We start from the raw sequence: 115,343 nt of genomic DNA on the forward strand, positions 1-115,343 counted from the left end.
GCGATCGCATTCACCCGCACGTTCCGCTGCCCCAGCTCGTTCGCCATTTCCCGGGTCAGCGCCGCCAGCCCGGCCTTCGATACCGCATAGGCCGCCCCGGCGAACGGATGCACGCGCGACCCGACGATCGAGGTGACATTGACGACCGAGCCCGAGGCCGCCTCCAGTTCCGGCGCCAGCGCCCGCACCAGCAGCGCGATCGAGACCAGGTTGACGTTCAGCACGCTGGCCCACACCGACAGGTCGCTCTCCAGCACGCCCAGGCGCCCGCCATCGGGTCCCTTGGGCGAAATACCGGCATTATTGACCAGCGCATGCAGACGGCCGTCCGGCAGGCGGGCCCGCACCTCGTCCGCCAGCCGCGCGATGCCCGGCAGGTCGTTCAGGTCGGCGGTAATATGGCTCATGCGCGCGGCGGGCCATGCACAGGCCGGGTCGAACGGCTGCCGCGACACGGTCAGGATACGCCACCCCCGCTCCTGGAACAGCTTGACCGTCGCATGACCAATCCCCCGGCTGGCACCGGTCAGGAGCATGATCGGTTGATGGTCGGCCATGTCCTCGAACCCTCCCCGCCCGTCGCGAGGCGATCATGCGCCGTGACCCTCGTCATGAACAAGGGCCATGGCGCAGGGGTCAGGATGCGGCTGGCGCCGTGCCGATCTCCAGCGCCCGGCAGGCCATGGCCAGCGCGCCCTCGCGGCTACCCGCGCCGCAGATGAACCGGGCCGGATGCGCAAAGACGGCATCAGCGATACCCGAAGCCTCGGCCAGTGCCTTGCCTTCCAGGCCGCCCCAGGCTTCCGGCAGCGACACGCGCTGCCCGAATTCGCCCCGTGCCGGCGGCACGGCCTTGACGTTCCACTGGGCCCCAGCCGGCGAGACGATATAGACGACCGGCAGATCGTTCTCGAAGATCACCTTTTCGGCCGGCATGCCGGTATCCATCACCAGAATGCGCTTGTCCTCCGCCCGTGCGTAGGCGTCCAACACGCGGTGCGTCGCCTTCAGGCTGGCGCGCGCGCGATCGACCGTGCCGAGCAGATGCCGGGCAACGATCTCCGCCGCGTTCGCGAAGCCCTCCATCTCCCGGCGCGCCGCTTCCTCGGCCCCATACAGTTCCGTGGTGTCCCATGGCGGTCCACAGGTCGACACAAGCTCCGCCAGGGACAGGCGGCCCATTTTCGCCACACCGTTATCATCCTGGTCGACAGGCAGGATCAGCGCCTTGTCGACGGCCTGCCAGATGGTGCCGCACAACGCCTCGTCCACCGGCGTCGCAAGAATGTTGCGGATCGCGGCGCGACCGTAATCCTTCCACAGCAGCCCCGCCGCGCTGTACGGCGTGCCGTCCTCGCGCAGCGGCTTGTTCTTCATATGGTGGTCGTAGCGTCCCTTCGCGGGATCGTACACACCGCCGACATCGAACACGATATCCGCCGCCTGGATCTGCACGGGCGCTCTGGACCGGCTGAAGAGCAGGCGGTCAGCCGCGCCCTCTCCCATCACCCGTCCCTTCAGGTCGCCGCGCGGCGCGAGCGCGTAATGCAGGATGACGTAGCCCAGCGTCTCATCAGCATGAAAATTTCCCGAATGGGTCAAGGCCCGGACTTGAGTGACCTCATGATCGAGACCGATGGGAGTCTGTTCCGCCATATTCAGGACCTGCCGACATTCAGAAGAGGATTTGTTTCAGGCGCCCCTCATGCCGTACCGACCGGTACGACACAACACGCCATTGCGACACGGCCGGAAATCCACACCGATGATGTCACCCGCAGGATCACGGGCACGCTTTTCCATCACTCCGGCGTGATACAACCGTCAGGGTTCTTTACCGTTCTCGAAATGCCGTGATGAATTCCGCCATCACGGATGCAACCGGCGTTTCGGCAGTTCGTGGGGGATGCCCCGCGCGATCGCCAGCCATGCAAGGCCGCTCCACCTCGGACGGCTGCATACGGCAGGCTCCGGCCCGTATCCGAACCACGAACAGCCTATCGGGACAGGACACGATGTCATTGGCCTCCCCAGCGACCCATGCGTCACGGATTCAGGCATCGATCGCGGCCGATGCGGCGGCGCGGTCGGGCGTCGTCGCATCATGGCGGCGCTGCATCGCCCGCTATGGGCTCGATCCCCACGCACATTCCAGCCGCCATGTCCTGACGGAAAGCGAACTGCGCCGATCGGATGAACAGTCAGGCCCCTTCCTGTCACACGTCATGCAGCCCCTGTCGCATCTATCGACCATGCTGGCACCCTTCTGCATGTGGGTAGGGTACGCAGATCCGAATGGCGTCATCCTGGCCATGCGGGCGAAGGATGGAGACAAGGCGCAGGTGGCGCAATGGGGCCTGACACGGGGCGCCGACTGGAGCGAAGCCATCGAAGGCACCAACGGCATCGGCACCTGTCTGGTCGAGGAAACGCCTCTGATCATCAACAGCGACGAACATTTCTTCGCACGCGACATGGTCATGACATGCGTCGTCGCTCCCATATTCGATCATCAGGGCCGCATCGGCGGCGCGTTCAACGTATCGTTGTACGGCCCGGACATGGAACGGGAATCGCGACGGATCGTGGCCTCCCTCGTCGCCTCGGCCGCACGACAGGTCGAATGCGATCATTTTCATGCAATGTTCCCCGCGCACCGGATCATCTCGCTGGGCACGCCGGGCCGGTCGGGCAACGCACTCCTGGCGGTCGATTCCGACGATGTCGTCTATGCCGCCACACGGGCCGCGCGGGTGATGCTGAAACTGTCGGATGCCCGTCTGCAGGCCGGCATCTGCGCAAACGACCTTCTGAACACCGCCGAGGACGGGCTGCCGTCCGCCGAGCGCTCAGCCATCCGCCGGGCGCTGATACGGTCAGGGGGCAATGTCAGCGCGGCAGGGCGCACGTTGGGCCTCAGCCGCGCGACGATCAACCGACGGGTACGGTACTACGGCCTGAAAGGCAGCGTCGATTCCAGCCAGGATTCGACTGGCTGATCCATCCCCCCAATATCGGCAGCGCCCTCGGTCAGAAACCCATTTGCGGGCATTCACGCACGAATGCGTGTTCAAAACCGGTCGCACCCTGGGGCATTCGTCGTGCCCGACCGGAGAAGTGGCTCGCCGCTGAGCCAGTCTGACCGAAGAAGCACCCCGACCATCCTGACATTATCCCAAAATATGGAAATGCTGGACCGACAGCGCGACGCTACGAAGCACCGCTGAAGGAGTTCAGGATGCCTGACAATCAACGAACGTCGAACGACGTCACCTCCCTAGCCCTCGCCCCCCGGCACTACCTGAATTATGTCGGGGGCAAATTTCAGGATCACGCGCTCGATACGCTGGATATCCGCAATCCGGCCAACGGGGACCTGCTGGGCCATGTCCCCCAAAGCGACGCGGCAACGGTCGATGCGGCGGTGGCAGCCGCCAATACGGCGCAACCGGCATGGGAAAGGCTGCCCGCCGTCCAGCGCGCGGCCTTCCTGCGCCAGATTTCGGCGGGCATTCGCAAACGCCGGGACCAGTTCGCGTCGATCATCGTGCAGGAACAGGGCAAGATCCGCAATCTCGCCGAAGTCGAAGTCGATTTCACTGCCGATTACCTCGACTACATGGCCGAATGGGCACGCCGTCTGGAAGGCGAGGTCCTGACGAGCGATCGCGCGGCGGAAACGATCCTGCTGATGCGCAAGCCGCTCGGCACGATTGCCGGTATCCTGCCATGGAATTTTCCGTTCTTCATGATCGCGCGCAAGGTCGGCCCCGCCCTTGTGACCGGCAACACCATCGTGATCAAGCCGAGCGAGGAAACACCGATCAACGCGCATGAATTCGCCGCCCTTGTCGCGGAAACCGACCTTCCGCCGGGTGTCTTCAACCTTGTCAGCGGAACAGGGTCCGTATGCGGCCATGCGCTGGCCGCCCATCCCGGCATCGACATGATAACCTTCACCGGCAGCGTGCCGACCGGCACGAAGATCATGGAAACGGCGGCACGCAATCTCACGCGCGTCAATCTGGAACTTGGCGGAAAGGCCCCCGCCATCGTGCTGGCGGATGCCGACCTCGATCTGGCGGCACGCGCCATCCATGCCTCGCGCATCATCAATACCGGCCAGGTCTGCAATTGTGCCGAACGCGTCTATGTCGATCAGGTGGTCTACAAACCGTTCCTCGCCAGACTGAAGGAACTGTTCGCCGCCACGCGCTACGGCGATCCGTCGCTGGAATCCGGTCTCGACATGGGGCCATTGATCAATCGCGCGGCCGTCACACGCATTGCCGACATGGTCGAACAGGCACGGCGGGACGGCGCGGAAATCATTGTCGGAGGAGATATCTGCGCCTCGAAACCGGGCTTTCATTACCTGCCCACGCTTGTGGCGAACGTGACACCCGAGATGGAGATCATGAGGCGCGAGACCTTCGGGCCCGTCCTGCCGGTTATGGCCGTCTCGGGGCTGGAACAAGCCATCGCGCTGTCCAACGATTCCGAATACGGACTGACATCCTCGATCTATTCCAACAATATCAACGCTGTTCTCAAGGCTTGCCGCGAACTGAAATTCGGCGAGACCTACGTCAATCGTGAGAATTTCGAAGCAATGCAGGGCTTCCATGCCGGGCGCAAGAAATCAGGCATCGGCGGCGCAGACGGCAGGCATGGGCTGTACGAGTTCACGGAAACCCATGTGCTCTACATCCAGGGAACTCCATAAATCCCAAAAAGACCAGAAAAAATCCATCAAAACAATAATAAAACGGATTCGAACATGAACGTCATCACCTCGCCGGCAGCCAGCCGCCGGCCTGCGCTCCTTCGCGCCCGCGGTCGACTGGCCCTCACCTGCGCGGCCTCCCTGATGGGGCTGTGCGGCTCGATCGCCACGGCCCAAGCCGCCTCCCTCCCCGCCGATGTCGACGGCACGCGCATCATCAATGCCGACAAGGAACCCGGCAACTGGATGTCCACCGGCCGCACCTACGACGAACAGCGCTTCAGCCCGCTGAAACAGATCACCGATGCCAACGTCAAGGGTCTCGGTCTCGCCTGGCAATACAAGCTGGACTACAACCGGGGCGTCGAGGCTACGCCGATCGTCGTCGATGGGGTGATCTATACCACCGGCTCCTTCGCTGTCGTCTATGCGCTCGACGGCGCGACGGGCAAATTGCTGTGGAAATTCGACCCGCACGAGGACATGACCCGCGCCGGCGAATTCTGCTGCGATGCTGTCAATCGCGGGGTAGCCGTCTGGAAGGGCCATGTCTATGTCGGCACAAATGACGGCCGCCTCATCTCCCTCGACGCCAGGACCGGGCAGTCGGTCTGGCAAGCCGACACGATCGTCGACCATTCCCGCTCCTATGCCATCAGCGGCGCGCCGCGCATCGTCCACGGCAAGGTCATCATCGGCAATGGCGGAGCGGAATTCGGCGTACGCGGCTACATCACCGCCTATGATGCCGAAACCGGGCGACAGGCCTGGCGCTTCTACACCGTGCCCGGCGACCCCGGCAAACCGCAGGAAACGCCGGAACTCCAGATGGCGGTCAAGACCTGGACCGGCGATGCATGGTACAAGCAGGGCGGTGGCGGTACGGCATGGGATTCCATGGCCTACGACCCGGACCTGAACCTGCTTTACATCGGCACCGGCAATGCCTCGATGTGGAATTACGCGCTGCGCTCCCAGGCCAAGGGGGATAATCTCTTCCTGTCGTCCATCGTCGCCATCAATCCCGATACCGGGGCCTATGTCTGGCACTATCAGACCACACCCGGCGATGCATGGGACATGACGGCGACCCAGCACATGATCCTTGCCGACCTGCCCATCGACGGCGTCGATCGCAAGGTCATCATGCAGGCACCCAAGAACGGGTTTTTCTACGTGATCGACCGCGCCACCGGAAAACTGATCTCCGCCGAGAAATACGCACCGGTCAACTGGGCCTCGAAGATCGACCTCAAGACCGGCCGTCCCGTCTTTACCGGCGAGGCCAGTTACTGGACGAAAAAGGGCAAGGTCCTGGTCCGTCCGGGCTTCTGGGGCGGTCACGACTGGCAGCCCATGTCCTATAACCCGCAGACCGGGCTGGTCTACATTCCCAAACACGTCTTCGCCGTGACGTACGAGAACACGCCCGACTACCAGTACATCATGAACAAGAAGCATTTCTACCAACTGGGCGTCGCGGCGGCCGACATGAAGGACGACCCGGCGGACATGGAAAAATGGGCCAGAAGCTGGACAGGCTCATTGCTCGCCTGGGACCCGGTCAAACAGAAGAAGGTCTGGGAAGTCCCCTACAAGACGATCTATAATGGCGGAACCCTCTCGACCGCCGGCAATCTTGTCTTCGAAGGCACGGCCGACGGGCGCGTAGTGGCCTATCGCGCGACGGATGGCGAGAAACTGTGGCAATCCCCGGCCCAGTCGGGTGTCATCGCCGCTCCCGTGACCTACGAGGCCAACGGAGCGCAATATGTCACCTTCATGGTAGGCTGGGGCGGCGCGTTCCCCACCTTTGCCGGGGCAGCGTCTCTGGATGCCGGGGTGCGCCCATGGGCGCAGGTGCTGACATACAGGCTGGGCGGCGACGCAAAACTGGCCGAGGCCCATTTCGCGCCATTGCCCATACCCGCGCCTCCGGCCCAGACGGCCAGTGCCGAACAGGTCATGCAAGGCAAGGCCGAGTTCAACGGCCATTGTTCGCAATGCCATGGCATCAACGCGGTGTCCGGGGGCGTGGTGCCGGACCTGCGCAGGCTTTCGGCCGGACAGCACCAGATGTTCGCCTCCATCGTCAAGGGCGCGTTCCAGCAACTGGGCATGCCGTCCTATGACGGCGTGCTGACCGACGAGCAGATCACATTGATCCACGATTACCTGATCAAGCGCGCCTACGACCTGAAGGCGGAAACGCAAAATCCGGGCTCCCCCGTCACGAACTGACCGGCGGGAGCCGAGAGCGCGGGGCCACCAGGCCCATCGCCTCATCCGACAACACATCCTGAAGCATGGCACAGGCCCTGGCGGCTTGTGCCACCGCCACCCGGCGTCATGACGCCGTTTCGGGGCTTTCATCATGCGCGATATGTGCCATCTGAGAAAAACCGCGTTGGCGGCTGCCGCCTGCGTGCTGTCCCTGGCGTGGACCCAATCCGCCCGATCGTCCGATATCACCTTCGCCGTCATCGGACCGCACGAATACGACCTTCCGGTCAATTTCGATCCGTTCAACGTCCTCGTCCAGTATGGCGACGGCAATGCCGCCGGCAACGCTTATGACGGATCCGGCAACCGGGTCCCGAAAGACGGAAGCCATACGTGGACGGGCCTGACGAAATATGTGCATTTCCGAAGCTTCGACGCTATCCCGAATGTCGGGTTCGCCTTCGAACTGATCCAGGCGTCAAGCTACGTTCTCGCCAATGGACAGAGCTATGGCGGGCTCGGCACGACCATTCCAGGCTTCGCGGCCTGGTTCAAGCCGAACGCCCACAGCACCTTCGGCTTCCAGACCTTCATGGAATCACCAAGCGGCACCCGCGATGCGCTGGCATCGCATGAATGGACGAACATAACGAGTTTCCTGTTCGACTATGAATGGAAACATTTCAGCTTCGACGGCGATCTGGGTGCGACGGTCACGGCAACGTCGCAGCATCTGCGCCTGCAACACAGCTATACGCCCGGCCGCTCCTTCTTCTCCAATCTTCGCTTCGGGTGGAAGGCATCGCCGCTGATGGAGCCGTTCTTCGCCTTCGACTGGCAGAATACAGGCGGCATCTATGACAATACACTGTCCCGGTATGTGGCGGACTCGAACGCGCGCGAAGTGGCGCTAGGCACGGGCATCATGTTCAATCTGAGCAAGAAAAGCTCTCTGACACTCCGCTATGCCCATTCCGTCGAAGGACGCAATGTTCCCGAAACCAATGCCTATTACGTAAAATTTGTCTATCTGTGGTAGCCGCACCGCGGAACATGCCCTCCGGTCCGCCCCATGTAACGAAAGATAACGACAAGGCCAGCTGCCTTGCCAATTGACATATACTGACATAAATTCGGTTCAGAATAATGATATTGTCAGGATGCAGGACGATTGACGAGAACAGGCCGCCCGGCCATGGCAACGACGTGTTGACCCGCTCCCACTTGGCAACAGAAGCGGGGATGAAGGAGGCCATCGACAACGCGATCCAATACGCCACCACGTGCCTCACGCGGGTTCCGGACCACCCCGAGGCCCTGCTGCTCATGGGCACGATCCACACGTGGCAGGAACAGTTCGAACAGGCACTCCCCTTCCTGCAACGCGCCACGATATTGCTGCCCGGCAATGCCGAAGCCTTCAACACGCTCGGCCTGGCACAGTACAAATCGGGAAGAATAGAAGAAGCAATCTGCAGCTTCCGCAAGGCGATCGACCTGCAGCCCGAATTCCCGAGCGCACGGGCACGATTGACGCAGGCACTCGCGGCGCGCGGCCATGACAAGGACAATATCGCGCAATACCGCGCAGTACTGGCCATCGAAACCAATATGGAGAACCTCGCGCGCCACCGCGACGCCCTGGCCGCCGATGCGCAGGATGTCTCCGCCCTCAACGGCCTCGGCAAGGCCCTGTGGGCGATCGGCCGGCACGACGAAGCCGTCGAACAGTTCCGGACCGCCCTGCTGCACAAGCCCACCTGCACCGAGACGGCACGCAACCTGGTGCAGCTTCTGGTCGAACTTGATCGTATCGAAGACGCAATCGCCTGCTACCGATCGGTGCTGGAACACGACCCGGGCCTCTACGCCATCCATGCCGGAACCGGAACCCTGCTGCGAAAAGCCGGGCGCCATGCCGAGGCCCAGTACCATCTGGAAGAGGCCTGCGCGTTGCGGCCGGACGAAGCACCGGTCCACGCCGTCCTGTCCCTGATCCTTCAGGAACGCGGCCAGATCGACGCGGCGGCCGATCACCTGCGCCAGGCCATCGCCCTGGCCCCCGAGGAGCCGAATTATTATCTGGGCCTGACGCGCCTGGCGAAACTGGCACCCGACGATCCCGTGCTGGCGGCCATGCGGACGCTCGCCACGCGGGAAGAATCATTCGACGACACCGGGAAAACCAGCCTTCATTTCGCACTGGGCAAGGCGCTGGCCGATATCGGGGACCATCGTTCGTCCTTCGACCATCTGCTGAAAGCAAACGCGCTCAGGCGCCGCGCCATCCCCTATGACGAAAGACGGGTCGCCAGGGCCGTACAAACCCTCCGTGCCTCCTTCACGGCGGACGCCATGGCGGTAACGGCCGGAACCGGCGATCCCTCGCCCCGCCCCGTCTTCATCGTCGGCATGCCCCGATCGGGGTCGACACTGGTCGAGCAGATCCTGGCAAGCCATCCGGACGCCTACGGCGCCGGCGAAGTCAGCACGCTGTTCGATACGCTTCAGGACGCCGCAAAAAGATTTCCGAACTGGGAAGTCGGCACCCCACTGACCTGCCTGACCGAAGGAGAACGACGCGCCATCGCCGAAGACTATCTGCACCGACTGGACAGGCTCGCGACCGACTGGACAGGCGCCCGTCCGCCGGCGCGCATTTCCAACAAGATGCTGGATAATTTCTTCCATATCGGAACCATCCGGCAATTATGGCCCAATGCGCGAATCATCCACACATTTCGCGATCCGATCGATACCTGCCTGTCCTGCTTCTCGATCCCGTTCGACAATCTCGATTTCACCTTCGACCTGGGCGAACTCGGCCGCTACCATCGCCAGTATCGGGAACAGATGGACCATTGGCGGCAGGTCCTGCCGCCAGGCGATATCCTCGACGTCCGCTACGAGGACATTGTCGAGGATTTCGAGGCCGGCGCACGGCGCATCATCGCCTATTGCGGCCTGCCATGGAACGATGCCTGCCTGCGCTTTCACGAAACCGAAAGGCTGGTCAAGACATCCAGCGTCGCCCAGGTCCGCAAGCCGATCTATCGCACCGCCATGGGGCGCTGGCGCCCCGACGACGAGACATTACGGCCCCTGCTCGAAGGACTTGGCCAGGACATCCCGGAACCCCTTCACGACTGAACAGCCTCCGGACGCGCCGCCGGGCCCGATAGAGATGCCCGATAGAGGTGATAGGACAGCAGCGTCTTGGCATCCGTGCGGCCGATGCACGGAATATCGTCCAGGGCAATCACATGCACATGGATCGATTCATGCTCGTCCCTGTTGCCCGTCCGCCGCCCTTCCAGCGCCGCCATCGCCCCGGGATCGATGTCCAGGTCCACGGCATAAAGGGTGATCGCCTCGTCGCAGCCGCCGGGCGACAGCCAGACCGTCGTCAGTTCCACCAGCTGCGCGGCCGACACGGTCAGGTCGGCGCCGACTTCCTCGGCCAGTTCGCGCAGGGCGGTGCTGACCAACTGGCCGCCATCCAGCATCCCCGCCGGCAGCGCCAGCAGGTCCGGACAGGCCACCGGCAGGCGCGGCTCACGGGTCAGGATGGTCCGCGCGGCATGGCCGGGGCAATGCAGCACCACCAGCACCGAAACCGAGTCCCCACGCAGCAGCGCCGCCCCCGGCACCTGGCGCCCCTCATGCCACGCATCGGCCTCGATCAGGATGAAGCCCACCCGCGCCCCGAAAAAGACCACGTCCCTTACCGCTACGCGGCGCAGGTCGAAGCGCCCGGCCGCCTGCTCCAGCCAGCGTCGGAAATGCGGCGCCGCCCGCACCTCGGCCCGCCGCTCCACCGGCACGCCGGCCGAAAAGACGATGGGCACCTGATCGACCGGCACCATGCGGCTGCCTCCTCCGAAACGGGTCGCGACCTTGCATGCGCCTGCCTGCGGGAATCCGATCCGTCCGACCGTCTTCCCCGACATCGCCCACAGGATTGTCCCCATTTCTGTGGATAAATCCAGGGGGCCGCCCCCAGGGGCAGCCCCAGGCCGGCCCTATTCGCACTCCGCGCGCTGCTCGACCTCGCGCCACAGATGGACATAACGCTGCGTATCGAACCGGGGCTTGATGAACATGCGCCGGACCGCGCCGATGCCGGTGGCGGTAAAATAGGCACGCGGCGGCCCCTCGCCGGTCACGACCCGCAGCAGCCCCCGCGCGACCAGATCGCGGATCGAGGCCGGAATGCGCGGCTGGCCGGCCTGCGGCCCGCTTTTCCACGTCGGCAGGATGATTCCATCCGACAATGAGGGATTGTTGCCGGAATATGTCCCGAAGGACCACCGGATGAACCGTTCCTCGGAACGGGTCAGGCCTGTATCGACCATCATGAACGTCTCGCGTTTCTTGTTTTTCTTATGCGCTTGCACCGGCCCCCTTTCCGGGGGCCGGACCCCAGTTTCGAGGTCTATATGACCCAAACGCAAGACATTCTTTGCCGAATCGTGCGCGGGCCCGCCCCTTGACAAAGCATGTGGAACGCGGGCCGTGTCTGCCGGACCGATCCCCCCACCGAACCAAGCCCCCATCATGCCCGTATCCCCTGCCCCGTCCCCCACCCCCCGCCTGACATGGAAGGACCTGCGCACGCTGGCACTTGCCGCGCTGGGCGGGGCGCTGGAATTCTACGATTTCGTCATCTTCGCCTATTTCGCGAAGATCATCGCCCAGCATTTCTTCCCCGCCAGCCAGCCCGACTGGCTGCGCCAGACCGAGACGTTCGGCCTGTTCGGCGCCGGCTACCTGGCCCGGCCGCTGGGCGGGGTGATCATGGCGCATTTCGGTGACCTGCACGGGCGCAAGAAGATGTTCGCCTTCAGCGTGCTGCTGATGGCCGCCCCCACCCTGCTGATGGGCCTGCTGCCCGGTTTCGGCACGCTGGGGGTCGGCGCGCCGCTGGCGCTGCTGCTGCTGCGTATGGCCCAGGGGGCCGCCATCGGCGGCGAGGCACCAGGCGGCTGGGTCTTCGTCGCCGAACATGCCAGCGCCCGGCATACCGGCCTGGCCTGCGGCCTGCTCACCGGCGGCCTCACGGCCGGCATGCTGATCGGCTCACTGGTCGCGCTGGGGCTGAACGCGGCCCTGTCGCCCGCCGCCATCGCCGCATGGGGCTGGCGGCTGCCGTTCATCCTCGGCGGCGTGTTCGGGCTCATCGCCATGCGCCTGCGCCGCTGGCTGCACGAGACCCCGGTCTTCGCCGAAATGCAGGCCAGCGACACGCTGGCGCGGCAGGCCCCGCTGCTGGCCGTGCTGCGCGCCAGCCGCCGCGCCATCATCCTGTCGGTGATCGGAACCTGGACCCTCACCGCCGCGATCGTCGTCCTGCTGCTGATGATGCCGGCGCTGCTGCAAAGCCTGCACGGATTTTCCGCCGCCAGCACCATGCGGGCCAGCCTGGTCGCCACGCTCAGCATCACCATCGCCGCCGTGGCCATCGGGGCTGCGACCGACCGCTGGGGCCTGCGCGGCGTCATCCCGCCGGTGATCGCCCTGCTGGTCGCCGGCGCCTGGGGCCTGTATGCGGTGGCCCCGGCCCATCCCGCCTGGTTCATGGCCCTGGCGGCCCTGGCCGGCATCGGGGCCGGCTATGTCAGCCTGGTGCCGATCGCGATGGTGCGGGCCTTCCCCCCGGCGATCCGCTTCTCCGGCCTGTCCTTCTCGTACAACCTGTCCTACGCGGTCTTCGGCGGCCTGACCCCGGCCTGCGTCTCGGCCCTGGTCGGGCACGATCCCCGGGCGCCGGCCCTGTATGTCATCGGCACGGCCTTGGCCGGCGGTGCCGCCCTGTGGGCCATGCCCGACGTCACGCCCCGCCCCCCATCGCGACGGATATGATGGACGACACCGCCGGTCCGTGTTTAAGAACGACATGGCAAGCATCTCTCCCGACCTGATCGCCCGCCGCATTCGCCAGGGCAGCGGCCAGGAAGCGCCGGATCTGGTCGTCCGCGACGTCCGGCTGTTCGATCTGGTGACCGGCGCGCTGATCGACACCGATATCGCGATCTGCGGCGACACCATTGTCGGCACGCTGGACCGCTACGACGGCCCCAATGTGCTCGACGGGCGCGGCCGCATCGTCGTCCCCGGCTTCATCGACACCCACCTGCATGTCGAATCCTCGCTGGTCACGCCGTTCGAATTCGAACGCTGCGTCCTGCCGCACGGGGTCACGACCGCCATCTGCGACCCGCATGAAATGGCAAACGTGCTGGGCGTCCCGGCCCTGCGCTATTTCCTCGACGCCGCAACCCGCATGGTGATGGACCTGCGGGTGAACCTGTCCAGCTGCGTGCCCTCCTCGACGGTCGAAACCTCGGGCGCCGTCCTGATGGCGGACGACCTGACGCCGCTGATGAACCACCCCAAGGTCATCGGCCTGGCGGAATTCATGAACATGCCCGGCGTGCTGTCCGGCGCGCCCGACTGCATGGACAAGCTGGCCGCCTTCGCCGACCGGCATATCGACGGCCACGCCCCGCTGATGCACGGCAAGCCCCTGAACGGCTACCTGTCCGGCGGCATCTCGACCGACCACGAGGCCACCCGCGCCGACGAGGCGCTGGAGAAGATCCGCAAGGGCATGACGGTCCTGATCCGCGAAGGATCGGTCTGCAAGGACCTGGCGGCGCTGGCCCCCCTGCTGACGGTGGAAACCTCGCCGTTCCTCGCCTTCTGCACCGACGACCGCAACCCGCTGGAAATCGCTCATGAAGGCCATATCGATTTCCTGATCCGCAGCGCCATCGCACGCGGCGTCCCGCCGCTGGCCGCCTACCGCGCCGCCAGCCTGACGGCGGCACGCGCCTTCGGGCTGACCGATCGCGGCATGCTGGCCCCCGGCAAGCGCGCCGACATCGTCTTCCTGGACGATCTGGAACGCTGCACGGTCTCCGACGTCCTGGCCGCCGGCCGCCCCATCGGGCCGGCACTGGACGCACGCCGGCCCATCCCGGCCCCCGGCCGCAACAGCGTCATCCTGGACCGCCCGCTAACGGCGGACGATTTCGCGGTGCCTGGCCCGGGCGCCGGCCGCCCGGTCATGGGCATCATCCCCGGCCAGATCATCACCGAATTCCTGACCGAAACCCTGCCCGAGGCCGAAGGCCACAGCCTTCCCGACATCACCCGCGACATTGCCAAGGTCGCGGTCGTGGCGCGGCATGGGTTGAACGGCAATATCGGCCGGGGCTTCGTGCGCGGCTTTGGGCTGCGCAGCGGGGCCCTGGCCTCCTCCGTCGGGCACGACGCGCACAATATCTGCGTCGTCGGCGTCGCGGATGCGGACATGGCGGCAGCGGTCAACCGGCTGGCCGAAATCGGCGGCGGCTTCGTGATCGTCGAGAACGGCACCGTGCGCGCCGAACTGAAACTGCCGATCGCCGGCCTGATGAGCGACGCCCCCTTCGAGACCGTACGCGCGGACCTCGAAACCCTGCGCGCCGCGACACGGAAAATGGGCGTGACGCTGGAGGAGCCGTTCCTGCAACTGGCCTTCCTGCCCCTGCCGGTGGTCCCGCACCTCAAGATCACCGATCACGGATTGGTCGATGTCAGCCGCATGGAAGTCATCGGCTGACCGCCCCGGGCCGCAGCCTCGCGCGAAGTTGAATCCCCTCCCGACCGCGACGGGGCCACGCCCATGATCCCGCTTCGGCGGCGCCCCGCCGCCCCTGCGGCACCCGGCAATCCCCGGCCAACCGCCACGCCCCGCGCCGGCAGGCAGACCGCCTGACCCGCGCGATGCCGGAACGCTGGCCGGCGACCCGCCGGCGCGAAGCGCGCACAGGGCTTGCCAGCACCGGCATTTTTCCAACAGCCTCCGACGACCCCATCCCGAACGCTCGATCGGACGCCCCCATGCCCGTAGCTCCGGCGGAAGCCGGCACGTTCATCACCCGCGCCAGCCCCGCCTATCGCCGCGCCGGCCTGGCCCTGTTCCTGGCGGGTTTCGCCACCTTCTCGCTGCTCTACTGCGTGCAGCCGCTGCTGCCGGTCTTCTCCAGCCGGTTCGGCATCGGCGCGGCCAGCAGCTCGCTGTCCCTGTCGCTTTCCACCAGCGCCCTCGCCGTCGCCATCCTGCTCGCCGCCGCCCTGTCCGAGCGCATCGGCCGGCGCGACATCATGGCCCTGTCCATGATCCTGTCGGCAGTGCTGAACATCGTGGCCGCCTGGGCCCCGGTCTGGCCGGCCCTGCTGGCGGCCCGCATGGCCGAGGGCTTCGTGCTGGGCGGCGTGCCCGCCGTGGCCATGACCTACCTGGCCGAGGAAATCCACCCGCGCGAACTGGGCCTGGCCATGGGCCTGTATGTCGCCGGCACCGCCTTCGGCGGCATGATCGGCCGGGTGGGCACGGGCATCCTGACCGACGCCCTGTCCTGGCGCGCCGCCATGACCATCATCGGCGCCGCCGGACTGGCCGCCGCACTGGGCTTCCTGGCCCTGCTGCCGCCCTCGCGCAATTTCGTCCGCCGGCCGGGGCTGAGCGCCCGCCACCATCTCGATTCCTGGGCCCGTCACCTGCGCGACCCGGCGCTGCCGGCCCTCTACGCCATCGGCTTCACCGTGATGGGCACCTTCGTCACCATCTTCAATTATGCCGGCTACCGGCTGATGGCCCCGCCCTACGATCTGGACCAGACCCGGCTGGGCCTGATCTTTTCGGTCTACGTGTTCGGCATCGTGTCCTCGTCGGTCGCGGGCGCGCTGTCCGACCGCATGGGGCGCGGGCGGGTGCTGACGGCCGGCATCCTGATCATGGCAACGGGGATCGCGCTGACCCTTCCCCGCGCCCTGCCCTGCATCTTCCTCGGCATCGTCTTCCTCACCATCGGCTTCTTCACCGCCCACGCCGTCGCCAGCGGCTGGGTAGGCCGCCTGGCGCGCATCGACCGCGGGCATGCGACATCGCTCTACCTGCTGGCCTATTACCTGGGTTCCAGCATCGCCGGCTCGGTCGGCGGCTGGTGGTGGGCAGGGCTGGGATGGAACGGGGTCGCCACCTTCACGCTCCTGCTGCTGGCCTGCGCACTGGCCGCCGCCGCCCGGCTGCGCCGGGTAGCCCGAACCTGACGGGGGAACGCGAATGACAGCCTATGTCGCCCTGCTGCGGGCGGTGAATGTCGGCGGCACCGGCAAACTGCCCATGACGATCCTGGCCGAACTCTGCAATGCGGCCGGACTGTCGCGTGTACAAACCTATATCGCCAGCGGCAACGTCGTCGCCCACAGCGACGCCTCCGAAGACCATGTCCGGACGGCGCTGGAACACCAGATTCACGCCTATTGCGGCAAACGCATCGGCGTCATCGTCCGGACCGCGTCCGAAATCGCGGATGTCGTGGCGCGCAACCCGTTCCGCGACATGCCGGGCAACCGCGTCATGGCGCTGTTCGTCGACACCCCCCTGCCGGCCGATCCGATGGAAGGCGTGACAGGCGCGAAAGACGAACAGATCCGCGTGGGAAAACGCGAATTGTTCGTCTTCTACCCCAACGGCATGGGCACGACCCGCCTGCGCATCCCCAGCGAAAAGACCGGGACCGCCCGCAACATGAACACGGTCGCCAGACTGGCCGAGATAGCCGCCGCCCTCGGATAACAGACCCTATCCGGCACGATCCATTGCACAGGGTCACAGACCGGATCTAAGGTAACCAACCCTCCCGGTGCAAATTTCCCAGTCATGCACACGGAAGATGACGGACAGGGGCGCAAGGCACCGATGGATTCATTGCACGATTGCCCAGTCACCCTGGATATCGGCCGCGTCCTCCATTTCTGGCATCAGGTCGAATTCTTCATCCCGTTCGACCTGCAACAGCAGGTGCTCGAAGCCAGGGACGCCGACTGGTCGGTGCGCAGCTGGCCCCTGCACGACCTGCCGGAGGGACCGGGCATGCTCTGGACCGTCCAGGTGCCCGAAGATCGCCGCCTGACCGGCTTCGATATCTATCTCGGCGTCTTCGACAAATCGGTTCTGACCGAAATCGTGCGCGACGCACTGTCTGGAATCGCGGAATACGACCAGGAAGAACGGACCGATCTCGAAGGCCTGACCTGCATGGCCCGGATCAAGGCCGGCCCGTCCGGCGAAGCGTCGCTGGGCGAGGTCTCGGTCTCCACCACCCCCTGGGCCCTGGGACGCGTGCAGGCAAACGGGCTGGCGGGGCTGGACTTCGCCGCCTTCCAGGACAGTATCGAAATCCTGAAGCAGGAGCTGCTGCAATTCCGCACCGGCGGAACGGTGCCACCCGAAAGCCCGGCGTCCGGCAAGCCAGCCCTGACTGGCGACGACCTCAAGGCCCTGCTGGTCCTCTTCCAGCGCTGGGCCGGCTACGTTCCCCAGACCCGCCAGGCCCGTCATCCCGTCCTGGTGATCCGCGCGAACACCGTCGAATCCCGCAGGCAGAACCCAACCACCCTCGTCCCCCGCGAACCGATACCGGCCGAGGAGGACGAACCCGAGGACGCCGCGGCGGAACCCGAGATCGATATCCTCAACAGCTTCTTCGCGACCGACATCGCCAGGGCCATCCGGTCGCTGAAACAGCAGGAAACCTGCACGGCGCTCCAGGCCTATCTCTCCCCCGTGCCGAAGGAGCGCCGCCTCAATCTCTACAGCGCCGAAGGCCGCGCCCACATCCGCGCCACGCTGGCCCCCGGCCGCCTGCCCGCCGGCCATTGGCCGGACGAGCCCGCCCATTCCATGAGCCTGATGCAGCAATTCGCCATCAACAGCCTGCTGGACCGGCTGGATCTGGGCGGCATCTTCTCGGTCAACGGCCCGCCGGGCACCGGCAAGACCACGCTGCTGCGCGACGTCTTTGCCGAACTCATCACCCGCCGCGCCCGGGTGCTGGCCGGCCTGTCCACACCCCAGGACGCCTTCACGGGGCGGCACCGGGTCGAATTCCGCGACCGAAGTTCTGCGTCCGTCAGCACGTTGCGCGACGACCTGGCGGGTTTCGAGATGGTCGTCGCCTCCTCCAACAACGCCGCCGTCGAAAACCTGTCCCGCGACCTGCCCAAGACGAAGGCGCTTGGAAAAAATGCCTGGCGCGACAGGCATGGCGGCGCCGGAATCGGGTATCTCCAGACCGTCGCCCACAATATCGCGGCCGAAGCGGGCAAGCGTGGCTACAGGGACCTCTCGGGCGAGGACGGCAGGGGCGACGACATCCCATGGGGGCTGATCGCCGCCACACTGGGCAGAAAAGCCAATCGCAGCCGTTTCGCGACCGGGCTGGGCCAGGACGGCAGCTCGAAAGACCCCCGCCCGAAGGGCTTCGACCCGACCCGTCATCAATCCCTGTGGAACTGGCGAAAACGCACCGACCTTCCGACCTTCGCCGCCGCTCGCACGGCATTCATGACCGCCGACCAGGCCGTGACCCGGCGCATCGACGCCATGCAGCGCTTCGCGGCGCTGGAGGTCAGGCTGCGCGGCCAGACGCTGGAAACATTCAGCATCCATCAGGACGCCGCGCACCGGCAGGCGCAGGCTACGGTCGCGTCCGCCCAGGCCGAACTGGACCGCCTCACCCGGGCAATCACCCTCCACACCAGTCAACTGGCGATCCTGGACGAGCAGGAACGGACCATCGCCGCCGACCGCCCGGCCCGCTGGACCCGATGGCTGCACGCCGAACGCGAACGCCGCTGCAAGACCGAGCTGGAACCCGTTCGCGACCAGAAAAAGAGCGAACTGGCCGCCCTGTACCAGGCCCAGGGCAGCCAGCCGACAGCCGAGGCCGCTCTGGTCTCCGCCCGCCTCGACCTCGCGGACCGGGCCACCGCGCTGGCCGACCGCCTGGCGGAATGGCAGGCCCTGCAAGCCGAATGGTCGGCGTTATCGGCAAGCTTCCCGCAGATCCGCTTCCCCGATTCCGATGCGGCCCTGGACGATCCACGCTGGCAGATCGACGGGCTATGGCGTGACGACACGCTGAATCGGCTGCGCTCCCAACTGTTCGCGGCCGCGCTGGGCCTGCACGAGGCCTGGCTGGCCGAGGTGCTGCAACAGAATGGCGGTTTCGGCGGCAATGTCGTCGCGGTCAGCAAATTGCTGTCGGGCACGCGCCTCAGCGACAGCAAGGACGCGCTGGCCATCTGGCAGAGCCTGTTCATGATCGTGCCGGTCGTCTCCAGCACGTTCGCCTCCATCGCGACGCAGTTCCGCGAACTGGGGCCCGAGAGCATCGGCTGGCTGTTCATCGACGAGGCCGGGCAGGCCGTGCCGCAGGCAGCGGTGGGGGCCCTGTGGCGCGCGAAACGGGCCGTGGTCGTGGGCGACCCGATGCAGATCGAACCGGTTTTCACCGTCCCGGTCGGGCTGATCGAAGCCCTGGCCGGCGCGGCCGGGCTGACGGGCGGCGCCAGGGTGGGCCCCCACCAGATCTCGGTCCAGACCCTGGCGGACGGCGCCAACGATCTTGGGGCATGGGTCCCGGACGGCGAGGAAACGCAATGGATCGGCAGCCCCCTGCGGGTACATCGCCGCTGCGTGGACCCGATGTTCACCATCGCCAATGCCATCGCCTACCAAGACAAGATGATCTTCTTCGACCCCGACAACCCGCAGAGCCGCCTGCCGCCGCCGGATACGCTCGATCTGGGACCCAGCGCCTGGGTCGGCCTCGGCGGCATCGCCTGCGACAGGCAGGTGGTGCCCGACCAGGTAACGCTCGCCTGCCAAGCGGTTCAGCTGCTGTACCGCCGTACCGGCAAACTGCCCGACCTCTACGTCATCTCGCCGTTCCGCCGCATCAAGCGGGCCCTGATCGAAAGGATCGCCGACCTGAAGCAATGGCCCCAGGACTGCCATCCGAAAATCGGGGACCTGAAGGATTGGTGCCGCACCCGAATCGGCACGGTCCACACGTTTCAGGGCAAGGAGGAAAGCGTGGTGCTGATGGTCCTGGGCTGCGACGGGAAAAGTGCCGGCGCCGCCCAATGGACCGCCAGCAAGCCCAACCTGCTCAACGTCGCCCTGACCCGCGCCAGACACCGTTTCTTCCTGATCGGGGACGAGGCTCTCTGGGCGGGGCGGCCCAATTTCTCCGCCGCCAGCGGCCAGCTACCCCGCATCACGCCGGCGGTCTTTCTCGAACGCGCGCGGGGCGACGCCCCCGCCCCGTAATCGCCGGTCTCACACGGCGGCGGTCTCACACCGACTGGGCGTTCCGCACCCTCAGCGCCAGCAGCGCCACCAGGTAAACCACCAGCCCACCCACCGAGAGCAGGGCCCCGCCCATGCCAAGCGCGTCGTAGCCAAACCCATGGGCCAGCAGAACGCTGCCCAGCACGGCGCCCAGCGCGTTGGCGATATTGAACGCGGAGTGATTGAGCGACGCGGCCAGGGTCTGCGCGTTCCCGGCAAAATCCATCAGCCGCGTCTGCAATGCCGGCCCCAGCGCGTTGAAGAAAGTCGGCACCAGAAAGACATCGGCCATCAGCCCGATACGGCTGTGCAGGACGAACGGCAGCACCAGCATGGTGGCGATGCTGCCCACCAGCGCGACCAGCACGGCGGCATTCAGGTTACGGTCGACGATCCAGGCCCCGACATTCGCCCCCGCCAGCATGCCGCCGCCCCAGACCACCAGATAGACCATGACCATCCATTCCGGCACCGAAGTCACGTTATGCAGGATGCTGGTCAGGAAGGTGTAGAGCGTGAACATGCCACCGAAGCCGATGGCCGCCGTCAGCAGGGTCAGCAGCACCTGCGCATTGGCAAGCCCCTGCAATTCCCCCAGCGGCGTCACCGCCCGGTCGGCCTTGTCCGCGGGAATATACCGCCACACGCCCAGCAGGGTCACGGCGCCAGCCAGCCCGATCACGGCATAGGCCGCCCGCCAGCCCAGATGATCGGCGGCGAAGGTCGAAAACGGCGCCCCGATCAGGGTCGCGATCGCAATGCCCGACAGAACCCGGCCCACCGCCCAGCCGCGCCGCGCCCGTTCGACCATCGAGGCCCCGATCAGCGCCGAAATCCCGAACAGGGCACCATGCGGCAGACCGGCGATGAAGCGGGCGCCATCTACCAGCGCCGGCGTCGGCATCATGATGCTCAGGAAATTCCCGCCGCAGAAAAAGACGAACAACGCCAGCAGAAGCTCCCGGCGGGACAGGCGCGCGCCCAGGATGGTGAAGAGCGGCGCCCCGACCACTACCCCCAGCGCATAGGCCGTAATGGCATACCCGGCCTCGGCTTCCGATACGTGAAGCGACGCCGCAAACTGCGGCAGCATCCCCATGATCGCGAATTCGCCCGTTCCGACCACGAACGTGCCGAACGTCAGCGTCAGGAAGGCCAGCGCCGCTCCATGCGGCGGCGGGATCCGGGCAATGCCGTGCCCGTCCGGAATCATCTCTGTCGTCATCGGATCAGTCCAGGATACTGCACTATTTTACGAAAAGGATCTTACGAAAGGGCGGCCAGGGCCACCCGGGCAATGGCAATATCGTCTTCGGTGCTGGCACCCGAAACCCCGATGCCGCCGACCACGGCCCCCTTGCCGTCGCGTATGGCCAGCCCGCCGCCGAAACTGGTCAGCCCGCCATTGGTCTGCTCCAGCGAATAGGCCTCTCCCCCGGGGCAGGCGATCATGGCGAAATCCGCACTGTCCATCTGGAACAGCGCGGCGGTCCTGGCCTTCTTGTTGCAGACATCGATGCAGCCCAGAGCGACACCGTCCATGCGCCCGAAGGCAACCGGCCACGCCGCCGCATCCAGAATCGACACGCATACGATAACGCCCCGGCGCTCCGCCTCCGCAATGGCTGCGGAAAGCATCCGGGTTGCAGATGAAAGCTGCATGAAGGCGACCTCTATCCTGTCGGGAAAACCTACCGGCAATGTAATCCAGACCGGCGCGCAGGAAACGGCCCGATCGCACAATTCCGAATTTATCCAATATCGTTGAACTTTTTCGCCGACATCGCAGGTTCGACGCCCGATGCCCCCTGTCCCCCCGCTCAGGCGACAAGGCTCATCATCGTCCAGCTCAGCTCGATCAGCCGCCGCCGGGGGAACGTCCCGGCCGGGCCGGTAATGCTGATACCCGCCTGCACCAGCCCCCCATCCCGCCACGGCACGGCCAGGCAGTTCCATCCCGGCCGCGAGGCCTCGATATCGAGCGCGTATCCCTTGGTCCGGACCTCGCCGACCTGCGACAGGAACGCATCGCTCAGCACCCGTCCCTCCACGGGCGTCATCCTCTTTTCCAGACCGGGAAAAAACGCGAGGAAAACGAGGCCGAGCGCCGATCCTTCCAGCTTCTCCCGCCGCCTGAAATCCCCGGCCTCCAGGCTTCCGCCCGCGATCTCGATCCTGTCCAGATACGCAACCTCGTCGCCGCTCGGCACCGCTAGCAGCACCGTGGCGCCGCACGCAGCGGCAATGGCCTCCAGCACCGGCCGCACCCGGTCGCGCAGGATGGCGTCATCCCCGGCCATGCGCGCGATATTCAGGATCCGGTTGCCCAGGTGATAGCGCATATCCCCCGGCACGCGCTGCACATAGCCCAGCCGGTCGAGCGTTTTCAGGATATTGTGGACGGTCGTCTTGCCGATCCGCATCTGCTCGTGGATCGTCCGCAGATGCGCCCGCCCGCCTTCCTGGGCGATAATCTCCAATATCGCGGCGGCACGCTCGACGGACTGGATCACGCTCGCCCCCCGGTATCCGTCCCGTTCAGTGGCCGATATCGGGCAGCGGGTCGTCCGCCTCGTCCATCAGCGACAGGTCCGGCGCGGCCACGGCGCTGCGCACCCCCCACATGCAGAACAGCAGCGAGACCGCCGCCACCACGATCAGGTCCCAGCCATAGGGAATCCACCCATGCCCGCCGAATTGCGGGCTGCCGGCATAGGACAGCACCGCGATCGTGGGCAGATAGACCATGAACCAGATGGCATGCCGCGCCGCCGCGCGATGCTGCGCCCAGCTATCCTGCCGCCGGCACCAGAGGTAAAGCGGCAGCAGCAGCAGCATCAGCAGGATAATGTCCCCGCTCAGCGGCCAGCGCGCCCAATAGAGCAGCAGTGACGAGAACATGAAGGCCAGCGCCCCGGTCACCTGCATCACCGGCACCCGCACCGGGCGCGGCCGGTCCGCCAGCGTGCGCCGCAGCGCCAGCGCCGAGATCGGCAGCATCAGGTACGAAATCACGGTACAGACCGAAATCACCGCCGCCAGGATGCCCCACCCGCGAAAGCAGAACAGGAAGATATAGGCCGCGCCCAGATTGAACCACAGCGCCGGGCGCGGCACCCCGTATTCCGGATGGATCGCCCCCAGCAGGTCGGGCAGCGTGCCATTGCGCTGCATGCCCAGCGTCATGCGCGTGCTGGACGCCAGATGGGTCGCCCCCGCCCCGCTGGGTGCCAAGAAGGCGTCGAAATACAGCAGCATCGCCACCCAGTTGAGGTTGAAGGCAATGGCCAGCTGCGCGAAGGGCGAGGAAAAGGACAGCGCCGCCCACCCCCCGGCGCCCGGCCGCACCGCACCCAGATAGGCGCATTGCAGCAGCAGGTAGATCACGGTCGCCGTCGCCACCGACCCGATCACGGCAAACGGAATGCTGCGCCCCGGATTGCGCGCCTCGCCGGCCAGGTTCAGCGGGCTCTGGAACCCGTTGAAGGCGAAGACGATGCCCGAGGTCGCCACCGCCGTCAGCACGCCCGACAGCCCGTAGGGCATGAATCCCCCCGTCTCCGCGCCGGTCAGGTTGCCTCCGTGGAAGCTGCTGGCCATCAGCAGCACCGCCGTCGTCGCCGGCACGATCAGCTTGAAGACCGTGATGGCGGAATTGAACCGGGCGAAGAACCGCACGCCCCAGAAATTGAGCAGGAAATAGACCACCACCAGCACGGCGGCGGCCGCCAGCCCGCTCGGCGACAGCACCCCGTCATGATACATCGCCCGGGCCCACGGAAACGGCCAGGAACTCATATACTGCACCGACGCTTCCGCCTCGACCGGCACCACGCTGACGATCGAAAGCCAGTTCGCCCCGGCGGCCATGAAGCCGACCAGCGGCCCGTGCGTCAGGTTGGCATAGCGGACCATGCCCCCCGCCACGGGAAACATGCCGCCCAGCTCGGTCGCCATCGCGGCGATGACCAGCGCGATGAACGCCCCCAGCAGCCAGGCCAGGATGGCGGCCGGCCCGGCGGTGGAAGCCGCCCGTTCGGCACCGAACAGCCACCCCGACCCGATCATGGCGCTCAGCCCCGTAAACATCAGTTGCCAGGGGCCAAGGGCACGATTCAGGCGGGACGACACGTCAGGGACACTCCGGAACGATGGGGCGGGCGAGCGAATCGCCCAGGATCCGCCCAACCAACCTCGTTCCGCGCCCGGATGCAACAGGCCCCGTTCAGCCCGCGCGCATCGTCCGCGCCGCCGCCACCATGCTGGCGATCGCCGGCCGCACCTCGGGCCATTTGCGGGTCTTCAGGCCGCAATCCGGATTCACCCAGATCTGCCGCGCATCCAGCCGCAGGGCGGCGGCCCTCAGCAGCGCCACCATCTCCTCTACCGACGGCTCGCGCGGCGAATGGATGTCATAGACGCCGGGCCCGATCTCCGCCGGATAGCGATGGCCCACAAAGGCATCCAGCAGCTCCATCTTCGACCGCGCGGTCTCGATCGAGATGACATCAGCATCCATCGCCGCGATGGCGGCGATGATGTCGTTGAACTCGGAATAGCACATGTGGGTATGGATCTGCGTCACGTCGGCCACGCCCGAGGACGCGATGCGGAAGCACGCCACAGCCCAGTCCAGATAGGCCTGCCAGTCATGCCGCCGCAGCGGCAGCCCCTCGCGCAGCGCGGCCTCGTCGATCTGGATCACCGCCGCCCCCGCGCGCTCCAGGTCCACCACCTCGTCCCGGATGGCATAGGCGATCTGGCGGCAGGTGGCCTCGCGCGGCTGGTCGTCGCGCACGAACGACCAGTTCAGGATCGTGACCGGCCCGGTCAGCATCCCCTTCATCGGCCGCGCCGTCAGCGACTGGGCATAATCCCACCATCCCACGGTCATCGGCGCGGGCCGCGCGACATCGCCATAGATGATCGGCGGCCGCACGCAGCGCGACCCATAGGACTGCACCCAGCCATGCCGGGTGAACACGAATCCCGACAGGCGCTCGCCGAAATACTGCACCATGTCGTTGCGTTCGAACTCGCCATGCACCAGCACGTCCAGCCCCGCCTCCTCCTGCCAGCGGATCGCGGCGGCGATCTCCTCCTTCAGGAACGCCTCGTACGCCTCATCGGCCAGCGCACCCTTTGCCTGCGCGGCACGCGCCTGCCGCACCTCCTGCGTCTGCGGGAAAGAGCCGATGGTCGTGGTCGGGAACGGCGGCAGCCCCAGCGCCTCGCGCTGCGCGGCCTGCCGCACCGGGAACGGCGTCGCACGCCCCTCCTGCCCGACGCCCTCCGCAACCCGCGCCCGAACCGCCGGATTGTTGATGCGCGGCGAGGTCCGGCGCGACGCCACGGCGGCCGAGGCCGCATCCAGCTCCCCGCGCACCGTCTCCGCGCCCGCGTTCAGCGCCCGGGCCAGAATCGCCAGTTCCCCGATCTTCTGCACCGCAAAGGCCAGCCAGGAGCGCACATCCTCCTCCAGCGCGGTCTCGCGATCCAGATCCAGCGGGCTGTGCAGCAGCGAGCAGGACGGCGCCAACTGAAGCGTGCGGCCCGAACGCACCGCCGGCGCGATCGCGGCCAGGATCGCGTTCAGGTCCGCCCGCCACACATTCCGTCCGTCGATCACCCCCAGCGACAGCACCAGGTCGGCCCGCGCGCCATCCAGCACCGGCTGCAACTGCCCGGGCGCCCGCACCAGGTCGATATGCAGCCCGTCCACCGGCAACGCCAGCGCGGTCGCCAGATTGTCGCCCAGCGCGCCGAAATAGGTCGCCAGCATCAGGCGCGTACCGTCCAGCGCCGCATGCAGCCGGGCATAGGCCTCCCCATAGGCGGCGCGCGCCGCATCGCCCAGGTCCAGCACCAGGCACGGCTCGTCGATCTGCACCCAGTCCGCGCCCGCATCCGCCAGCGCGCGCAGCACGGCGACATAGACCGGCAGCAGGCGTGGCAGCAGCGTCAGCGGATCGAAATCGCCGCCCCGCGCCTTGCCCAGCAGCAGGTAGCTGACCGGCCCCAGCAGCACCGGCCGGGTCTCGATCCCCTGCGCGCGGGCCTCGTTATATTCGTCGACCGGCTTGGTCGAAGACAGGCGGAACACCTGGTCAGCGGAAAATTCGGGCACCAGATAATGGTAGTTGGTGTCGAACCATTTGGTCATTTCCGCCGCCGGCACCCCGCCCGCCGCATGTGATGCATGTGACGCATGACCATGGGCGCACGCCGATTCGCCCTGCGTCCCGCGCGCCATGGCAAAATAGGTCGCACTGTCGACCGCCCCGCCGCTCCAGCCATAGGCCGGCGGAATCGCCCCCACCATCGCGCTGGTATCCAGCACATGGTCATAGAGCGAGAAATCGTTGGACGGGATCACATCCGCCCCCCGGTCGCGCTGCCAGGCCCAGTTGGCGGCGCGCAGCCGCGCGGCGGTGGCCAGCAGCGATTCGGCACTGCTCCGCCCGGCCCAATACGCTTCCAGTTCGGTCTTCAGTTCGCGCCGGGGGCCGATTCGGGGAAATCCCAGGGTCGCAACGGTAACGCTCATGACTGCCTCGTCAGGTTGGGCGGTCCGTCGGGACAGGTGCGCGCGAACACTCACGCCGACCCAGTGGCCGGCGCGGCATCGTCCACGCCCCATCCGGACACCCCGCCGGAAGATCTTCTGCGGCCATGGCAGGTCTCCTGGCTCGCGGGTTCGCGCATCGCCGGTCCGGCCTTCCCGGGGCGCGAAACCCCAGTGACACGAATGGACCTATGCTCGCCGCTTACAGTTGCGGGGGCAGCGCCGGCATCGCACCGGCTTCCCTCTTCGCCGCACCCAGGGGGCGCGGAACCATGACGTGCCGGATTAAGACGCTCGCCCCGGACATGAGTCAATATAATTTGCACATATAAGGATATCGTTATATAACACCTCCATGCCGCAACCTCTCCTCCTGTTCCAGGCCCTTGCCGACCCGACACGCCTGCGCATCCTGGCGCTGCTGCGGGCCATGGAACTCTCGATCGGCGAAATCGCGCAGGTGCTGGGCCAGAGCCAGCCCCGCGTCTCGCGCCATGTGAAGATCCTGGTCAGCGCCGGCCTGGCAGGCCGCCGCAAGGAAGGCAGCTGGGTCTTCCTCACCCTGGGCACGCCCGACATCGTGGCCCCGGTCCTGCGGACGATCGATTGCTGGTGCCCCGAAGGCGACGGCGAACAGCAGGCCGATCTCGCCCGGCTCAAGGCGGTGCGTGCCGTCCGCGCCACGGCCGCCGAGGATTATTTCGAAACCCACGCCGCCAACTGGGACGCCCTGCGCTCGCTCCACGTGGCCGAACGCGATGTCGAGGCCGCCATCGCTCGCCTGCTGGCCCCCGAGCCGATCGGGCGCATGGTCGATATCGGCACCGGCACCGGCCGGATGATGGAATTGCTGGGCCGACAGGCCGACAGCGCCATCGGCTTCGACCGCAGTCCCGCGATGCTGCGCCTGGCGCGCACCAAGCTGGCCCAGGCCGGGCTGGCGCAGCCCGGATCGGACAATGCCGAACTCCGGCAGGGCGACATGTATGCCCTGCCCCTGCCCGACGGCGCGGCCGATTTCGCGATCATGCACCAGGTCCTGCACTACGCGCAGCACCCCGCCGCCGCGATAGCCGAGGCCGCGCGCGTGCTGGCACCGGGCGGCCGGCTGCTGATCGTCGATTTCGCGCCCCACGACCGCGAGGACCTCCGCGAGCGCGACGCCCATGTCCGCCTGGGCTTCACCGACCGCCAGATGGCGGAATGGTTCGCCGCCGCCGGCCTGTCCAGCACGCCGCCGGTCCATCTGGACGGCGAGCTGACCGTCAAATTGTGGCTGGGCCGCCGTACGGCCGCACCGGCCGCCTGACCCGCCTTTTCCCTTTCCCCGCCTCCAAGGAACCGGCCATATGTCCCTGCCCCAGCCCCCCGGCCCCGGGCTCTCGTTCGAATTCTTCCCGCCCAAGACGCCGAAGATGGCCGAGGCCCTGCGGCAGACCGCCTCGGTCCTGGCGCCGCTCCGCCCGCGCTTCATCTCCGTCACCTACGGCGCCGGCGGCTCCACCCGCGACCGCACGCTGCAAACGGTCGCCGAACTGGTGCGCGACACCGATGTGCCGGTCGCGGGCCACCTCACCTGCGTCGATGCCACCCGCGCCGAGGTCGATGCCGTCGCCCGCGCCTATTGGAATGCCGGCGTGCGGCATATCGTGGCGCTGCGGGGCGACCCGTCCGAACCCGGTACCCCTTTCGTCCCGCATCCCGACGGCTATGCCGGGGCGATCGAACTGGTCGCGGGCCTGCGCCGCATCGCGCCGTTCGAAATTTCGGTCGCCGCCTATCCCGAAACCCACCCCGCCGCCCTCAGCCCCGCCGCCGACCTGGACCATCTCAAGGCCAAGATCGACGCCGGCGCCACCCGCGCCATCACCCAGTTCTTCTTCGAGGCCGAAACCTTCCTGCGCTTCCGCGACCGCGCCGCCGCCGCCGGCATCGCGACCGAGATCGTGCCCGGCATCCTGCCGATCGGAAACATCGCCCAGGCTTACCGCTTCGCGGACATGTGCGGCGCCCGCGTGCCGGACTGGATGCGCCGCCTGTTCGACGGGCTGGACGACCATCCCGGCGCCCGCGCCATGGTCACCACCGCCGTCACGGCCCAGCTCTGCCGCCGGCTGCGCGACAACGGCGTGACGGACCTGCACGTCTACACGCTCAACCGCCCCGATGCCGCGCTGGCCCTCCACCGCCTGCTGGCCACCGACGCGGCCCCCTGACCCCGACCAGCCGCTATGCCGCCTTGGCGCGACACACCAGTTCGTCACCCGTCGCCCATTCGGCATCCGGCGTCTTGCGCACCTGCCAGGTCACGGAAAAGCCGGATGGCGCAAGCAGCGTGTAGACAAAGCGGTTGAAGCGATAGGGCGCGCCTTCCCCCGCATCGTCCGACGTCATGACCAGCGACCCGTCATGCCAGCCATCCTGGCTGGAATAGACCGCCGCACCGGCATTATTGGCATCGAACAGCACGTCGCGCCGCCGCTGGGGGTCGAACCCCAGCAGGTACAGCGCGGCATAGCCGGTCGCGGGTTCCACATCCGTCTCCCCCAATTGCAGCCACGCCCCGCCCAGGATCACGCTGCCGGTATAAAGCGAGCGATGAACCCGCCCCGAATGAAAACGCCCGGAACATTGCCACGACCCGACCAGCCGCGCCGCCTCGGCAGGCACCCCGCGCGCGGACCCGGCAGCCAAAGCGCCGCCCCGAGCCCACGCCATGCCGAACAGCGCGAGACATACCGCAACCACGACGCGCCGACGCCGCCTTCCAGCCACCCGTTTTTCCATCCCATCCCCCATCCAGGGCCGCCGCACCGGCTGCCGGCCTTCATCATGCGTCCCCCCGTCCACACCCTCAATCCGTTCGATGACGTCCCGATCCCGGGGGCCGGCAGAACCGTGAAGCGGGATTCGCGCAACATGGCCGGTGCCCCGCGCCGACGATCCTGCCGGCTGCGGACATCGCCGGGCTCCCTCACCATGCCCGGGCCGGACCGGCAGCACATCCGCCGAAACCGCGTAACCGACGAACATCAGGGGAAAAATCGCAGCCGACCGGCAACCGGAACAACCGCCGCGCGATTGAGTCCATGGCTCCATCCTCCCTCCTGCAAGGCGTCTTCCATGACCGACCTTTCGTCGCCGCGCCACCCGCTCCGCCTCTCCGCCGCCCTCTGCCTGGTCCTTCTCCCGCTGGCCGCATGCAGTTCCGCCAGCGGCGACGGCGACGACCATCCGCCCCGCGATCACAAGGTCATCGTCGTGCCGCGCGGCACCGATGTCGTCTGCCCGGACGGCAACCATCCGCCATGCCCCTGAACGCCCTCATGGCGCCGGCGGGCGGCACAGCCTGCCCGCCGCACGCGCACCCCGCGCCATGACCTGCCCTGCGAACACCACCCCGCCGTCCGAAACCGGCAGCCCCGCCTGCCCCAGCGCCTGCGCCACCCATCCGTTGCAGGTATGGAACAGCGTGTACCGGCTGCGCGCGGCATAGAACAGGCTTTCCGGCCCATGGCCGACCGCCACCAGGCGGGGCCGGCCATCGCGCCCCATCTCCAAATCGTCCCCGATAAAGGCCGAAAGGCGCTCGGCCTCCTCATGGCACATCGGCAGCACCACCACATCATCCGGGTCATAGGCCCGGTCGGGCGTGGTGGTCATGGCAAACACCTGCACCACCGCCGGGCCGGGAAACGGCCCGATCAGATATTCCTCCACGCTGCTGGCCGGCGCCGTGAAGAACGTCTTCTTGCCGTAACCGAACAGAACGGTCTGCGCGCCGGGAAAGATCGCGCGATAAATCGCCAGCTTCCCCGACAGCGCGGCCACCGGCACCCCGATTTCGGTATGCCACCCCCGGTCGACCAGATAGATCATCGTCCTGTCCCCGGGCATGTCCCCGGCCGGGCAGGCCGGCGGCCGGTGGCCGTCGGCACAGCAGGCCAGCAGCACCCCCAAGGCAGGCAGCAACGCCAGGCGCGGCAGCCGCGATAACGGCAGCCATCCACCCGTCATCCACATCGCCGGACGCCCCGCCGGGCACGAACGGAGCCCCCCGGGTCGCGGCAGCCCGTCCGAAATCTTCCCCGCGTGGCAGCACATGCAGGACCTCGTCACAACCGGCAGGAAAATGGGGCACACCCCACGATAGACAACCGGCCCCCCGGCTTCCAGCCACCCCACGCGCCACGGCGGCACACCGTCTTTTTACTTTTTACATCGGACCATGTCCGCCCCGACCCGCGCGGCGCGCCCCATCCCCGGCGCGACCGGAAAGAACCATGCCGCATCACACGGGATCGCACGCACTCCCGCGACGGCCGGCCGCCGCATTTCCCGCCGGGCAGCCTATCAGCCCATGGAACATGAACCGGCCATGCATTAAGAATTGCGTGGAATCAGATACCAGGAGCACAGGACGGCGTGAGCGCGAGGCAGAAGACCACCGGTCCCACCAGGACGCATGATGATCCCCCAGGCCGCCCGGTCAGGCGCGGCCGCGCCCCGGCGCCGTCAGCGGCCGAAGCCCCCAACCTGGAACGCCGTCAGGAAATCCTGGAAATCGCGGCCAAGCTGTTCGCCGAATACGGCTACAAGGCCACATCCATCCGCGAAATCGCCGAACGGGCCGGCATGATGGGCGGGTCGCTCTACTACCATATCCGCTCGAAAGAGGCCCTGTTCATCGAAATCCACGACCGGGCGCTGGATGCGGCGGCGCGGCGGGTCCGCACCGCCATGGCCCCGCACACCGCGCCATGGGCAAGGCTCGAGGCCGCATGTACCGAGATGCTGGAAATCCAGCTCAATCCCGGGTCGCTCACCCTGCCGATCATGAACAATTTCCGCTCGGTGCCCGAGGAGGTGAAAACCATCCTGGTCCGCAAGCGCGACCAGTTCGAAACCATCTTCCGCGACATCGTCGACGCCCTGCCCCTTCCGCCCGGGATGGACCGCCAGATCTACCGCATCCTGCTGCTGCGCCTGCTCAACACGGCGGACACCTGGTACCACGAGGGCCGCATGTCCCGCACCGAAATCGCGGCCCAGATCCTCACGATCTTCCGCCACGAAGGCCCGGCCGCAACAGGCGCCAGGGGCAGCAAGGGCAGGACGAAGAGCACACCAAAGGAAAAAGAGGAAAAACCCCCGGCCCCGGCCCGCAAGCGCCGCGTGGCGGCATAGGGCCGGAAGCTCAGCCCGCCCCCAGCCGGCGCGACAGGTCGGCGGCGGCCTCCACCAGCGTCCCCCCCAGCGTCGCGATCATGTCCGGCGTCGCCTCGCTGCGCGTCAGCGACAGCGCCAGCGCCGCCACGGCCTGCCCGGTATGGTCGCCGACCGTGGCCCCCAGGCAGAACAGCCCCTCGCGAATCTGCCCGTCATCGATCGAAAATCCCCGCCGCCGCGTCTCCACCAGTTCCCGCCGCAGATCGGGCAGCGACGCGATGCTGTAGCGCGTCAGCGGCGCCGGAAATCCCTGCGCGAACAGCCCGTCCAGCTCCCCGTCCGGCCGCGCCGCCAGCAGGGCCTTGCCCGTCGCGGTAAATGGCGCGGGCAGACGCATCCCGATGCGAAAGGCCACATCCAGCGGCCGGTTGGCATCCGAACAGGCGATATAGACGACCTCGCGCCCGTCCAGGACCGTCATCGTCACGGTAAACCGTTCGAATCGTCGCGATTGGGCAACGGAATGCCGAAAGACCGACACCAGGTCGGTCCGGGCGAGAAAATCCCCGGCCCAGAGCAACGGGTGCGGCCCGGTCCGCAGCGTCCCGTCGGCCGCGCGCGCCAGCAGCCCCAGCTCCTCCATCGCCTGCACCAGCCCATGGGCCGTGCTCTTGGGCAACCCCAGCGCGCGCGCCAGCCCCGAGAGCGTCGGCGCCGCGGACGACGCCGAAACATGGTCGAGAATCGCCACCGCCCGGCGCAAGGCAGGCACATGGGCCCCACCCGGCCTGACCGGCGCAGGCCTGATCCGATCGTGAGCCCCCACCCGCCTCTCCCGCCTTGACCGCAGGCGCACGATGCTCCCACAGTTCATCATGATGACCACGCGTTCAATATACTGAACGATATGGAGGCGGCAATGGTGACGCTCAAAGACTCGACCCTGCTGCGATCGGACTGCCTGATCGACGGAAAATGGGTGGCTGCGCCTGGGCGCAGTACGCCGGTCACTGATCCGGCAACCGGCCGGATCGTCGGCCAGGTGCCCGATCTGGGCGCGGCCGAGGCCGAAACCGCCATCGCCGCCGCCGCGCGCGCCCTGCCCGCCTGGTCGGCCCGCACCGCGAAGGATCGCGGCGCCATCATGCGCCGCTGGTTCGACCTGGTGGTGGCGAACGCCGACGACCTTGCGGCGCTGATGACGGCCGAACAGGGCAAGCCGCTGGCCGAGGCGAAGGGCGAGGTCATCTATGCCGCCTCGTTCCTCGAATGGTTCGCCGAGGAAGCCAAGCGCATCTATGGCGAGACGATTCCCGCCCCCACCGCCGACAAGCGCCTGCTGGTCATCAAGCAGCCGGTCGGCGTCTGCGCCGCGATCACGCCGTGGAACTTCCCCGCCGCCATGATCACCCGCAAGGCCGCCCCCGCTCTGGCCGCCGGCTGCACCATGATCGTCAAGCCCGCCGAACAGACCCCGCTGACCGCGCTGGCCCTGGCCGTGCTGGCCGAGCGCGCGGGCGTCCCGGCCGGCGTGCTCCAGGTCGTCACCGGCGACGCGCGGGCCATCGGCGGGGTGCTGACCGGGTCGGACGTGGTGCGCAAACTGTCCTTCACCGGCTCGACCGAGGTCGGGCGCATCCTCATGAGCCAGTGCGCCCCCACGATCAAGAAACTCAGCCTGGAACTGGGCGGCAACGCCCCCTTCATCGTCTTCGACGACGCGGATCTCGACGCGGCGATCGCGGGCGCCCTGGCCTCCAAATACCGCAATGCCGGCCAGACCTGCGTCTGCGCCAACCGGCTCTACATCCAGGCCGGCATCTACGACGCCTTCGCCGCCCGCCTGGCCGAGGCGGTGCGCGCCATGAAGATCGGCCAGGGCACCGAGCCCGGGGTAACGGTCGGCCCCCTGATCGACGGCGATGCGGTCAGGAAGGTCGAATCCCACGTCGCCGATGCGCTGGCCCACGGCGCCACCCTGGTCATGGGCGGCAGGCAGCCCCCGGCCGGCGGCAATTTCTACGAACCGACGATCCTCACCGGCGTCACCCAGAAGATGAAGGTCGCGCGCGAGGAAACATTCGGCCCCGTCGCCCCCCTGTTCCGCTTCGAGACCGAGGAGGAGGTGATCGCCATGGCCAACGACACCGAATTCGGCCTGGCGGCCTATTTCTATACCGAGAATGTCCGCCGCGTCTGGCGCGTGGCCGAGGCACTGGAATACGGCATGGTCGGTCACAATACCGGCCTGATCTCCAACGAGGTCGCCCCCTTCGGCGGCGTCAAGCAGTCCGGCCTGGGCCGCGAGGGCTCCCGCCACGGAATCGAGGAATATCTGGAAATCAAATATCTCTGCTCCGCCATCGGCTGACCCGCCCCACGCGGAAACCCGGCCGGGCGGCTCGACACCCGCTCGGCCTCATCCCCTCCGGGCCACCCGGCCCGGAACCGGCATCAGGCCGGCCCGCTCTCGGGTATCGCCAGCGCACCCGATTCATCCGCCTCCAGCACGTTGACGCACAGCCGCCGCGCATAGGCCGCCGAACCGACCGTATCGGGCACGCGGCCCAGCAGCTTCATCTCGTCGACATACTGCGCCACCTGCACCCGCAGATCGTGCCCCACGGGGCTGATGCCCAGGCTCTCGTGCCGCAGCATGGCCAGCACCTCCCCGGCATCCATGCCCCCGGCCGCCTCGGCCATCAGGCCGGCCGCCTGGTCGGGATGCGCCTTGATCCAGTCCGACGCGGCGCGCAGCGCCATCACCAGCGACGCCGCCGCCACGGGGTCGGAACGCAGCAGGCTGTCCGACAGGCCCAGGGCCAGGTTGGTCCGCTCGCCATAATGGCCGGTCGTGCTGTTCTCCAGTTCGAAGAAGAGCGGGTCCGGCAGATGCAGCCATTGCCACGCCAGCGGGTCGTGGGCCGCCACGGCGTCGATCTCGCCCGCCCGCGCGGCCTGCTCCACCTGCGCCGGCGCCAGCGTCACCCAATGCACCGCGCCTTCGGGGTCGATCCCCTTGCGCCGCATCATGACCGAGAAGAACAGCCGGTCGGCCATGTCCTGGTCCGTCACGGCGATTCGCATCCCCGCGACCGTCTCCAGGCGCGAGCCCTTGACCCCACGCCGCACCAACAGGCGGAACCCGCCCGATTGCAGGCCGCTGGCCAGATGCACCGGGATCGGGCCAAGCCGGTAGCGGTCCAGCCAGGTCAGCAGCGGCGCCGCCGCCCCCACGGCCCGTCCCTCCACCACGTCGGCAATGGTGGTGCGGCCGGTGCGCGGCCCGTCCACCAGGGCCACGTCCAGATTATACGTGCCGAAGAACCGGGCCTGCGCGACGGCAAGCAACAGACGATTCGACGATGGCCACGACAGCACCAGCCGCCGCGCCCGGCCATCCGGCACGATCCTGTGCCGAATCACGGGCTGGGGGGCCCGATCGTGCCGCATCACGGCGGTCACCGCCGCCGCCGCCCCCACGGCGCCGCCGGCGGCCACCAGCAGGCGGCGCCGCGTCAGGCCGCGCAGGAACGAACCGGCCTTCTGATTCATCCGTGTTTCCGGCCCCTTCAGCCCCGATCCGGCGCCATGCAGATCATGGCGCATCAGGCTTCTTCGCATGGTTGGGGGCCCCTGTCCTAGCCGTCAAAAAAAAACGCGGCAGGGGGTTTACCTCCGTCCCGAACCTCCGCTATACGGTGCCCCGGCGCTGATCCCGAATAGCTCAGTTGGTAGAGCAAGCGACTGTTAATCGCTGGGTCGTAGGTTCGAGTCCTACTTCGGGAGCCAACCTTTTCCTGACTTTTCAGAAGTTTGAAAAAAGGTTGCTCCGCACGCCCCTCCCGCCCAGGCGGTCGAGATCCCGATTTCCACCCTCCCATCTTCCCGGTCCGCCACGCCGGCCCCATGCCGTCCATACGCCCACCGGGCCGTCTCGCGGCAAAGGCACGAATGCTGCTTCGGCGCGGACCGCACACAACGCCCTATCGCGTTGTTTTGACGAGCATCTCCCCCATTCAGAGAATTCCATCCAGATGGAATCCGTTCTAGACCCAATAAAACCGATCCACTCCGAAGCGGCGCCTGAAAATTGTTGACCTTTCTCAATCGACCATGACTGAATCCTGTCGAAACGGCACCGGAATTATCAAGTAATTGTGGAACCTCCTCCCGATACACCATCGAGTATTATGAATATGCATTAATTTTATTACAAGAAAGACTTTGCTTGTGCAGAAGCGAGCAAGATGTCAGAGTATCCGCATCGGGTTATACCTAGTGAATTTTCTTTCCTTCCCTCTCGGAGTATCTCTTTGATGGTCGCATCGCCGAATGCGCGCCCCCGCGCATATCTGTCCACAAAGATCATAATGATATGCGGTCTGTCTTTCGTCATCATCCAGCTCGTGGCCGTTGCCCTGTCCAGCCGGCTGATGAAGGCCCAGGTCGAGAAGAACATCTATTCCGAGGCGATTTCGAACAGCCAGATCCTGGCCCAGAAGATCACCCTGGCACTGACCGCGCAGAACACCGTCGTCCGCGGCATTCAAAGCACGATCGAAACCGCGCACCGGACGGGCGTGCTCACCAAGCAGTTCATCGTCGACCTTCTGTATGAAGACATGCAGCGGTTCCCGGACATTTACGGCATGGACTTCAAGGAAATCCCGCACGGCTTCGACGGAACCCAGGTTCCCGGCGGCCCCGGCACCAACAGCCACGGCATCTTCTTCCCGTACGTGGTGCGCGACGCCAGCGGCAAGGTGACCATCAACACGCCACCCGAACATTACAGCGACGTCTATCGAAACATCATCAAGACCGGCGACCTCGACGGGCTCGAACCCTATATCGATGCAGATACCAAGGTCCCGATGGTCTCCCCCACCTATCCCATCACCTTCGACGGCAAGAGAATCGCGGTCATCGGCGCCGACGTCCCCCTCGGCTGGCTGGCACCTCTGCTCAAGAACGTGCCGATCGCCGAGGGCTCGACCATCTCCCTCCTGTCCGACCAGGGATTCTGGATCGTCAATCCCAACCCCGCCCTGGTGATGAAGCACTATGCCGACACACCCAACGCGGAGGTCGAAAAGGCCATTGCGGAGCACAAGCTTTCCATCGTCCGCAATTTCAACAACGGCACGGTGGACCGCATCATCGTTCCGCTCAAGATCGACAATTTCAACATGTACTGGACCCTGATCGTCGATGTCCCCTCCGAGGCCATCACGAAGCCGGTCTGGGACAACATCATCTCCCTCGTCATTCCGGGCGTGACGCTGATCATCCTGTCGGTCGGGCTGATGTGGTTCATCTTCAACAAGCTGCTCAGCACGCCGCTGCGCAACCTGCTGCAATCCGTCTCGGCGCTGGAACACGGCGATTACGATGTCAGGGTCTACGGCGTGCGCCGGTCCGATGAAATCGGCGCCACGGCCCGAGGGCTGGAGAATTTCCGCGGCTCCCTTCTCAAGGCCCGGCAGGCCGACGCCGAAGCCGAGCAGGAACGCCGCGAAAACGAGGCCCAGCAGGCCCGGCGCCGGCAGGAAGACGCCCAGCGGCTCAAGGACGTCAACAGGGTCATCGAAACCATCGGCGCGGCACTCAACGCCCTGTCGACCGGCGACCTCTCGTCGCAGATCCAGCAGCCCCTGCCGCCGGAATTCGAACCGCTGCGGAACAATTTCAACCGCTCCATCCAGCAGCTCGCCACGGCCATCACCGGCATTTCCACCGCCGTCGACACGATCCGCAAAGGCAGCCAGGCCGTCTCCACCGGCGCCGAGGAACTCGCCGAACGGACCGAGCAGCAGGCCGCCGCCCTCGAGGAAACGACCGCCGCGATCAATCAGATCACACGCAACGTTTCCCATTCCGAGGACGTCATCAACAACACCCAGGCCATCGGGCTCGAGGCCTGCGGCTCGGCCGAATCGTCGTCCGAAATCATGAGCCGCACCCGCCAGGCCATGCAGCGGATCGAAACCAGCTCGGCCCAGGTCGTCGCCATCGTGGAAGTCATCGAGGGCGTCGCGTTCCAGACCAACGTCCTGGCCCTCAATGCCAGCATCGAGGCCGCGCGCGCCGGCGACGCCGGCAAGGGCTTCGCCGTCGTGGCCAACGAAGTCCGCGTCCTCGCCCAGCGCTGCACCGACGCCGCCAAGGACATCAGCACCCTGGTCAGCAAGACGGTCGAGGAAATCCACACCGGCGCCACCTGCGTGCGCGATACCGAGAAAGCCCTGCAAAGCATCTCCGGGCTCGTCTCGACGATGGGCGAAAAGCTGAACGTCATCGTCCATAGCGCGCGCGACCAGGGCAGCAGCCTGAAAGAAGTCAGCGCCGCGGTGAACGTCATGGATCAGAGCACCCAGAAAAACGCCTCGATCGCCGACAATTCACGCTCGTCGGCCCGCAGCCTGGCCGGGGAGACGCAGAAGCTCACCCAGCTCGTCTCGCACTTCACGCTGCCCGGCTCCGCGCCGGCCACCAGCCGGGGGCTGGTCCGCCACAGCCGCTGAACCGGCTTCCCCGATCGGGCCTGTCGCCCGATCGGGGGATACCCCAAGGGGGCTCAGTTCCCCCGCTGCTCCGCCAGCATCCGCGCCGCCAGGCCGCCCAGCACGGTTGCCATGATCCAGCGCTGGGCCATGGCGAAACCCGGGTTCGCTTCGATGAATTTCGCCATGCTGCCGGCGGAAAGCGCGATGGCGGCATTCACCAGCACACTGATGACGATCTGCATGGTCCCCAGGATCAGGATCTGGGCCAGCATCGACGTGCCCGGCACGGTAAACTGCGGCAGCAGCGACAGATACATCACGGCGATCTTGGGATTCAGCAGGTTGGTCATGAACCCCATGACAAACAGCCGGCGATTGCCGTCGGCCGCCAGCCTGCGCACCTGGAACGGCGAACGCCCACCCGGCCGGATCGCCTGCCACGCCAGGTAAAGCAGATACGCAGCCCCGCCCACCCGCAGCGCGTCATAGGCATACGGCACCGCCATCACCAGCGCGGTAATCCCGAACGCCGCGCACAGCATGTAAAAGACAAATCCAAGGGCCACCCCGCCCAGCGAGACCAGCCCCGCACGCGGCCCCTGGCAGATGGAGCGGGAAATCAGGTAGATCATGTTCGGGCCGGGCGTCAGCGCCATGCCCAGCGCGACCAGCGCAAACGCGGCAAGATGGGTAACGGGCAAGATCATTGTCTCTTTCCTATGCTGTGCTCTATTCCAGATCCTTCGCAAGGCGGGTCCAATCCCCCGGCGATCCGGACAGGCCGGGCAACAAGGCGGCGCGGATATCGCTCCCATTGCCATCCTGCCCCTGAAATCGGAGAATCACCATGGCCGACCCCACCGACTACACGCCGCCGAAAATCTGGACATGGAATCGATCGGGCGGCGGCCAGTTCGCCAGCATCAACCGCCCCATCGCGGGGCCGACGCATGACAAGGCGCTGCCTGTCGGCCGCCATCCGCTCCAGCTCTATTCGCTCGCCACCCCCAACGGCGTGAAGGTCACGATCATGCTGGAGGAATTGCTGGCAGCCGGCCACGCAGGGGCCGAATACGATGCGTGGCTGATCAATATCGGCGCCGGCGACCAGTTCGGCAGCGGCTTCGTCGCCGTCAATCCCAACTCCAAGATCCCCGCCATGGTCGATCACAGCGAGCCCGAACCGGTCCGGATATTCGAATCCGGCTCCATCCTGCTCTACCTGGCCGAGAAATTCGGCGCCTTCCTGCCGCAGGACCGCGCCGGCCGCACCGAATGCCTCAACTGGCTGTTCTGGCAGGTCGGCAGCGCCCCCTATCTCGGCGGCGGGTTCGGGCATTTCTACGCCTATGCCCCGCACAAGATCGAATATGCGATCGACCGCTTCGCGATGGAGGCCAAGCGCCAGCTCGACGTGCTGGACCGCCGGCTGGCGGAAAGCCCCTATATCGCGGGCGACACCTACACCATCGCTGACATGGCGATCTTCCCCTGGTATGGCGGCCTGGCCAAGGGCTGGCTCTACGGCACTGCCGCCGAATTCCTCGGCGTGCATGAGTACAAGCATCTCCAGGCCTGGGCCGACCGCCTGCTGGAACGCCCGGCCGTCCAGCGCGGCCGCATGGTCAACCGCATGAGCGGCGAACCGTCGGGCCAACTGCGCGAACGCCACGACGCAAGCGATTTCCAGACGAAGACCCAGGACAAGCTCGACCCGGCCGGATAGGCACCCCGCCCCTCCGCACCGCCGACCGGGTGCGAGAGGGGCCGTTCCCGACCATCACAAGAGACCTAGCCCACCGCCTCCAGCACCCGGGCCTCCACCGCACCCTCCGCGCGGATGCGCTGCGCATCCCGCGCCGGTGGGTTACCGAACATGCGCCGATATTCGCGGCTGAACTGCGACGGGCTGTCATAGCCCACCGCGAAGCCCACCTCGGCGGCATCCACCGCATTGCTCATCAACTGCCGCCGCGCCTCCTGCAGGCGCAGCCGGGTGCGATATTGCAGCGGACTCATCATGGTGGCGGCCCGGAAATGCCGATGAAAGGATGACGGGCTCATCCCCGCCAGCCGCGCGACATCCGCAATATCGAACGCCTGCGCATAATGGTCCCGGATCCAAGCAATGGCCCGGTTCAGATGCGACAGGTTGCTGCCGGCGGTGGCAATCTGGCGCAGCACGCTGCCCTGCGGCCCCTGCAACAGCCGGTAAAGCAGCTCGCGAACGGCCAGGCGCCGCAGGAAGACGATATCCTCAGGCGTATCCAGCAACCCCACCAGCCGCGTCACCGGGTCGAGGATATTCCGCGTCAGGGCACTCACCGTCAGGCAGCGCGGGCACTGGTGGGACGGATCTTCCGGCGCATCGCGCAGTTCCAGCAGCACATCCGCGATCTCGGCCGGGTCCAGCGTCAGGCACAGCGCCAGATACGGCGCCTCGGGGCTGGCATGGGTAATATGGCCGCTCACCGGCAGGTCGACCGCCGTCACCAGATATTTGCTGGCATCGTAATCGAAGACCTGGTCGCACAGCATGACCTGCTTGCTGCCCTGCACGATCACGCAGAAGCGCGGTTCGTACACCACACTCATCGGCGTAGTCGGCGCCTCGGCCCGAAACAGCAGCAGGCCCGGTATGGCGGTCCGCGTGGTGGGTTCCACGCAATGCCGTTCGATCGCATTCCGCAGCCGGTCGAGCAGAACCTGCATCCAACCCTCCGAAGCCAGAATTCATCCCGGCAGGCGGCGACGCCCCACCCGTTCCCCGCGATCATAGCGGATGCCCGATCCGATCACACCGCCTTTCCAGCCATTCGGCAGGATCATGCAATCATTTGATCGGATCATGCCATCGCCCCACCCCGTCCGACAGGGGATACGGAAAATCCCCATACCATACATAACGATAACACAAGACCGCCCACCATCGCAGCCCCTAAAAGAACGCCGCCAGCGCGAATCATGCAAGAACGAGAGCGGATCGCTCTACCGCCCCCACCGCCACAGGTTGCATGATCCGACCATACGGGCGCCTCAACGCATCTGTTCGGTTTCTCCCCGACATGACCGGCCACCTTCGGCAGGCCGCCCTCGCCATCGCCTCAATCCATCGCACAGAGAGACCCATGGGTATCGTCGCATTCGCGCTCCGACGGCCATACACGTTCCTCGTCACGGGCGTCCTGATCCTGCTCATGGGGGTCACGGCACTCTTTCGCACGCCCACCGACGTCTTTCCCGCCATCGACATCCCGGTGGTGACGGTCGTCTGGTACTATGACGGGCTGGACGCGGCCGAAACCGAAAAACGCCTCAGCACCTATACCGAGTTTTCCGAAAGCTTCTTCGTCAACAACCTGCGCACCATCGAAAGCCAGACCACGCCGGGCCTGGTGCTGCAGAAACTCTATTTCCAGCCCGGCGTGAATGTCGACCTCGCGGTGGCGCAGACCGTCTCGGCCACCAACTCGATCCGCGCCTTCCTGCCGCCGGGCGTCCAGCCGCCGATCATCATGCAGTACAGCGCCTCGTCCGTGCCGGTGCTGCAACTCTCGCTGTCCTCCGACAGGCTGACCGAGAGCGAACTGTACGATTACGGCGTCTATCGCGTACGCCAGCAGCTGGCCCCGATCCCCGGCACGATGCTGCCGCCCCCCTATGGCGGCAAGATCCGCCAGGTGATGGTGGATATCGACAGCACAAGGCTGGCCGGCCTGGGCCTGACGCCGCTCGACGTCTCCAACGCCATCAACGTGCAGAACCTGACTCTGCCCGCCGGCACGACGAAGTTCGGCCCGACCCAGTACGACCTGCGCATGAACGGCATGCCCGACGTGGCCGCGCAGCTGAACCAGGTACCGCTGAAGCGCGACCCGAAGACCGGCGCCATCGTGCGCATCGCCGACGTGGCCCAGGTCCGCGACGGCACGGCGGTCCAGCAGAACGTGGTGCGGCGCGAGGGGCAACGCTCGGTCCTGCTGTCGATCATGAAGGCCGGCAACGCCTCGACGCTCGACGTGGTCAACGCCATCCGCGACCAGGTGCTTCCCGTCACCCGCGCCGCCGCCCCACCGGGCATGAAGATCGACGAACTGTTCGACCAGTCCGTCTTCGTCAAGGCCGCCATCTCCGGCGTGGCGTCCGAAGCCGTGATCGCCGGCCTGCTGACGGCGGCGATGATCCTGGCCTTCCTGGCCAGCTGGCGCTCGACGCTGATCGTCGCGGCCTCGATCCCACTCGCCATCCTGTCCTCGATTGCCATCCTGTCGATGACGGGCCAGACCCTGAACCTGATGACGCTGGGCGGGCTGGCCCTGGCGGTCGGCATCCTGGTCGACGACGCCACGGTCACGATCGAGAACATCCACCGCATCCGCCACGACGGCACCGACCTGCGGCACGCGGTGCTGGACGGCGCCGCCGGCATCGCGCTGCCCACGCTGGTCTCCACGCTGGCAATCTCCTGCGTGTTCGTCTCGGTGGAATTTCTGACCGGCCCCTCGCGCTTCCTGTTCACGCCCATGGCGCTGGCGGTCGTCTACGCCATGCTCGCCTCCTACGCCATCAGCCGCACGCTGGTGCCGATCCTGGCCGCCCTGCTGCTGGGCGCGGAGGAAGAACAGGCCCGCCGGCGGCGCGATGCCGGCCTGCCCCCGGGCCGCATCGCCCGCTTCGGGCAGCGCTTCGACCATCATTTCGAACGTCTGCGCGGCCGCTACGTCGCCCTGCTGCACCGGCTGATCGCCAGTTCGTGGAAAGTGCCCGCGCTGGCAGGCGCGATGCTGGTGGCGGCCGGCCTCGTGGCCACCCAGGTCGGCCAGGATTTCTTCCCCGCCATCGATGCGGGCGAATTCCGCCTGCATGTCCGCGCCCCCGCCGGCACCCGCATCGAAAGCACCGAGAAGATCTTCGACCGCGTCGAGGACACGATCCGCCAGGTCGTGCCGGACAGCGAGCGCGACCTGGTGCTGGACAATATCGGCATCCCGTTCCGCTACAGCATGCCGTTCGACGACGGCACCACCATCGGCCCCAATGACGGGCAGATCATGGTGGCACTGAAGGAACATCATCACCCCACCGCCGACTATATCCGCACGCTGCGCACCGAACTGGCCCGACGCTTCCCCGACTGCGTGTTCTATTTCCAGCCGGCGGACATCGTCACCCAGATCCTGAATTTCGGCATCCCCGCCCAGGTCGATATCCGCATCGCCGGCTACGACCAGGCCAACAACCGCAAGGTCATGCGCGACATTCTCCATGAGGCCGCGCAGATCCCCGGCCTGGTGGACGTCCACCTGCACCAGCAGATCGCAGCCCCCGAACTGCTGATCGCCATCGACAGGGTCCGGGCCCAGGATCTGGGCCTGACGCTCAACGACGTGGCGCGCAACGTCATGGTGTCGCTGGCTTCGTCCAATACCGTCACCCCCAATTTCTGGGTCGATCCCGCCACCGGCATCCAGTATCCGCTGGCGGTGCAGACGCCGCAATATCGCGTCAACGGGCTGGGCGACCTGCTGGATACCGTCATCGCCCCGGCCAGGGGCGCCACCGGCGCGCCCTCCCTGCTCGGCAACGTGGCCACGATCTCGCGCGGCATGGCGCAGAACGTGATCTCGCACAGCAACATCCAGCCGGTCCTGGATATCGATGCCAGTGTCGAAGGCAGCGACCTGGGCAGCATCGCCCGCGCCATCGACCGGATCGTCGCCCGCCATCGCGGCCAGCTGTCGCCCGGCAACACCATCACGGTGCAGGGCCAGATCGACAGCATGCGCTCGGCCTTCGGCCGGCTGGGCATCGGGCTGATGGTGGCGGCGCTGGCCGTCTACCTGCTGATGGTCGTCAACTTCCAGTCCTTCATGGACCCGTTTGTGGTGGTGCTGGGCCTGCCGGGCGCGATGTGCGGCATCGTGTTCATGCTCTTCGTCACCGGCACGACCTTTTCCGTCCCCTCGCTGATGGGCGCGATCATGAGCGTCGGCGTCGCCAGCGCCAATTCGATCCTGCTCGTCGCCTTCGCCAAGGAACGCCGCGTCGACGGCCATTCGGCAGCCGAGGCCGCCATCGCCGCCGGTCAGGCCCGCCTGCGCCCGATCCTGATGACGTCGCTGGCGATGGTGATCGGCATGCTCCCCATGTCGCTGGGCCTGGGCGACGGCGGCGAACAGAACGCGCCGCTGGGCCGCGCCGTCATCGGCGGCCTGATGGTGGGAACCTGCGCCACGCTGTTCGTGGTGCCCTGGCTCTACAGCCGCCTGCGCCGGCGCGAGAGCCGTCTTCTCGAGGATTATCGCGATGTCTGATCTCTCTTCCCTCCCGCCACCGCGCAGCGGCCGCCCGGCCGGCGCCGCCCTCGGCCTCGGCCTGGCCGCCCTGCTCGCCTACGGCGCCGTGACGCATGTCGAGCGCGCCCGCGCCGTCCGGGCCCTGGCCGACACCCGCCACAACCAGGTACCCGAACTGCTGACGATGATCGTCCACACCGACACGGCACCGATCGCGCTGGACCTGCCGGGCGAAACCGCCCCGCTGGAAACGGCGGCAATCGGCGCCCGCGCCTCGGGCTATGTCGAAAAGCGGTTCGTCGATATCGGCACCCCGGTCAAAGCCGGGCAGGTGCTGGCCCTGATCCGCGCCCCGGAACTGGACCGGCAGGTCGCCCGCGCCCAGGCCGCGCTGGCCCAGGCCCAGGCCGATCTCGATCTGGCCCGCGTCACGGCACGGCGCTCGGCGGGGCTGGTCGGCGGCGGCGCCGTCAGCCGGCAGAATTTCGACGTCGACCGCATCACCCAGCAGGCGCGACTGGCCGAGCAGGAGGCCGCCCGCGCCGCCCTGGCCGACATCGCCCAACGCCAGGCCTACACGACCATCACCGCCCCGTTCGACGGCGTCGTGACCGCCCGCACGGTCGAGGCCGGCGACCTGGTCAATGCCGACAATGTCCAGGCCGCCCCCCTCTTCGTGGTGGCGCGCACCGACCGGCTGCGCGTGCGGGTACACGTGCCGCAGGACCAGACCACCGGCATCGCGGTCGGCACCCAGGCCACGCTCTCCCTGCCCGCACGGCCCGCCCAGCATTTCACCGGCACCGTCACCCGCACCGGCCACGCGCTGGAACGCGACAGTCGCATGCTGCCGGTGGAAATCGAACTGGACAATCCGGACGGCAGGCTGGCCGCCGGCCTCTACGCCACCATCCATTTCGACCTGCCGCGCACGGGCGGCGTCACGCTGATCCCCGCCGAGGCCCTGAACTACGAAGAAGACGGGCTCTCGGTCGCAACCGTCTCGCCCGACCACCACGTCACCATCCGCCCCGTCACGGTCGGGCGCGATTACGGCGACCGGATCGAAATCCTCGGCGGCCTGCCGGACGGCAGCCAGCTCGTCGTCCATCCGCCCTCCGCGCTGCATGACGGCAGCCCCGTCACGCCCCACCCCATGTCCGAGACCAGGGGAGCCTGACGGTGCGGCCCACCAGACCCCTTGCCCCACTGGCCGCCGGCCTCGCATTGCTGCTGTCCGGCTGCACCATGATCCCGGCCTGGCACCGCCCCGCCGCCCCCGTCGCCACCGCATGGCCCGGCGGCAACGAGGCCCCTGCCACCCTGCCCGACTGGCGGCATTTCTACCGCGACCCGGTGATGCAGCGACTGGTCGAACTGGCACTGGCGAACAACCGCGACCTGCGGATCGCCCAGCATCAGGTCGAGGCCGCCAGCGCCCAGTTCGACATCGAAAACGCATCCCTGTTCCCCACCCTCAACGGCGGGGCGATGGCGAGTGTCCAGAAGGAATATGCCAGGATCTGGAGCCTGTCGCAGACCGGCGGCCCGTTCTACATGCGCCAATACGCGGTGGGCTTCGGCGTCTCGGCCTACGAGGTCGATCTCTGGGGCCGCATCCGCAGCGCCTCGCAGGCCGCGTTCGACCGCTACATGGCCGACGCCCTGAACCGCGAGAACATGCAGCTGAGCCTGATCGCCGGCGTGGCGTCGGGCATGCTGACCTGGGTGGCGGACAACCAGGCAGTGCTGGTGACGCAGCAGGTTCTGGAAAGCCGCCAGCACACCTACGCCCTCGTCCAGCAGGCAGCCCAGACCGGCACGGTCACGGCGCTGGACGTCGCCCAGGCGGAATCCGCCCTGCACGATACCGAGACCAGCCTGCAAATCTACACCCGCCAGCGTGCCCAGGCCCTGGACCAGCTGACGCTGCTGGTCGGCACCCCGCTGGACGACACCACGATGCGATCCTTGCAGGCGCTGACATCGCTCGACGATATCACGGCTTTTCCCGATGTCCCGGCTGGCCTGCCATCGGACATGATCGCCCGCCGCCCCGACATCCTGTCGGCGGAAGACGTGCTGCGCGCGGCAAACGACGATATCGGCGCCGCCCGCGCCGAATTCTTCCCCAAGATCCAGATCACGGCGGCCAACGGCACCGCCAGCAACAACATCACCCGCCTGTTCCAGGGCGGCATGGGTGCCTGGAACGTCGCCCCGCAGATCACGGTGCCGCTCTTCGACGCCGGCCGCCTGACGGCACAGCTCCGCGTCGCGAAAGCCCACAGGAAGGAGGAAATCGCCCGCTACGAAAAGACGATCCAGACCGCCTTCCGCGAAGTCGCCGACGCCCTGGCCGGCCGCGACACCTATCTCAAACAGCGCCAGGCGCAGGACGCCCTGATCGCGTCCAACGACCGGCAATATCATCTGGCGATCACCCGTTTCCAGGCCGGCTACGACCCCTATCTGTCCACCCTGATCGCCCAGCGGGACCTCTATACGGCCCGCCTCGGCGGCATCACGACGCAGCTCCAGACCATGGCCAACAGCGTCACCCTCTACAAGGCGCTCGGCGGCGGATGGAACAGCACCATCCCCCCACGCCCCACCGCCTCCCCCGGCGGCCACATCCTGTAGGAGCCTGACCGGACATGCGCGCTGGTGGCGATCCGACGCGCGCTTCCTGTGCTCCGATGCTCACGGCCATACAGGCCGCTCCGCTTCGGTGCTCGGAAACACACGCCGGGCGCGCCCCTCCGGGGCGCTCTCGCTCACCAGCCCACATGTCCGGTCAGGCTCCACGGGCCATCCGCACCCCAACGCGCCCCATCAAACCGGGCGTCGATCCCCCGGCACGCCCACACGTGCGAACACCGCCCCGGCCTCCTGCCGCTCCCCGCGCACGCGTCCGGGCTGCGCAACAGGGGCCGGGGCACGGGGCGCATCCAGCAGCCCAAGCAGCATTCGCGCTCGCCCCGCTTCCACATCATCCGAAAAACTGTAGAAAATGGAACGCGATTTCCGTTCCGACCGGATAATCCCCGCCCGGCGCAACGCCCCCAGCTGCTGGCTCAGCACCGGCTGGCCGATACCGGTTTCACCCTCCAGCACACTGACGGCCCGCGGTCCGTCCAGCAGCAGCGACAGGATCAGCAGCCGCTGCGGCTGGGCAAACAGTTTCAGCCGCTCGGCCAGCCGCAGCACCTCGTCCGGCGTCAGCCCGCTCATGCGCCATCGCCCGCCCGGGTGCGCATGAACCAGGCCGGCCCGGCCGCCGCCGCATCCTGCTGCGTCTCCGCCGCCGGCAGCACGGTCTCATCCCCGGGCGTCCACCCTTCGGGCGTCAGCACGTCCTCCGCCGTCACCGTCTGCAACGCCGCCACCAGCCGCAGCAATTCCGCCACCGACCGGCCGACCGACATCGGGTACCAGACAATGGCGCGGATCACCCCCTCGGGGTCGATGACATGCACCGCCCGCACGGTGGCGCTGCTCTGCGCCGTCCCGTCCAGCATGCCATAGGCCCGGGCAATCGCCATCGACGGGTCCTCGATGATCGGAAACGGAATCGTCACCCCGAACTGGGCCCGGATCGCCTCCACCCACGCCAGATGCGCCGACAGGCTGTCCACCGACAGGCCCAGCAGCGCGCAATTCATCGCCCGGAACCGGTCGGCGGACGCCGCAAACGCCAGGAACTCGCTGGTACAGACCGGCGTAAAATCCGCAGGATGCGAAAACAGCAGAACCCACCGCCCACGCAGGTCGCCCAGGCACACGCGCCCCTGCGTGGTCCGCGCGACGAAATCCGGCGCCACATCCCCGATCTTCGGAGAGACACCCGGCTGGCCGGCACAGGACGGAGAAACAGGATCGCTCATGATCCCGTTTCATAAGGCCCGCGCCCGGCTTGACGCAAGACAGTTTAATTCCTAGATAAACAATGAATCGATAATTAATATTTTCAGTTAATTATCAGGAGAACCCCGATGTCCGATCCCGTGCTGGCCGCGGCCGCCCAGATCCACGATGTTGAACAGGGGCTTATCCCCACGCCGGTGGTGCGGACCTTCTTCGACGAACAGACCTTCACCGCCAGCCACGTCGTGCACGACCCCGTAACCCGCGACGCCGCGATCATCGACAGCGTGCTGGAATACGATGCCGCCTCGGGCCGCACCAGCCATCGCGGGGCGCAGCGAATCGTCGATCATGTCCGCGCCGAGGGGCTGCACGTCCAATGGCAGCTCGAAACCCACGCCCATGCCGACCATCTGTCGGCCGCCCCATGGCTGCAACAGCAGCTCGGCGGCAGGCTGGGCATCGGGGCCGAGATCGTCCGCGTGCAGGACGTGTTCGGCAAGGTCTTCAACGCCGGCACCGATTTCGCGCGCGACGGCTCGCAGTTCGACCGGCTGTTCCACGATGGCGACCGTTTCACGATCGGGTCGATCCAGGCCATCGCCCTGCACGTCCCCGGCCACACCCCGGCCGACATGGCATTCGTCATCGGCGACGCCGCCTTTATCGGCGACACGCTGTTCATGCCCGATTACGGCACGGCACGGGCCGATTTCCCCGGCGGCGACGCCCGCCAGCTCTACCGCTCCATCCGCCGCCTGCTCTCCCTGCCGGACAGGACCCGCCTGTTCCTCTGCCACGACTACAAGGCCCCCGGCCGCGACCATTTCGCGTGGGAAACCACTATCGGCGCCGAACGCCATGGCAATATCCATGTCCATGAGGGCATAGAAGAGGACACATTCGCCGCCATGCGCACCGCGCGCGATGCTACGCTGTCGCTGCCCAACCTCATCATGCCGTCCGTGCAGGTCAACATGCGCGGCGGACGCCTGCCAGAGCCCGAATCCAACGGCACGCGCTATATCAAGATCCCGATCGACACACTCTGACCGACCCTGTCCGTTCCCCCGAGGCCCCCATCGATGTCTTTCCGTTCCCTGACGCCCGCATTTTCCGTCTCTCCGCAACTGTCGATCGCCGACATGGACAAGGCCGCCGCCGAGGGGTTCAAGACCGTCGTCTGCGCCCGCCCGGATGACGAGCAGGCCGGGCAGCTCCCGGCCTACGACCTCAAGCGGGCGGCCCACGAACGGGGCATGTCGTTCGCCACCATTCCCATCCCGTCGGGCAGCATCCCCGACGAAGCGGCGGTGGATTACATGCGCGAGACCCTCGCCGCCGCATCGGGCCCGGTCCTGGCCTATTGCCAGGGCGGCGGCCGGGCTGCACGGCTCTGGGCGCTGGCCCAGGCCGGCAGGATGCCGGCCGACGCGATCCTCGCGGCAGGCGAGACCGCCGGCATCGACCTGTCCCTGCTGACGCCGTTCCTCCCCCCCACGGTCGAGCCGGAACCCACGGCCGAAGAACAGGCAGGGACCGCCGCAAAAACCGTGCGCGTCCGCACCAGGAAGCCGGCCCACCATTTCAACGTCGTGATCGCGGGCGGCGGGGCTGCGGGGCTGGCCACCGCCGCCAGCATCCTCCGCCGCCGGCGCGGCATCTCCGTCGTCATCGTGGAGCCCTCCGCCAGCCATTTCTACCAGCCGGGCTGGACGCTGGTCGGCGGCGGCGTCTTCACGCCGGAACAGACGAAGCGCTCCGAAGCGGGCCTGATCCCACCCGGCGCGACATGGGTGCAGCAGGCGGTGGCCGGCTTCATGCCCCACCAGCGGCAGGTCGCGCTCGATGACGGCACCCTCCTCTCCTACGACGTGCTGGTGGTGGCCACGGGCCTGATGCTGGACTGGGCATCCATCCCCGGCCTGGCGGCGACGCTGGGCCGCAACGGCGTCACCTCCAACTACCGCTACGATCTCGCCCCCTATACCTGGCGACTGGTGCAGGCCCTCAAGCGCGGAACCGCCCTGTTCACCCAGCCGCCGATGCCGATCAAATGCGCCGGCGCGCCGCAGAAGGCGATGTACCTGGCCTGCGACGCATGGCGCCGGCGCGGCATACTGAACGACATGCGGGTCGGATTCGACACCGCGACGCCGGCCCTGTTCGGCGTCGCCCCCTTCGTGCCGGCACTGATGACCTATATCGAGCGCTACGGCATCGACCTCCACCTGCGCTCGAAGCTGGTGGCGGTCGATGGCGAGCGGCGCGTGGCAACCTTCGAACGCACGACCGAAGAGGGCACGACGCGCACCGACCGGCAGTTCGACATGCTGCACGTCGTCCCGCCCCAGGTCGCGCCGCCGGTCGTCAGCGGCAGTCCGCTGGCTGGCGCCGACGGTTTCGTGGCCGTCAATCCCGCCACCCTGCGCCACACCGGCTTCGACGACGTCTTCGCCCTGGGCGACGTCGCCGGCACCACGAACGCCAAGACCGCCGCCGCCGTGCGCAAGCAGGCCCCGGTGGTGGCGGTCAACGTGCTGGCGGCGCTGGACGGCAAGCCCCCCGTCGCGACCTATGACGGCTACGGCGCCTGCCCGCTGACGGTCGAGCGCGGGCGGATCGTGCTGGCCGAATTCGGCTATGGCGGCCGGCTGGAGCCCACCCTTCCCCAATGGCTGCTGCGCGGCACCGAGCCGACGCGCCTGGCATGGTTCCTCAAGGAAAAAATCATGCCGCCCCTGTACTGGAACGCGATGCTGCGCGGGCACGAACTGATGGTGGCGCCCCGGGTGACGCAGGAGGCCTGACATGCCGGCCGACCTGGCCCACCTGGCGCTGGAGCTCCTGTCCGGCGCCCTGGTCGGCTTCACGCTGGGGCTGATCGGCGGCGGCGGATCGATCCTGGCCGTGCCGCTGATGGTCTATGTGGTGGGCGTCGCCAACCCGCATGTGGCCATCGGCACCAGCGCGCTGGCGGTCGCGGTCAATGCGCTGGCCGGCGTGGCGCAGCATGCGCGCGCGGGCACCGTCAAATGGCGCTGCGCCGCGATCTTCGCCAGTTGCGGCGTCGTCGGCGCCGTGGCGGGCGCCACGCTGGGCAAGGCGATGGACGGGCGCCGCCTGCTGCTGTGCTTCGCGCTGCTGATGGTGGCGGTAGGGGTGCTGATGCTGCGCGGGCGCCGCAATCCCGGCTGCCCCGGCGCGGCCTGCAACCGCCACAACATGGGCCGCGTCATGTCCTGCGGCGCCGGCACCGGCCTGCTGTCGGGCTTCTTCGGCATCGGCGGCGGGTTCCTCATCGTCCCGGCCCTGGTCGCCTCCACCGGCATGCCGATCCTCAACGCCATCGGCACCTCCCTGGTCGCCGTCGCCGCCTTCGGCGCCAGCACCGCCATCAGCTACATGGTATCCGGCCTGATCGACTGGCCCCTGGCCCTGCTGTTCATCGTGGGCGGCACCGCCGGCAGCTTCGGCGGCATGCGTGCCGCCCGCGCCCTGTCCGGCACCACCGGCGCCCTGACCACCTTCTTCGCCGGCATCATCTTCTGCGTCGCCGCCTACATGATCTGGCGCAGTGTCTGACCGGCATCCGATCAGCGCGCCAGCCCCGCATCCCGGCGGACATTCTCCGTCAGCACCACGAAATCCCGCTCCGCATCCCCCGCCGCCATGGCCGCCAGGCACCGGTCCCGCGCCAGCGCGGCATGGGGCAAAGGCACCTGAAAATCATGGCCGGCCGCCAGGACCATCTCGGTATCCTTCAGCGCCAGCCGCACCGAGGCGCCAGGATCGTCATAGACGCGCTCGACCATCATCTTCCCGTAATTCCGATGCACCGGCGCATTGTAGAAACTGCCGGTCATGATCTCGAACACCGTCTTCGGGTCGATCCCCGCCTTCTCGTTCAGCGCGAAGACCTCCGCCATCTGCTCGATCGTGGACATGATCAGGAAGTTCAGCGACAGCTTGACCAGATTGGCCTGCGCCGGATCCTCGCCGGCCAGAAAGACCCGCTGCCCCAGCACCTCCAGTACCGGGGCCAGCCGCGCCACCACGGATTCCGCCCCGGCAGCAACGACGAACAGCGTCCCCGCCTCGGCCGCCGGCGGCCGCCCCAGCACGGTGGCGCTGGCATATCCCTGCCCCCGCTCCGCATGGGCATCGCGCAACCGCCGTGCCTGATCGAGCGATATGGTCCCGCAACAGGCATGGATCGCCCCCGGCGCCAGCGCCGAGGCCACGCCCTCCGGCCCGAACACCGCCGCCTCGACGGCCGCATCGTCGAACAGCATCGACAGCACGATCTCCGCCCCACCGGCGGCATCGGCCGGGCTGGCCGCCCGCCGTGCCCCCCTTGCCACCAGATCGTCCGCCCGGGCCTGCGTCCGGTTCCACACGGCCAGTTCATGCCCGGCCTCCAGCAGGCGCCGCGCCATGGCATGGCCCATCGCCCCCAGCCCGAGAAATCCGATCTTCATGCCCAACCTCCCCACGACAAACCGTCAGGCCTGACATGGGGACGTCCCCGCCGGCTTACCAACCCCCGCCGAGGGCAGTCGCCAGCCTGATCGTCGCCATGGCGCGCCCATCCTCCGAGCGTACTCCGGCATCCTCGATCGCAATGGCGTTCAGCCGCGCCTGAAGCGCGTCGAGCAACGTCCCCTGCCCCCCGTCGAACAGCCCCAGCCGGTCCCGCGCCTCGCGCTGCGCCGATGCCAGCGCGGCCGACAGGCCCTGCCCCTGCACGTCCAGGCCCGCACGGCTTTCATAAGCCGTCTCGACCTCGGAAAGCGCCGTCAGCAAAGCCTGGTCATAAAGCGTCACCGCCTCGTCCAGCCGCGCATCGGCGGCGTCGATCTGCGCATGGATGCGCCCGGCGGTGAAGATCGGCAGATAGGTCGTCAGCGCCATCAATCCGCCACTGCCCGACAGGCCGGGCAGGCCGTCGAAACGCAACCGCCCGTTCCCGCCGAAGAATTCCAGGCCGAAACGCGGCAGCAGGTCGGTCCGCGCACTGCGCAGCCGCTCCAGCGCGGCATCGACCAGTTCCCGACGGGCCCGGATATCCGGCCGCCGGTCCATCACCGCCACGGGCACGATCCCCCCAGGCACCGGCGGAATCGCGAACGCGGCCGGCTGCGGAATGGCCGGCGCCTTCTCCGGCGGCCGACCCGACAGCACGGCGATCCGCCGGCGCCGCGTATCGGCATCGGCCACCAGCATCGGCCGTGCGGCCAGCAGCGCCCGGCGCCGCGCCCAGATCGAATCGATATCCGCCCGCGTCGCCTGTCCCGCCGCCATCCGCGCAGCGGCATAGGCCTCCATGCGATCCAGCACGGTAGCCGAGCGGTCGATCAGCGCCACCCGCCGCAGATCGTCCACCGCCCCGACATAGCTCTGCACCACATCGGCGGCGACCAGCATCCGGGTGCCGCGCACCTGTTCCGCCACCGACTGCGCAACCGCCCGCGCGGCACGCAGGTCGGCATGCCGACCACCGAAGATATCGGGCTCCCACGCCGCGGCCAGCCCGGCCAGATGCCCATCCGTCGCCGGATCGCCCAGATTGGGCGCAAGGGCCGCCGGCACCGCCGGATTGCTCCAGCCCAGCCCCCCGCCCGCAATATCGCCGGTGGCCCCCACGGTGGGATAAAGCGCGGACCGCGCCACCGTCACATACGCCCCGGCCTGCCGAACATGCGCGCGCGCCACGGCCAGGTCCGGATTGGCCGCCAGCGCCCCCTCGACCAGCCGGTCCAGCACCGGGTCATGCCATTGCGTCCACCACCGGGCCAGATCCCCGGGCGACCCGGCCATGGCCGGTACCTCGGCAAACCGCGCGGGCAGCACGACCCGCGACGGCGGCGCAGTGCTGTCCCTCACGGTGCAGCCACCGGCAAGAACCGCACCCAGCGCCAGCATCGCCGGCCACAGGCGGCGCGGTCGAAATCGTCTCACACCCACTCTCCTCACCCCTGTCGCGCCAGCATGGACCGAAACCGCACCAGCGCGACCAGCAGGAACAGCGCGGCCGATACGCTGATCACCAGCAGCGGCAGCCAGACCGTCTCCAGCCCCGCACCGCGATACAGGATCGATTGTGTCAGGCTGACGAACTGCGTCGTCGGCAGCACGCTGATCGCCGCCTGCAACAGGCTTGGCATGTTCGCCACCGGCGTCGCGGCGCCCGAAAGCAGATAGGCCACGGCATAGACCGGCACCGCCAGCAGGCCGAATTGCGGCATCGCGGGCGCAATGGTGGCCAGCATCATCCCCAGCGCCGAAACCGCGATCACATAGGCAAACAGGCACAGGGCAAACAGGCCGAGCGATCCCGCCAGCGGCACCCCCAGCCAGACATGCACCACCAGCAACAGCGACAGCAGGGCACCGACAAAGATCACCAGCGCATTGGCAACGATCTTGGCCACGGCAATTTCCCCCGCCGACACCGGCAACACCAGCAGATGCTCGATCGTGCCATGCTCCCGCTCGCGGATCACGGCGGCACCGACCAGGATGATCGACAGCACGGTGACATTGGTCACGATCTGCATCACCGAGGTAAACCAAGCGGATTCCGAATTCGGGTTGAAGCGGATACGCGGCACCAGATGAAAGGGCGGCGCGGGCCCCGCGACCGCGCGCGGCATCGCATCGGCGATCCGGCGCAGGAAGATCTCCTGCAGATACACGACCCCCAGCCCCGCCTGGGTCATGGCGGTGGCATCGACCTGGATATCCAGCGCCGGCATCCGCCCGGCCAGCAGGTCGGCCTCGAAACGCGGCGGCACATCCACGACGAAGATCAGCGTCCCCCGGTCCAGCCGGTCGCGCGCCGTCGCGCGATCCACCAGCACCGGCGCCTGGAAATAGGGTTCCTGCACCGCCTCGCGCAACTGGCGCGACAGGGTGGACCCATCCTCGTCGATGAAGGCGATCGTGGCATGCGACACCTCGGCCTTCACCCCATAGGCCACGATCAGGATCGCGGCGGTAAAGGCAAAGACGATCAGCCCCAGCAGCACGCCGTCGCGGCGCAGGCTCAGCGCCTCCTTGTGGCACAGCAGCCCGACGGTGATCCACCAGCGCTTCATGGCTCCTGCTTGCGGATCAGCAGCCGCGCCCCCAGCATGCAGGCCAGCGCCGAGGCCGCCAGCACCAGATAGGCGGTGGTGAACGTCCCGGCCCCCACCCCCTTGGTAAAGCTGCCCAGGCTGATGATCTGGAACCAGCCGGCGGGAAAGGCCAGCCCAACCCCATAGCCAAGGCCGGAAAGGGTCGACACCGGATAAAGCAGCCCCGAGAAATTGACACCCGGGATCAGGCAGATCAGCGCGGCCCCGAAGATCGCGGCCACCTGCGAGGTCGTAAACGCCGAAACCAGCAGCCCGAGCCCCGTCGCCGCAAACAGATAGAGCACCGCACCGAGCGAGAGCGCGAGCAGCGACCCCTTCAGCGGCACCCCCAGGCAGATCACCGACAGCAGCACCAGCGCCGCATAGGCCACCAGCGCCACCAGCACATAGGGCATCTGCTTGCCCACCAGATACTGCCCCACCGTGGCCGGCGAGGCGTAGAGATTCATGATCGAGCCGATTTCCTTCTCCCGCACCACGCCCAGCGCCGTCAGCATGGTCGGGATCAGGATCAGCGCCAGCATGATGATCCCCGGCGTCATGGCATAGACGCTGCGGAATTCCTGATTATAGACAAAGCGCGGCAGCACCTCGACCGGCGAGATCTCCAGCCGCACCACCCCCTTCTCGCGCATCATGGCCTGCTCGTACTGCATGACCACCCCTTCGGCGTACGACCGGATATTCGCGCCCAGGAACGGCACGGCCCCGTCGATCGCAAGCCCCACCGCCGGGTCGCGCCCGGCCGCGACATCGCGGCCGAACGCGGCAGGAATATCGATGCCGATATCCGCCTCGCCCCGCCGCAACCGCCCCTCCAGCGCGGCCCGATCCGGCGACGAATCCCGCTGCACGAAATAGGGCGATCCCCGGAACTGCTCCACCAGCTCCCGGCTGGCCTGACTGTGGTCATGGTCGCAGACCGTGAAGCGGATCGTGTTGACGTCGAACGAAATGCTGAAGGCCGCGATCAGCAGCAGCACCACCGGCCCACCCACGGCAAACAGCAGCCGCAGCCGGTCGCGCAGCAATTCCACCGCCTCGCGCCGCCCGAAGGCATAGGCCCGCGCCACCCAGCCCCGAATCCCCGTCGCCGGCACGTGCCGCCCGGGCGACGCCCCGGCGGGCACGGCGCCCGCGTCTCCGGCCGGCGCGCCCGCCCCATCTCCCGCCATCGCTTCTTCAAGATACGCGACAAAGGCATCTTCCAGCGTCGCCGCATGCCGGGCCCGCACCAGCGCGTCCGGCGTGCCCACCGCCAGCACCCGGCCCCGATGCATGAACGAGATCCGGTCGCACCGCGCGGCCTCGTTCATGAAATGGGTGGACACGAAGATCGTCACCTGCTTCTCGCGCGACAGCGCCACCAGATGTCTCCAGAACATCTCCCGCGCGGCCGGGTCGACCCCCGATGTCGGCTCGTCGAGGATCAGGATCGACGGGTCGTTGATGCAGGCCGCCGCCAGTTGCAGGCGCTGGCGGATGCCCAACGGCAATCCCCCCGGCCGCAGGTCGGCCACCCCCTCCAGCGCGAAATCCGTCAGCGCCGCCTGCGCCCGCCGCGCCGCCTCCTCGGCCGGAAAGCGAAAAAGACGTGCCTGCAAAACCAGATTCTGCCGGACCGTCAGCTCCTCGTACAACGAGAACCCCTGCGACATGTAGCCGATGCGCATCCGGCTCTCCAGGTCGCCGGCCCGGACCGGCCGCCCGAAGACCTTCGCGCCGCCCTCGCTCACATCCAGCAGGCCGGTCAGCATCTTCATCGTGGTCGACTTGCCGCAACCGTTGGAGCCGAGAAAGCCGAAGATCTCGCCCCGCCCGATATGAAAACTGACATGATCGACGGCAATGAATTTCCCGAAACGCTTCGTCAGCCCATCCGCCTCGATCGCCGGCGCCCCGCCCGGATCGCGATAGGGCGGGATCGACAGGGCCGAGGCCCCCGCCCGCTCGGCCTCCGGCAGCAGCGACACATAGGCCTCTTCCAGCGTCGCCCGCCCGGTGCGGCGCAGGATCGCCTCCGTCCGGTCGCAGGCCAGCACCCGGCCGTCATTCATCGCCACCAGCCAGTCGAACCGCTCCGCCTCCTCCATATAGGCCGTGGAGACGATCACGGTCATGCCCGGCCGCCGGGCGCGCAACTGGTCCACCAGCGTCCAGAACTGGCGGCGCGACAGCGGGTCGACGCCGGTCGTGGGTTCATCGAGGATCAGCAGGTCCGGATCGTGCACCAGCGCGCAGCACAGGCTGACCTTCTGCTTCATGCCGCCCGAAAGCTGGGCCGCCGGCCGGTCCGGAAAGGGCGCCAGCCCGGTCGCCTCCAGAAGCTGCGCGATGCGCGCCTCGCGGGTCCCTTCATCCAGCCCGAACAGCCGGGCGAAGAAATCGATATTCTCCCGCACCGACAGGGTCGGATAGAGATTCTTCCCCAACCCCTGCGGCATGAAGGCGACCCGGCTGAGAAAACCCTCCCGCGCGCGCCGGTCGGCCATGTCGCACCCCAGCGTCACCACCCGCCCGTCCTGCAGCCGCCGCACCCCCGCGATCAGCCCCAGCAGCGTGGATTTCCCAACCCCGTCGGGCCCGATGACGCCGATGGTCGTGCCCGCCGGCAGCTCCACCGACACATCGCGCAACGCCTCGGTCCGCCCATAGCGATGCCGCACGGCATCGACCCGTATCCCCGCCCCCGACGATGCCGGGGCCAGCGTGGCGGGCAAGGGCGGCGCATCGCTCACGGCGCGGCCCGGCGCGCTCCGGCGGGGGCGGCCGGCCAGGGGGCCGTGGGCTCGGTCCGCACATAGCCGTCACCCGTCATCCCGGCTTTCAGCATGCCCCCCAGATCCTTCTGGGCCGCACGCTCCACCCGCAGCCGCACGCGATAGACCAGCTGCTCGCGCTCGGTCGCCGTCTCGACATATTTCGGGGTAAACTGCGCCTCGGGCGAGACATAGGAAATCCGGGCCGCGACCGGCCCGGTCTCCAGGTCGTCGAACACAATCCGCGCCTCGTCCCCCACCCGCAGCCGCCGGGCGACCCGTGCGGGAAAAAACACCGTCAGATACGGATCGACGGGGTCCAGCAGCGAATAGAGCCGCCCACCGGCCGGCAGCACGCTCCCGGCCTCGACGACGCGATATTCGATCCGCCCGCCGACGGGGGCACGGATCACCATGTCGCCCACCACCGTCCGCGCCTGCGCCGCCATCGCCGCCGCCGCGTCCACCGCGCGATCGGCCTCCCGCACCGCCTGCGCCGCGCCGTCACGGGCGCGCTCGGCCACGTCGAACGCGGTCCGCCGCTGCGTCACCTCCATGTCAGAGACCAGCATCTGCCGCCGCATCGTCCGGGCATGGGCCAGTTCGTCACCCGCCAGCAGCGCGGCCTGCGTCCGCGCCGCCAGTTCCGCCTGCGCCCGGCCGGTCGCCGCCTCGGCCTGCCCCTGCCGGGCCACGGCCGCCGCAAGCTGGGCCCGCGCCTCGGCATCGTCCTCGCGCGCCAGGACCTGGCCAGCGCCGACCAGATCCCCTTCCTGTACGTCCAGCGTGCCGACCCGCCCCGGATATTTCACCGCCACATCGATCCGCGTCAGCTCAAGCCGCCCGTTGGAATGATACAGGCCCGGCACGGACTGCCCCGCATGCCACACCCACCACCACCCGCCCGCACAGGCAACGGCCAGCAGAGCCGCCACACCAGCCACAACAAGGATTTTTCGCGACATGTTCGGCCCGGTTTCCGTTCATCCCGATAGGGTACCGTATCCCGTCCGCCGGCCGAGGGTAAGGCGCGGCGGCACAGGGCAGGCCATCGCTACGCCGTCCGCGCCGCCGCCCCGGTCTCGCGGATAAACAGTGCGATCACGCCCGCCAGCACGATCCCCGCCACGCCGACCGAAAATCCCTCGCGAAACACCGTCTCGGTCAAACCCGCCGCCCCGGCCAGCCTTTGCAGGAACCACCCGAAAAACGGCGACGCCACCGCGCTCATCACGAACACCAGGAAATTGATCGCCCCGGTGGCGCTGCCCTTCACGCTGTCGGGGTTCACTTCCTTGATCACGCTGTAGGGGATCATGGCCGCACCCGACGCAAAGCCCAGGATAAAAGCCAGGATATAGGGCGGAAACATCCCCGGCGGCGGATAGATGATCGCGGCCGAGGACAGCAGCATCACCAATATCCCGCCCAGCAGCACCGGCTTCCGCCGCCCCAGATGATCGGCCAGATACCCCAGCACCGGGCAGCCGAAGACCCAGCCGATCGGCACCATCGCGGCCCGGCCGACGGCCTCGTGGTAAGCCAGATGCCAGCCATGGGTCATGAACGAGACCCCCCATGTCATGCTCCCCACCGTGGTCGGCAGAAACAGCAGGCCGGAACACAGGCCGCACAGCCACGATTGCGGATTGCCCAGCACGATCCGGTAAGGCGCCAGCATGGACCCATGCACGCCCGACTCACTCTTCTTCTGGCGCGGCGTCCCCAGATAGATCGCAACCGCCACGATCGCCGTCGCCACCCCGGCATAGACCCAGAACGACCGCCAGGTCACGACGCCATGGATCAGCCACGCCACGGTGGATTGCCCCATCGCCCCGCCGAGCATGCCCACACACTGCGTCACGCCGATCGCGGTGGCCAGGTACCGCGCGGGAAACCCGTGCGACGCCAGATAGACCGCGCCGACAAAGGCAAACGCCGCCCCGGCCCCCTGCAACAGGCGCCCCAGTTCCGCCATCCACACCGGCCCGGCGCCGAACATGGCGATGCCGACGGCCAGCACCAGCGTGCCCACCGGAATCGCCAGCTTGGCGCCCCACCGGTCCATCGACGCGCCCGAAATCAGCGAGCACGCCGAATAGGTGTAGTAATACAGCCCCAGCAGCGACCCCAGCCCGACCGTCGTCAGCCCCATGGTGGCAGTCAGCTCGTCCATCATGACGCTGGGCGCCGAACGGACGGAATATTGCAGGAAATAGAACAGCAGGCAGAACGCCCAGGCCAGGACATAGCCGGCCTGGAAGCCGCCTTTCGCCTGGGTGCCGCCGGCCGGCGGCAACGTGCTGGAAACCATGGTCATCGGCGTATCCTCCCTCGCCAGGCGATGGCGGGTTCTTGTTATTTTACCGAATCGAAAAAGACATCCTCCCGCCCGGCGCCACGCTCAGGCGGCGCCGTGGGCCATGATCAGCGCGATGGCGCAGGAGGTCAGACGCGCCTGCTCGGAATCCGCGCGGCTGGTCAGGATCACCGGCACCTTCGCACCCAGCACCACCCCGGCGGCATCCGCCCCGGCCAGGAACGAGAGTTCCTTGGCCAGCATGTTGCCCGCCTCCAGCGTGGGGACGATCACGATATCCGCCCGTCCGGCCACGGGAGATTCGATATGCTTGATCTTGGCGGCATTCAGGTTCACGGCATTGTCGAACGCCAGCGGCCCGTCGACGATGCCGCCGGTAATCTGCCCGCGCTCGGCCATCTTCGACAGCGCCGCCGCATCCAGCGTGGACTGGATCGCCGGGTTCACGGTCTCCACCGCCGACAGCACGGCAACGCGCGGCTCCACCAGCCCCATCACATGCGCGAAATCGATCACGTTCTGCACAATGTCGTGCTTGGCCCGCAGGTCGGGCGCGATGTTCACGACCGCATCGCTGATCATCAGCAACCGGTCATAGAACGGCACGTCCATGACAAAGACATGGCTGAGGCGCCGGTCGGCGCACAGGCCGGTCGGCCGCGTCACCACCTCGTGCAGCAGCACGTCGGTATGCACGGCCCCCTTCATCAGCAGCCGCGCGCGCCCCGAGCGCACCAACGCAACCGCCTGGGCCGACGCGGTATGCGGGTCCTCGGCCTCGACGATCTCCAGCCCGTCGATCGACAGGCCCGATTCCTTGGCGACCGATTCGATCAGCGCCTTGGGGCCGACCAGGATCGGCTGCCCCAGGTTGCGCTGCGCGGAATCGCAGGCCGAACGCAGCGACAGGTCGTCGCACGGATACGCCACCGCGATCGGCAGCATCGGCAACTGGGCCGCCCGCTCGCACAGAGCACGAAAACGCCGATGCGTGACGATATGCTCGAACGACGAGCAGGCCATGACCACCGATTGCGGCGCCTCGGGCGCCACGATCTGCATCGTGCCGCGCGCAACCTCGCCCCCGTCCTGCCGCACGCAGACAAAGGACAGGTCGAGCAGCGCCTCCTCGTCATGCTTCGCGACCACCTGGCAGGTCACGACCACCCGATCGCCGACCGCCAGCCCCCCTTCCAGCGTCAGCGCATAGCTGCGCACCACGCTGCCGACTCCGGGAAAGCGCGTGCTGACCAGCCGCATGATCAGGATGCCGATCCACACGCTGGCGACCGACTGCGTGACCGATGCCGCCTCGACCCCCACCCCATCGGGCTGCCATCCGCCCAGCAGGTCCGCATTGTCCCGGGTCAGGATCTCGGTCAGGTCCGATTTTTCGCCGACCGCGATGTCCTTGAACAGCCGGTTGGTCACAAGTTCCTGAGTTTTTTCCACCAGCATTTTCCTTCGGACAAAGGGGATGAACGATCAATTCCCTGTTATGATACCGTGAACAGACGGGGCGCGTTGATCCCGGTCAAAGCCGCCCCACCCATGCCGACCCTATAGTCGGGAAGCCGCCTGGGCGTCATAGCTGGTCAGGATCGTCCGGTACTGGGCCCGCAGGAACTGCGCCGCCTGGTCGGGCTCGTCTCCGGCCGCAAGCTGTCCCTTGAAGGATTCCACGCTGTCGTGGCCCTTCCGCTCCATCCAGCCCCGCAGGTCGGCCAGCATCGTGGCCAGAAAGCCGGGCCCGTTGCGCAGCAGGGCCGAGGTCGTCATCACGGCATCCGCCCCGGCCAGCAGGTATTTCACCACATCCCCCCCGCTCCACACGCCGGTCGAGGCACCGATCGAGATCGGCACCTGCCGCGACAGCAGCCCGACCCACATCAGCGGCAGGCGAATGTCGTACGGGCTGCTCAGATGCAGGTCGTCGCGCGCCGTCAGCGCGGTCAGGTCGACATCCGGCCCATAGAACCGGTTGAACAGCACCAGCCCGTCCGCCCCGGCTTCCGCGAACTTCACCGCCATATGCCCGGGCGAGCTGAAAAAGGGCGCCATCTTGACGCTGACGGGCACATGCACCGCCGCCTTCACCCGCCGCAGGATCTCCAGCGACGATTCCTCGACCCACGCTCCGCTTTCCGTGGTGTCGGCGGGCACGCGATAGATGTTCAGCTCGATCGCCGAGGCCCCCGCCTGTGCCAGCTTGCGGGCAAAATCGACCCATCCGTTGGCCGAACAGCCGTTCAGGCTGGCGATGATCGGCACCCCGGCCCGTTCCACGGCACGCCGCAACGTCTCCAGCCGTCCGTCCAGCACGTTTCCACCCGGGGCCGGCGGCAGATACCCCGCCGCTTCCGGCTGGCAATCCGTGCCCATATCCGTGATGGTCGCCTCGGCCAGTTCCTCGGCGACGATCTGTTCCTCGAAGATCGACGACAGCACGATCGCCGCCGCCCCCGCATCGGCCAGCCGCAGGATGCCATCCAGTTCGGCCGTCAGCGGCGATGCCGAGGCAACGATCGGATGCTTCAGCTCGAGACCGAGATAAGTCGTTCTCAGGTCCATAATCTTTTCTCTCCCAATACCCGCGTCCAGGCCGGTCTCCACACGCAATCCCGGTTTTGGCCCGGAAACGTGGACTGGTGAGCGAGAGCGGCCCAAAGGCCCGCACCCGTCGCGTGTTTCCGACCACCGGAGCACAGGAAACGCGCGTCGGCTCGCCACCAGCGCGCGTTTCCGGGCCAAAACTCAGGGTACGTCTTCCCAGTGGGGCAGAAACCGGCTGCCGTCGCGTGCGGCCATGTCTTCATAGATGCGATAGCGCTCCTGCGCCGCCGCCTCGGCTTGTTGCAGCAGATGGCCGGCCGATTCCGGATGCGTGCGCAACAGGGTCTTGTACCGCAATTCGCGATAGGCGTATTCCTTCAGCGGAATCCGCGGACGCGGCGAATCCAGCCGGAACGGATTCAGGCCGCTCCTGCGCATCGTCGGATCGAAGCGGAACAGCGGCCAGTAGCCCGACGCCACCGCCCGCGCCTGCTGCTTCATGCCGGTCCGCATGTCGATACCGTGCGCGATGCACTGCGAATAGGCCAGGATCAGCGACGGCCCATCATAAGCCTCCGCCTCGCGCATCGCGATCAGCGCCTGCTCCGAATTCGCCCCCAGCGCAATCTGCGCCACATAGACCGTGCCGTAGGAAATGGCCTGCAACGCCAGGTCCTTGCGCGGCACCCGCTTGCCGGCGGCCGCGAACTTGGCACTGGCCCCCAGCGGCGTGGCCTTCGAGGACTGGCCGCCGGTGTTCGAATACACTTCGGTATCCAGCACCAGCACGTTCACGTTGCGGCCCTGCGCCAGCACATGGTCCAGCCCGCCATAATCGATGTCATAGGCCCAGCCATCGCCACCGACGATCCAGATCGAACGGCGGACCAGGAAATCGGCCAGGATCAGCAGGTTTTTTGCCTCCGGTCCCTCCAGCGGCGCCAGACGCTGCTTCAGGGCGGCCACCCGCTCGCGCTGCTCGGCATAATCGCGCTCGGTATGCTGGGTTTTCGCCAGGATCGCATCCGCCAGATCCTGCCCGACCTTCGGCGCCAGCCGGGTCAGCAGGTCGCGGGCCAGCCCGGTCTGCTTGTCCACCGCCAAGCGGAACCCCAGCCCGAACTCGGCATTATCCTCGAACAGCGAGTTCGCCCAGGCCACCCCGCGCCCCTCGGCATTCGCCTTCCAGGCATGGGCGGGCATGTTGCCGGCATAAATCGCCGAGCAGCCCGTGGCATTGGCAATCTGCAACCGGTCGCCGAAAAGCTGCGAGATCAGCTTCAGATACGGCGTCTCGCCACACCCCGCGCAGGCCCCGCTGAACTCGAACAGCGGTTCCAGCAATTGCACGCCCCGCACATTGGCCTGGTTCACGAACGTCCGGTCCGGCGTCGGCAGGGTTTCGAAGAAGCCGATATTCTCCCGCTCCTGCGCCAGGATCGGCAGCTTCTCGCCCATGTTGATCGCCCGGTGCACGCCGTCCTCGGCAATGGCCGGGCAGTTTTCCACGCACACGCCGCAGCCGGTGCAATCCTCGACATAGAATTGCAGCGAAAAGCGCGAATCCGGATACCCGCGCGCATTGACCGGCGCCGAGCGGAAATGCTCCGGCGCGCCCTCCAGCGCATCGGCATCGTAGATCTTGGCCCGGATCACGCTATGCGGGCAGACGATGCTGCACTGGCCGCACTGGATGCACGCATCCTGGTCCCAGATCGGCACCTCGACCGCGATATTGCGCTTTTCATATTGCGTGGTACCGCCGGGGAAGGTCCCGTCGGCCGGGATCTTGCTGACCGGGATCGCCTCGCCCCGGCTGGCCATGATCTCGCCCGTCACCTCGCGCACGAACAACGGCGCGGTGGCCGGCACGATCGGCGGCATGGCCACCGTGCCGGTGGCCGCCTGCGGCACAGTCACCTCGTGCAGTGCCGCCACCGCCGCGTCCACGGCGGCGAAATTCAGCTTCACCACCGCATCGCCCTTGGCGCCATAGCTCTTGGTGATGAAATGCTTGATCTGCGCCACCGCCTCGTCGGGCGGCAGAACCTTGGACAGATGGAAGAAGCAGGTCTGCAACACCGTGTTCACACGCGGCCCCAGCCCGATCTTCAACGCGACGTCCGAGGCATCGATCACGAAGAAGCGCAGCTTCTTGCTCACGATCTGGTCCTGCACCCGGCGCGGCAGCTTGTCCCACACCACATCCGGCCCATAGGGGCTGTTCAGCAGGAAGGTGGCCCCATCGATGGCCGGCCCGAGGATATCGCGCTTGAACAGGAATTCGAACTTGTGACACGCCACGAAATCCGCATGCCGGATCAGATAGGGTGCAGCGATCTGCGCCGTACCGAACCGCAGGTGCGAAATCGTCTCGCCCCCCGATTTGTGCGAATCGTAGTCGAAATAGGCCTGCGCGAACCGCCCCGGCTGCTCGCTCAGAATCTTCACGCTGTTCTTGTTCGCGCCCACCGTGCCGTCGGCGCCCAGCCCGTAGAACAGGCAGCGCACGGTATCCTTCGGCTCGATATCCAGGTTCTGGTCGTATTCCAGGTTGGTATGCGTCACGTCGTCATCGATGCCGAGCGTGAAATTGTTCTTCGGCGCCGCCTTCGCCAGCTCGTCGAAGACCGCCTTGACCATGCCCGGATTGAAATCGCGCGACGACAATCCGTACCGGCCGCCGATCACGCGCGGCATGGCCGCGATCCGCCCGGTGCCGAACGCCTGCGCCAGCACGCCCAGCACGTCGGCATAAAGCGGCTCCATCGGCGCGCCCGGCTCCTTGGTGCGGTCCAACACCGCGATCGACTTCACCCCCGGCGGCAGCGCGGCCAGGAAATGCTCGGCCGAAAACGGGCGATACAGCAGCACCTGCAAGGCCCCTACCTTCTCGCCGGCCCGGTTCATCCACAGCGCGGTTTCCCGCACCACTTCCGCGCCCGACCCCATGCTGATGATCACGCGCTCGGCGTCCGCCGGCCCGTCATAGCGGAACAGGCGATAGGCCCGGCCGGTCTGGGCGGCGAACTGGTCCATCACCTCCTGCACGATGCCCGGCACCTTCGCATAGTACGGGTTCACCGCCTCGCGCGTCTGGAAATAGGTATCGGGGTTCTGCCAGGTGCCGCGAATGAACGGGTTGTTCGGCGTCAGCGCGCGGCCGCGATGGGCGTGCACCAGGTCGTCGTCGATCATGGCCCGGATCACGCTGTCGGGCATGATCTTCAGCATGTTGTATTCGTGCGATGTGCGGAACCCGTCGGTGAAATGGATAAAGGGCACCCGCGCGGCCAGCGTCGCCGCCTGCGCGACCAGCGCCAAATCATGCCCCTCCTGCACCGACGCCGCGCCCAGGATCGCAAAACCCGTGGGCCGCGCGGCCATGATGTCCTGATGATCGCCGAAGATGGAGGACCCGCCCGCCGCCAGCGCACGCGCGGCGACATGGAAGACCGTCGCGGTCAGCTCGCCCGCGATCTTGTACATGTTGGGCAGCATCAGCATCAGCCCCTGCGACGCCGTAAAGGTCGTCGTCAGGGCGCCACTTTGCAGCGATCCATGCACGCAGCCCGCGGCACCGCCCTCGGCCTGCATTTCCTGCACCACCGGGATATCGCCCCAGATGTTGCGCAGCCCCTGGTCCGACCACGCATCGGCCAGCTCCGCCATCGGCGAGGACGGCGTGATGGGATAGATGGCGCAGATCTCGTTGACCCGATAGGCAACATGCGCGACGGCAGTGTTACCGTCCATCGTGGCGGTCTGTTCGGTCATGCCGACCTTCTCCGTTCCTGTCATGTCGCTCATGCCCGCACCTTGAATCCCGACGGCGCCGGAGACGCGTCCGTGCCGTCCCCGCCCGCCCCGTCGGGCGTCATTTCGATCGCATGGCACGGGCACTGCTCGAAACAGGTCGCGCAGCCGGTGCACAGATCCATCGACACCGCATATCCCTGCCCCGGCCCCAGCCGCGTAATCGCCTGTTCCGGACAGGCGGCATAGCAATTGTCGCATTCGAAGCAATTGCCGCACGACAGGCAGCGCTGCGCCTCGTAGCGGGCATGGCGCTCGTCCAGCCCGGCATCCACCTCGTCGAACCCCAGCCGCTCCGCGACCGGCCGCTCGGCCTGCACGCTGCGCGGCGCATCGCGGTAATCCGGCAGATGCAGCATGTCGAAGCTGACCAGCGGGTGCGCCGCCGGATGCACGTAGGCCTTGCCGGCCAGCCAGGCATCGATCGCCCGCGCCGCCAGCTTGCCGTGCCCGGTCGCCGTGGTCATGGTCCGCGCGCCGCCGATGCAGTCGCCGCCGGCGAAAATGCCGGCCTGCCCCGTCATCAGGTCGGCATCCACCGCAACGGTGCCGTCCTTCTGCACCTTCACCGCCGCCGCATCCGCCAGCAGGGCCAGGTCGCTGTGCTGGCCCACCGCCAGCACCACCGCATCGGCGGCCAGCCGCTCCGTCTCGCCGGTCGGCGTCACGCTGCCGTCGGGGTTCATGGTCACCTTCTCGACCACCAGCCCGTCGGCGCCGAAATGATCGACCACGCTCAGCCAGCGCACCTTGGCGCCTTCGGCAACCGCCTCGGCCGCCTCGGCCGGCAGGGCCTCCATATGCTGCGGGTCATAGCGGAAGATGATGACCGTATCGGTCGCCCCCAGCCGCCGCGCGGTCCGCGCGGCATCCATCGCCACGTTGCCGCCGCCGACCACCGCGACGACGCGCCCCAGCGCCGGGCGCCCGCCCCGGCTGACATCGGCCAGCATGCTGATCGCATCGGTCATCTTCCGGCCGTCCATGGCCGGGATGTTCAGCCGGTTGGCCAGTTGCGCGCCGACCCCGACGAACACGGCGTCGAACCCGCCCTCCTGCTTCGCGCGCAGCACATCGTCCACCCGCTGGCCGCAGCGCAGCGTCACGCCCGGCAGGCCCGTGATCCGCGCGATATCCTTGCCCATCGGCTCGCGCGGCAGCCGATAGGCCGGGATGCCGTACATCATCATGCCGCCCGGCTGCTCCGCCGCATCGCGGATCTCGACCTGGTGCCCCATCCGCGCCAGATGCCAGGCGCAGGACAGGCCGGCCGGCCCCGCGCCCACGACCAGCACCTTCCTGCCCGTCGCGGGCGCCACCGAAACCTGCCAGCCCTTCTCGGCCGCCAGATCGCCCAGAAACCGCTCGACGGCATGGATGGCCACCGGCGAATCCAGCTCGCCCCGGTTGCAGCCGCCCTCGCACGGGTGATAGCAGGCCCGGCCGTGGATGGCCGGCATGGGGTTGTTGGCCACCAGCGCCCGCCAGGCCTTTTCGTACTCGCCCGCCTGGGCCAGGGCCAGCCAGCCCTGGATATCCTCGCCGGCCGGGCAGGCATGGTTACAGGGCGGCAGGAAATGCATGTAGACGGGCTTCTGCCAGCGTCGGCTGCCGACCCCACGCCGCGTCGTCTCCTGCAGCACCTGCGTCATGTCATCGAGTTTCAAAACCATCCCCACCCCCAGCCCACCGAGCCCGCCCGCGCATTATTGGCGCGTGGCCGGCCCATGCCGCACGACCGATACCACGAGATTATCGTTTCGACACCGATCCAGACAAACCCGCGCCCCGGAATCGGACACCGAACCGGCACCCTCCCCGTCCGAGGATTCGCCATTTTTGTCATAACATCGAATGGGCAGGAGCCCGTTTGACCGAAGTCAATCGGCACAGATTTCTTTGATCTGTCATCGGGATGGCGATGGCGGCGGGAGGCGCGTCCCCGCGCCGCCCCCGCCCGCACCCATCAGGTGCCCAGCACGGCCCGCAGGTCGCCGCCATGCCGCGCCAGCGCGGCTTCGGCCTCCGCCAGGCTCATCCCATGCCGGATCAGCACCGCCCGCTTGACGTTGCCGTCGCTGGCCGCAAGGGCCCGGGCAATCTGCTCGTCCGTACCCCCGGCCAGCAGCCGCACCATCCGCGCCGCACGCGTCTTCAGCTTGGCGTTGACGACGCGCATATCCACCATCTGCCCGCGATAGGCATGGCCCAGCCGCACCATCAGCGCGGTGGAAAGCATGTTCAGCGCCGCCTTCTGCGCGGTGCCGGCCTTCAGCCGCGTCGAGCCGGAAATGACCTCCGGCCCGGTCGGCAGCACGATCCCCCATTCGGCCTCGCGCAGCAGCCGCCCGCCGGGATTCGACGCAATGCCCACGGTCAGCGCGCCCCGCGCCCGCGCGGCAGCCACCGCGGCGCAGGTATAGGGCGTGCCCCCGCTGGCGGCGATGCCGAACACCACATCATGCGGGCCCGGATCGTGGGACAGGATCTCCGCCCGGGCCGCATCCTCCCGGTCCTCGGCCCCTTCCACCGATTCGAACAGCGCAGCCGGCCCTCCGGCAAGCATCAGCACCAGCCGCTCGCCCGGCCAGCCGAAGGTCGGCGTCAGCTCCACACCGTCCTGAAGCCCGATCCGCCCCGAGGTACCGGCCCCCACGTAAAACAGCCGCCCCCCGGCGCGCAGCCCCGGCAGCGCGGCCTCCACCACCGCCTCCATCTGCGGCACGGCGGCCCGCACGATCGCCACCGCCGTCATCTGCGCCTCGGCCAGCGCGTCCAGGACCGATCCGGTCGGCCAGAGATCGATATCCCCATAGCGCGGATCGCGCTCCTCGGTGCCGATACCGGGCACGGGCGCGGAAACGGGGGTGGAATGCGGGCCTGTCGTCACGGTCTGGTCACTTCCCTGCAACGGAATCGGTCCCGCCCACGCGGCGGGACGAACGAAACATCATGGAAAGACAGGCGGGCGCCAGCATCATCCCGATCCCGGCCGGCACCAGCCACGGAAAGGCGATCGTCCACCCCACACGCTGGGCAAGGCCCATCAGCACGGCCATGCCGGCCAGCGAGACCAGGACCCCGACCACCGCATCACGCTCCCGCCCGCCCGGACACAGCATGCCGAACAGAAACGCCCCCAATGTCGGCCCATAGGACCATCCCGCGACGGTCAGCCCCAGGATCACGGCCGATTTCGTCCCCCCGCCCAACACCATGGTCACGGCAACCAGCGCCACGGCCCAGAAGGCCGTCAGCACCCGCGCGGCAAACAGCGGCCCCGCCCGCCACCCGCATGCCTCGGCCATGCGCGCCACAACCCGCGCCGGCACCGGCCCGAAATCCGTCAGCACCGACCCCGCCATGGCATTCAGCGTCGCGGACAGCGACCCCATGGTGGCACTCAGCACGCCCGCCACCAGCAGGCCGCTCAACCCGGCCGGCAGGCCGGTGACGATGAAATGCGGAAACAGCTCGTCCGCCGACCGAAAGCCCAGCGCCGCCAGCGGCGCCCCGCCCGACCGCACCCACAACTGCACCCCGACCACCGACAGCAGCGTAAACAGCACCCCCACCAGCACGGCACTGCCGATCAGGGCCAGCCGCGCCGCCTGCAGGCTGCGGGCGGCCAGCAGCCGCTGGACCATCAGCTGGTCCGTCCCATGCGATGCCACGGACAGGATCGCCCCGCCCAGCAGGGCGGCGGCAGGGGTAAACGGGTCAGCAAACCACCGCGCGCCGGAGTGGACATGAAACAGGGCCAGCCGCCCGGCTCCCCACGCCGCCTGCCAGCCGCCGGCGCCACCCCACAGAATGCCCACGCACAGCGCGGCCCCGAACAGATAGATGACCAGTTGCACGCTGTCCGACCACACCACGGCGCGCAGCCCGCCGAACAGCGTATAGGCCAGCGTCGCCGCCATGATCGCGACCAGCACCGTGCCCCGCCCCACCGGCAGGCCGGCATGGGTCAGCAGCCATACCAGCGGCAGCATGCCGGCCAGCAGGCGCACACCTTCCGCCACCAGCCGCGTCAGCAGAAACGCCCCGGCAGCGATCCTCTGCACCCGATACCCGAATCGCCGGCCGAGATACTGGTAGGCGCTGCTCATCCGCCCCTGGATGTAAAGCGGCAGGAACCACACGGCCACGACCAGCCGCCCGATCAGATACCCTCCTGCCAGGCCGGCAAAGACCAGCCCATTCGTGTAGCCGACCCCCGGCACGCTGATGAAGGTCAGGGTCGAGGTCTCGGTCGCCACCAGCGACAGGCACAGCGCCCACCAGGGCAAATCGTGATGCGCCGACAGGAAATCCCCCGCCGAGCGCCCCCGCCGCGCCATGGTCAGAGTCACGGCCAGCAGGACCACGAAATACAGGCCGATCACGGCAATATCGGCAGGTCGCATAAGCCCCCTCTGGCCGGCGGCAATTGTGAACCGCGCCCAAGCACAACAGTACCATAGCGACGCAGCCCGGCACGAGAAAGGCCCGGACAGGCACACACCAACCTGCCGCCCCTCCCCCGTCAGACGATGCCGGAAGCCGCTCCCGCGACACGCTTCCGCCGTTCCATCCACGCAATCGCACCGGCCACCAGCAGGTTGGCCACCAGCCCGACCATCCCGGTATTCAGTCCCGCCGGCTGCAAGCCGGCAAGCGCGCCCCCCATGGCCACGGCATCCCCGACCACCAGCCCCGCCCCCAGCGCCCACGCCGATAGCGGCCACCGCCAGAGGATCGCGGCAATACCGGGAATGAACTGCGACACGCCGAGGTAATAGAAGCTGGTCAGCGTCACCATCAGCCCCGACAGATGCCCCGCCGCCACGATCGAGAACAGCAGATAGAGCGCGATCACCGCCTGCGCCCCCCGCCTCTGTCCGGAATCCGACAGGCCATGCAGCAGGTTGCGCGACACCAGCGGGCCGATGGCCAGGCAGGTGCCGGCCAGGATCACCAGCCCCGACAGCGCGCAGGCCCCGGCGGCCAGCCCGACCATCCAGTCCGGCACCAGCGCCCCGGCAGCGACCATGAACACCGCATTGGGCGTGGGCACCGGCAGCCCCGCTGAACGCGCATACAGCGCCACCAGATAGAGAAACGGAAACATCACCATATACAGCGGCATGACGATCTGGTTGCGCCGCACCGTCCGCGCCGAACGCGCGGTAAACACGAAGGCCACCGTCTGCGGCGCCACGCAGAACGCCACGGCTTGGAGCGGAATGGTCGAAAGCGCATAGACCTGGTCCCGCAGCGCCACCGGCTGCCCCGTCCATGCCATGGGCGGCAAATGCGCCATCCCTCCGGCCCGCAGGGCGGCCAGCCCCACGACCGTCACCGCCATCAGCACCAGACTGTCCTTGATCACCGAGACATAGGCCGGCGCACGAATGCCCGAGAGCATGATCCAGGCAAAGGTCAGGCCGGCGGCGGCGGCGGTCGTCCACTGCTCGGGCAACCCCCAGTGAAACTGGTCGATGATGCGCAGCAGGCCGACGATCTGCAATTCACCCATCGGCAGCAGGCACAGGATCGCGGTCAGCACCACCAGCCGTTCCAGCCCCCGGCTGCCGAACCGGGCTCGAAACAGATCGGCCATGGTCAGCGCCTGATAATGCCGGCCGGCCCGCCAGATCAGCGGATTGAGAAAATACCCGACCGGATAGGCCAGCACGATATAGGACAGGAACCAGATGATGAAGGACGTCCCCGTACTGTAGGCCGCCGACGGAAACCCCATGATGCTGCCGATACTGTAGGTTTCCCCCACCGCCAGCATGAAGACCAGGATGCCGCCGAACTGGCCCGACGCGACGAAGAAATCGCGGCTGTCCTGGTGCCCGTGGCCACGCCGCGAGAACAGCGCCACCATGATGGACAGCAGAATGACCAGGAAGAAGATGATGCTAGCCATCCTCCCCTCCACGATCGAAAGCCAGCCAGACAACGACCAGGCACAGCGACGTCAGGAAGAACCAGCCGAACAGCCAGCACACGACCAGCGGCACCCCGAAGATCAGCAGACGGCTCGCACTCAGGACGGGCAGCAACAGCACGATCGCGCCGAACGGCACCCCGACCCCCAGCCCGACACGCCAGACATCCCTCATGCTTCCCTCGGTCGTTCGCGGTTTCAGTGCGCTGCCCTCCATGACGATATCGTTCCGGTTCCGGCCATGTCACGCAGGCTCATGCCGCCCCGCATCCACCCGTCAGGCCCGGTCCACAAACAGTCTGCCAGCATGCTCCCCGCCCGCCCATCCCCTTCTCACTCCGCCGCAAGCCCGTGTTGAAGACCGGCGCGCGTGCCACAGGGCCCGACGGTGCAAGGGCCCTCTGGACGCCTGCTCCGTCGACGACGAGAATCCACCCCATCCCGCGCCCGCACACCCCTCGCACAAGGTCCGTTTCCCGATGAAAAGACGCACGCTCCTCGGCCTCTCCGCCGCCCTGCCGATACTGGCGGCCCGCGCGACGCGGGCTGCCGCGGCGCTGGGCGGCAGCGGCCATGTGGGCCCCACCAACCTCATCACCGACGTCGCCGGCCTGACGGTCGGCGAAGCGCATGACACGCGGGTTCGCACCGGGGTCACAATCCTCCTGCCCGACCGGCGGGTGGCCTGCGCGGTGGACGTGCGCGGCGGCGGCCCCGGCACGCGTGAGACCGATGCGCTGACGGCCGGCAATCTCGTGCGCAGCATCGATGCCATCGTGCTGTCCGGCGGCTCGGTCTACGGGCTGGCCTCGGCCGACGGCGTCGCCGCCTGGCTGGGTGCGCGCGGACGCGGCTTTTCCATGACGAAACAACCCGGCGTGCCGCCGTCGCCCATCGTCCCCACCGCGATCCTGTTCGATCTCGCCAATGGCGGCGACAAGAACTGGGGCCTCAACCCGCCCTATCGCGACCTGGCCCTGAAGGCGATGGACCATCCCACCCGCGACATCGCCCTCGGCACGGCCGGCGCGGGATACGGGGCGCAGGCCGGCGCACTCAAGGGCGGGCTCGGTTCCGCCTCGTTCGTCACCGCCGACGGGATGACCGTCGGCGCCCTGGTGGCGGTCAACAGCCTCGGCTCCGTGGTCGTGCCGGGCACGCGCCATTTCTGGGCAGGCGCCTTCGAGATGGGCCGCGAATTCGGCGGGCTGGGTGCCGGCACCGCCCATGTCGATCCCGAGGATTGGGGCCGGGCCAAATTCAACCCGGCAGCCCGCGCCAACACCACCATCGCCTGCATCGCCACCGACGCCGATCTTGATGCCGACGACCTCAAGCGCGTGGCCATGATGGCGCAGGACGGCATGGCCCGCGCCATCCGCCCGGTTCACTCACCCTTCGACGGCGACGTCATTTTCGCACTGTCCACTGGCCGCCGCCCGCTTCCCCCCGGCTCGCGCCCGCTCCATGTGGCGCGGCTGGGCGCCCTGGCGGCCGACACATTGTCCCGCGCCGTGGCGCGCGGCGTGTACGAAGCCACGCTCCCCCCCGGCATGGGCATCCCGACCTGGAAGAACCTGCCGGACTAGGAAACAAGCCGGCAGCCTCCCCCACGGTCACAATCCGAGGTCGCTCAGCGACGGATGGTCATCGGGCCGCCTGCCGGACGGCCAATGGAATTTTCGCTCGTCCTCCCGGATCGCCAGATCGTTGATCGAGGCGATCCGCCGCCGCATCAACCCATCCGCGCCGAATTCCCAGTTCTCGTTCCCATAGGAGCGAAACCACCGGCCGCCCGCATCATGCCATTCATAGGCAAACCGCACCGCCATCCGATCGCCGGCATGGGCCCAGACTTCCTTGATCAACCGGTAATCCAGCTCCCGCTCCCACTTGCGGCGCAGAAACGCTACGATCTCCTCGCGGCCATGGACAAATTCCGCCCGGTTCCGCCACCGGCAATCCGGCGTATAAGCCAGCGACACGCGCTGCGGGTCGCGGCTGTTCCACGCATCCTCGGCAAGCCGCGCCTTCAACCGCGCAGTGTCGTCCGTAAACGGGGGAAATGGGGGAAATGGGGGAAGAGACATCACGTTCCTCTCTACCGGCGCGCAAACCGCCGGAACATATGGGAGGTCATCTGTCCGAACCGGCTGGACAGGCCAGGGGCGATGCGCAGCATCGCATGCCCCCCGACGTCGCGGTCGAAAGCGCCGACATTCGCACGCTTTCGCCAGACATGGATACCCAGCCCGCTTTCCTCCAGCCAGTCATGGAATGACCAGACCATGCCGGCCCGACGCCGCCCGAGCGCATGAATACGCCATAAATCGATCAGGGGAACAAAGAACGGATTGCCCCGTTCGTACGCCCAGATCTCCACCCGGATTCCGGGCTGTTCGCTGGCACCGCGCGCGTGGAAGCCGCCGGTATCGGCAACGATCAGCGTATTGGCGGGCACGGCAACCGCGCGCGGCGCCGGATAGCCCATGGCGGCCAGTGCTTCCTCGTCGACACGGAACGATCCCCGTCCACTCAGACGATCCTCGGAGCGGGCCGCCTCCAGGCTCATCCGCTTTTCCCAGGCCTGCCGTGCCGGGTTCAGCCTGTGCGATCCGGGAACATACACGAACGGACCATGCTCCTCCGCCGTCTCGGTCAGAGTGAACCACGCCTTGACGGTCGGATGGAACGTATCGGCATGAAGCTGAAGCTGCGGATCGGGGACGCCGGTGACGGCATGCGGCAGAATGGTCTGGATATAATAAAGTGGCTCACAGTCCCGGCTGCCGCCCAACCGGATCAACCGCCCCAGTAGCGCCTTCTCCAGCAACTGCCTTACGCCGGGCATACGCGCCAGAACCCTCGGCTCCAGCGCAATGCGGCGGGTTACAGTGTCGCCCTGAATGGTCTCCCGCGCTTCCCCGCGATACTGCCGGACCTCCTCCAGAAGCCGGCCGAACACGGCCGCAGGCAGGAAGTCGCGGATGACGACGAACCCGTCACGGTCGAACTCGGCAACAAGATGGGGCGGAATCCCGCGCTTGAGCCGCCGCCGGCGCCACGCGGCAGCGCGATGGGCCAGGCTCTGGCGCAAGACATGCAGGCCCATCTCATTCAGCCGATGGCTGCCGATCAGGGGGTTATCACGAAAGGATTTCGCGCCGGTGAAAAGCTGAACGACCCAGACGGGACAGGTCAGAATAGCCTTGATTGTCTTATGCATAATATCCGGTCGGCCATAACGGCATGGGAACGCCCCTCATACCGTGAAGTTGCAGCCTCACTGCCTCGCGCAGCATGTGGAAACACGGAATAGCATCATAAGAATACGTTGCAAAATCGTACGACAGGACGATCAAATCGCACAAGAAATCTGTATCCGGACCATCGGGAAGGCACGCCTGCGCAGCCTATATCCCCCTTCGGATCACGCACATACCCTCAGGCACGACGGCAGATCCTCCACCGGCCGGGGCCGGGCAAACAGATAGCCCTGGACCTCGTCGCACCCCATCCCGACAAGAAGCCGATGCTGTTCGTCCGTCTCCACCCCCTCGGCCGTAACGCACAGATCCAGGGAATGGGCGAGGCTGAGCATGGTCTGCGTGATCCTGACGACCTTGTCCTGAGACATCGCCTGGACAAATCCGCAATCGATCTTGATCTTGCTGAACGGAAAGGACCAGAGATATTTCAGCGAGGAATAGCCGGTTCCAAAATCGTCCAGCACCAGCCGGCAGCCGATCTCCACGAGCCTGCGCAGCACGGCTTGATTCGATTTTTCATTTTTCAGGAACGATGTTTCGGTAATCTCGATTTCCAGCCTCTGCGCCGGCAGGCCGCTCTGGCGCAGAATGCTCCGCACCATGTCGGGAAAGGCCGCATCGCCCAGCTGGATCGGCGACACGTTCACCGCCACCCTGATCCCGTCCGGCCATGACGTCGCCTCCCGGCACGCAGCATGCAGAACCCACTGCCCCAGCGCATGGATCAACCCGTTCTGCTCGGCCAGCGCGATGAACTGGTCCGGCATGACCAGCCCACGCACCGGATGATACCAGCGCACCAGGGCCTCGCAACTCCTGACCCGGCGGCCCTCGCGTTCGTAGATCGGCTGGAAATGCAGGGTCAGGGTATCGGTCGCCAGCGCATCGCGCAGTTCCGCGGCCAGGATCGCGGCACTCCTGATTTCCTCGCTCAACGCGGCCTGAAACTGACCGAAGCGGTTCCGCCCCTGGGCCTTGGCGCGATACATCGCCATGTCCGCATGCTGCAACAGGGTCTCCGCACTGTCGGCATCTTCGGGGAAACGGGCGGAACCGATGCTGGCCCCGATCACGATCCGCCTGCCGTCCACCTGATACGGCGCGCTCAGGGCCGCCAGCAGCGGCGCCATCCGACCGTCGATTTCCGACGGCGCGGCAGTATTGGGCCAAAGAATGGCGAATTCATCCCCACCCAGGCGCGCGATCAGGTCCCCGGGCCGGCTATGCTCGCGCAGCCGCCCGGCCACAAGGCGCAGCAGGGCATCCCCCGTGGCATGGCCATGGACATCATTTACGGTCTTGAAATAATCGAGGTCGATATAGAACAGGACACCCTGCCTGTTCCCGCTGCACAACGCCTCCAGCCGCATGCTGAACAGGCGGCGATTGCACAGGTCTGTCACCTTGTCGTAATGGGCCAGCCGCTCAATCTGCCGCTCATTCTCCCGATAGACCGTCACGTCATCGAAAACATACAGGTCCCATAGCGGCCGCCCCGCCTGGTCGGCGATCAGCAGCCGGTTGATGATCAGGTCCCGCCGTTTTCCCTGCGGATCGTCAACCGAACATTCCATGGTCGCCTGCCCGTCATCCGCCGACGCCGCGTCCACCATGCAGGATGCCATGTGGGACGTCCGTTCGGATAGGGCCGAATCGCCGAACCGCTTTGCCGCCCGATTCATCAGAATGACATCCCCATCCACGACGGACCGGACGATCAGCGGTGACGGCACATTCTGCACAATGCGATCGATGAACAATTTGTCGCGCAGGATCTCCTCGTTCGCCTCATGCAGCCTGTCCGTCGCCGTGCGCAGTTCCGACAGCGCCGTCTGCTTGGCGGCATGCGCATGGCGCACCAGGTCGATGGCAGAGCCGACCCCCAGGCAGATCCCGCTTTCGACGACGATAAAACCCAGCAGAAGTTCCGACGGGTTCGCACCCAAAGCCTGGGGCAGGAAGTCGGCCACCAGCACGGCCGCTTCGACGATGGTCGGGCGCGGATCCATCAGCAGCGTGACCGGGCGCCGGTGATAGACCGAATATCCATACTGGCCGGCCATGCGCACATGAAATGTATGCCGGTCGACCAGACCCAGCGGGCGCCCCTCATGGTCGACGATGACAACATACAGCAGGTCGGGATCGTTCTCGAAACATTGCTGGACATCGCCGCCGACGGCCGTTTCGGGCAGGATGGGCACCACGGCCGCGATATCGCGCATCGTCTGCGCCGCCACCGTGCCCTTCGCCAGCATCGTCATCGCGGACTTTCCAAACGCATGCTTAATGAATCATAGCCATCGCGCACATAAAAAATAAGAAAATATAGAGCACTCATATAGTCAATTACGCATATCCGATCTGAACAAGAATTTTTTATTTCGGGCATCATACCATGATCATCGGACCATAACGAAATCCGAACGGATGAAGAATACCCTGTTATATCGCAACTGACGATTTTATTGTCTACTCCCCCGCACCGACAACCGCCGGCCAGGACGCGCGACAGCACCCGTTACGAACCCATCCCTGCCAGATAAACGGCCAGATCGCGCGCCTGCTGCCTGATCTCGGGGATCGCCGTCGTCTCGAACAGGGTCCCGGCCCGCATCGGCCCCATCGCATACAGCATCTGCGAACATGCGCCGGACGCCCCTGCAAGCGCGCCGTGCGCATCGGTCGCCAGCGTCGTCCCCATATCCCCGGGCACCGCAAGCCCGGCCAACGCCAGCATCCGCAGCAAGGGGGATTCGACCCGGCGATAGTCGGTAACGGGCCCAGTGCAATTGATGACGCACGACGCGGCCAGGCTCTCCGTCCCCCGCGACGTCACGATCGTCAGCCGCCCGACAGCTCCCGACATCGCCAGGTCCCGCACATGCCCCCGGCGGATGACCAGAAGCCCCGATCGCCGCTCCCGCTCCACCTGTTCGGCAATCGACGGCGCCATCCGGTGGCGCGCCACGCTCCAGTAATGAAACAGATACCGCCGGAACCGGGCCTTCTCGCCGGCCGGCAGATGCGCCCATAGCGGATTACTCGTCCCACGCAGGCTGTCGACGGCCGCCCGCCACGGCAACCCGTCCCGCACGGCATCGCGGAACACCGCAAGGTAGGCGCGGGCGGTGGGCGTCGTCCCTTCCGGCACCACGGGCAGCGCACAGGGGGCGCAAGGCGCATGGCCCCGGCTCAGCAGCCCGTGCCGGGACACCATGGTGACCGGCCCGCGATGCCCCCTCTCCCGCAGGCGCAGCAGCATGTCCACCGACGTCAACCCGGTCCCGACCAGGACGACCGGCGAATCACGATCGGACGGCAGTGGAAAATCACCCCAAGGATCGCGGTGATACAGGCCCGCCGACAGGGCATCGGCACCGATGCGCGGCAGATCCACCGGCGGAAAATGCCCCAATGCCAGCACGACGCAACCGGCACGAACCGTCTCGCCGTCGGCAAGGACCACCGATGCCGCATCGCCTTCCACCCTCACCCCCACCGCCGCCTGCCGGCAATGGACAGCGCCGGATCGCGCCACAAGGGAATGGAGATAGCGTCCATACACCATGCGTGGTGCGAAGACGCCCGCATCGGCCGCCGGATCGTGCTCCCGCCGCAGCCAGTCCAGAAAATGATCAGGCGCGTCGGGAAAGGCGCTCATGTTCCCCGCGCGAACGTTCAGCAGATGGCCGGGGCTGCGCGTGGCATAGGCAATGCCCAGCCCCAGTTCGGCCCGGGGCTCGATCACCACCAGCTTCGGCGGATTCCCCTGTCGCGCCAGATGGATCGCCGCCAGCGCGCCGCTCGCGCCCCCACCAACGATCGCAACCGTCCCTGCCATGACCCGCCTCCGTCAACCCCGGCGATAGCAACAGGACCGGCCGCGCACGATCGTCTGCATGATATCCTATCCCCAATCCGCTCCAGCCCTTCTTCGCAGATCCGACGACCGCGCGGAAAGGACGGTTCGGGTAACGAATGATAACAGTGACAGATCCCGGCAACGGTGCGGCGCACCATCGCGTCTTCCACTCCCCGCCACCGCCTGCGCCCGGAACACGCATCATTCCCGCCACAGCCTCAAGACATGGGAATCCGCTGTTCCCTGTCTTGACGGATCATGGACACCGACACATGTGGCAGGTGGCGCCGGGCGATGGAGGCAGACCGCCCCACGCCGCTTGCGGGCCATGCGGGAACTCCGGGGTCATCCGCACCGTTTCTCGCATATCCGTCGGAAGGTGGGATCCTCCGACCATGGCCGCGATACATTCTAAGGTCGGATCAGGGCCAGGACTCATGGCCTCGGGGACAGCAACAAGAAAAAAATAAATCCGCCACATTCCAGACCAATGAATCGAAGAATCTTCATTTCGACACATCCGGAACAAAGAACTTTTTACCTGAATTCAGATAGTTTATATAACGTAATATTAACGCTACCATAACGCTTGACATGTTTTTGCCACAAACTGGACATGAAATTAAATTTGACTCTGGTAACCTAAAAGTGATCAAGTCCCCCTGTCCCGAAGCCGACAAACGGAAACCCCTTTTTAAATCACCAACTTGTCGACGAACGCATCGGTCGTGACGCGCCTCCTCAATCCGGAGCGCGTCATGCGGAAGGAGGGTGATATGCCAAACATACGCCAGAAAAACGCAATATTCACAATGGCCATGGCCGGATCATTGATGGTCGCCCTGGCCGGCCACACAGCGCTCGCGCAATCCACGCAGGACGCCCGGCGGGAAGCACTCCGTGTCGCCCCCCATCCGGGCATGATGCCCCATGCGGGCCGGATGTTCCCCGGCCGTTCGCTGGCCGGCGTGCCCGGCTTCCCGCTGCCGACGATCCATACCCAGCAGGCTTACGCGCCGGACGACACGTTCACCGCAAAATGGACGCGGGCCGACGCGCTGCAGATCAAGGCCCATTCCAACCCATCGGTCACGCCGGGGCAGAACTCGCTGCCCGCGCAGCTGATCATGCCTGATATTCCAGCGGATTTCCCGACGATCAACCCGGATGTCTGGGTGTGGGACACCTGGACGCTGATCGACAAGCACGCCAATCAGTTCAGCTATAATGGCTGGGAAGTCATCTTCTGCCTGACGGCGGACAAGAATGCCGGCTATGGCTTCGACGATCGCCACACCCATGCCCGCATCGGCTTCTTCTATCGCCGCGCCGGCATCCCGGCGGCCCGGCGGCCGGCGAACGGCGGCTGGATCTATGGCGGCCTCCTGATCCCCGAGGGTGCGCAGAACCAGGTCTTCGCCGGCACCACCTACACCATCACGGCGGAATGGTCGGGCTCGCTGCGCCTGCTGGACCCGCACGATAACAGGGTCTCACTGTTCTATACCGACATGGCCTTCAACCGCGACGCATCCGGGCAGGATATCACCCCCGCCCAGGCGGTGATCACCCAGAGCCTGGGGCAGATCCATGCCGATTTCAGGCATGTCTGGTTCACCGGCTTCACCACCCACACGCCACTGCTGCGTCCCGATGGCGTGCTGTACCAAAACGGGGCGCAGAACCCGTACTATAATTTCCGCGATCCCTTCACCTTCGAAGATCCGAACCATCCCGGCGTGAACTACATGGTGTTCGAGGGCAATACCGCCAGCCAGCGCGGCACCCCGAACTGCACCGAGGCCGATCTGGGCTACCGCCCGAACGACCCGCACGCCGAAACCGTGCAGCAGGTGCTCGATAGCGGCGCCTATTACCAGGAAGCCGCGATCGGCCTGGCTGTGGCCGAAGATGCCGCGATGTCGAAGTGGAAGTTCCTGACACCCCTGATCTCGGCCAACTGCGTCAACGACCAGACCGAACGTCCCCAGATGTATATAAAGGACGGAAAATACTACATCTTCACCATCAGCCACCGCACGACCTACGCGGCGGGCGTGGATGGGCCGGACGGTGTGTATGGCTTCGTGGGCAAAGGTATCCGCAGCGACTTCCAGCCCATGAACTATGGCAGCGGCCTGGTGCTGGGCAACCCGACGGATCTCAACCAGGCGGCCGGCACCGATTATGACGCCAATCCGCTGCAGAACCCGCGGGCATTCCAGTCCTATTCGCATTATGTGATGCCGGGCGGCCTGGTCGAATCCTTTATCGACACGGTCGAAACCCGTCGCGGCGGCACGCTGTCACCGACGGTCAAGGTGGCAATCCGCGCCGACGCATCGGTGGTCGACCTGCGCTACGGCAATGCCGGGCTGGGCGGCTATGGCGACATCCCCGCCAACCGCGCGGCCATCAACGTCCGTGCCTTCATTCAGGACCTGATCGGCCAGAATATTTCTATCGCGTCGAACACCACCGGCCAGGTCAACAGTTTCGTCAACACGAACCAATGATCCAGGGCCAGGCCGGCCCCCTCCGGGGCAATCCCGGAAGGGGCCGGTCTTCCGGTTCATGAAAATCCTGTCACGGAAGATGAAAAGATCCGATCCCGCAGCCCGCTTCCATCACGCCGTTCGCCATCACGGGCTGGCGGCATGCCTTCTTCTGATCATCCTCTCCCCCGCCCGGGCGCAGGATGCCCCGACGCCCCAATGGCGGCCGGCATTGCATTTCTCACCGACCGAACACTGGATGAACGACCCGAACGGCCCATTCCTGCTCGATGGCACCTATCATCTTTTCTACCAGTACAATCCGGCGGGCACGGTCTGGGGCCCGATGTCATGGGGCCACGCGACCAGCACCGACCTGCTGCACTGGCATGAGCAGGGCGTGGCCATCCCCTCCACGCCGGCCGAGGACATCTTTTCCGGCGCAATGGTCTACGACGGCAGCAACCGGTCGGGACTGGGCAGCGCCTCGGCACCGCCGCTGCTGGCATTTCATACCTCCGTCTTCCACGGCAATCCCGCCCACCCGGACGGCACGCAGGCCCAGTCCCTCTCCTACAGTCTCGATCGCGGTGCGCACTGGCAATCCTACGCTCACAACCCGATCCTGACCCTGCAACCGGACTCCCGGCAATTCCGCGATCCATCGGTGGTGTGGTATCCGCAGGGCCAGTGCTGGCTCATGACGACAGTCGTCGCCGACGCCCAACTGGTGAAGCTGTACCGCTCGACCGACCTGCTGCACTGGTCGTTCCTGAGCGATTTCCAACCGTCCGGCTATCGCAAGCCGGGCATGTTGTGGGAAATGCCGCTCCTCGTCCCGCTGCCGCTGGACGGCAACCCGCACGATACACGCTGGGTCATGATCGTCAGCGTCAATCCCTGGAGCATCGCCGGCGGATCGGGCGTGCAATATTTCGTCGGGCGGTTCGACGGCACCCGCTTCATCCCCGACGCCCTGCCCCCCGAAGGCGCCGACCCCTCCGCCTATGACTGGCTGGATCACGGCGCCGACCAGTATGCACCCATCCGCTTCGCCAATACCGGCACAAGGCCACCGCTGCTGATCGCGTGGATGAACAACTGGGACTACGCCGACACGCTCCCCACCGCGCCTTGGCGCGGACAGATGACGCTACCGGTTCAACTGGCACTCAAAACGGTCGACGGGCGCCCCGCCCTGGTCCAGGCGCCGGCCCCGCAGTACGACGACCTGGTGCGCCGGCAAGGCATCGCCGCATTCGCCGACCGGGACGTCGGCCCCGGCCAGACCTGGCGTGCACCGCTGGGCGGCCCCGTGCTCGATATCCGCGTCACCCTGCGGCGCGGCGACGCGGCCCATGCCGGCATCGTGGTGCGACAGACCCCGGACGGACGGACAGGAACCGTCATCAGCTACGATTTCTTGTCGGGAAACCTGACGCTCGATCGCAGCCGGTCCGGCCAGGTCGGGTTTTCCCCCCGCTTCAGCCTCGCCCATATCGCCCACCTGCCCACGCCGGGCGGCACGGTGTCGCTGCACCTGGTGATCGACCGCAATTCGGTCGAACTCTTTGCCAATGGCGGAGCATTGCGCATGACCGACCTGGTATTCCCCCCACCGGGCAGCGACGGCGTGTCCCTGTTTTCCGACGGCGGCCACACGCGATTCACCGAAATCCGCATTTCGGCCCCCGCCCGATGACCGCCCACCCGTCATGGCTGGAACAGGCGCCGCGCCCAGGCCAGCACCAGCGCCTGATAGGATTCGTTCAGGATCACGGTATGAGAATGATAATTGCCCACCGCCCGCATCAGGTCGCCGCGCGTTTCGTTCAGATACACACGCATGATCGCACCCGCCGCGCTGATATTGTAGCAGGGCTGCTCCAGCAGGTTGCGATAGACGATCTGCGGGGCAACATGGGTGAAACGGGCGATCGGACCAATCCAGCGCGTATTGACCTGCATGATGCCCAGATCGTCCGTGCCGTTCGCATTATGATGCACCAGCCCGTTCCGTCCGTCCTCCACCGCCTGGATCGACGGCAGGATGCGCGGGGGCAGATGGTACAGCGACGCCGCGAACACCATGCAGCCGACATATGCAATCGCCATGGCGGGGTCCGCCCCTTCCATTCCGGATGCCGGCCCTGATGCGGCGTCTCCGTTCCATATCACAGCAAGGCGGGGTCAAGATGCCGAAATCCGCTCACACGTCCCCATCCCGTAGCGATGGGGGCTTCACCCTTCTGGAATTGCTGGTGGTGATCGCCATCCTCGGCCTGCTGATCGGACTGGTCGCACCCGCGGCACTCCGCCAGTTGGGCGGCGCGCGCAATTCGGTCGCCCACCAGTCGATCCAGCGACTGGGCGAGGTGCTGGATCTCTACCGGCTCGACATGGGCAGCTACCCCAGCACCGAAGACGGGCTGCACGCCCTGGTCGCCCGACCGGCCGGCGCCGAGTCCTGGAACGGCCCCTACGTCAGGGACGGCACCGATCCACTCGATCCCTGGCATCACCCCTATATCTATCGCAATCCCTCCGACCGGCCGGGGCACGACTACGATTTGTGCTCGGCCGGCGCCAGCGGCAACGCCGCCGACCGGGCAACGATGATCTGCAATCCCTGACCCCGGCGATGCTGTTCTCCCCCGCCCTCCCCCTCATACTGGCGCCTTTCATCGGGTCGTTCCTCGGCGTGCTGGCCTGGCGCCTGCCCCGCGCCGAACCCGTTATCCTGGCACGCTCGGCCTGCCCATGCTGCGCAACCGGACTGACGGCCCGGGAACTGGTACCCCTGGCCAGCTATCTGGCGCAGAAGGGCCGTTGCCGCACCTGCCACGCTCCGATCGATCCCTTCCATCCCGCCATGGAAATCCTCGCCCTGACGGTCGCGGCCCTCACAGTGCTGGCAACCGCCCGCGACGGGGCCACAGGGCCCCTCGCAGCCGCAACGGCCTGGCGCGGCTGCCTGTTCGGATGGTGGCTGCTGGTCCTGGCGGCAATCGACCTGAAGAGCTTCCGCCTGCCGGACATCCTGACCCTGCCCCTGACGGCGGCCGGCCTGATCCTGGCCGCGACGGACGGATGGCCCCTATTTCTGGCCCACGCCATTGCAGCCCTGCTCGCATATGCCGCCTTCACCGGCCTCGCATTGTCCTACCGCCGCCTGCGCGGACATGACGGGCTGGGGCTGGGCGACGCCAAGCTGCTGGCGGCCGGCGGCGCATGGCTTGGGCCGGCCGCCCTGCCGATGGCGGTGTGCGCGGCAGCCCTTCTGACCCTCGGCGCCACCCTCGTCATCACGCGCGGCCGGATCGACCGCGCCACGCCAATCCCCTTCGGCCCCGGCCTCGCCGCCGCGCTGTGGGGAACCTGGCTGTGGCAGACGGCTTACCAACTCCATGGATAGGCCCATCGAAACCGAAGCGCCCCCAATGGCCACGCAGATCGATGCCCTGGCCGACCTGCTGGTCGCACACGGGCGCTGCGACCCGCGCGCCGTCGAGCGCGCGCGCCGCGCGGCAGAGCAGAGTGGCGGCCGGCTCGACCAGATCCTGCTGCAACTGGGCCTGGTCTCGGAGCGGGAGATGGCCCAGAGCTACGCCGACCTGCTGCACATCCCCCTGGCCGCGCCCGACCACTACCCCGAGGACCCCGTGCTGGCGGACACACTCGGCCCCCGCTTCCTGCGCGACGCGCACGCGGTGCCGCTGGCCGTGCGCGACGACACCCTGGCGCTGGCGCTGCGCGACCCACTGGATGCGTTCACGCCGGCCGCCGTCGCCGCCGCGACCGGCCTGCGCGTGACCTGCCATGCCGGCGTGCCGATCGAACTGGAAGCCGCGCTCGACCGGCTCTATCCCCGTGCCGAGGAAAACGCTCCCCCGTCCGAGGACCACGAAGCCCCGCTGGAAGACGATGCCGAACGCCTGAAAGACCTGGCCTCCGAGGCCCCCGTCATCCGCCTGGTCAACCAGATCATCGGCCGCGCGGTGGAAACCCACGCCTCCGACATCCATATCGAGCCGTTCGAGGACAGGCTGCGCGTGCGCTACCGCCATGACGGCGTGCTGCACGAGGTCGAAACGCCTCCCGCCCAGCTCATCCCCGCCATCATCTCCCGCATCAAGATCATGGCCCGCCTCGACATCGCCGAACGGCGCCTGCCGCAGGACGGGCGGATCAAGCTGGCCGTGCGGGGGCACGAGATCGATTTCCGCGTCTCCACCATTCCCTCCCTCTACGGCGAGACGGTGGTGCTGCGCGTGCTCGACCGCTCCAGCGTCCGCTTCGACTACGCCACGCTGGGCCTGGCGCCCGAAATCGTCACCCGCATGCGCGCCCTGCTGGCGCAGCCGAATGGCATCGTGCTGGTGACGGGCCCGACCGGCTCGGGCAAGACCACGACGCTCTATACCGGCCTCGCGGACCTCAACGCCGTCACCCGCAAGGTGGTGACGATCGAGGACCCGATCGAATACCAGCTTGACGGCATCAACCAGGTTCAGGTCCGGCCCCAGATCGGGCTGACCTTCGCCACCCTGCTGCGCTCCATCCTGCGCCAGGACCCCGACGTCATCATGGTGGGCGAAATCCGCGACATCGAAACCGCGCAGATCGCGGTGCAGGCAGCCCTCACCGGCCATCTGGTCCTGTCCACCCTGCACACCAATTCGGCCGCCGCCGCCATCATCCGGCTGCGCGACATGGGGGTGGAGGACTATCTGCTGACGGCGGTCCTGCGCGGCGTGCTGGCGCAACGGCTGGTCCGCCGGCTGTGCGACACCTGCAAGACTCCGTACACCCCGCCCCCCGAACTGGTCGAACGGCTCGACCTGCACCGCCTGGCCGGCGGCGCGCCCCTCACCCTCTTCCACGCCGTCGGCTGCCCCCAATGCCGCCATACCGGCTATCGCGGCCGCCAGGCGATCGCCGAACTGCTGGAACCCGACGAGGCGATCGAGCACCTGATCTTCTCGCGCAGCGACCATATGGCGATCGAACGCGCGGCCATCGCCGCCGGCATGGTGCCGATGTTCACCGCCGGCCTGGCGGCCGCCCTGCGCGGCGAGACGACGATCGAAGACGTCACGCGCAGCATCCGCGCCGGCACCTGACGGAGGAAGGCACGCGCATGACCGAATTCGCCTACACCGCCGTCGACCAGCAGGGCACGCTGGTCCGCGGCACGCTGGAAGCCGAGACCGAGGGCGCGGTCCTCGCCGCCCTGCGCCGCCAGGGCCATATCCCGATGCGGATCGGGGCCCCGCCGCACGTCGCCCGGGGGATGCTCGGCCGGGCCATCACCCGGCCCGGCACCGGCCTGCGCCGCGCCGACCTGGCGGCAGTCACGCGCGAACTGGCGGTCATGCTGGGGGCCGGGCAGGATATCGACCGCGCCCTGCGCTTTTTGGCCGAAACCAGCCCCCGCGCCCGGGTACGCACCGTGCTGGAGGGCGTGCGCACGCTGGTCCGCGACGGCCGCGCGCTGCACGTGGCCATGGGCCGCTATCCCGGCAGCTTCCCACGCCTGTATCTCGGCATGATCCGCGCGGCAGAGGCCACCGGCGACCTGGCGCCGACCATGGAACGGCTGGCGGTGCTGCTGGAACGCGAACGGGCCCTGGCCGCGACGGTACAATCGGCGATGATCTACCCCGCCATCCTCACCCTGGCGGCCATCGGCTCGATCGTCTTGCTGCTGACGACGGTCCTGCCCCAGTTCATCCCCCTGTTCGCCCAGAACGGCGTCGCCCTCCCCGCCTCGACGCAGATTCTGATCCAGACCGGGGCCTGGCTGGGCCATTATGGGCTCGCCATCCCGCCCGCCCTGCTGGTGCTGGCCCTGCTGGGCCGCGCCCTGCTCCGCCGCCCGCCCGTCCGGCTGGCGGTCGACCGCCGGCTGCTGTCGCTCCCCGTCGCGGGCCCGCTGATCGGCGAAATCCTGGCCGCCCGCTTCGCCCGCATCCTGGGCACGCTGCTGGAAAACGGCGTGCCGATCCTCACCGCGCTGGCCATCGTCCGCGAGGCCACCACCAACCGCGCCGCCATCGCCGCGATCGACGCGGCAACGCACAGCGCCAAGGCCGGATACGGGCTGGCCGCACCGCTCGAGGCCGCATCGATCTTCCCCCGCCGCATGGTCCACCTGCTGCGACTGGGCGAGGAAACGGCGCAGCTCGGCCCCATGGCACTCCGCGCCGCCGACATTCACGAAGACCAGGCCCGCATCGCCATCCAGCGCCTGGTCGCCCTGCTGGTACCCGCGATCACCATCGTCATGGGCCTGCTGGTCGCCGGAATCGTCTCCTCGCTGCTGCTGGCAATGCTGAGCCTGAACGACCTTGCGCAGTAGACGCCCCGCCCGGCCCGGACAGGCCGGCTTCACCCTCATCGAAATGATCGTGGTCGTCCTGGTCCTCGGCGTGGCCGGCGCGATCCTGATCGCGCGCGGACCGTTTCATTCGGCCGCGCTGGACCTGCGCGGCACGGCGCGGCAGGTCTCGTCGGCAATGCGCGAGGCCCGGATGCAGGCCATCCATTCGGGCACCACCCAACTCTTCACCCTCGACGCCGCACAGCGCGATTACGGGCTGCAACAGGGGCCCCGCCACGCCCTGCCCGCCGGGATATCGGTCGCCGGTCCGGCGCGCTTCGCCTTCTACCCCGACGGCAGCGCGGCCGGCCCCCCGACCGCGCTGGCCGAAGGCGGCCGCCATGTCACGCTGCGGGTCAACTGGCTGACCGGCGCCACCAGTGTGGAGGGGCCATGACCGCCCCCCACCCGTCCGGCCGGCAGGCCGGCTTCACCCTGATCGAGGTCCTGGTCGCCTTCGTCATCGTCACGCTGGCACTGGCGGTCGCCTATCGGGGCATGCTGGACGGCATCGCCGCCACCCGATTGTCCAACCGCACGCAGGAGGCCCTCTCCCGCGCGCAGTCACATCTGGCCGCAGTCGGCCACGGCATGCGGCTGGGCCCGCTGGAACAGGATGGCGACGACGGCAGCAGCTTCCACTGGCATGTCCGGATCGTGCCGGCCGGAACATCCGCCGGACTGGCGCTGTACCAGGTGCAGGTCACCGAATCCTGGCCCGACCCCTCGGCCGGCTCCGGCCGGCGGGCGGTAGACCTGCACACCCTCCGGCTGGGCATGCGCGAGGCCGGTCCATGACCGGCCGCCCCCACCCGCAGGCAGGCTTCACCCTGCTGGAAATCCTGATCGCGCTGATGGTGTTCTCGCTGGTGCTCCTGGTCCTGCAACAGGGGTTCCAGACAGCGACGATGCTGTTCGAACGCCAGCACGGCCTGCTGGCCTCGCAGGCCGAACTGGGCGCGGTCGATCGCCTGCTGCGCGGACTGGTCACGCGCGCCGATCCCGGAGCGGGCCGGGAAGGCCCCCTCTTCGTGGGGCAGGCGCACGGGCTGGTGCTGCGCGGCGCCCTGCCCCTCGCCCTGAACGACCGGCCGGGAGCGCAGGCAGACATCCGCCTGTCGGTCGATGCCCACCATCGCCTGCTGCTGGCCTGGCATCCCTATCGTCATGTGATCGAACCCCCAGCCCCCGCACGGCAGCAAATGCTGCTGACAAACGTTGCGGACCTGGATTGCACCTATTTCTCGAACGGACACTGGAACACGACATGGGACGCCGACCACCTGCCGACCCTGGTGCGCCTCCGCATCCGCTTCCCGGACGGCGACCCCCGGCACTGGCCGGACATCGTCGCATCTCCCCAACTGGACCCGATGCCGCAATAGGCGCCGCCATCATGAAGCACCCCTCATGACGGGCAGGCTGTTGTTCGCCTGGTGGTGGCGACAGATCCGCAGCCTGATCCCGGAACGGATCCGGTCGGCGCAACTCTCGTCACGCCCCCGACTGGTCGCCGCGTGGACCGGGCAATCGCTCACCCTCTCGCTGGAACGGCAAGGCGGCCAGACCAGCCTGGGCACGCTCGGCCAGTCCGAGGCCGGCGATGCCGAGACACAGGCCGCCTGCCAGCCCCTCCTGGCCGGCCGGAGCCACCCGCCCGAAACCATCCTGCGCCTGCCACCCGGAATGATCATGCAGCGCGAAGTAACCCTGCCCGCCGCGACCGAAACCGGCCTCGACGGCGCCCTGGCCTACGAGATGGACCGGCTGACCCCCTTTTCCGCCGACACCATCTTCTACAGCCACACCATCGTCCGGCGCGATGCCGCACCCAATCAGGTGCGCATCCTGCTCTCTCTCGTGCTCCGGACATCCGTCGCCCCGGCCCTGCACATGCTCGCACCGCTCGGCATCCAGCCGGACCGGCTGGAAGACGCAACCCGGTCGATGCACATCCCCCTGAAGACGAACCGGTCGCCCTGGCGCAGCCTGCAAGACCCCCGAACCATGGCGGCGGCCGGCGCCGCCCTGCTGCCGGCCATGGTGATCGTGCTTCTGTTCTGGCGCCAGTCCACCGAACAGGCGGCATTGTCGGCCCGGATCGCGGCGCTGCGCCCAGCGGCGCTGGAGGCCACCATGCTGCGCCGCCAGGCCGAGGATCGCCGGGCCGGCGAAACCATCATCGCCGCCACCCGCCGCCAGTGGGGCGACCCGATGGCCGTGCTTGCCGCAACAACGCAGATGCTGCCCGACACGAGTTTCCTGACCGATCTGAGCCTCCGCCAGGGCCAATTGATCATCAGCGGCCAATCCCCCGAGGCCACGGGCCTGATCCAGGTGCTGAGCCGGACACCGATGTTCCGCAACCCCGCCTTCGTCGCACCGGTCACACGCGTAACGGGCCAGAATGCCAGCGTGTTTTCCATTCGCGCCGATGTCGGACAATGAACGGGCAGGGCATGAACCACGGCACGACCTCCCTGTCGGCACTCACCCGCACCCTGCCGGAAGGCAGGCGCGGACAGGCACTGGCGCTGGCCATGCTGGTGGTCGCGCTGGGGCTGGCATGGCTCCTGGTGCTGGGTCCGGTCTGGACCCGCTATGCCGACCGCGCGCAGGGGCTGGAACTGCAACGCGCCACGCTCGCCCGCATGCAGCGGCTGGCCACGTCCCTGCCCGCGCTGCGACAGGCGGCCACCACCTCCGCGCCCGGCCCATCGCAACTGATCGACGGCACCACCGACGCCGTCGCCAGCGCCAATCTGCAGGACATGCTGCAAAAGATCGCCACCGAAACAGGCAGCGAGATCACGAGCGTCGAGAACGCGGCCCCCACCCCGGCCGGGCGCTACCGGCGCATCGGCCTGCATGTCGTCGCCACTGCGCCATTTCCCATCCTCGTCCGGCTGCTCACCCGGCTGGAACAAGCCACCCCGGCCATCGTGATCGACGGCCTGCACCTGCGCGCGTCGGAGGATACGAACGGCACGTCCGCCATGGATGCCGACATGCTCATCCACGCCTTCCGGCGCACGGACGGCACCCAACCATCCACCCCATCGCGGAACGACACACCATGATCCGCCCCGCATCACGCCCCCGCCGCCTCCTCGCCGTCTGCCTGACGGCGATGACGCTCGGCACCGGCGCACCGACCGCCCACGCCGCCCCTCAGACCACGCAGGACCAGCCCGACACTGCCCAGATCGACGCATGGCAGCAGACGATCCTCGCCCGCCCCCTGTTCAGCCCCACCCGCCGCCCGACCGACCTGCCCGGCGCGGGCGACGCCACCCCCCGCCTGACCGGCATCGTCGTCGGCAATGGCCGCCGGCGCGCCATCTTCATGATCCCGGGCCAGGCTCGCGGCCGGATCGCCGATGTCGGCGATTCCGTCGGCCCATGGCGGATCGTCGCGATCGAAAACGGCGCGATCCGCGTCCAGGACCCGACGGGCGAACACATGATGCGCCCCGACCGCGACCGCCGGACCGACACCCGGCCGGGCGGCTCCGCCCCACCCCGCCCGGAAGAGCAATAACGAGGCCATAGACGATGAATATCCTGATCCGCGCCCTCCACGGCATGACGATTCCGCGCCGCATGCCCGGGGGCACGAAGCGTCGTCGCATGCCGCCCCTCCGGGCCGGTCTCGCCCTGTGCCTGTCGGTCGCCGGCTGCGACAATGGTCCGCCACGGGTCAGGCCCCTCTCCGGCGCATTGCCGCTGGCCAACCCCGCACCCGAATCCCCCGAAGGGCGCATCGGCACGACCGACGCCTCGGGCCAGCCGCAATATAGTTACGGCCGCAACACCCTGCCGTCCCTGCGCGCCCAGGGCTTCGCGGCCGGCGAAGGACAGGTGTCGCTGAATTTCGCCGATACCGACATCCGCGATGCCGCGGCCCAGATCCTGACCGATATCCTGCGCGTAAACTACACGATCGATCCGGCGGTGCACGGAACGGTGACGCTCCATACCTCCGCCCCCCTGACGAACGCGCAGGTGCTGCCGGCCTTGCAGGTCATCCTCGCCCAGGTCCAGGCCGTGCTGCTGCACAATGACGGGCTGTACCGCATCGTCCCCAGCCAGGGCCAGCCGGCCGGCTCCCCACCCGGCGGCCCACAGGCGGGCGTCGCCGGAATGACCGACAATCCCGCACTGGGCGGCAATATTCTGGTCCCGCTGCGCTACGCCGAGGCCGCCAGCCTGACCCGCGCCCTGCAACCCTTCGTCCAGTCCGGCGCCCGCCTCACGCCGGTCGACAGCAGCAACGCGGTCATCGTCAGCGGCGACCCGGCGGCCCGCAATGCGCTGGTCGAGGTCATCCACGCCTTCGACGTCGACTGGCTCAGCAGCCAGTCCTACGCGCTGCTTCCGGTCGAATCGGGAAATGCCAAGGATATGGCGTCGGTCCTGCAAACGGCCCTGCACGGCAGCGGCGGCTCCCTGGCGCAGATCGTGCAGGTCCTGCCCCTCACCCGCGTCAATGCGGTGCTGATCGTGGCGCGCAATACACGCTATATCGACGACGCACGCCGCCTGTTCTCCTTGATCGAACGCAACCGCCGCGCCACGATCCGCTCATGGCACATCTTCTACGTGCAGAACTCCAACGTGAACGACGTCACCTACACGCTGCAACAGGCCTTCACCCCCGACAACGTGACGGCCCTCCCCCCCGGCAGCACGTCGGGCACGGCCTCGCAACTGGCCCAGACCGGCTTCACCGGCGGCATGAGCAACGCCATGGGCAATCTGGGCGGTGGCGGCATGGGCGGCGGCACGGGTGGCCTCGGCGGCAACACCGGCACGACCGGCGGCCTGGGCGCCAACGCCACGACCGGTCTCGCCCAGGGCGGAACCCAGCCGGCGACCCAGGGCGCGGCCGGCGCCGGCCAGCAGGCAGCCCCCTTCAACAATCCCCTGCTGGGCGGCCTGGACAGTTCCGCAAGCGGCGAATCCCGCCCCCAGGGCATGCGGATCATCTCCAACGGCCAGCACAACGCGATCCTCGTCTACGCCACCGACCAGGAAAGCGACAATGTCGAACTGATGCTCAACCGCATCGACATCATGCCGCTCCAGGTGCGGATTGATGCCGTGGTGGCCGAGGTCCAGCTCAACGACGCGCTGCAATACGGCACCCAATTCTTCTTCAAGTCGGGCGGCATCAACGGCGTGCTCAGCACCAACAGCCAGACCATCACCACCGGCACGCTGGCGACCGCGGCATTCAGCCACACCCTGCCCGGCTTCATCATCGGCGGCGCCAGCGGCGGCGGCGCGCCATTCGCCATCGACGCGCTGCAAAACGTCACCACCGTGCACGTCCTGTCCTCGCCGCAATTGATGGTGCAGGACAACCACCCGGCCCGCTTGCAGGTCGGCCAACTGGTCCCGGTCCAGATCGGATCGCAGTCCAGCACCATTGGCACGTCGATCTACAACCAGTTCACCTACCAGCCGACGGGCGTGATCATGGAGGTCACGCCCCATGTCAGCCATGCCGGCCTGGTCACGCTGGACATCGCGCAGGAAGTCAGCTCGGTCAGCAGCACCTCCCCGGTCACGACGACCAGCACCAGCACCAATCCCACCTTCAACGACCGCTCGGTCAGCTCCCGCGTCGTGGTGCAGGACGGGCAGACCGTGGGGCTGGCCGGCCTGATCACCGAGAATTCCAGCCGCGCCAACAGCGGCATTCCATGGCTGAAGAACATCCCCGTCCTGGGTTTCCTCGCCGGCAACCAGAACAACAACCGCCAGCGCACCGAACTGCTCATCCTGATCACCCCCCACGTCATCCATGACGAGCGCGACGCGGTCAGCCTGATGGAAGACCTGCGCGACACCCATCCCAATGCCGCGAACGTGCCCGATGAGCTGACGCCGATGCACACGACCGGCAGCGCCGACCCGATGCGCCCGCTGCGCCAGAAGGTCGGGCTGGACCGGTGACAGGCCGCGTCCCCGCACGGATCGAACGGAACCGCCAGGGCGGCTTCGCCCTGCTGATCGTGCTGTGGACGCTGGTCGGCCTGTCGCTGCTCGTCTCCACCGTCATCGCAACGGCCGATACCGAACTGCGCGCCGTCCGCGCGCTGAGGCTCTCGGCCCAGATGCAGGAAACCGCGAACGGCGCCGTCTGGCAGGCGATCTTTCACGCCCGGGACCGCTCCACCGCACGCTGGGCCCTGGACGGCCGCGCCTACGTCACACAGATGGACGGCATGACCACGACGACCCGGCTGCGCAGCGAGGCCGGCCTCGTCAACCCCAACACCGCGCCGCGCCCCCTGCTGGCCGCCCTGCTGGAGGCATGCGGCGCGACCGCCGGCCAGGCCGCATCGATCGCGGCCAATATGGTGGAATGGCGCAGCAGCGCGCAGGGCGACGTCGCGGCCATGCGCGCCCGCTATCTGGCGGCAGGGCTGACCTACCGCCCGCCACAGGGCGCCTTCCAGACGATGGACGAAATCGGACTGGTCCTCGGCATGAACCCGACCCTGCTGCGCGCCCTCACGCCGCACCTGTCTGTCACCCAGCCCAACGATCCGGATAGCGGGCTGGCCGACCCCACCGTGCGACAGGCCCTGCGCAAGGCAGGCGACGCAACGCCCCCCCCTTCTCGCGACGAGAACCGCCCCACCAGCTTCCAGGCCGACATCACTGTGCAGGACGGCCAGGGCGGCCGCGCCACCCGCCGCGCCATCATCCTGCTCACCCCCGGAGCGCATCTCGGTGCCGCCCTGGCCGACACGGTGCATGTCATGCAGTGGCAGTCGGGCGATTAAATCTCGCACTCGGCGGCCGGCAGGCTCTGATCCATGGTCAGCGACGGCAGCCCTCTGTGCGGCGCACCGACAACCCGCGCCGGATTGCCCACAACGGTCGTGAACGGCGCGACGGGCTTGAGCACGATCGACCCCGCGCCCACCCGGGCCCCCTCGCCGATTTCGATATTGCCCAGCACCTTCGCCCCGGTTCCGATCAGCGCGCCCCGCCGCACCTTGGGGTGCCGGTCGCCGGCCTCCTTGCCGGTTCCCCCCAGCGTGACGTTCTGCAACAGGGCCGCGTCATCCTCGATCACCGCGGTCTCGCCCACCACGATGCCGGTCCCATGGTCGAACATGACCCGCTGCCCCAGCCGCGCGGCCGGATGAATATCCACCGCAAACACTTCCGACGCCCGCCCCTGGAAATAATGCGCCAGCGGACGCCGGTTTTCGTGCCAGAGCCAGTGCGCGACCCGATAGGACTGGATCGCATGAAAGCCCTTGAAGAACAGGAACGGCACCAGAAGCCCGCTGGCGGCCGGATCGCGTTCGCGGATCGAGGCCAGGTCCGCAACCGCCATCTCGACCGCCGGCGGATGGCTGATCTGGAAATCCCGGATCAGTGCAAACAGCGTGGCCTTGCGCACCAGATCGTTGCTGAGCTTGCGCGACAGCAGATAGGCCAGAGCGGTCGCGAAATCCGGCTGGTCGAGAATGCTCGGCCGCGTCAGGTCCCGCAGCACCGGGTCCCGATGGGCGCGCGCCTCCCCCCGAATCAATTCCCACAGACCCGCCGGCGAAACCGAGGGGGCAGCGGCATCGACCGCCGCCGCATCCACCCCGCCCCGCGCGAAATAGGCCCCCAGGCTGGTGATGTCGGCCCCCATCCCCTGTTCCCGCCTCGTCGCCGAAGACGAAACGGATCGCGTCCGCCCCGGCGGACGAACGCGATCCGCCGTTTTCGTCAATATCCCGGATCCGCACCCTGCGGCGTGGAAGCAGATGATTTCGCCTCGGCTTTCTCGGTCACCAGCGCCTCGGTGGTAATCAGCAGGCTGGCGACGGACGACGCATCCTGCAACGCGGTGCGCACCACCTTGGTCGGGTCGATGATACCGGCCGCCACCAGATCCTTGTAGGCACCAAGCTGGGCGTCGAAACCATAGTGATAATCGTCGACCTCCAGAACCTTGCCCGCCACCACGGCCCCATCCTCGCCGGCATTCACCGCGATCTGGCGCAGGGGCGCCTGAAGAGCCCGGCGCACGATCTCGCCGCCGATCCGCTGGTCCTCATTATCGAAATGCAGCCGCGCCACGACCGAGGCCGCCCGTGCCAGCGCCGTGCCGCCACCCGGCACGATCCCCTCTTCCACCGCCGCGCGCGTCGCGTTCAGCGCATCGTCCACCCGGTCCTTGCGCTCCTTCACCTCGATCTCGGTCGAACCGCCGACACGGATGATGGCCACCCCGCCCGCCAGCTTCGCCAGACGCTCCTGCAATTTCTCACGATCGTAGTCCGACGACGTCTCCGCGATCTGCGCGCGGATCTGCGCGACCCGCCCCTTGATGGCGTCCGCCTCGCCCTCGCCATCGACCAGCGTGGTATTGTCCTTGTCGATCACCACCCGGCGCGCCTGCCCCAGTTGCGCCAGCGTCACCGATTCCAGCTTGATGCCCAGATCCTCGCTGATGACCTCGCCCCCGGTCAGGATCGCGATATCTTCCAGGATCGCCTTGCGCCGGTCGCCAAAACCGGGTGCCTTGACCGCCGCGATCTTCAGCCCGCCGCGCAGCTTGTTGACCACCAGCGTCGCCAGCGCCTCGCCTTCCACATCCTCGGCGATGATCAGCAGCGGACGGCCCGACTTGACCACGTTCTCCAGCAACGGCAGCAACGCCTGCAACGAAGACAGCTTCTTCTCGTGGATCAGGATGTAGGGATTTTCCAGATCCGCGATCAGCTTTTCGGTATTGGTCACGAAATAGGGCGAGATATACCCCCGATCGAACTGCAACCCCTCGACCACGTCCAGCTCGGTCTCGAACCCCTTGGCTTCCTCGACGGTAATCACACCGTCCTTGCCCACTTTCTGCACGGCGTCGGAAATGATCCGCCCGATCGCGGCCTCCCCATTGGCCGAAATGGTCGCGACCTGGGCGGTCTCCTCCCTGGTCGCGATCGGGCGGGTACGGGCCCGCAGTTCATCGAGCACGGCGGCAGTGGCATGGTCGATCCCGCGCTTGATATCCTGCGGATTGAACCCCGCCGCCACCGATTTCAGCCCCTCGCGCACGATCGCCTGCGCCAGCACCGTCGCGGTCGTGGTACCATCGCCGGCCAGGTCGTTGGTCTTGCTGGCAACCTCGCGCAGAAGCTGCGCGCCCAGATTCTCGAACCTGTCGGCCAGTTCGATCTCTTTCGCGACCGACACGCCGTCCTTGGTGATGCGCGGCGCGCCGAAGCTCTTCTCGATCACGACATTGCGCCCCTTGGGCCCCAGCGTGACCTTCACCGCGTCGGCCAGGATATCGATGCCGGCCAGAAGCCGCGCCCGGGCATCGCCCGCGAATTTGACGTCTTTCGTAGCCATGATGCTCTCCGAATGTCAGCGTGCGCCGGCAATGATGCCGAACAGGTCCGATTCCTTGACGATCAGAAGATCCTCGCCCCCGATCTTCACTTCAGTACCCGACCATTTTCCAAACAGGACATGATCGCCTTCATGCACACCCGGCGGCACGACCTGCCCGCGTTCGTCGCGCGCCCCCGGCCCCACCGCCACCACAATGGCCTCGACCGGCTTTTCCTGCGCCGAGTCGGGAATGATGATGCCGCCCACCGTCCGTTCGGCAGGGGTAATACGCCGCAGGACCACACGGTCATGCAGAGGACGAAATCCACTCATTGTCTCAAACCTTCCGGCGATTTCTCGTTTACCGCGCCTGGGCCAGGCTGTCCGCGTGGGCACGGCGAAACTGCCACACCACCTGCCGCGTCAGTTCGTCCGGCTCCGCCAGCACGCGGTTATGCAGGGGGCGCACACTGTCATGCGCGGCATAGAAGCGCCGCGTCTTGCGGTCGGCCTCCACGATCAGCGCACCCAGAAACGTACCCTCTATTTCGACGATCCGTGATTCAAACATTGCCTGCTGCCTTGTCGTTCCGCTTGCGCGGGTCCGCCGGCAGCATTCACCGCCGACACGTTATCGGGCGGGCGCCGGCTCCCTGTGGCCGGACCATCCCGCGCTACATCGATCGGTGCGACACATTCGCGCATTCATAAGGGTCATCGGACTCCATACCCCTGATGATCACGCCATATCTCAATGGCGACACGGGGGACGATACAGCCCCCTCGATGCCCGTCAAGATTAAAACAACATATGTTCGTGTTATGATTCATATTACGATTATTCACGTTATTAATGCGCACATCGCAACGTAAACCATATCAATATATTGTTTTAAATATATATTTTTCAAACTACCACCCCAGGCTCCAGCCCGGACGACAGCCTGCTTTCAGCCAGTTCGCCCGGTACGGTTGCACCAGACGCATCCCGGCGGCCCCTTATAATACCAAATTCAACGTTGAATGTTCGATATAACGATATAAGCTCGTTATCGAGCGCCCCGCATGTCGGGGCCTGGTTGGAAGGATACCGGCATCATGAGCATCCATCTCGGCGACGTCGCGCCCGATTTCGAGCAGGAGACGACCATCGGCCCCATCCGCTTTCATGAGTGGCTGGGAGAATCCTGGGGTATCCTGTTCAGCCATCCCAAGGATTTCACGCCGGTCTGCACGACCGAGCTCGGGGCCGTCGCCAAGCTCGCCCCGGAATGGGCGAAGCGCAACACCAAAGTCATCGGCCTGTCCGTCGACCCCGTCGGCAGCCACGCCGAATGGGCGGCCGATATTGCCGAAACCCAGGGCGCAACGGTCAATTTTCCGATTATCGCCGACGCCGACGGCAAGGTCGCAGCCCTCTACGACATGATCCACCCGGCGGCAGACCCCAAGGTCACGGTGCGCACGGTCTTCATCATCGACCCCGCGAAGAAGGTCCGGTTGACCCTCACCTACCCGCCCTCGGCCGGGCGCAATTTCGACGAAGTCCTGCGCGTGCTGGACAGCCTGCAACTGACGGACCGCCACAAGGTGACCACCCCCGCCAACTGGCACGAGGGCGACGACGTCATCATTGCCCCCTCGGTCAGTGATGAGCAGGCCCGCACCCTCTTCCCCAATGGCTGGAAGACCCTGCGCCCCTATCTGCGCCTGGTTGCCCAGCCCCGCTGAACAGGAGATCCGACGATGACGCTGTTCCCCGGATGGCAGGCCCCCGATTTCACGGCAGAGACGAATGCGGGCCCGATTCACTTCCATGCCTGGCAGCAGGGAAGCTGGGGCATCGTCATCACCCACCCGGCCGATTACGACCTGGACGGGTTGCGCCGCGCCGGCGCATGGGCGCTCTCCCGCTCCCAACCGGTGCGTCTGCTCGGCCTGTCACCCGCTCACGACGATGACAGCCCGTACGGCCCGGGCTTCACGATGGTCACGCAACAGGATGCAACCCGCGTCGCCCGCGCCTGGCAGGGCGTGACGGTCGATATCGGCGATATCATTCCAGAAGCACCGACCGCGGAACGCGCGGTATACATCATCGGTCCCGACCTGACGATCCGCACCACGCTGTCCCACCCGCCGGCACGCGGCCGGCAATTTACCGACATCATCCAGACCGCCGAGGCACTCGGCCTGGAAGACATCCCCCTCCGCCCCGTCCGGGCGGCCTGACAGGAAAAGCGCGCGGGCGCCCCCCACGCGCTTTCCCGACCCCCTTCCCCACAACGCCCGGCGCTGCGGAGAAAGGATCCAGCCTCAGAACTCCGCGCGGATCGATCCGAAGAACTGGCGCGGCGCCCCCAGCAGAAACGACTGGGCATCGCCCGACAGCGGAAAGCCGTTTTCGCCCATCGTCGAAACGTAGAACTGGTTGGTCAGGTTGTAGACGTTGAAATCCAGTTCCAGGTTCTGCATGAAGCCGAGCGAATGGGCATATTTCCCCATATTGCCGAACTTGTAGCGCATGCTGAAATTCGCCAGCCAGTAGGACGGCACTTTCGTATCGCCGGTATAGCTCAGATTACGCTGCGACATGTAGGACGCATCGATACTCGTATCGAAGCCCTTGTAGGCATAGCTGAGGCTGGATTTATACATCAGGCGCGGATAGGCGACGACCTGCGATCCCTTGGAATAATACGTGACGCCCTGGGTCGTGACATTGTCGTCGTATGTCGAATGATTCCAGCTGATACTGTTATACAGGGAGAGACCCCGCATCAGCCGCAGGGTCAGGCCGGCATCCACGCCATTCATCGTAATGCCGCCGACATTCAGCACCGTGGAGACCGGGTTCACGATGCTGCCGGACGTGATCTGCTGAAGGCGGTTGAAGAAGTCCGTGTGATAGGCATGCAGGGTCGCATCCATGAAATGGTCCGAATAGCGATACCCGACCGCATAGGCCCAGTCGCTTTCCGGCTTCAGGCTCGGCCGCGCATAATCGAACGCGGCCTGCGTCACCGCGAAGGGTGACGAGACGGTCTTGAACTGGCCCTGCGGATAGGCATGCACGTTCTCGGCGACATCGAAATAGAGTTCGTGATGCGTCAGGAAATGCCAGTCGCCGCTGATATGGGGCAGGAAGGCCCTGGCCGTCGTCAGCGTCCCCGCCGCCTCGGCGCCCGGCCCGTAATAGGCGGTATTGTAATAGCCATCCCCGGCGCGCGAGGTATTCAGCAGCGACTTGAAACCGAAATGCAGGGCAACGTTGGGCAGTGGATTGTAGGTATCCTGCACGAACGCCGTAAAGGTGTTGGTATTGGTGATCTGGCCGAACAGCTGCATGAACGGCGTCAGTTTCGTGAAATCGCCCAGCGTATTGACCGGCGTGCCCTGGATGACCCCATTGACCACCAGCGGCTGCTCATAGGCATACATGGTCGAAACGAACTTGTTGTTTTCGTACCAGACGCCGCCCTCGATATGGTTGTGCGCGACGTCATACTGCACCGACGACAGCACACCGAAACGCTGGATGCTCGGCTCCTTGACCTGCTCGAACATCGGCGCACCGTTCGGAGACGGATAGAACGGGTTGCTCCAGGTATTGTATTGCTGGCTGCCATGACCATAGAAGCTGGTCTTCCACCGCACCCGGTCGGTCAGGCGGAAATCGCCCGTCAGGCCGCCGAACAGATCGGTCGAGGCGGACGCACCATCGTAATAGGCAGCATCGGCCTTGTCGCTGATTCCGTTCAGATAGCTCGGATAATTGCCAAGCGCCGCAGCATACGACGCCAGATAGCCGCTGGCCTTCCCGTTATAATAGTTGTCGATATAGTTTCCGCCGTGCTTCCAGATATCCAGCGAGTAATCCTGGTAGTTATACTGCATGTACTGGCTGAAATCGAAAAACGCCGAGATCCTGCTATCCTCGCCGATCGGCTGGAGCAGCTTGGCGTTCACCTGCTGGAAGAACTGATTGCCGCCCGCCTTCCACTTGTCGGTGTTGTTGCGCATGTAGGACACATAGAATTTCGTGCCCGTATGGTTCAGCTCACCGCTGTCGAGGCGGACGAAGGTATGAAACAGGTTGTTGCTGCCGAAGGTCTGCGCAACCGTGGCACCATATTTCTTCTTCGGGTCGGAGGAATGATATTCGATCGACCCGCCCAGATTGTTCGTGCTGGCCACCGATTCGGCGCCCGCACCGGTCGAGACGTCCAGCCGGCCGACATTCTCCGAACTGATGGCCTGGATCGGATTCAGGCCGTTATAGTTGCGATAGGCCAGCTCACCCAGCGGAATATCGTCCAGCGTCGTGCTGATCTGGTTTTGCAGGAAGCCGTGCATATAGATCTGGGTCGACCAGGTATCCACACCCTGCGGATCGTCGGCCTGGAACATCACGCCGGGCTGCTGCGCCAGCACCTTCAGCGGGTTGGTGCCCGCCACGGCACGCGCGATCGCGCTCGCCCCGACCGTGATCATCGTGCCATGGGCGCGGCGCTGGGCCGAAATGGCGATATCCTCACCCTGCGACGGAACCTGGAGCGCGGCCCGCGTCGCCGCCGCATGCGCCGCCCCACCGGCCGGCACGGCGGCCGCTGGCGCCGCGCCCACCAGCCCGGGCTTTGCCTCCTTCGCAACCTTGGCCGTCTTCTTGTGATGCGGAGCCGTGGCCGAAGCCGCCCGCGCCCCATGGCCGACCGACAGCGCGGAGACCATCACAGTCGAAGAAAAAAGCATCGAGGCGAGGCGCACACCGTTATTTTTTGAAAGTCGTCGCATTCTGCTGAAGACTCCAGGATCATTGTTCGTGACGCGGATCGGGCACCGACCGGAATAATGTTACATTTTAGCAATGAACAGTCAACAAGAAATGCGACCGGCGCACGCCCGGTAACGACCACCTCAATACGTTGTTTATATTGATTAAGTCACCCGACGCAGAGGACCATCCAGACATATATTGACATAAATGCCGCAGATTACGCCTCTCTGCTTCACTTCCATTCGCACAGCGAGGCTAGGCGACTGCAAAGCGCCGTTCATGAATGGATGCGACACACATCATTTCGAATCTGACACGACATATGCCGTCCGGCCGGAGCGCACAATGCGCCCCGCATGGCCTCGTCCCCGATTACCATCCTGCCGGCGCCGGCACCCGCTCCCCGCCTCCCGCATGCCCCGCCGGGGCGATACGGGCCCGACGCCACGCCTATCGCGCGTCGTCCGCCGGAACAGGGACAAGATCGGCCACCGGTTCCTCGAACAGCGTATATCCATCCCGCCCCGCCGCCTTGGTCGCGTACAGGGCGGTATCGGCGCGATGGATCAGGTCGTCGGCGGTAATGCGTTCCATCCCGGTCATCACGGCGCCGATGCTGGCCGTGACCGACCGCGTGACACCGGCGAAGCAATAGGGCGCACGCAACGCGTCGCAGATCGTCACGCACAGCGCACGCAGTTCCTCGGGGGAAAACCGCCCGGGCACGAATGCCGCGAATTCGTCCCCGCCGAACCGCCCCACACAACCGCCACGCCATGTCACCAGATCGCGCAGCCGGATACTGAATGCCTTCAGGAACGCATCCCCCGCCTGGTGCCCCAGACTGTCATTGACCCCCTTGAAATCGTCAATGTCGATAAAGAAGACCACACCGGGCTGCGACCATTCCACGACCGACTTCAGAACCGCCTCGAATTTCTGGCGGTTCATGGCCGATGTCAGCCTGTCATGCGTCGCGGCATATTCCAGGTTGGCCTTCATCAGCAGCAACCGGCGGGTATCACGCCGCTTCTCGCCCACCGCGTTGTTGATCGGCAGCACGACCAGCAGCAGCGAGAACAGATAAGGCTGCATCATGCCCTCGCGCATCAGGCTGCCGTCGGGCGACAATCTGGCGATCGGCCCCAATCCACGCGCCGTCAGCGCCGAGGCAAAGGCGGACACGAAGAAGACCACCGTCAGGCTCCACGCCGGGCGGGCATGGAAGGCCAGCATCGCCAGCGCCGGATAGAGGAACAGAAACAGCGGCGAACGCGCCCAGGCAAAGCTGAGGATGGTCAGCACCACGCAGGACAGAAGCAGGAAGACATTCTCTTTCTCGACCTGCCGCCTCACCCGCCCCGGGCGGGTATAGCGCAGCAGGTTCAGCACGGCGGGCGTGGCCAGCAGCAGCCCCAGCGCGTCGCACAGAACCCATTGTATCCATTCACGGAGTGGCGGCGTGACGTCGTCCAGCACCAGATATTCGATGGCCACGCCGATCCCCGCCTCGATGGCGGCCGACAGAAGCGCGATGACGGTAAACACCGCAAACCGGCGCGAACGCGTCAGATCGATGGTCGCCCCGCAGAATCGCCGCGTCATCGGGGCTGCCAGCAGCACCTGCACGATATTGAGCGAGCACGCCAGAAAGCTCTCGGGTGGCGAGAGGGCGTCGGCGATCTTGTTGATCCCGAAATTGATCGCCAGACAGGCAGCCAGCACGCCCACCGCCAGGCGGGGACGCAAGGTCAGCAGCGCGACCAGCATCGCCGCGTTCGGCGGCCAGAAAGAGGCATAGCCGAATTCGTCGGTGAAGAAGAAGCGGGAGATCAGACAGCTCAGGCCAAAGACCCCGACCAGCATCGCGGCCGTGCCGAATCCTCGCTTCATTTCTGCCGAACGATATGGTCTCCAGCCCAATCAAGCCCCCTCGCGCAGCGTGTCCTGTACGACAAGTACCGCGATAACCGTCAACAGCAAACGCTCTATCCAGCCCATGCCCGCTCCAGCGGATCGACTGGCGATGACAGGGGCTTACGTTCTTTTATGACGGAATCAAAACGTTCAGCGCGCGTCCGTAATGTACCATCTTCACGATGATGACAGGCTCCGGACCTCTTGGAAGAACAATGGAATAGCCCCATCGTTCCCCGCAGGAACACGAACGCTCGCGGTCCGTGCCTCTCATGCCTTTCCTTGTGTTAGATAAATTTCCAATAGCTGTCCAGAAGACAGATGATCCAGACATTATTTGAAGAATGAACAGGCCGCGCGCGCCACGCCGCACAGGCCTCACGGCCCGCATCGGCCGCCCGGGGGCACCCTGGACAAGAGCGGAGCCACCGGCACAGGCACCCCGCGCGGGATCGCCCCGCGGCGCCTGCCGGGTCGGCCTGTCAGACGGTCGGCCCCGTCCTGCCGCCGATAGCCGGATCGGTCCGGCTGGGCCGCCCGGTCTCGCGATGGCCGGCAAGCCGCACGACGCGCCGGGCGCCATCGTCCAGCCCAACCGTCAGGTCATACCAATGATCGCTGGCCCCGATCCCGATCGTGACATCGACCGAACGTCCGGGCGGCACCACGACTTCCCGCCGCTCCCCGCCATAGCCATCCGCGATCACGACCCGGCGCGCGCTATCGGCGCCATGGCCCAGCCGCAGCACGACCGCATCGGTGGACCCGCCCGCCCGCAGGGCCACCGCGAACCCGGGAGAGGCCGCAAAGCGCCGGTAGAAGCCGTTTGGCCCATGCACCGTCATCGCCCCGGCGATCGCCACCGCCTGGCTGTCCCCGGCCCCCACCGTATAATGGCGCACGCCCTGCCCGTCGCGCACCCGGAACACGGCCCCCTGCGTGCCGGCGCAGCCCAGCCGCAGCGTCCCCTCCGCGTCCAGGTCGGCATGCAGGTCGTAGGGCAGCGGCCGCGCCGGGCGCTGCCCCTCTTCCTGGCGGGGAAGGGACTGCCGGTCGGGGATCACCGGCGGCGGCAGGCGGCACGAGGCTCGCGTCCGGCCCGGATAGTCCGCGGTATCCGGCAGGCTCGCCGGCCAGGGCGCCTCCCGGCGCGTGAAATCGAAGGCCGAGGTCAGGTCGCCGCAGACCGCCCGGCGCCAGGGCGTGATGTTCGGCGCCGCGACCCCGAACCGCGCCTCCAGAAAGCGCAGGACCGAAGTATGGTCGAAAACCTGCGAATTGACCCAGCCTCCCGTGCTCCACGGCGATATCAGCAGGGCCGGCACCCGCGGGCCCAGCCCGACCGGCTCGCCGCCATACACCTCGCCCGTCACCGACACCGTGCTGCCCCCGCGTCCGGTCTCCAGGGCCGGCACCGGCGGCGGCACATGGTCGAAGAACCCGTCATTTTCATCGTAATTCAGGATAAAGACCGTCTTCGCCCAGGTCTCCGGATGCCGCACGAACACATCCATCAGGCGCGAGATCAGGAATTCCCCATAGCCCGGCGGCGCATCGGGATGTTCCGACAGGGCGGTGGGCGGCACGATCCACGAGACCGCCGGCAGACGGCCGCTCGCCACATCCCGCTCGAAGGCCGCGACAAGATACCGGCCATCCGAATGGTTCATGTTCGCGCGGCTGGACCCGGCAACGATGCGCCGCGCGCGCTGATACTCCCAGGATCGCCGGTCCACGCCACGGAACGCGGCGAACGAGGCCAGCGGGTTGTCGCCGAAATTGTCGTATTCCTGATAGACCCGCCACGAGACCCCGGCAGCCTGCAACCGTTCGGGATAGGTCCCCCAGCGGAACGGCGCGAACGACGCCCGGTCATGCGCCATGTCGGCGGTCCAGTTGCCGTCATCGACATTCTCGACGGCCTGCCGCCCCTGGTCGCCGACGGCCAGCCCGTTGGTGCCGGTGAAGAAATACAGCCGGTTCGGATTGGTCGGGCCGAAGATCGAGGCATGATACGCGTCGCAGATCGTAAACGCGTCGGCCAGCGCGTAATAATACGGAATCTCCGCGCGCGTGAAATGGCCCATCGTCATGGCCGTCTTGCGCGGTATCCAGATATTCCAGTCGTCCCACGCCGCCTGCGTGCCTTTCCAGCCATGATCGAGGCTCGCCAGGCACGCGCTGGACGTATGGTCGGTATCGAAGCGGAACGGCAGCACCCGCCCGCCCTTCCCGTCCGGCTGCGCAAAGACCGGACTCCCGTCCGGCAGGCGCTCGGCCCTGGGGTCGCCATAGCCGCGCACCCCGTTCAGGCAGCCGAAATAATGATCGAACGACCGGTTCTCCTGCATCAGGATCACCACATGCGCCACGTCCGCAAGCGTGCCTGTCACGCGATGCGGCGGAATGGCCATGGCCCGGCGCAGATTGTCAGGCAACACCCCCCCGGCCGCCAGCCCGGCGCTCCATTGCAGAAAGCGCCGGCGTCCGGGGGCGGCACGCATCGAACCGGTCAGAAATGCTTGCGCAGGGTAAAGAACACCATGCGCGGCGAGCCCGATTGCAGCGTGGCGAAGGTGTGCGTCGGATCGGAGAATACGAACCCGTTGGTCCCGACCGAGGCGACATAGTGCTTGTCGAACAGGTTGCTCACGTTCACCTGTGCATCCACGCCGCGCAGCACCCAGTTGTTGCTGTGGAAGCGATAGCCCACATTGAGGTTGAAGATATCATTCGGCGCCACCCAGGCATCGTTCTCATAGGTATAGGTGCGCCGGCCCTGGTACTGCATGTTGATGTTGCCCCAGATCGAGCCGTCATCGTACCCAAGCTGCACATTGGCCAGGTTGCGCGGCATGGCCACCACATCCTTGCCCTGGGTGTAGTAGGTCGTCCCGCCGCTGGTGACGTTGTCGTTATATTTCGAATCGTTGAAGGCATAGGAGGCATAGATCGACCAGTTGGGGGCAAACTGGTAGTTGAAGGCCACGTCGACGCCGCGCGCCGTCACCCCGCCGACATTGGCCAGCGCCGCGGCATTGCCCTGCACGCCGGTTCCCTGCGTGATGGTCAGCAGGCGGTTCTCGAACTCGACATAATAGCCGGTGACCGATGCCTGGATATTATGGTCGTGATAGCGGTAGCCGACTTCCTCGGAATAGGACATTTCCGGCTTCAGCTTGTTCCGGATCGCCTCATACCCCGCGATCGTCGTGGCGAACGGGCTGGTCGCCCCGGTGTTCGAATTGTCGAAGGCCGCCATGTTGCGCGCGAAATCGGCGAAGACCTCGTTATGCGCATTGACGCGGTAATTCATCCCGATCTGCGGCAGGAAGCCATTGCTCGACTCGATCGAGCCCGACGGATAGCCGTCGGCCCCCTTCACGCCCAGGATGTTGCTGCCGATCTGGCGCGCATTATTGTCCACGATCAGCGACCGGAAGCCGTAATTCAGCTTCAGCGCCGGCGTGATCTGCCACGTATCCTGCAGATGGACCTGATAGGTCTTGGTATTGAACGCACCCTGCCACTGGGTGGCGAACCAGTTGTTCTTGTACCAGTACGTGCTGTCCGGCGTTCCCTCCAGCCCCAGCGGATAGAAGCGCCGCGCCTGTTCGAAATCGTTGTTCTCGAACCAGAACCCGCCTTCGATCGTGTGATGCCCCACCTTGTAGGTCAGCCCGCCGAGAAAGCCCTCGCGATGGATATCGTACTCGGTCGTCCGCACCGAAAGCGGCGCTCCGCCCAGTGCCGCCGGCGTCGCCTGGTACGGCGTGGCCCAAACGCCTTCGCCGCTGTTGGTATGACCATAGACCGACGCAAAGCCCTTGAGCCGGTCGGTTATGTCGAAATCCAGCCGCCCATAGCCCATCGCATCCTGGCGCAGCCCGGCCGCGTTGTAATAGACGAAGTCCGGATAGCTGCCGTAATTGGTGTTGCCGATTCCCGCCGGATAGGGCGTGCCGTTCTGGTAGGCATAGCCGATCTGCTTGGCCAGGTTGTAATTGCCGGTAATGTTGTCGACCCGGTATCCATATTTCGCGATCGTCGCCAGCGACAGGTCCTGATAGTCGTTTTCCTGCCGCAGCGACCAGTCCCCGAACAGGGTCAGCTTCACATGCTCGCCCAGCGGCTGGACGAACTTGGCGTTGGCCTGTTGCTGGCGCTGGATGCCGTCGCCCTTCCACTTGTTGGCGTCCTGATAGTCGTAGGAGACATAGAACTTTCCGCCCCCGGGCAGCACGCCGCTATTGACGCGCATGAAGGTGCGCCACGTCCCCGACGACCCGACCGTTCCCGCCACATCCACGCCGAACTTGCCGGTCGGGTCGATCGAGGTGAATTCCAGCGCACCGCCCAGATTGTTCGAAGCCGCGACACCCACCGACCCCGCACCCTGGGTCAGGGTCGCGCGCCCGTTATTCTCGGTCTGTAGCGCACGGCCGATCGACAGCCCGTTATCGTTGCCATAGGCCAGATTGCCCAGCGGCACCCCGTCCATCGTAAAGCCCAGCCGGCTCTGGTCGAATCCGCGAATGATGATCTGCTGCGACCATTCGTACGACCCCAGCGGGTCGGACGAGGTGAACATGACACCCGGCAGTTTTGAAAGTGCCTTGAAGGGGCTGGTGCCCGGCACATATTGCTGGATCGCCAGATGCGACACGGTCTGCGTCTCGCGCGCGGCCCCGGCCCCCAGCACCATGATCGCCTCGCTCCCGCTCGCGACATGCACCGCCGGCGCCGGCACGGCGGCCGGGCGCGCCACATAGGCGGGGCCGGCCGCGACCGGCGCGGCCTTGGCCTGCGCGGGCACCGCTTGCGTCTGCGTCGCCTGCGTGTGCGACGGCTTGCGAACCTTGTGCTTCTGGCTCGCGGTGGCGGCAATCGCCCCCTGATGGATCATGACGGCGGTAAGGCAGGTGGTCACGAAAAGGGCCGCGCTCTTGTTCATATCGCTCCGTCCTGCTGGCTGTGCGTCGCCATGACGCCGCTCCCGGTTATGGCCGCCTTAATATGATCGGCGTCCCGTCAGGTCTCGTTATGATTTTGTGACAATCGTTTCTTCTCTGTGCGTCCAGTTTATTTCGCAAATGTTATGTTTTGCCAAATGACAGCGCCCTGCAAGCAGAATCAAAGCCATTGACGAACAATGGCGAAACGAAACAAGATTTTGACGGTTTCATTCCACGGGGCACCCGCCGGCCACCCTTCCGGCCGGTTTGTTGACTTCGCCGGCAAATCGGCGCACGCGCAGTCCCCGATTCCGAACCCGTCCGAAGGCCCCCTCGATGTCCCAGCCTGAAAAGCCGCCGGCCGGCCATCCCCTCGACCGGCCGGTATGGCAGGCCCTGACAGGCCCCCAGGCCCATTTCGCCATCACCAGCGGCACGGCACGGCGATTCGATCCCGCCTACGGCCCCTTCGCGGCCGCCATCGACGATTCCGGGCCGTCGCTGCACGATCTGGCCCAACTGGCCGCGCGGGATGAAATCTGGCTGCTGGAAAAACATCCACCCCTGCACATCCCGGGGCTGACCGCGCTCAAACGGGCCGACTGCGTGCAGATGGTCGCCCACACGCTCACCGCCGCCCCCAGCCGCTTTCCCGTCATGGACCTGGGCGCCGACGACGCGCCGGACATGCTGGCGCTGGCAACGTCGACGCAACCCGGCCCCTTCCGCGCCCGCACCCACGCGCTGGGCCGCTTCATCGGCATCCGGGACGCAGGCCGCCTGGTCGCGATGGCCGGCGAACGCACGCAACCTGCCGGGTATGTCGAGGTCAGCGGCGTCTGCACCCATCCCGACCATCGCGGACGCGGCTATGTCGGGCTCCTGATGCGCGAAGTCGCAGCCCGGATCCTGGCCCGCGGCACCCTTCCCTTCCTGCATTGCTACGCGACCAACGCCGGGGCGATCGCGCTCTACAGGTCCCTCGGCTTCACCCCGTTCCAGACCGTCACCGCCGCCGCCTTCGCGGTCGCCTGACCGGCCGGGGCACACGCCCCCGGCCGGCAATCGCCCCTATCCGCCGCTCCTATCCGGCCGCGCGCTCCAGCGCCCGACGCACCCCCTCCGCCCATGCCGGATCGGCCCGGGCGAAATGTGCCAGCTGGCGTTCGATAATCCCGCTCGGCACTCCCTGCATCGACGCCGCGATATTCCCGAAGAAACGCTGCTTCTGCGCCTCGTCGAACAGATGGAACAAGGCCGCCGGCTGGCCGTAATCGTCATTGTCCGCGCGATGGTCGTAATACCCCGCCGCGCCGTCCAGCCTCAGCGGCGGCTCCTTCGCGCGCGGGTCTTCCACCGGCCCGCCGAACGAGTTCGGCTCGTAATACGCATCCGTGCCCTGCGGCGCGTCGAAACGCATGCCCCCATCGGCATGATAGGTGCGGACCGGGCCTTTCGGCCGGTTGACCGGCAGGCTCTCGTAATGCGTGCCGACGCGATAGCGATGGGCATCGGCATAAGCAAACAGCCGCGCCTGCAACACCTTGTCCGGAGAATAGCCGATTCCCGGCACGATATTCGACGGCGAGAACGACGCCTGCTCGACTTCCGCGAAATAATGCGCCGGGTTGCGGTTCAGCTCCAGCACCCCCACCTCGACCAGCGGAAAATCCCCATGCGGCCAGACCTTGGTCAGGTCGAACGGGTCGAAGGACTGCCGCGCGGCGTCCTCCTCCGCCATGATCTGCACCGACAGCGTCCAGCGCGGAAAGTCGCCGGCCTCGATGGCATCGTACAGGTCGCGCTGCGCACTTTCCCTGTCCCTGCCGATAATCCCGGCGGCTTCCTCGTCGGTCCAGTGGCGATGGCCCTGATGGGTCTTGAAATGGAACTTCACCCAGAACCGCTCGCCATCATCGTTCCAGAACGAATAGGTGTGGCTGCCGAACCCGTCCATGAAGCGGAACCCGCGCGGCAATCCGCGATCCGAGAACAGGATCGCAACCTGATGCAGGCTTTCCGGACTCAGCGACCAGAAATCCCACATGGCGGTGGCCGAACGCATGTTGGTGCGCGGATGCCGCTTCTGCGTGTGGATGAAATCGGGAAATTTCATCGGGTCCCGGATGAAGAAGACCGGCGTGTTGTTCCCCACCAGGTCCCAGTTGCCTTCGTCGGTATAGAATTTCAGCGCAAAGCCGCGCACGTCCCGCTCGGCATCCGCCGCCCCCCGCTCCCCCGCGACGGTCGAAAAACGGGCCAGCACCTCGGTCGTCCGGCCGATCTCGCCAAAGATCGCAGCACGCGTATACCGCGCGACATCCCCGGTGACGGTAAAGGTGCCGTATGCGCCGGAACCTTTCGCATGCACGACCCGCTCGGGGATGCGCTCGCGATTCTGGTGCGCCAGCTTTTCCAGCAAATGGTAGTTCTCCAGCAGCAGCGGCCCGTGGCGGCCGGCGCTCTTGCTGTTCTGGTTGTCGGGCACGGGCGCACCCGCGCTGGTGGTCAGGACGGGGCGGGTCGTCTGGTCGGACATGGTGCTTTCCTCTCCGGAACTGAAGCTGGACCATGCGTAACCGCCACCAATCGATAGATAAAATCGATTCTTTCTATCAATACGATAGGATATACCTATCATATGGCATCCCCTCCTCCCCACTCCCTCGCCGGCCTCACCCTGCGAGACCTGGATTACGTCCTGACGGTCAGCCGCACCGGCCATTTCGGCCGGGCGGCACGGCTCTGCGGCGTCAGCCAGCCCGGCCTGAGCGAGCAGATCCGCAAGGTCGAATCCCTGCTGGGCTGCACGCTCTTCGAACGCGGGCGCCGGGGCACCCGCCCGACCGAGCGCGGCGCGGCCCTGATCCCCTTTGTCGAGCGCATCGTCCGCGATGCCCATATCCTGATGGAACAGGCACACGGCACCGCGCACGACCTGGCGGGCCCCCTGGCGCTGGGCATCATTCCCACGCTGGCGCCCTATTACATGCCCATCCTGCTGCAACGCCTCCGCGCCGCCCACCCCGACATCGCGCTGCGCCTGACCGAGGACCGGACAACGGAGCTCACCCGGCAATTGCTGGACTACACGCTGGATATCGCCATCGCGGCCCTGCCGGTGCCGGAGCCCGGCATCACCACCGTCCCTCTCTTCTTCGAGCCGTTCCGTCTTCTGGTCCCCCGCGCCCATCCGCTGGCCGCGAAATCCGCGCTCTCCGCCGCCGATCTCGACAGCGCCGACCTGATCCTGCTCGATGCCGGCCATTGCCTGCGCGACCAGACGGTCTCGCTGTGCGGCCCGGCCGCCCCGCCCCACCCCGACCTGGACGGCCCGATCGCAACCAGCGTGGAAATGCTGCGCTACATGGTCGATGCGGGCGAGGGTATCGCCGTCATGCCCGAACTGGCGGTCAATGCCGACACCGGGGCCCGCGGCTTCTCCCGCGCCATGCCCTTCGCATCGCCCGATATCGGCCGGACCATCGGCCTCTGGTGGCGCGCCACCGACCCCCGCGCCCCGCTGTTCGGGCAACTGGCCCGGGAACTGACCATGACCATCAAGGCACCGGGCACAAAAAAGGCGGAGCGATAAATCCGCCCCGCCTTTCCCGTTCCATCCGCCCTGACCGGGCGACCTAATGCCCGGACGGAACCGGTGCCGCCCCGGTATTGAACACCGGGGCCCCACCGCCCAGATTGTCGAACGGCGCCTCGTCCCGCACGCTGTCGATGCCGCCGGCCGGCTCGGGATGATGCAGCCCGTCATATTGCAGGACCGAGAACGTCATCGTCTGGTCCGGCGTCGGCAGCAGCCTGTCGTTCCACCCGCCGCCGAGCGCACGGATCAGCCCGATCTCCGCCTGGAAATAGCGGGTCTCGACCTGCACCTGCGAAATCTGGGCCTCCAGGGCCGCTTCCTGCGCCACGATCGCGTCCAGATAAGGCGACACGCCGCCCTTGTACAGGGTCATGGTCATGCCCTGCATGTCCAGCGCCGCCGACGTCGCCGCCTTCAGCCGGTCGTTTTCCGCCCACAACCGCTCGGTGCGCGACAACCCGTCCTCCACCTCGCGAAACGCCCCGAGCACCGAGGACCGGTAATGGTCGCGCGTCTCGCGATAGCTGGCCCACGAGGCCTGCAAGGCCGCCCGGCGCAACCCGCCCTCGAAGATCGGCATCGAGGCCGACGCGCCATAGGACCACATGCTGTTCGCCAGATTGGCCAGGTCGAACCCGTTGGCATCGAACCCGCCATTGGCATTCAGCGAGACATGCGGATAGAACGCCGCCCGCGAAACCCCGATGGCCCGGTTGGCCTGCGCCATCTCGCGCTCCGCCGCCGCCACGTCCGGCCGACGCTGCAACAGGTCGGACGGCACGCCGAGGGGAATATGCGCCCGCACGAATGCCAGCGTATCGGTCGGCGCGATATGGAAGCCGGAGGGCGCGCTGTTGGTCAGCACCGCGATCGCATGCTCCGTCACCTCGCGCTCGGCCTTGATATCCAGCTCCGCCGCCTGGGTCACATACAGCCGGTTCTGCGCACGGGCCAGGTCCAGGCGGGGCGCCGCCTGGTTGGCAAGCTGCGTCCGGGTCACGCTCAGCGCCTGCTCGTAATAGGCGATGGATTTGCGATAGATCGCGTCCTGCGCGTCATATCCGCGCAACGCCACGTAATCGCTGGCCAGCTCCGCCTGCAGGCTCAGCCGCGCCCCGGCATAATCCGCCGCCTTCTCCTGGGCCGAGAATTTCGCCATGCGCACCTGGTTGCGGATCTCCGACCAGAAATCCGGCTCCCACGACGCCAGCCCGCCATAGAATTCGTCGGTCTGCGTCAGCGCCCCCTTGTAGCGGAACAGCCGGTCGGCCGACTGCTTGTTGTCCGAGGCCCCGAAAGCCAGGCCGAAATGCGGCAGCAGGTCGGCCCGTGCACTCATGACCATGGCCCGCGCCTGGACAAACCGCTCGGCCGCCGCCTGCAGGTCGGCATTCGCGGCCACAGCCTTGTCCTCCAGCGCATCGAGCTGCGGATCGTGCAGCAGCGTCCACCAGTTCGACGGCAATTGCGTATCCGCCGGCGTCGCGGTGGCGAACACCCCCTGCCCATGCCAGTTCGCGGGCACAATATAGGTCGGGGGATGATAGGCGGGCGCCAGATCGCAGGCGGACAGCGCCGCCAGCGACAGCATCGCCCCGCCGGACATCATGGTCCGGCGCAATGACCGCATGATCATCCCTCGATTTCCTC

The 115,343-nt window shown here is 66.8% G+C and carries 90 protein-coding genes, 1 tRNA gene and 1 riboswitch (2 of these 92 cut by a window edge); of the genes, 44 read left to right on the forward strand and 47 right to left on the reverse strand.

All coding sequences use genetic code 11. From position 1 onward, the window contains the following. Both HLH27_RS09490 and HLH27_RS09495 read right to left on the reverse strand, forming a co-directional pair. Positions 1-557, reverse strand: the 5' portion of a protein-coding gene (locus tag HLH27_RS09490) for an SDR family NAD(P)-dependent oxidoreductase (RefSeq protein ID WP_220790355.1). 184 nt of this gene lie to the left of the window's left edge; only the first 557 of its 741 coding nucleotides appear in the window; it begins with the start codon at positions 555-557; its stop codon lies off the left edge, out of view. Positions 558-636: 79 nt separating this feature from the next. Beyond that, positions 637-1,656, reverse strand: a complete 1,020-nt coding sequence (locus HLH27_RS09495; protein WP_182949782.1) for an MYG1 family protein — start codon at positions 1,654-1,656, stop codon at positions 637-639. On the opposite strand from HLH27_RS09495, the gene HLH27_RS09500 reads away from it, so the two are divergent. The 6 genes from HLH27_RS09500 (at position 1,624) to HLH27_RS09525 (ending at position 10,099) form a co-directional block, all read left to right on the forward strand. After that, positions 1,624-1,857, forward strand: a complete 234-nt coding sequence (locus HLH27_RS09500) for a hypothetical protein (RefSeq protein ID WP_182949783.1) — start codon at positions 1,624-1,626, stop codon at positions 1,855-1,857. The two genes, HLH27_RS09495 and HLH27_RS09500, sit on opposite strands and share 33 nt — an antisense overlap. 158 nt (positions 1,858-2,015) lie before the next feature. Then, the gene (locus HLH27_RS09505) at positions 2,016-2,999 is read left to right on the forward strand and encodes a GAF domain-containing protein (protein ID WP_182949784.1); all 984 of its coding nucleotides are present in this window, start codon (positions 2,016-2,018) and stop codon (positions 2,997-2,999) included. Between the two features lie 239 nt (positions 3,000-3,238). Continuing rightward, complete coding sequence (aldA, locus tag HLH27_RS09510) at positions 3,239-4,726, forward strand: aldehyde dehydrogenase (protein ID WP_182949785.1); 1,488 nt, start codon at positions 3,239-3,241, stop codon at positions 4,724-4,726. Positions 4,727-4,780: 54 nt separating this feature from the next. Beyond that, positions 4,781-6,967: a PQQ-dependent dehydrogenase, methanol/ethanol family gene (locus HLH27_RS09515; protein WP_220790356.1), complete on the forward strand. Its 2,187-nt coding sequence runs from the start codon at positions 4,781-4,783 to the stop codon at positions 6,965-6,967. A 142-nt stretch (positions 6,968-7,109) separates the two neighbouring features. Then, entirely contained in the window at positions 7,110-7,988 is an 879-nt protein-coding gene (locus HLH27_RS09520; protein WP_408870825.1) for a transporter, read from the forward strand. Positions 7,989-8,191: 203 nt separating this feature from the next. Beyond that, positions 8,192-10,099, forward strand: a complete 1,908-nt coding sequence (locus HLH27_RS09525; RefSeq protein ID WP_182949787.1) for a tetratricopeptide repeat-containing sulfotransferase family protein — start codon at positions 8,192-8,194, stop codon at positions 10,097-10,099. On the opposite strand, the gene HLH27_RS09530 is transcribed toward HLH27_RS09525, so the two are convergent. Together HLH27_RS09530 and HLH27_RS09535 are read right to left on the reverse strand one after the other, a co-directional pair. Further along, positions 10,090-10,815, reverse strand: a complete 726-nt coding sequence (locus HLH27_RS09530; protein WP_182949788.1) for an NUDIX domain-containing protein — start codon at positions 10,813-10,815, stop codon at positions 10,090-10,092. The two genes, HLH27_RS09525 and HLH27_RS09530, sit on opposite strands and share 10 nt — an antisense overlap. Before the next feature lie 156 nt (positions 10,816-10,971). After that, on the reverse strand, positions 10,972-11,307 hold the full coding sequence (locus HLH27_RS09535; protein ID WP_246375695.1) for a hypothetical protein: 336 nt from the start codon (positions 11,305-11,307) through the stop codon (positions 10,972-10,974). A gap of 199 nt (positions 11,308-11,506) precedes the next feature. On the opposite strand from HLH27_RS09535, the gene HLH27_RS09540 reads away from it, so the two are divergent. The 5 genes from HLH27_RS09540 to HLH27_RS09560 all read left to right on the forward strand — a co-directional run bounded on the left by HLH27_RS09540 (position 11,507) and on the right by HLH27_RS09560 (position 20,117). Beyond that, entirely contained in the window at positions 11,507-12,811 is a 1,305-nt protein-coding gene (locus tag HLH27_RS09540) for an MFS transporter (protein ID WP_182949789.1), read from the forward strand. Positions 12,812-12,845: 34 nt separating this feature from the next. After that, complete coding sequence (gene ade / locus HLH27_RS09545; protein WP_182949790.1) at positions 12,846-14,555, forward strand: adenine deaminase; 1,710 nt, start codon at positions 12,846-12,848, stop codon at positions 14,553-14,555. Positions 14,556-14,836: 281 nt separating this feature from the next. Next, complete coding sequence (locus tag HLH27_RS09550; protein ID WP_182949791.1) at positions 14,837-16,048, forward strand: MFS transporter; 1,212 nt, start codon at positions 14,837-14,839, stop codon at positions 16,046-16,048. A 13-nt stretch (positions 16,049-16,061) separates the two neighbouring features. Continuing rightward, positions 16,062-16,577, forward strand: a complete 516-nt coding sequence (locus tag HLH27_RS09555; RefSeq protein ID WP_182949792.1) for a DUF1697 domain-containing protein — start codon at positions 16,062-16,064, stop codon at positions 16,575-16,577. Between the two features lie 123 nt (positions 16,578-16,700). Beyond that, positions 16,701-20,117, forward strand: a complete 3,417-nt coding sequence (locus tag HLH27_RS09560) for a DEAD/DEAH box helicase (protein ID WP_182949793.1) — start codon at positions 16,701-16,703, stop codon at positions 20,115-20,117. Between the two features lie 25 nt (positions 20,118-20,142). Here the strand turns inward: HLH27_RS09560 and HLH27_RS09565 are convergent, their stop codons facing one another. The 5 genes from HLH27_RS09565 to metE form a co-directional block, all read right to left on the reverse strand. Next, positions 20,143-21,363, reverse strand: a complete 1,221-nt coding sequence (locus tag HLH27_RS09565; RefSeq protein WP_182949794.1) for an MFS transporter — start codon at positions 21,361-21,363, stop codon at positions 20,143-20,145. A 41-nt stretch (positions 21,364-21,404) separates the two neighbouring features. After that, positions 21,405-21,800 carry a GlcG/HbpS family heme-binding protein gene (locus tag HLH27_RS09570; RefSeq protein WP_182949795.1) on the reverse strand — a complete coding sequence of 132 codons (396 nt, stop codon included), beginning with the start codon at positions 21,798-21,800 and terminating at the stop codon, positions 21,405-21,407. Positions 21,801-21,958: 158 nt separating this feature from the next. After that, positions 21,959-22,651 carry an IclR family transcriptional regulator gene (locus tag HLH27_RS17290; protein WP_338029876.1) on the reverse strand — a complete coding sequence of 231 codons (693 nt, stop codon included), beginning with the start codon at positions 22,649-22,651 and terminating at the stop codon, positions 21,959-21,961. A gap of 25 nt (positions 22,652-22,676) precedes the next feature. Continuing rightward, positions 22,677-24,269, reverse strand: a complete 1,593-nt coding sequence (locus HLH27_RS09580; RefSeq protein ID WP_182949796.1) for an amino acid permease — start codon at positions 24,267-24,269, stop codon at positions 22,677-22,679. Positions 24,270-24,363: 94 nt separating this feature from the next. After that, positions 24,364-26,685, reverse strand: coding sequence for a 5-methyltetrahydropteroyltriglutamate--homocysteine S-methyltransferase (metE, locus tag HLH27_RS09585; protein ID WP_182949797.1), 2,322 nt, complete (start codon positions 26,683-26,685; stop codon positions 24,364-24,366). A 110-nt stretch (positions 26,686-26,795) separates the two neighbouring features. Continuing rightward, a riboswitch (cobalamin riboswitch) is annotated at positions 26,796-26,993 on the reverse strand. A 65-nt stretch (positions 26,994-27,058) separates the two neighbouring features. On the opposite strand from metE, the gene HLH27_RS09590 reads away from it, so the two are divergent. Together HLH27_RS09590 and metF are read left to right on the forward strand one after the other, a co-directional pair. Beyond that, complete coding sequence (locus HLH27_RS09590) at positions 27,059-28,012, forward strand: ArsR/SmtB family transcription factor (protein ID WP_182949798.1); 954 nt, start codon at positions 27,059-27,061, stop codon at positions 28,010-28,012. A gap of 40 nt (positions 28,013-28,052) precedes the next feature. Further along, complete coding sequence (gene metF / locus HLH27_RS09595; protein WP_182949799.1) at positions 28,053-28,919, forward strand: methylenetetrahydrofolate reductase [NAD(P)H]; 867 nt, start codon at positions 28,053-28,055, stop codon at positions 28,917-28,919. A gap of 13 nt (positions 28,920-28,932) precedes the next feature. Here metF and HLH27_RS09600 read toward each other — a convergent pair whose 3' ends face one another. Further along, positions 28,933-29,397 (reverse strand): hypothetical protein, encoded by a 465-nt coding sequence (locus HLH27_RS09600; RefSeq protein WP_182949800.1) that lies wholly within the window; start codon positions 29,395-29,397, stop codon positions 28,933-28,935. A gap of 429 nt (positions 29,398-29,826) precedes the next feature. On the opposite strand from HLH27_RS09600, the gene HLH27_RS09605 reads away from it, so the two are divergent. After that, a complete protein-coding gene (locus HLH27_RS09605) occupies positions 29,827-30,021 on the forward strand; it encodes a hypothetical protein (RefSeq protein ID WP_182949892.1) in 195 nt (64 codons plus the stop codon). Positions 30,022-30,027: 6 nt separating this feature from the next. Here HLH27_RS09605 and HLH27_RS09610 read toward each other — a convergent pair whose 3' ends face one another. After that, positions 30,028-30,720: a DUF2459 domain-containing protein gene (locus tag HLH27_RS09610; RefSeq protein WP_182949801.1), complete on the reverse strand. Its 693-nt coding sequence runs from the start codon at positions 30,718-30,720 to the stop codon at positions 30,028-30,030. Between the two features lie 408 nt (positions 30,721-31,128). On the opposite strand from HLH27_RS09610, the gene HLH27_RS09615 reads away from it, so the two are divergent. Then, positions 31,129-31,890 carry a TetR/AcrR family transcriptional regulator gene (locus tag HLH27_RS09615; RefSeq protein ID WP_338029877.1) on the forward strand — a complete coding sequence of 254 codons (762 nt, stop codon included), beginning with the start codon at positions 31,129-31,131 and terminating at the stop codon, positions 31,888-31,890. A 10-nt stretch (positions 31,891-31,900) separates the two neighbouring features. On the opposite strand, the gene HLH27_RS09620 is transcribed toward HLH27_RS09615, so the two are convergent. Next, positions 31,901-32,644 (reverse strand): IclR family transcriptional regulator, encoded by a 744-nt coding sequence (locus tag HLH27_RS09620; RefSeq protein WP_220790357.1) that lies wholly within the window; start codon positions 32,642-32,644, stop codon positions 31,901-31,903. 147 nt (positions 32,645-32,791) lie between these two features. On the opposite strand from HLH27_RS09620, the gene HLH27_RS09625 reads away from it, so the two are divergent. Continuing rightward, complete coding sequence (locus HLH27_RS09625; RefSeq protein ID WP_182949802.1) at positions 32,792-34,243, forward strand: NAD-dependent succinate-semialdehyde dehydrogenase; 1,452 nt, start codon at positions 32,792-32,794, stop codon at positions 34,241-34,243. Between the two features lie 83 nt (positions 34,244-34,326). Here the strand turns inward: HLH27_RS09625 and HLH27_RS09630 are convergent, their stop codons facing one another. Then, the gene (locus HLH27_RS09630; RefSeq protein WP_246375697.1) at positions 34,327-35,481 is read right to left on the reverse strand and encodes an ABC transporter substrate-binding protein; all 1,155 of its coding nucleotides are present in this window, start codon (positions 35,479-35,481) and stop codon (positions 34,327-34,329) included. Positions 35,482-35,588: 107 nt separating this feature from the next. Here HLH27_RS09630 and HLH27_RS09635 point away from each other — a divergent pair. Both HLH27_RS09635 and HLH27_RS09640 read left to right on the forward strand, forming a co-directional pair. After that, positions 35,589-35,664 (forward strand) — tRNA-Asn (locus HLH27_RS09635). A gap of 581 nt (positions 35,665-36,245) precedes the next feature. Beyond that, the gene (locus HLH27_RS09640) at positions 36,246-38,399 is read left to right on the forward strand and encodes a methyl-accepting chemotaxis protein (protein WP_246375699.1); all 2,154 of its coding nucleotides are present in this window, start codon (positions 36,246-36,248) and stop codon (positions 38,397-38,399) included. Between the two features lie 53 nt (positions 38,400-38,452). On the opposite strand, the gene HLH27_RS09645 is transcribed toward HLH27_RS09640, so the two are convergent. After that, positions 38,453-39,088 (reverse strand): LysE family translocator, encoded by a 636-nt coding sequence (locus tag HLH27_RS09645; RefSeq protein ID WP_182949804.1) that lies wholly within the window; start codon positions 39,086-39,088, stop codon positions 38,453-38,455. Between the two features lie 140 nt (positions 39,089-39,228). Here HLH27_RS09645 and yghU point away from each other — a divergent pair, with 140 nt between their 5' ends. Further along, positions 39,229-40,107, forward strand: coding sequence for a glutathione-dependent disulfide-bond oxidoreductase (yghU, locus tag HLH27_RS09650; protein WP_182949805.1), 879 nt, complete (start codon positions 39,229-39,231; stop codon positions 40,105-40,107). Between the two features lie 65 nt (positions 40,108-40,172). On the opposite strand, the gene HLH27_RS09655 is transcribed toward yghU, so the two are convergent. Further along, positions 40,173-41,093, reverse strand: a complete 921-nt coding sequence (locus tag HLH27_RS09655) for an AraC family transcriptional regulator (protein ID WP_182949806.1) — start codon at positions 41,091-41,093, stop codon at positions 40,173-40,175. Between the two features lie 416 nt (positions 41,094-41,509). Here HLH27_RS09655 and HLH27_RS09660 point away from each other — a divergent pair, with 416 nt between their 5' ends. Genes HLH27_RS09660 through HLH27_RS09670 form a run of 3 tightly spaced genes read left to right on the forward strand, consistent with a single transcriptional unit; the run spans position 41,510 to position 47,320 of the window. Next, on the forward strand, positions 41,510-44,695 hold the full coding sequence (locus HLH27_RS09660) for an efflux RND transporter permease subunit (RefSeq protein WP_182949807.1): 3,186 nt from the start codon (positions 41,510-41,512) through the stop codon (positions 44,693-44,695). Then, on the forward strand, positions 44,688-45,857 hold the full coding sequence (locus HLH27_RS09665) for an efflux RND transporter periplasmic adaptor subunit (RefSeq protein WP_182949808.1): 1,170 nt from the start codon (positions 44,688-44,690) through the stop codon (positions 45,855-45,857). Before HLH27_RS09660 ends, HLH27_RS09665 begins: the two co-directional genes overlap by 8 nt. A gap of 2 nt (positions 45,858-45,859) precedes the next feature. Next, a complete protein-coding gene (locus HLH27_RS09670; RefSeq protein ID WP_338029878.1) occupies positions 45,860-47,320 on the forward strand; it encodes an efflux transporter outer membrane subunit in 1,461 nt (486 codons plus the stop codon). Between the two features lie 192 nt (positions 47,321-47,512). On the opposite strand, the gene HLH27_RS09675 is transcribed toward HLH27_RS09670, so the two are convergent. Next, positions 47,513-47,911: an ArsR/SmtB family transcription factor gene (locus tag HLH27_RS09675; RefSeq protein WP_182949809.1), complete on the reverse strand. Its 399-nt coding sequence runs from the start codon at positions 47,909-47,911 to the stop codon at positions 47,513-47,515. Next, complete coding sequence (locus tag HLH27_RS09680) at positions 47,908-48,564, reverse strand: peroxiredoxin (protein ID WP_182949810.1); 657 nt, start codon at positions 48,562-48,564, stop codon at positions 47,908-47,910. The genes HLH27_RS09675 and HLH27_RS09680 overlap by 4 nt, the downstream gene beginning before the upstream one ends. 108 nt (positions 48,565-48,672) lie before the next feature. On the opposite strand from HLH27_RS09680, the gene HLH27_RS09685 reads away from it, so the two are divergent. From HLH27_RS09685 to HLH27_RS09695, 3 genes are read left to right on the forward strand one after another with little or no spacing between them, the layout of a single operon-like run. Further along, positions 48,673-49,596, forward strand: coding sequence for an MBL fold metallo-hydrolase (locus HLH27_RS09685; RefSeq protein WP_182949811.1), 924 nt, complete (start codon positions 48,673-48,675; stop codon positions 49,594-49,596). A gap of 33 nt (positions 49,597-49,629) precedes the next feature. Further along, positions 49,630-51,354, forward strand: a complete 1,725-nt coding sequence (locus tag HLH27_RS09690) for a bifunctional protein tyrosine phosphatase family protein/NAD(P)/FAD-dependent oxidoreductase (protein ID WP_182949812.1) — start codon at positions 49,630-49,632, stop codon at positions 51,352-51,354. Position 51,355: 1 nt separating this feature from the next. Continuing rightward, positions 51,356-52,129 carry a sulfite exporter TauE/SafE family protein gene (locus tag HLH27_RS09695; RefSeq protein ID WP_182949813.1) on the forward strand — a complete coding sequence of 258 codons (774 nt, stop codon included), beginning with the start codon at positions 51,356-51,358 and terminating at the stop codon, positions 52,127-52,129. Between the two features lie 11 nt (positions 52,130-52,140). Here the strand turns inward: HLH27_RS09695 and HLH27_RS09700 are convergent, their stop codons facing one another. The 14 genes from HLH27_RS09700 to HLH27_RS09765 form a co-directional block, all read right to left on the reverse strand. Then, positions 52,141-53,025, reverse strand: a complete 885-nt coding sequence (locus HLH27_RS09700; protein WP_182949814.1) for an NAD(P)-dependent oxidoreductase — start codon at positions 53,023-53,025, stop codon at positions 52,141-52,143. A gap of 55 nt (positions 53,026-53,080) precedes the next feature. Then, on the reverse strand, positions 53,081-54,469 hold the full coding sequence (locus HLH27_RS09705; protein ID WP_182949882.1) for a TolC family protein: 1,389 nt from the start codon (positions 54,467-54,469) through the stop codon (positions 53,081-53,083). A 47-nt stretch (positions 54,470-54,516) separates the two neighbouring features. Then, positions 54,517-55,644: an ABC transporter permease gene (locus tag HLH27_RS09710; protein WP_182949815.1), complete on the reverse strand. Its 1,128-nt coding sequence runs from the start codon at positions 55,642-55,644 to the stop codon at positions 54,517-54,519. Continuing rightward, the gene (gene rbbA, locus HLH27_RS09715; RefSeq protein WP_338029880.1) at positions 55,641-58,424 is read right to left on the reverse strand and encodes a ribosome-associated ATPase/putative transporter RbbA; all 2,784 of its coding nucleotides are present in this window, start codon (positions 58,422-58,424) and stop codon (positions 55,641-55,643) included. Before rbbA ends, HLH27_RS09710 begins: the two co-directional genes overlap by 4 nt. Then, positions 58,421-59,410: an HlyD family secretion protein gene (locus HLH27_RS09720; protein WP_182949816.1), complete on the reverse strand. Its 990-nt coding sequence runs from the start codon at positions 59,408-59,410 to the stop codon at positions 58,421-58,423. The genes rbbA and HLH27_RS09720 overlap by 4 nt, the downstream gene beginning before the upstream one ends. Before the next feature lie 89 nt (positions 59,411-59,499). After that, positions 59,500-60,768: an MFS transporter gene (locus HLH27_RS09725; protein WP_246375701.1), complete on the reverse strand. Its 1,269-nt coding sequence runs from the start codon at positions 60,766-60,768 to the stop codon at positions 59,500-59,502. A gap of 84 nt (positions 60,769-60,852) precedes the next feature. Further along, positions 60,853-62,220 (reverse strand): bifunctional enoyl-CoA hydratase/phosphate acetyltransferase, encoded by a 1,368-nt coding sequence (locus HLH27_RS09730; RefSeq protein ID WP_338029881.1) that lies wholly within the window; start codon positions 62,218-62,220, stop codon positions 60,853-60,855. A gap of 108 nt (positions 62,221-62,328) precedes the next feature. Continuing rightward, positions 62,329-63,339, reverse strand: a complete 1,011-nt coding sequence (locus HLH27_RS09735; protein ID WP_182949818.1) for a dihydroorotate dehydrogenase-like protein — start codon at positions 63,337-63,339, stop codon at positions 62,329-62,331. Positions 63,340-63,522: 183 nt separating this feature from the next. After that, positions 63,523-67,131: a pyruvate:ferredoxin (flavodoxin) oxidoreductase gene (nifJ, locus tag HLH27_RS09740; RefSeq protein WP_246375703.1), complete on the reverse strand. Its 3,609-nt coding sequence runs from the start codon at positions 67,129-67,131 to the stop codon at positions 63,523-63,525. After that, complete coding sequence (locus HLH27_RS09745) at positions 67,128-68,789, reverse strand: NAD(P)-binding protein (protein ID WP_246375705.1); 1,662 nt, start codon at positions 68,787-68,789, stop codon at positions 67,128-67,130. The genes nifJ and HLH27_RS09745 overlap by 4 nt, the downstream gene beginning before the upstream one ends. A 314-nt stretch (positions 68,790-69,103) precedes the next feature. Beyond that, on the reverse strand, positions 69,104-70,027 hold the full coding sequence (locus tag HLH27_RS09750) for an N-acetylmuramic acid 6-phosphate etherase (protein ID WP_182949820.1): 924 nt from the start codon (positions 70,025-70,027) through the stop codon (positions 69,104-69,106). A 7-nt stretch (positions 70,028-70,034) separates the two neighbouring features. Next, positions 70,035-71,546: a sodium:solute symporter gene (locus HLH27_RS09755; RefSeq protein WP_182949821.1), complete on the reverse strand. Its 1,512-nt coding sequence runs from the start codon at positions 71,544-71,546 to the stop codon at positions 70,035-70,037. A gap of 119 nt (positions 71,547-71,665) precedes the next feature. Further along, the gene (locus tag HLH27_RS09760; protein WP_182949822.1) at positions 71,666-73,057 is read right to left on the reverse strand and encodes a sodium:solute symporter family protein; all 1,392 of its coding nucleotides are present in this window, start codon (positions 73,055-73,057) and stop codon (positions 71,666-71,668) included. After that, positions 73,050-73,253 carry a DUF3311 domain-containing protein gene (locus HLH27_RS09765; protein ID WP_182949823.1) on the reverse strand — a complete coding sequence of 68 codons (204 nt, stop codon included), beginning with the start codon at positions 73,251-73,253 and terminating at the stop codon, positions 73,050-73,052. The genes HLH27_RS09760 and HLH27_RS09765 overlap by 8 nt, the downstream gene beginning before the upstream one ends. Positions 73,254-73,557: 304 nt before the next feature. On the opposite strand from HLH27_RS09765, the gene HLH27_RS09770 reads away from it, so the two are divergent. Next, positions 73,558-74,667, forward strand: a complete 1,110-nt coding sequence (locus tag HLH27_RS09770; protein WP_182949824.1) for a P1 family peptidase — start codon at positions 73,558-73,560, stop codon at positions 74,665-74,667. A 27-nt stretch (positions 74,668-74,694) separates the two neighbouring features. Here HLH27_RS09770 and HLH27_RS09775 read toward each other — a convergent pair whose 3' ends face one another. From HLH27_RS09775 to HLH27_RS09790, 4 genes are all read right to left on the reverse strand, one after another. After that, positions 74,695-75,168: a nuclear transport factor 2 family protein gene (locus HLH27_RS09775; RefSeq protein WP_182949825.1), complete on the reverse strand. Its 474-nt coding sequence runs from the start codon at positions 75,166-75,168 to the stop codon at positions 74,695-74,697. An 11-nt stretch (positions 75,169-75,179) separates the two neighbouring features. Beyond that, positions 75,180-76,190: a phytanoyl-CoA dioxygenase family protein gene (locus HLH27_RS09780; RefSeq protein WP_246375707.1), complete on the reverse strand. Its 1,011-nt coding sequence runs from the start codon at positions 76,188-76,190 to the stop codon at positions 75,180-75,182. 318 nt (positions 76,191-76,508) lie between these two features. After that, the gene (locus HLH27_RS09785) at positions 76,509-78,611 is read right to left on the reverse strand and encodes a putative bifunctional diguanylate cyclase/phosphodiesterase (protein WP_246375709.1); all 2,103 of its coding nucleotides are present in this window, start codon (positions 78,609-78,611) and stop codon (positions 76,509-76,511) included. A 257-nt stretch (positions 78,612-78,868) separates the two neighbouring features. After that, on the reverse strand, positions 78,869-80,191 hold the full coding sequence (locus HLH27_RS09790) for an FAD/NAD(P)-binding protein (RefSeq protein ID WP_182949827.1): 1,323 nt from the start codon (positions 80,189-80,191) through the stop codon (positions 78,869-78,871). A 797-nt stretch (positions 80,192-80,988) separates the two neighbouring features. On the opposite strand from HLH27_RS09790, the gene HLH27_RS09795 reads away from it, so the two are divergent. Both HLH27_RS09795 and HLH27_RS09800 read left to right on the forward strand, forming a co-directional pair. Further along, a complete protein-coding gene (locus HLH27_RS09795) occupies positions 80,989-82,728 on the forward strand; it encodes a glycoside hydrolase family 68 protein (protein ID WP_182949828.1) in 1,740 nt (579 codons plus the stop codon). A 79-nt stretch (positions 82,729-82,807) separates the two neighbouring features. Continuing rightward, positions 82,808-84,409 (forward strand): glycoside hydrolase family 32 protein, encoded by a 1,602-nt coding sequence (locus HLH27_RS09800; RefSeq protein WP_182949829.1) that lies wholly within the window; start codon positions 82,808-82,810, stop codon positions 84,407-84,409. Positions 84,410-84,420: 11 nt separating this feature from the next. On the opposite strand, the gene HLH27_RS09805 is transcribed toward HLH27_RS09800, so the two are convergent. Beyond that, positions 84,421-84,822: a lytic transglycosylase domain-containing protein gene (locus HLH27_RS09805; protein ID WP_182949830.1), complete on the reverse strand. Its 402-nt coding sequence runs from the start codon at positions 84,820-84,822 to the stop codon at positions 84,421-84,423. A gap of 80 nt (positions 84,823-84,902) precedes the next feature. On the opposite strand from HLH27_RS09805, the gene gspG reads away from it, so the two are divergent. The 12 genes from gspG to HLH27_RS09865 are packed head-to-tail and all read left to right on the forward strand — an operon-like array spanning position 84,903 to position 95,886. Beyond that, positions 84,903-85,340, forward strand: a complete 438-nt coding sequence (gene gspG, locus HLH27_RS09810) for a type II secretion system major pseudopilin GspG (RefSeq protein WP_182949831.1) — start codon at positions 84,903-84,905, stop codon at positions 85,338-85,340. Between the two features lie 8 nt (positions 85,341-85,348). Then, positions 85,349-86,122, forward strand: coding sequence for a prepilin peptidase (locus HLH27_RS09815; RefSeq protein ID WP_182949832.1), 774 nt, complete (start codon positions 85,349-85,351; stop codon positions 86,120-86,122). A 25-nt stretch (positions 86,123-86,147) separates the two neighbouring features. Continuing rightward, positions 86,148-87,830, forward strand: a complete 1,683-nt coding sequence (locus tag HLH27_RS09820; protein ID WP_182949833.1) for a GspE/PulE family protein — start codon at positions 86,148-86,150, stop codon at positions 87,828-87,830. A gap of 17 nt (positions 87,831-87,847) precedes the next feature. After that, on the forward strand, positions 87,848-89,068 hold the full coding sequence (locus tag HLH27_RS09825) for a type II secretion system F family protein (RefSeq protein WP_182949834.1): 1,221 nt from the start codon (positions 87,848-87,850) through the stop codon (positions 89,066-89,068). Further along, positions 89,058-89,486, forward strand: coding sequence for a prepilin-type N-terminal cleavage/methylation domain-containing protein (locus HLH27_RS09830; RefSeq protein ID WP_246375711.1), 429 nt, complete (start codon positions 89,058-89,060; stop codon positions 89,484-89,486). Before HLH27_RS09825 ends, HLH27_RS09830 begins: the two co-directional genes overlap by 11 nt. Continuing rightward, complete coding sequence (locus HLH27_RS09835) at positions 89,483-89,887, forward strand: type II secretion system protein (protein ID WP_182949835.1); 405 nt, start codon at positions 89,483-89,485, stop codon at positions 89,885-89,887. The genes HLH27_RS09830 and HLH27_RS09835 overlap by 4 nt, the downstream gene beginning before the upstream one ends. Further along, positions 89,884-90,474: a prepilin-type N-terminal cleavage/methylation domain-containing protein gene (locus HLH27_RS09840; protein WP_182949836.1), complete on the forward strand. Its 591-nt coding sequence runs from the start codon at positions 89,884-89,886 to the stop codon at positions 90,472-90,474. Before HLH27_RS09835 ends, HLH27_RS09840 begins: the two co-directional genes overlap by 4 nt. Positions 90,475-90,499: 25 nt before the next feature. Continuing rightward, positions 90,500-91,537, forward strand: a complete 1,038-nt coding sequence (locus HLH27_RS09845; RefSeq protein WP_182949837.1) for a PilN domain-containing protein — start codon at positions 90,500-90,502, stop codon at positions 91,535-91,537. An 11-nt stretch (positions 91,538-91,548) separates the two neighbouring features. Next, on the forward strand, positions 91,549-92,169 hold the full coding sequence (gene gspM / locus HLH27_RS09850; protein WP_182949838.1) for a type II secretion system protein GspM: 621 nt from the start codon (positions 91,549-91,551) through the stop codon (positions 92,167-92,169). After that, positions 92,166-92,630, forward strand: coding sequence for a general secretion pathway protein GspN (locus tag HLH27_RS09855; RefSeq protein WP_182949839.1), 465 nt, complete (start codon positions 92,166-92,168; stop codon positions 92,628-92,630). The genes gspM and HLH27_RS09855 overlap by 4 nt, the downstream gene beginning before the upstream one ends. Before the next feature lie 14 nt (positions 92,631-92,644). After that, positions 92,645-95,050: a type II secretion system secretin GspD gene (gene gspD / locus HLH27_RS09860; RefSeq protein WP_246375712.1), complete on the forward strand. Its 2,406-nt coding sequence runs from the start codon at positions 92,645-92,647 to the stop codon at positions 95,048-95,050. Next, positions 95,047-95,886: a type II secretion system minor pseudopilin gene (locus HLH27_RS09865; RefSeq protein ID WP_338029883.1), complete on the forward strand. Its 840-nt coding sequence runs from the start codon at positions 95,047-95,049 to the stop codon at positions 95,884-95,886. The genes gspD and HLH27_RS09865 overlap by 4 nt, the downstream gene beginning before the upstream one ends. Here the strand turns inward: HLH27_RS09865 and cysE are convergent. From cysE to HLH27_RS09885, 4 genes are all read right to left on the reverse strand, one after another. Continuing rightward, positions 95,883-96,755, reverse strand: a complete 873-nt coding sequence (gene cysE / locus HLH27_RS09870) for a serine O-acetyltransferase (protein ID WP_182949840.1) — start codon at positions 96,753-96,755, stop codon at positions 95,883-95,885. The two genes, HLH27_RS09865 and cysE, sit on opposite strands and share 4 nt — an antisense overlap. A gap of 77 nt (positions 96,756-96,832) precedes the next feature. Beyond that, positions 96,833-98,461 carry a chaperonin GroEL gene (groL, locus tag HLH27_RS09875; protein WP_182949841.1) on the reverse strand — a complete coding sequence of 543 codons (1,629 nt, stop codon included), beginning with the start codon at positions 98,459-98,461 and terminating at the stop codon, positions 96,833-96,835. Between the two features lie 15 nt (positions 98,462-98,476). After that, positions 98,477-98,776 carry a co-chaperone GroES gene (locus HLH27_RS09880; RefSeq protein ID WP_182949842.1) on the reverse strand — a complete coding sequence of 100 codons (300 nt, stop codon included), beginning with the start codon at positions 98,774-98,776 and terminating at the stop codon, positions 98,477-98,479. Between the two features lie 28 nt (positions 98,777-98,804). Then, on the reverse strand, positions 98,805-99,014 hold the full coding sequence (locus HLH27_RS09885; protein ID WP_182949843.1) for a hypothetical protein: 210 nt from the start codon (positions 99,012-99,014) through the stop codon (positions 98,805-98,807). 527 nt (positions 99,015-99,541) lie between these two features. Between HLH27_RS09885 and HLH27_RS09890 the strand changes: the two genes are divergently transcribed. Together HLH27_RS09890 and HLH27_RS09895 are read left to right on the forward strand one after the other, a co-directional pair. Further along, positions 99,542-100,174, forward strand: coding sequence for a peroxiredoxin (locus HLH27_RS09890; RefSeq protein WP_182949844.1), 633 nt, complete (start codon positions 99,542-99,544; stop codon positions 100,172-100,174). 15 nt (positions 100,175-100,189) lie between these two features. Next, positions 100,190-100,675: a thioredoxin domain-containing protein gene (locus HLH27_RS09895; protein WP_182949845.1), complete on the forward strand. Its 486-nt coding sequence runs from the start codon at positions 100,190-100,192 to the stop codon at positions 100,673-100,675. Positions 100,676-100,759: 84 nt separating this feature from the next. Here the strand turns inward: HLH27_RS09895 and HLH27_RS09900 are convergent, their stop codons facing one another. The 4 genes from HLH27_RS09900 to HLH27_RS09915 form a co-directional block, all read right to left on the reverse strand. Next, positions 100,760-103,195, reverse strand: coding sequence for a TonB-dependent receptor (locus tag HLH27_RS09900; protein ID WP_246375713.1), 2,436 nt, complete (start codon positions 103,193-103,195; stop codon positions 100,760-100,762). Positions 103,196-103,670: 475 nt separating this feature from the next. Beyond that, the gene (locus HLH27_RS09905; RefSeq protein ID WP_182949846.1) at positions 103,671-105,113 is read right to left on the reverse strand and encodes a GGDEF domain-containing protein; all 1,443 of its coding nucleotides are present in this window, start codon (positions 105,111-105,113) and stop codon (positions 103,671-103,673) included. A 506-nt stretch (positions 105,114-105,619) separates the two neighbouring features. Beyond that, complete coding sequence (locus HLH27_RS09910) at positions 105,620-107,641, reverse strand: phosphocholine-specific phospholipase C (RefSeq protein WP_246375714.1); 2,022 nt, start codon at positions 107,639-107,641, stop codon at positions 105,620-105,622. A gap of 8 nt (positions 107,642-107,649) precedes the next feature. Further along, positions 107,650-110,091 (reverse strand): TonB-dependent receptor, encoded by a 2,442-nt coding sequence (locus HLH27_RS09915; RefSeq protein ID WP_182949847.1) that lies wholly within the window; start codon positions 110,089-110,091, stop codon positions 107,650-107,652. A 337-nt stretch (positions 110,092-110,428) separates the two neighbouring features. On the opposite strand from HLH27_RS09915, the gene HLH27_RS09920 reads away from it, so the two are divergent. Then, the gene (locus HLH27_RS09920; protein ID WP_182949848.1) at positions 110,429-111,127 is read left to right on the forward strand and encodes a GNAT family N-acetyltransferase; all 699 of its coding nucleotides are present in this window, start codon (positions 110,429-110,431) and stop codon (positions 111,125-111,127) included. Between the two features lie 49 nt (positions 111,128-111,176). Here HLH27_RS09920 and HLH27_RS09925 read toward each other — a convergent pair whose 3' ends face one another. After that, entirely contained in the window at positions 111,177-112,631 is a 1,455-nt protein-coding gene (locus tag HLH27_RS09925; protein ID WP_182949849.1) for a catalase, read from the reverse strand. A gap of 102 nt (positions 112,632-112,733) precedes the next feature. On the opposite strand from HLH27_RS09925, the gene HLH27_RS09930 reads away from it, so the two are divergent. Further along, on the forward strand, positions 112,734-113,687 hold the full coding sequence (locus tag HLH27_RS09930) for a hydrogen peroxide-inducible genes activator (RefSeq protein ID WP_182949850.1): 954 nt from the start codon (positions 112,734-112,736) through the stop codon (positions 113,685-113,687). A 43-nt stretch (positions 113,688-113,730) separates the two neighbouring features. On the opposite strand, the gene HLH27_RS09935 is transcribed toward HLH27_RS09930, so the two are convergent. Beyond that, complete coding sequence (locus HLH27_RS09935) at positions 113,731-115,329, reverse strand: efflux transporter outer membrane subunit (RefSeq protein WP_182949851.1); 1,599 nt, start codon at positions 115,327-115,329, stop codon at positions 113,731-113,733. Beyond that, positions 115,326-115,343, reverse strand: the final stretch of a protein-coding gene (locus HLH27_RS09940; RefSeq protein WP_182949852.1) for an efflux RND transporter periplasmic adaptor subunit. It continues 1,164 nt past the right edge of the window; the window shows 18 of its 1,182 coding nt (coding positions 1,165-1,182); the start codon falls outside the window, past its right edge; it ends in the stop codon at positions 115,326-115,328. The genes HLH27_RS09935 and HLH27_RS09940 overlap by 4 nt, the downstream gene beginning before the upstream one ends.

The sequence above is a fragment of the Gluconacetobacter takamatsuzukensis genome, from assembly GCF_014174275.1.
Classification (GTDB): domain Bacteria; phylum Pseudomonadota; class Alphaproteobacteria; order Acetobacterales; family Acetobacteraceae; genus Gluconacetobacter; species Gluconacetobacter takamatsuzukensis.

Excerpts from the sequence above, each read along its gene's own strand:
- HLH27_RS09680 (WP_182949810.1), bottom strand. The coding sequence starts at position 48,564 with ATGAGCGATCCTGTTTCTCCGTCCTGTGCCGGCCAGCCGGGTGTCTCT.
- HLH27_RS09930 (WP_182949850.1), top strand. The coding sequence starts at position 112,734 with ATGGCATCCCCTCCTCCCCACTCCCTCGCCGGCCTCACCCTGCGAGAC.
- cysE (WP_182949840.1), bottom strand. The coding sequence starts at position 96,755 with ATGGGGGCCGACATCACCAGCCTGGGGGCCTATTTCGCGCGGGGCGGG.
- HLH27_RS09900 (WP_246375713.1), bottom strand. The coding sequence starts at position 103,195 with ATGCTTTTTTCTTCGACTGTGATGGTCTCCGCGCTGTCGGTCGGCCAT.
- gspG (WP_182949831.1), top strand. The coding sequence starts at position 84,903 with ATGCCGAAATCCGCTCACACGTCCCCATCCCGTAGCGATGGGGGCTTC.
- HLH27_RS09720 (WP_182949816.1), bottom strand. The coding sequence starts at position 59,410 with ATGTCGCGAAAAATCCTTGTTGTGGCTGGTGTGGCGGCTCTGCTGGCC.
- yghU (WP_182949805.1), top strand. The coding sequence starts at position 39,229 with ATGGCCGACCCCACCGACTACACGCCGCCGAAAATCTGGACATGGAAT.
- HLH27_RS09550 (WP_182949791.1), top strand. The coding sequence starts at position 14,837 with ATGCCCGTAGCTCCGGCGGAAGCCGGCACGTTCATCACCCGCGCCAGC.
- metE (WP_182949797.1), bottom strand. The coding sequence starts at position 26,685 with ATGAGCGTTACCGTTGCGACCCTGGGATTTCCCCGAATCGGCCCCCGG.
- HLH27_RS09610 (WP_182949801.1), bottom strand. The coding sequence starts at position 30,720 with ATGACGGGTGGATGGCTGCCGTTATCGCGGCTGCCGCGCCTGGCGTTG.
- gspD (WP_246375712.1), top strand. The coding sequence starts at position 92,645 with ATGAATATCCTGATCCGCGCCCTCCACGGCATGACGATTCCGCGCCGC.
- nifJ (WP_246375703.1), bottom strand. The coding sequence starts at position 67,131 with ATGAGCGACATGACAGGAACGGAGAAGGTCGGCATGACCGAACAGACC.
- HLH27_RS09700 (WP_182949814.1), bottom strand. The coding sequence starts at position 53,025 with ATGAAGATCGGATTTCTCGGGCTGGGGGCGATGGGCCATGCCATGGCG.
- HLH27_RS09495 (WP_182949782.1), bottom strand. The coding sequence starts at position 1,656 with ATGGCGGAACAGACTCCCATCGGTCTCGATCATGAGGTCACTCAAGTC.
- HLH27_RS09755 (WP_182949821.1), bottom strand. The coding sequence starts at position 71,546 with ATGCGACCTGCCGATATTGCCGTGATCGGCCTGTATTTCGTGGTCCTG.
- gspM (WP_182949838.1), top strand. The coding sequence starts at position 91,549 with ATGAACCACGGCACGACCTCCCTGTCGGCACTCACCCGCACCCTGCCG.
- HLH27_RS09820 (WP_182949833.1), top strand. The coding sequence starts at position 86,148 with ATGGCCACGCAGATCGATGCCCTGGCCGACCTGCTGGTCGCACACGGG.
- HLH27_RS09695 (WP_182949813.1), top strand. The coding sequence starts at position 51,356 with ATGCCGGCCGACCTGGCCCACCTGGCGCTGGAGCTCCTGTCCGGCGCC.
- HLH27_RS09795 (WP_182949828.1), top strand. The coding sequence starts at position 80,989 with ATGCCAAACATACGCCAGAAAAACGCAATATTCACAATGGCCATGGCC.
- HLH27_RS09500 (WP_182949783.1), top strand. The coding sequence starts at position 1,624 with ATGATCGAGACCGATGGGAGTCTGTTCCGCCATATTCAGGACCTGCCG.
- ade (WP_182949790.1), top strand. The coding sequence starts at position 12,846 with ATGGCAAGCATCTCTCCCGACCTGATCGCCCGCCGCATTCGCCAGGGC.
- HLH27_RS09775 (WP_182949825.1), bottom strand. The coding sequence starts at position 75,168 with ATGTCTCTTCCCCCATTTCCCCCATTTCCCCCGTTTACGGACGACACT.
- HLH27_RS09525 (WP_182949787.1), top strand. The coding sequence starts at position 8,192 with ATGAAGGAGGCCATCGACAACGCGATCCAATACGCCACCACGTGCCTC.
- HLH27_RS09845 (WP_182949837.1), top strand. The coding sequence starts at position 90,500 with ATGACGGGCAGGCTGTTGTTCGCCTGGTGGTGGCGACAGATCCGCAGC.
- HLH27_RS09840 (WP_182949836.1), top strand. The coding sequence starts at position 89,884 with ATGACCGGCCGCCCCCACCCGCAGGCAGGCTTCACCCTGCTGGAAATC.
- HLH27_RS09665 (WP_182949808.1), top strand. The coding sequence starts at position 44,688 with ATGTCTGATCTCTCTTCCCTCCCGCCACCGCGCAGCGGCCGCCCGGCC.
- HLH27_RS09910 (WP_246375714.1), bottom strand. The coding sequence starts at position 107,641 with ATGCGTGCCGCCCCCGGACGCCGGCGCTTTCTGCAATGGAGCGCCGGG.
- HLH27_RS09705 (WP_182949882.1), bottom strand. The coding sequence starts at position 54,469 with ATGCTGGCGCTGGGTGCGGTTCTTGCCGGTGGCTGCACCGTGAGGGAC.
- HLH27_RS09605 (WP_182949892.1), top strand. The coding sequence starts at position 29,827 with ATGACCGACCTTTCGTCGCCGCGCCACCCGCTCCGCCTCTCCGCCGCC.
- HLH27_RS09745 (WP_246375705.1), bottom strand. The coding sequence starts at position 68,789 with ATGACGCAGGTGCTGCAGGAGACGACGCGGCGTGGGGTCGGCAGCCGA.
- HLH27_RS09640 (WP_246375699.1), top strand. The coding sequence starts at position 36,246 with ATGATATGCGGTCTGTCTTTCGTCATCATCCAGCTCGTGGCCGTTGCC.
- HLH27_RS09855 (WP_182949839.1), top strand. The coding sequence starts at position 92,166 with ATGATCCGCCCCGCATCACGCCCCCGCCGCCTCCTCGCCGTCTGCCTG.
- HLH27_RS09735 (WP_182949818.1), bottom strand. The coding sequence starts at position 63,339 with ATGGACCTGAGAACGACTTATCTCGGTCTCGAGCTGAAGCATCCGATC.
- HLH27_RS09920 (WP_182949848.1), top strand. The coding sequence starts at position 110,429 with ATGTCCCAGCCTGAAAAGCCGCCGGCCGGCCATCCCCTCGACCGGCCG.
- HLH27_RS09895 (WP_182949845.1), top strand. The coding sequence starts at position 100,190 with ATGACGCTGTTCCCCGGATGGCAGGCCCCCGATTTCACGGCAGAGACG.
- HLH27_RS09540 (WP_182949789.1), top strand. The coding sequence starts at position 11,507 with ATGCCCGTATCCCCTGCCCCGTCCCCCACCCCCCGCCTGACATGGAAG.
- HLH27_RS09805 (WP_182949830.1), bottom strand. The coding sequence starts at position 84,822 with ATGGCGATTGCATATGTCGGCTGCATGGTGTTCGCGGCGTCGCTGTAC.
- HLH27_RS09915 (WP_182949847.1), bottom strand. The coding sequence starts at position 110,091 with ATGAACAAGAGCGCGGCCCTTTTCGTGACCACCTGCCTTACCGCCGTC.
- HLH27_RS09880 (WP_182949842.1), bottom strand. The coding sequence starts at position 98,776 with ATGAGTGGATTTCGTCCTCTGCATGACCGTGTGGTCCTGCGGCGTATT.
- HLH27_RS09515 (WP_220790356.1), top strand. The coding sequence starts at position 4,781 with ATGAACGTCATCACCTCGCCGGCAGCCAGCCGCCGGCCTGCGCTCCTT.
- HLH27_RS09815 (WP_182949832.1), top strand. The coding sequence starts at position 85,349 with ATGCTGTTCTCCCCCGCCCTCCCCCTCATACTGGCGCCTTTCATCGGG.
- aldA (WP_182949785.1), top strand. The coding sequence starts at position 3,239 with ATGCCTGACAATCAACGAACGTCGAACGACGTCACCTCCCTAGCCCTC.
- HLH27_RS09690 (WP_182949812.1), top strand. The coding sequence starts at position 49,630 with ATGTCTTTCCGTTCCCTGACGCCCGCATTTTCCGTCTCTCCGCAACTG.
- HLH27_RS09535 (WP_246375695.1), bottom strand. The coding sequence starts at position 11,307 with ATGATGGTCGATACAGGCCTGACCCGTTCCGAGGAACGGTTCATCCGG.
- HLH27_RS09890 (WP_182949844.1), top strand. The coding sequence starts at position 99,542 with ATGAGCATCCATCTCGGCGACGTCGCGCCCGATTTCGAGCAGGAGACG.
- HLH27_RS09770 (WP_182949824.1), top strand. The coding sequence starts at position 73,558 with ATGAAAAGACGCACGCTCCTCGGCCTCTCCGCCGCCCTGCCGATACTG.
- HLH27_RS09560 (WP_182949793.1), top strand. The coding sequence starts at position 16,701 with ATGGATTCATTGCACGATTGCCCAGTCACCCTGGATATCGGCCGCGTC.
- HLH27_RS09935 (WP_182949851.1), bottom strand. The coding sequence starts at position 115,329 with ATGATCATGCGGTCATTGCGCCGGACCATGATGTCCGGCGGGGCGATG.
- HLH27_RS09710 (WP_182949815.1), bottom strand. The coding sequence starts at position 55,644 with ATGAAGCGCTGGTGGATCACCGTCGGGCTGCTGTGCCACAAGGAGGCG.
- HLH27_RS09675 (WP_182949809.1), bottom strand. The coding sequence starts at position 47,911 with ATGAGCGGGCTGACGCCGGACGAGGTGCTGCGGCTGGCCGAGCGGCTG.
- HLH27_RS09760 (WP_182949822.1), bottom strand. The coding sequence starts at position 73,057 with ATGGCTAGCATCATCTTCTTCCTGGTCATTCTGCTGTCCATCATGGTG.
- HLH27_RS09785 (WP_246375709.1), bottom strand. The coding sequence starts at position 78,611 with ATGACGATGCTGGCGAAGGGCACGGTGGCGGCGCAGACGATGCGCGAT.
- HLH27_RS09790 (WP_182949827.1), bottom strand. The coding sequence starts at position 80,191 with ATGGCAGGGACGGTTGCGATCGTTGGTGGGGGCGCGAGCGGCGCGCTG.
- HLH27_RS09505 (WP_182949784.1), top strand. The coding sequence starts at position 2,016 with ATGTCATTGGCCTCCCCAGCGACCCATGCGTCACGGATTCAGGCATCG.
- HLH27_RS09835 (WP_182949835.1), top strand. The coding sequence starts at position 89,483 with ATGACCGCCCCCCACCCGTCCGGCCGGCAGGCCGGCTTCACCCTGATC.
- HLH27_RS09590 (WP_182949798.1), top strand. The coding sequence starts at position 27,059 with ATGCCGCAACCTCTCCTCCTGTTCCAGGCCCTTGCCGACCCGACACGC.
- HLH27_RS09630 (WP_246375697.1), bottom strand. The coding sequence starts at position 35,481 with ATGCGCCATGATCTGCATGGCGCCGGATCGGGGCTGAAGGGGCCGGAA.
- HLH27_RS09885 (WP_182949843.1), bottom strand. The coding sequence starts at position 99,014 with ATGTTTGAATCACGGATCGTCGAAATAGAGGGTACGTTTCTGGGTGCG.
- HLH27_RS09685 (WP_182949811.1), top strand. The coding sequence starts at position 48,673 with ATGTCCGATCCCGTGCTGGCCGCGGCCGCCCAGATCCACGATGTTGAA.
- HLH27_RS09655 (WP_182949806.1), bottom strand. The coding sequence starts at position 41,093 with ATGCAGGTTCTGCTCGACCGGCTGCGGAATGCGATCGAACGGCATTGC.
- groL (WP_182949841.1), bottom strand. The coding sequence starts at position 98,461 with ATGGCTACGAAAGACGTCAAATTCGCGGGCGATGCCCGGGCGCGGCTT.
- HLH27_RS09725 (WP_246375701.1), bottom strand. The coding sequence starts at position 60,768 with ATGACCATGGTTTCCAGCACGTTGCCGCCGGCCGGCGGCACCCAGGCG.
- HLH27_RS09765 (WP_182949823.1), bottom strand. The coding sequence starts at position 73,253 with ATGAGGGATGTCTGGCGTGTCGGGCTGGGGGTCGGGGTGCCGTTCGGC.
- metF (WP_182949799.1), top strand. The coding sequence starts at position 28,053 with ATGTCCCTGCCCCAGCCCCCCGGCCCCGGGCTCTCGTTCGAATTCTTC.
- HLH27_RS09825 (WP_182949834.1), top strand. The coding sequence starts at position 87,848 with ATGACCGAATTCGCCTACACCGCCGTCGACCAGCAGGGCACGCTGGTC.
- HLH27_RS09905 (WP_182949846.1), bottom strand. The coding sequence starts at position 105,113 with ATGAAGCGAGGATTCGGCACGGCCGCGATGCTGGTCGGGGTCTTTGGC.
- HLH27_RS09570 (WP_182949795.1), bottom strand. The coding sequence starts at position 21,800 with ATGCAGCTTTCATCTGCAACCCGGATGCTTTCCGCAGCCATTGCGGAG.
- HLH27_RS09925 (WP_182949849.1), bottom strand. The coding sequence starts at position 112,631 with ATGTCCGACCAGACGACCCGCCCCGTCCTGACCACCAGCGCGGGTGCG.
- HLH27_RS09625 (WP_182949802.1), top strand. The coding sequence starts at position 32,792 with ATGGTGACGCTCAAAGACTCGACCCTGCTGCGATCGGACTGCCTGATC.
- HLH27_RS09660 (WP_182949807.1), top strand. The coding sequence starts at position 41,510 with ATGGGTATCGTCGCATTCGCGCTCCGACGGCCATACACGTTCCTCGTC.
- HLH27_RS09520 (WP_408870825.1), top strand. The coding sequence starts at position 7,110 with ATGTGCCATCTGAGAAAAACCGCGTTGGCGGCTGCCGCCTGCGTGCTG.
- HLH27_RS09555 (WP_182949792.1), top strand. The coding sequence starts at position 16,062 with ATGACAGCCTATGTCGCCCTGCTGCGGGCGGTGAATGTCGGCGGCACC.
- HLH27_RS09800 (WP_182949829.1), top strand. The coding sequence starts at position 82,808 with ATGAAAAGATCCGATCCCGCAGCCCGCTTCCATCACGCCGTTCGCCAT.
- HLH27_RS09565 (WP_182949794.1), bottom strand. The coding sequence starts at position 21,363 with ATGACGACAGAGATGATTCCGGACGGGCACGGCATTGCCCGGATCCCG.
- HLH27_RS09530 (WP_182949788.1), bottom strand. The coding sequence starts at position 10,815 with ATGGTGCCGGTCGATCAGGTGCCCATCGTCTTTTCGGCCGGCGTGCCG.
- HLH27_RS09645 (WP_182949804.1), bottom strand. The coding sequence starts at position 39,088 with ATGATCTTGCCCGTTACCCATCTTGCCGCGTTTGCGCTGGTCGCGCTG.
- HLH27_RS09780 (WP_246375707.1), bottom strand. The coding sequence starts at position 76,190 with ATGGGCCTGCATGTCTTGCGCCAGAGCCTGGCCCATCGCGCTGCCGCG.